Annotated in this window: 107 protein-coding genes and 4 tRNA genes (2 of these 111 running past the window's edge); 63 read left to right on the top strand and 48 right to left on the bottom strand. The window is 58.3% G+C overall.

All coding sequences use genetic code 11. The features are described from left to right. Positions 1-1,093, bottom strand: the 5' portion of a protein-coding gene (gene gltX / locus QNI81_RS07255; RefSeq protein WP_283967827.1) for a glutamate--tRNA ligase. The gene continues 308 nt to the left of window position 1, outside the view; 1,093 of the gene's 1,401 nt are visible here — the first part of the coding sequence; the start codon lies at positions 1,091-1,093; the stop codon falls past the left edge of the window. Positions 1,094-1,172: 79 nt separating this feature from the next. Here gltX and QNI81_RS07250 point away from each other — a divergent pair, with 79 nt between their 5' ends. Then, positions 1,173-3,194, top strand: a complete 2,022-nt coding sequence (locus QNI81_RS07250) for a ComEC/Rec2 family competence protein (RefSeq protein WP_283967826.1) — start codon at positions 1,173-1,175, stop codon at positions 3,192-3,194. A gap of 65 nt (positions 3,195-3,259) precedes the next feature. On the opposite strand, the gene lexA is transcribed toward QNI81_RS07250, so the two are convergent. The 7 genes from lexA to QNI81_RS07215 form a co-directional block, all read right to left on the bottom strand. Further along, positions 3,260-3,958: a transcriptional repressor LexA gene (gene lexA / locus QNI81_RS07245; protein WP_065323992.1), complete on the bottom strand. Its 699-nt coding sequence runs from the start codon at positions 3,956-3,958 to the stop codon at positions 3,260-3,262. 159 nt (positions 3,959-4,117) lie between these two features. Further along, entirely contained in the window at positions 4,118-5,290 is a 1,173-nt protein-coding gene (locus tag QNI81_RS07240) for a molybdopterin molybdotransferase MoeA (protein ID WP_283967825.1), read from the bottom strand. A 3-nt stretch (positions 5,291-5,293) separates the two neighbouring features. Further along, complete coding sequence (gene moaC, locus QNI81_RS07235; protein WP_283967824.1) at positions 5,294-5,764, bottom strand: cyclic pyranopterin monophosphate synthase MoaC; 471 nt, start codon at positions 5,762-5,764, stop codon at positions 5,294-5,296. 17 nt (positions 5,765-5,781) lie between these two features. After that, positions 5,782-6,591 carry an indole-3-glycerol phosphate synthase TrpC gene (trpC, locus tag QNI81_RS07230; RefSeq protein WP_009178999.1) on the bottom strand — a complete coding sequence of 270 codons (810 nt, stop codon included), beginning with the start codon at positions 6,589-6,591 and terminating at the stop codon, positions 5,782-5,784. After that, entirely contained in the window at positions 6,584-7,288 is a 705-nt protein-coding gene (locus tag QNI81_RS07225; RefSeq protein ID WP_283967823.1) for a uracil-DNA glycosylase, read from the bottom strand. The genes trpC and QNI81_RS07225 overlap by 8 nt, the downstream gene beginning before the upstream one ends. Continuing rightward, positions 7,288-8,310 (bottom strand): anthranilate phosphoribosyltransferase, encoded by a 1,023-nt coding sequence (trpD, locus tag QNI81_RS07220; protein WP_283967822.1) that lies wholly within the window; start codon positions 8,308-8,310, stop codon positions 7,288-7,290. Before trpD ends, QNI81_RS07225 begins: the two co-directional genes overlap by 1 nt. Beyond that, the gene (locus QNI81_RS07215; RefSeq protein WP_283967821.1) at positions 8,307-8,888 is read right to left on the bottom strand and encodes an anthranilate synthase component II; all 582 of its coding nucleotides are present in this window, start codon (positions 8,886-8,888) and stop codon (positions 8,307-8,309) included. Before QNI81_RS07215 ends, trpD begins: the two co-directional genes overlap by 4 nt. A 201-nt stretch (positions 8,889-9,089) precedes the next feature. Here QNI81_RS07215 and QNI81_RS07210 point away from each other — a divergent pair, with 201 nt between their 5' ends. Then, on the top strand, positions 9,090-10,604 hold the full coding sequence (locus tag QNI81_RS07210; RefSeq protein WP_283967820.1) for a divergent polysaccharide deacetylase family protein: 1,515 nt from the start codon (positions 9,090-9,092) through the stop codon (positions 10,602-10,604). Between the two features lie 80 nt (positions 10,605-10,684). Here the strand turns inward: QNI81_RS07210 and trpE are convergent, their stop codons facing one another. The 5 genes from trpE to fabI all read right to left on the bottom strand — a co-directional run bounded on the left by trpE (position 10,685) and on the right by fabI (position 16,886). Further along, positions 10,685-12,196, bottom strand: a complete 1,512-nt coding sequence (gene trpE / locus QNI81_RS07205; protein WP_009178909.1) for an anthranilate synthase component I — start codon at positions 12,194-12,196, stop codon at positions 10,685-10,687. A 23-nt stretch (positions 12,197-12,219) separates the two neighbouring features. After that, a complete protein-coding gene (locus QNI81_RS07200) occupies positions 12,220-14,055 on the bottom strand; it encodes a peptidylprolyl isomerase (RefSeq protein WP_283967819.1) in 1,836 nt (611 codons plus the stop codon). A 158-nt stretch (positions 14,056-14,213) separates the two neighbouring features. Next, positions 14,214-15,389, bottom strand: a complete 1,176-nt coding sequence (locus tag QNI81_RS07195) for an aminotransferase (RefSeq protein ID WP_283967818.1) — start codon at positions 15,387-15,389, stop codon at positions 14,214-14,216. 153 nt (positions 15,390-15,542) lie between these two features. Next, positions 15,543-16,073 (bottom strand): xanthine phosphoribosyltransferase, encoded by a 531-nt coding sequence (gene gpt / locus QNI81_RS07190; RefSeq protein ID WP_009179332.1) that lies wholly within the window; start codon positions 16,071-16,073, stop codon positions 15,543-15,545. Between the two features lie 6 nt (positions 16,074-16,079). After that, a complete protein-coding gene (fabI, locus tag QNI81_RS07185) occupies positions 16,080-16,886 on the bottom strand; it encodes an enoyl-ACP reductase FabI (RefSeq protein WP_126137054.1) in 807 nt (268 codons plus the stop codon). A 142-nt stretch (positions 16,887-17,028) separates the two neighbouring features. Here fabI and pdxH point away from each other — a divergent pair, with 142 nt between their 5' ends. From pdxH to QNI81_RS07140, 9 genes are all read left to right on the top strand, one after another. Beyond that, a complete protein-coding gene (gene pdxH, locus QNI81_RS07180; protein ID WP_009179005.1) occupies positions 17,029-17,634 on the top strand; it encodes a pyridoxamine 5'-phosphate oxidase in 606 nt (201 codons plus the stop codon). A gap of 125 nt (positions 17,635-17,759) precedes the next feature. Further along, positions 17,760-18,302: a cold-shock protein gene (locus QNI81_RS07175; RefSeq protein WP_005623581.1), complete on the top strand. Its 543-nt coding sequence runs from the start codon at positions 17,760-17,762 to the stop codon at positions 18,300-18,302. Beyond that, positions 18,302-18,781: a DUF192 domain-containing protein gene (locus QNI81_RS07170; protein WP_005623585.1), complete on the top strand. Its 480-nt coding sequence runs from the start codon at positions 18,302-18,304 to the stop codon at positions 18,779-18,781. The genes QNI81_RS07175 and QNI81_RS07170 overlap by 1 nt, the downstream gene beginning before the upstream one ends. 43 nt (positions 18,782-18,824) lie before the next feature. Further along, positions 18,825-18,901, top strand: a tRNA-Pro gene (locus QNI81_RS07165). A gap of 794 nt (positions 18,902-19,695) precedes the next feature. After that, a complete protein-coding gene (locus QNI81_RS07160; RefSeq protein WP_283967817.1) occupies positions 19,696-23,349 on the top strand; it encodes a vitamin B12-dependent ribonucleotide reductase in 3,654 nt (1,217 codons plus the stop codon). Between the two features lie 564 nt (positions 23,350-23,913). Beyond that, positions 23,914-24,294: a hypothetical protein gene (locus QNI81_RS07155; protein ID WP_283967816.1), complete on the top strand. Its 381-nt coding sequence runs from the start codon at positions 23,914-23,916 to the stop codon at positions 24,292-24,294. Between the two features lie 237 nt (positions 24,295-24,531). Then, positions 24,532-25,905 carry a cysteine--tRNA ligase gene (cysS, locus tag QNI81_RS07150; protein WP_283967815.1) on the top strand — a complete coding sequence of 458 codons (1,374 nt, stop codon included), beginning with the start codon at positions 24,532-24,534 and terminating at the stop codon, positions 25,903-25,905. Beyond that, the gene (cimA, locus tag QNI81_RS07145; protein WP_283967814.1) at positions 25,902-27,530 is read left to right on the top strand and encodes a citramalate synthase; all 1,629 of its coding nucleotides are present in this window, start codon (positions 25,902-25,904) and stop codon (positions 27,528-27,530) included. Before cysS ends, cimA begins: the two co-directional genes overlap by 4 nt. Further along, a complete protein-coding gene (locus QNI81_RS07140) occupies positions 27,520-28,296 on the top strand; it encodes a squalene/phytoene synthase family protein (protein WP_283967813.1) in 777 nt (258 codons plus the stop codon). Before cimA ends, QNI81_RS07140 begins: the two co-directional genes overlap by 11 nt. A 22-nt stretch (positions 28,297-28,318) precedes the next feature. Here the strand turns inward: QNI81_RS07140 and QNI81_RS07135 are convergent, their stop codons facing one another. Continuing rightward, positions 28,319-29,542: an MFS transporter gene (locus QNI81_RS07135; RefSeq protein ID WP_114963614.1), complete on the bottom strand. Its 1,224-nt coding sequence runs from the start codon at positions 29,540-29,542 to the stop codon at positions 28,319-28,321. 78 nt (positions 29,543-29,620) lie between these two features. Between QNI81_RS07135 and QNI81_RS07130 the strand changes: the two genes are divergently transcribed. Then, positions 29,621-30,253 (top strand): DNA-3-methyladenine glycosylase family protein, encoded by a 633-nt coding sequence (locus QNI81_RS07130; protein WP_283967812.1) that lies wholly within the window; start codon positions 29,621-29,623, stop codon positions 30,251-30,253. Beyond that, positions 30,250-30,915, top strand: a complete 666-nt coding sequence (locus QNI81_RS07125) for an alpha/beta hydrolase (protein WP_283967811.1) — start codon at positions 30,250-30,252, stop codon at positions 30,913-30,915. The genes QNI81_RS07130 and QNI81_RS07125 overlap by 4 nt, the downstream gene beginning before the upstream one ends. Positions 30,916-30,922: 7 nt before the next feature. Here the strand turns inward: QNI81_RS07125 and QNI81_RS07120 are convergent, their stop codons facing one another. Then, the gene (locus QNI81_RS07120) at positions 30,923-31,342 is read right to left on the bottom strand and encodes an Lrp/AsnC family transcriptional regulator (protein ID WP_283967810.1); all 420 of its coding nucleotides are present in this window, start codon (positions 31,340-31,342) and stop codon (positions 30,923-30,925) included. 124 nt (positions 31,343-31,466) lie between these two features. Between QNI81_RS07120 and QNI81_RS07115 the strand changes: the two genes are divergently transcribed. Beyond that, complete coding sequence (locus tag QNI81_RS07115) at positions 31,467-31,781, top strand: cupin domain-containing protein (RefSeq protein ID WP_283967809.1); 315 nt, start codon at positions 31,467-31,469, stop codon at positions 31,779-31,781. A 5-nt stretch (positions 31,782-31,786) separates the two neighbouring features. Here the strand turns inward: QNI81_RS07115 and QNI81_RS07110 are convergent, their stop codons facing one another. Further along, positions 31,787-32,452, bottom strand: coding sequence for a pseudouridine synthase (locus QNI81_RS07110; protein ID WP_283967808.1), 666 nt, complete (start codon positions 32,450-32,452; stop codon positions 31,787-31,789). A gap of 245 nt (positions 32,453-32,697) precedes the next feature. Here QNI81_RS07110 and QNI81_RS07105 point away from each other — a divergent pair, with 245 nt between their 5' ends. Further along, positions 32,698-33,282 carry an HNH endonuclease gene (locus tag QNI81_RS07105; protein ID WP_005676209.1) on the top strand — a complete coding sequence of 195 codons (585 nt, stop codon included), beginning with the start codon at positions 32,698-32,700 and terminating at the stop codon, positions 33,280-33,282. Between the two features lie 50 nt (positions 33,283-33,332). On the opposite strand, the gene ocd is transcribed toward QNI81_RS07105, so the two are convergent. From ocd to rocF, 3 genes are read right to left on the bottom strand one after another with little or no spacing between them, the layout of a single operon-like run. Then, positions 33,333-34,379 (bottom strand): ornithine cyclodeaminase, encoded by a 1,047-nt coding sequence (gene ocd, locus QNI81_RS07100; protein ID WP_283967807.1) that lies wholly within the window; start codon positions 34,377-34,379, stop codon positions 33,333-33,335. After that, positions 34,376-35,305, bottom strand: coding sequence for a citrulline utilization hydrolase CtlX (ctlX, locus tag QNI81_RS07095; protein ID WP_126137043.1), 930 nt, complete (start codon positions 35,303-35,305; stop codon positions 34,376-34,378). The genes ocd and ctlX overlap by 4 nt, the downstream gene beginning before the upstream one ends. After that, positions 35,302-36,231, bottom strand: coding sequence for an arginase (gene rocF, locus QNI81_RS07090; RefSeq protein ID WP_283967806.1), 930 nt, complete (start codon positions 36,229-36,231; stop codon positions 35,302-35,304). The genes ctlX and rocF overlap by 4 nt, the downstream gene beginning before the upstream one ends. A 109-nt stretch (positions 36,232-36,340) precedes the next feature. Here rocF and QNI81_RS07085 point away from each other — a divergent pair, with 109 nt between their 5' ends. Next, complete coding sequence (locus QNI81_RS07085; RefSeq protein ID WP_005635517.1) at positions 36,341-36,778, top strand: Lrp/AsnC family transcriptional regulator; 438 nt, start codon at positions 36,341-36,343, stop codon at positions 36,776-36,778. Positions 36,779-36,793: 15 nt separating this feature from the next. Here QNI81_RS07085 and QNI81_RS07080 read toward each other — a convergent pair whose 3' ends face one another. Both QNI81_RS07080 and QNI81_RS07075 read right to left on the bottom strand, forming a co-directional pair. After that, the gene (locus tag QNI81_RS07080) at positions 36,794-37,258 is read right to left on the bottom strand and encodes a disulfide bond formation protein B (protein ID WP_009179123.1); all 465 of its coding nucleotides are present in this window, start codon (positions 37,256-37,258) and stop codon (positions 36,794-36,796) included. After that, positions 37,255-37,833 (bottom strand): YqaA family protein, encoded by a 579-nt coding sequence (locus QNI81_RS07075; protein ID WP_009178739.1) that lies wholly within the window; start codon positions 37,831-37,833, stop codon positions 37,255-37,257. Before QNI81_RS07075 ends, QNI81_RS07080 begins: the two co-directional genes overlap by 4 nt. Before the next feature lie 166 nt (positions 37,834-37,999). Here QNI81_RS07075 and QNI81_RS07070 point away from each other — a divergent pair. The 3 genes from QNI81_RS07070 to QNI81_RS07060 all read left to right on the top strand — a co-directional run bounded on the left by QNI81_RS07070 (position 38,000) and on the right by QNI81_RS07060 (position 42,458). Then, positions 38,000-38,085 (top strand) — tRNA-Leu (locus QNI81_RS07070). Positions 38,086-38,455: 370 nt separating this feature from the next. Next, the gene (locus QNI81_RS07065; protein ID WP_283967805.1) at positions 38,456-40,156 is read left to right on the top strand and encodes an amidohydrolase family protein; all 1,701 of its coding nucleotides are present in this window, start codon (positions 38,456-38,458) and stop codon (positions 40,154-40,156) included. Between the two features lie 307 nt (positions 40,157-40,463). Continuing rightward, positions 40,464-42,458, top strand: a complete 1,995-nt coding sequence (locus QNI81_RS07060) for a methyl-accepting chemotaxis protein (protein WP_283967804.1) — start codon at positions 40,464-40,466, stop codon at positions 42,456-42,458. Between the two features lie 287 nt (positions 42,459-42,745). Here the strand turns inward: QNI81_RS07060 and ugpC are convergent, their stop codons facing one another. The 4 genes from ugpC to QNI81_RS07040 form a co-directional block, all read right to left on the bottom strand. Next, complete coding sequence (ugpC, locus tag QNI81_RS07055; RefSeq protein WP_283967803.1) at positions 42,746-43,795, bottom strand: sn-glycerol-3-phosphate ABC transporter ATP-binding protein UgpC; 1,050 nt, start codon at positions 43,793-43,795, stop codon at positions 42,746-42,748. A 12-nt stretch (positions 43,796-43,807) separates the two neighbouring features. Continuing rightward, a complete protein-coding gene (locus tag QNI81_RS07050) occupies positions 43,808-44,716 on the bottom strand; it encodes an ABC transporter permease subunit (RefSeq protein WP_283967802.1) in 909 nt (302 codons plus the stop codon). A 12-nt stretch (positions 44,717-44,728) separates the two neighbouring features. Then, positions 44,729-45,610 carry an ABC transporter permease subunit gene (locus QNI81_RS07045; protein WP_009179160.1) on the bottom strand — a complete coding sequence of 294 codons (882 nt, stop codon included), beginning with the start codon at positions 45,608-45,610 and terminating at the stop codon, positions 44,729-44,731. A gap of 75 nt (positions 45,611-45,685) precedes the next feature. After that, on the bottom strand, positions 45,686-46,993 hold the full coding sequence (locus QNI81_RS07040; RefSeq protein WP_283967801.1) for an extracellular solute-binding protein: 1,308 nt from the start codon (positions 46,991-46,993) through the stop codon (positions 45,686-45,688). 374 nt (positions 46,994-47,367) lie between these two features. Between QNI81_RS07040 and QNI81_RS07035 the strand changes: the two genes are divergently transcribed. Beyond that, positions 47,368-48,357: a TAXI family TRAP transporter solute-binding subunit gene (locus QNI81_RS07035; RefSeq protein ID WP_283967800.1), complete on the top strand. Its 990-nt coding sequence runs from the start codon at positions 47,368-47,370 to the stop codon at positions 48,355-48,357. Here QNI81_RS07035 and QNI81_RS07030 read toward each other — a convergent pair. Genes QNI81_RS07030 through QNI81_RS07020 form a run of 3 tightly spaced genes read right to left on the bottom strand, consistent with a single transcriptional unit; the run spans position 48,351 to position 52,475 of the window. After that, on the bottom strand, positions 48,351-49,415 hold the full coding sequence (locus QNI81_RS07030; protein WP_283967799.1) for a lipocalin-like domain-containing protein: 1,065 nt from the start codon (positions 49,413-49,415) through the stop codon (positions 48,351-48,353). The two genes, QNI81_RS07035 and QNI81_RS07030, sit on opposite strands and share 7 nt — an antisense overlap. Continuing rightward, a complete protein-coding gene (locus tag QNI81_RS07025) occupies positions 49,405-51,816 on the bottom strand; it encodes an FtsX-like permease family protein (RefSeq protein WP_283967798.1) in 2,412 nt (803 codons plus the stop codon). The genes QNI81_RS07030 and QNI81_RS07025 overlap by 11 nt, the downstream gene beginning before the upstream one ends. Continuing rightward, complete coding sequence (locus QNI81_RS07020) at positions 51,813-52,475, bottom strand: ABC transporter ATP-binding protein (RefSeq protein ID WP_283967797.1); 663 nt, start codon at positions 52,473-52,475, stop codon at positions 51,813-51,815. The genes QNI81_RS07025 and QNI81_RS07020 overlap by 4 nt, the downstream gene beginning before the upstream one ends. 125 nt (positions 52,476-52,600) lie before the next feature. Here QNI81_RS07020 and QNI81_RS07015 point away from each other — a divergent pair, with 125 nt between their 5' ends. After that, positions 52,601-53,044 carry a potassium channel family protein gene (locus QNI81_RS07015; RefSeq protein WP_126137031.1) on the top strand — a complete coding sequence of 148 codons (444 nt, stop codon included), beginning with the start codon at positions 52,601-52,603 and terminating at the stop codon, positions 53,042-53,044. Positions 53,045-53,078: 34 nt separating this feature from the next. After that, complete coding sequence (locus QNI81_RS07010; RefSeq protein ID WP_283967796.1) at positions 53,079-53,942, top strand: YihY/virulence factor BrkB family protein; 864 nt, start codon at positions 53,079-53,081, stop codon at positions 53,940-53,942. 326 nt (positions 53,943-54,268) lie between these two features. On the opposite strand, the gene QNI81_RS07005 is transcribed toward QNI81_RS07010, so the two are convergent. Continuing rightward, a complete protein-coding gene (locus tag QNI81_RS07005) occupies positions 54,269-54,985 on the bottom strand; it encodes an RlmE family RNA methyltransferase (RefSeq protein WP_005611289.1) in 717 nt (238 codons plus the stop codon). A gap of 70 nt (positions 54,986-55,055) precedes the next feature. Continuing rightward, a complete protein-coding gene (locus tag QNI81_RS07000) occupies positions 55,056-56,168 on the bottom strand; it encodes a Ppx/GppA phosphatase family protein (protein WP_005611288.1) in 1,113 nt (370 codons plus the stop codon). Positions 56,169-56,435: 267 nt separating this feature from the next. Between QNI81_RS07000 and QNI81_RS06995 the strand changes: the two genes are divergently transcribed. Genes QNI81_RS06995 through QNI81_RS06985 form a run of 3 tightly spaced genes read left to right on the top strand, consistent with a single transcriptional unit; the run spans position 56,436 to position 58,756 of the window. Further along, positions 56,436-56,732, top strand: a complete 297-nt coding sequence (locus QNI81_RS06995) for a virulence factor (RefSeq protein WP_065324023.1) — start codon at positions 56,436-56,438, stop codon at positions 56,730-56,732. 29 nt (positions 56,733-56,761) lie between these two features. Beyond that, entirely contained in the window at positions 56,762-57,694 is a 933-nt protein-coding gene (locus QNI81_RS06990; protein ID WP_065329440.1) for a methylenetetrahydrofolate reductase, read from the top strand. A gap of 3 nt (positions 57,695-57,697) precedes the next feature. Beyond that, positions 57,698-58,756, top strand: coding sequence for a dihydropteroate synthase (locus QNI81_RS06985; RefSeq protein WP_110363719.1), 1,059 nt, complete (start codon positions 57,698-57,700; stop codon positions 58,754-58,756). Between the two features lie 67 nt (positions 58,757-58,823). Here the strand turns inward: QNI81_RS06985 and QNI81_RS06980 are convergent, their stop codons facing one another. Then, positions 58,824-59,237: a DUF1801 domain-containing protein gene (locus tag QNI81_RS06980; protein ID WP_283967795.1), complete on the bottom strand. Its 414-nt coding sequence runs from the start codon at positions 59,235-59,237 to the stop codon at positions 58,824-58,826. Positions 59,238-59,358: 121 nt separating this feature from the next. After that, positions 59,359-59,448: transfer RNA gene (locus QNI81_RS06975), tRNA-Ser, on the bottom strand. Between the two features lie 120 nt (positions 59,449-59,568). Between QNI81_RS06975 and QNI81_RS06970 the strand changes: the two genes are divergently transcribed. From QNI81_RS06970 to QNI81_RS06940, 7 genes are all read left to right on the top strand, one after another. Continuing rightward, positions 59,569-60,444, top strand: coding sequence for a DUF2059 domain-containing protein (locus QNI81_RS06970; RefSeq protein ID WP_110363723.1), 876 nt, complete (start codon positions 59,569-59,571; stop codon positions 60,442-60,444). A gap of 233 nt (positions 60,445-60,677) precedes the next feature. Continuing rightward, entirely contained in the window at positions 60,678-61,286 is a 609-nt protein-coding gene (locus QNI81_RS06965; protein ID WP_009179145.1) for a 50S ribosomal protein L21, read from the top strand. A gap of 12 nt (positions 61,287-61,298) precedes the next feature. After that, on the top strand, positions 61,299-61,568 hold the full coding sequence (rpmA, locus tag QNI81_RS06960; protein WP_005611266.1) for a 50S ribosomal protein L27: 270 nt from the start codon (positions 61,299-61,301) through the stop codon (positions 61,566-61,568). 227 nt (positions 61,569-61,795) lie between these two features. After that, positions 61,796-62,332: a GNAT family N-acetyltransferase gene (locus QNI81_RS06955; RefSeq protein ID WP_005611264.1), complete on the top strand. Its 537-nt coding sequence runs from the start codon at positions 61,796-61,798 to the stop codon at positions 62,330-62,332. A gap of 165 nt (positions 62,333-62,497) precedes the next feature. Continuing rightward, positions 62,498-63,544 carry a GTPase ObgE gene (obgE, locus tag QNI81_RS06950; RefSeq protein WP_110363725.1) on the top strand — a complete coding sequence of 349 codons (1,047 nt, stop codon included), beginning with the start codon at positions 62,498-62,500 and terminating at the stop codon, positions 63,542-63,544. After that, on the top strand, positions 63,532-64,638 hold the full coding sequence (gene proB / locus QNI81_RS06945; RefSeq protein ID WP_283967794.1) for a glutamate 5-kinase: 1,107 nt from the start codon (positions 63,532-63,534) through the stop codon (positions 64,636-64,638). Before obgE ends, proB begins: the two co-directional genes overlap by 13 nt. Before the next feature lie 90 nt (positions 64,639-64,728). After that, on the top strand, positions 64,729-65,994 hold the full coding sequence (locus tag QNI81_RS06940; protein WP_283967793.1) for a glutamate-5-semialdehyde dehydrogenase: 1,266 nt from the start codon (positions 64,729-64,731) through the stop codon (positions 65,992-65,994). Between the two features lie 64 nt (positions 65,995-66,058). Here the strand turns inward: QNI81_RS06940 and QNI81_RS06935 are convergent, their stop codons facing one another. Further along, positions 66,059-66,655 carry a histidine phosphotransferase family protein gene (locus QNI81_RS06935; RefSeq protein WP_283967792.1) on the bottom strand — a complete coding sequence of 199 codons (597 nt, stop codon included), beginning with the start codon at positions 66,653-66,655 and terminating at the stop codon, positions 66,059-66,061. A gap of 29 nt (positions 66,656-66,684) precedes the next feature. Between QNI81_RS06935 and QNI81_RS06930 the strand changes: the two genes are divergently transcribed. The 5 genes from QNI81_RS06930 (at position 66,685) to tsf (ending at position 70,481) form a co-directional block, all read left to right on the top strand. After that, positions 66,685-66,867: a DUF3553 domain-containing protein gene (locus QNI81_RS06930; RefSeq protein ID WP_005615470.1), complete on the top strand. Its 183-nt coding sequence runs from the start codon at positions 66,685-66,687 to the stop codon at positions 66,865-66,867. Between the two features lie 108 nt (positions 66,868-66,975). After that, complete coding sequence (olsB, locus tag QNI81_RS06925) at positions 66,976-67,737, top strand: L-ornithine N(alpha)-acyltransferase (protein ID WP_283967791.1); 762 nt, start codon at positions 66,976-66,978, stop codon at positions 67,735-67,737. Continuing rightward, on the top strand, positions 67,734-68,585 hold the full coding sequence (gene olsA / locus QNI81_RS06920; RefSeq protein ID WP_283967790.1) for a lyso-ornithine lipid O-acyltransferase: 852 nt from the start codon (positions 67,734-67,736) through the stop codon (positions 68,583-68,585). The genes olsB and olsA overlap by 4 nt, the downstream gene beginning before the upstream one ends. A gap of 169 nt (positions 68,586-68,754) precedes the next feature. Further along, positions 68,755-69,525 (top strand): 30S ribosomal protein S2, encoded by a 771-nt coding sequence (rpsB, locus tag QNI81_RS06915; RefSeq protein WP_009179269.1) that lies wholly within the window; start codon positions 68,755-68,757, stop codon positions 69,523-69,525. A gap of 80 nt (positions 69,526-69,605) precedes the next feature. Next, a complete protein-coding gene (gene tsf, locus QNI81_RS06910; protein ID WP_009178823.1) occupies positions 69,606-70,481 on the top strand; it encodes a translation elongation factor Ts in 876 nt (291 codons plus the stop codon). 426 nt (positions 70,482-70,907) lie between these two features. On the opposite strand, the gene QNI81_RS06905 is transcribed toward tsf, so the two are convergent. Both QNI81_RS06905 and aroQ read right to left on the bottom strand, forming a co-directional pair. After that, positions 70,908-71,663, bottom strand: coding sequence for a helix-turn-helix transcriptional regulator (locus tag QNI81_RS06905; RefSeq protein ID WP_168576804.1), 756 nt, complete (start codon positions 71,661-71,663; stop codon positions 70,908-70,910). After that, positions 71,660-72,109: a type II 3-dehydroquinate dehydratase gene (gene aroQ, locus QNI81_RS06900; RefSeq protein ID WP_009178967.1), complete on the bottom strand. Its 450-nt coding sequence runs from the start codon at positions 72,107-72,109 to the stop codon at positions 71,660-71,662. Before aroQ ends, QNI81_RS06905 begins: the two co-directional genes overlap by 4 nt. A 442-nt stretch (positions 72,110-72,551) precedes the next feature. Between aroQ and QNI81_RS06895 the strand changes: the two genes are divergently transcribed. Next, a complete protein-coding gene (locus QNI81_RS06895; RefSeq protein WP_283967789.1) occupies positions 72,552-73,262 on the top strand; it encodes an enoyl-CoA hydratase/isomerase family protein in 711 nt (236 codons plus the stop codon). Positions 73,263-73,334: 72 nt separating this feature from the next. Then, a complete protein-coding gene (locus tag QNI81_RS06890) occupies positions 73,335-73,523 on the top strand; it encodes a hypothetical protein (protein ID WP_005615490.1) in 189 nt (62 codons plus the stop codon). 58 nt (positions 73,524-73,581) lie between these two features. On the opposite strand, the gene QNI81_RS06885 is transcribed toward QNI81_RS06890, so the two are convergent. Together QNI81_RS06885 and mepK are read right to left on the bottom strand one after the other, a co-directional pair. After that, positions 73,582-73,658 (bottom strand) — tRNA-Arg (locus tag QNI81_RS06885). 204 nt (positions 73,659-73,862) lie between these two features. Further along, a complete protein-coding gene (gene mepK, locus QNI81_RS06880; protein ID WP_039983777.1) occupies positions 73,863-74,429 on the bottom strand; it encodes a peptidoglycan L,D-endopeptidase MepK in 567 nt (188 codons plus the stop codon). 357 nt (positions 74,430-74,786) lie between these two features. Here mepK and QNI81_RS06875 point away from each other — a divergent pair, with 357 nt between their 5' ends. Genes QNI81_RS06875 through QNI81_RS06860 form a run of 4 tightly spaced genes read left to right on the top strand, consistent with a single transcriptional unit; the run spans position 74,787 to position 79,072 of the window. Then, complete coding sequence (locus tag QNI81_RS06875) at positions 74,787-76,409, top strand: L,D-transpeptidase family protein (protein WP_283967788.1); 1,623 nt, start codon at positions 74,787-74,789, stop codon at positions 76,407-76,409. Positions 76,410-76,446: 37 nt separating this feature from the next. After that, complete coding sequence (lpxD, locus tag QNI81_RS06870) at positions 76,447-77,520, top strand: UDP-3-O-(3-hydroxymyristoyl)glucosamine N-acyltransferase (protein WP_283967787.1); 1,074 nt, start codon at positions 76,447-76,449, stop codon at positions 77,518-77,520. 51 nt (positions 77,521-77,571) lie between these two features. After that, positions 77,572-77,829 carry an acyl carrier protein gene (locus QNI81_RS06865; protein WP_283967786.1) on the top strand — a complete coding sequence of 86 codons (258 nt, stop codon included), beginning with the start codon at positions 77,572-77,574 and terminating at the stop codon, positions 77,827-77,829. A 34-nt stretch (positions 77,830-77,863) separates the two neighbouring features. Further along, on the top strand, positions 77,864-79,072 hold the full coding sequence (locus QNI81_RS06860; RefSeq protein WP_065321818.1) for a beta-ketoacyl-[acyl-carrier-protein] synthase family protein: 1,209 nt from the start codon (positions 77,864-77,866) through the stop codon (positions 79,070-79,072). Between the two features lie 69 nt (positions 79,073-79,141). Here QNI81_RS06860 and QNI81_RS06855 read toward each other — a convergent pair whose 3' ends face one another. After that, positions 79,142-79,786 (bottom strand): invasion associated locus B family protein, encoded by a 645-nt coding sequence (locus tag QNI81_RS06855; RefSeq protein ID WP_005615507.1) that lies wholly within the window; start codon positions 79,784-79,786, stop codon positions 79,142-79,144. Between the two features lie 539 nt (positions 79,787-80,325). Between QNI81_RS06855 and QNI81_RS06850 the strand changes: the two genes are divergently transcribed. Beyond that, entirely contained in the window at positions 80,326-81,870 is a 1,545-nt protein-coding gene (locus tag QNI81_RS06850) for a helicase HerA-like domain-containing protein (protein WP_283967785.1), read from the top strand. A gap of 62 nt (positions 81,871-81,932) precedes the next feature. Here the strand turns inward: QNI81_RS06850 and guaB are convergent, their stop codons facing one another. Then, positions 81,933-83,381, bottom strand: coding sequence for an IMP dehydrogenase (gene guaB / locus QNI81_RS06845; RefSeq protein WP_283967784.1), 1,449 nt, complete (start codon positions 83,379-83,381; stop codon positions 81,933-81,935). A 188-nt stretch (positions 83,382-83,569) separates the two neighbouring features. Between guaB and QNI81_RS06840 the strand changes: the two genes are divergently transcribed. The 4 genes from QNI81_RS06840 to QNI81_RS06825 all read left to right on the top strand — a co-directional run bounded on the left by QNI81_RS06840 (position 83,570) and on the right by QNI81_RS06825 (position 90,590). Further along, entirely contained in the window at positions 83,570-84,718 is a 1,149-nt protein-coding gene (locus tag QNI81_RS06840) for a CaiB/BaiF CoA transferase family protein (RefSeq protein ID WP_283967783.1), read from the top strand. A 122-nt stretch (positions 84,719-84,840) separates the two neighbouring features. Continuing rightward, complete coding sequence (locus QNI81_RS06835; RefSeq protein WP_283967782.1) at positions 84,841-86,886, top strand: ASKHA domain-containing protein; 2,046 nt, start codon at positions 84,841-84,843, stop codon at positions 86,884-86,886. Between the two features lie 122 nt (positions 86,887-87,008). After that, entirely contained in the window at positions 87,009-88,178 is a 1,170-nt protein-coding gene (locus tag QNI81_RS06830; RefSeq protein WP_283967781.1) for an RsmB/NOP family class I SAM-dependent RNA methyltransferase, read from the top strand. A gap of 102 nt (positions 88,179-88,280) precedes the next feature. Then, positions 88,281-90,590: an ATP-binding response regulator gene (locus tag QNI81_RS06825; protein WP_283967874.1), complete on the top strand. Its 2,310-nt coding sequence runs from the start codon at positions 88,281-88,283 to the stop codon at positions 90,588-90,590. A gap of 6 nt (positions 90,591-90,596) precedes the next feature. On the opposite strand, the gene QNI81_RS06820 is transcribed toward QNI81_RS06825, so the two are convergent. Further along, a complete protein-coding gene (locus tag QNI81_RS06820) occupies positions 90,597-91,193 on the bottom strand; it encodes a gamma-glutamyl kinase (protein WP_283967780.1) in 597 nt (198 codons plus the stop codon). 196 nt (positions 91,194-91,389) lie between these two features. On the opposite strand from QNI81_RS06820, the gene recA reads away from it, so the two are divergent. From recA to QNI81_RS06795, 5 genes are all read left to right on the top strand, one after another. Continuing rightward, the gene (gene recA / locus QNI81_RS06815) at positions 91,390-92,463 is read left to right on the top strand and encodes a recombinase RecA (protein ID WP_009179137.1); all 1,074 of its coding nucleotides are present in this window, start codon (positions 91,390-91,392) and stop codon (positions 92,461-92,463) included. 2 nt (positions 92,464-92,465) lie between these two features. Next, positions 92,466-93,011 carry a hypothetical protein gene (locus QNI81_RS06810; RefSeq protein ID WP_283967779.1) on the top strand — a complete coding sequence of 182 codons (546 nt, stop codon included), beginning with the start codon at positions 92,466-92,468 and terminating at the stop codon, positions 93,009-93,011. Between the two features lie 121 nt (positions 93,012-93,132). After that, complete coding sequence (gene alaS / locus QNI81_RS06805) at positions 93,133-95,787, top strand: alanine--tRNA ligase (RefSeq protein ID WP_283967778.1); 2,655 nt, start codon at positions 93,133-93,135, stop codon at positions 95,785-95,787. A gap of 2 nt (positions 95,788-95,789) precedes the next feature. Continuing rightward, positions 95,790-96,077, top strand: a complete 288-nt coding sequence (locus tag QNI81_RS06800; RefSeq protein ID WP_283967777.1) for a DUF1330 domain-containing protein — start codon at positions 95,790-95,792, stop codon at positions 96,075-96,077. A gap of 120 nt (positions 96,078-96,197) precedes the next feature. Continuing rightward, positions 96,198-96,974 (top strand): class II glutamine amidotransferase, encoded by a 777-nt coding sequence (locus QNI81_RS06795; RefSeq protein ID WP_283967776.1) that lies wholly within the window; start codon positions 96,198-96,200, stop codon positions 96,972-96,974. A 68-nt stretch (positions 96,975-97,042) separates the two neighbouring features. On the opposite strand, the gene typA is transcribed toward QNI81_RS06795, so the two are convergent. The 5 genes from typA to QNI81_RS06770 all read right to left on the bottom strand — a co-directional run bounded on the left by typA (position 97,043) and on the right by QNI81_RS06770 (position 101,513). Continuing rightward, positions 97,043-98,863, bottom strand: a complete 1,821-nt coding sequence (gene typA, locus QNI81_RS06790) for a translational GTPase TypA (RefSeq protein ID WP_283967775.1) — start codon at positions 98,861-98,863, stop codon at positions 97,043-97,045. A gap of 126 nt (positions 98,864-98,989) precedes the next feature. Continuing rightward, positions 98,990-99,319: a DMT family transporter gene (locus tag QNI81_RS06785; protein WP_005615529.1), complete on the bottom strand. Its 330-nt coding sequence runs from the start codon at positions 99,317-99,319 to the stop codon at positions 98,990-98,992. A gap of 129 nt (positions 99,320-99,448) precedes the next feature. Next, positions 99,449-100,615, bottom strand: a complete 1,167-nt coding sequence (locus tag QNI81_RS06780) for an HD domain-containing protein (RefSeq protein WP_283967774.1) — start codon at positions 100,613-100,615, stop codon at positions 99,449-99,451. Next, positions 100,612-100,860 carry a hypothetical protein gene (locus QNI81_RS06775; RefSeq protein ID WP_283967773.1) on the bottom strand — a complete coding sequence of 83 codons (249 nt, stop codon included), beginning with the start codon at positions 100,858-100,860 and terminating at the stop codon, positions 100,612-100,614. Before QNI81_RS06775 ends, QNI81_RS06780 begins: the two co-directional genes overlap by 4 nt. Beyond that, on the bottom strand, positions 100,860-101,513 hold the full coding sequence (locus QNI81_RS06770) for an alpha/beta hydrolase (RefSeq protein ID WP_005615535.1): 654 nt from the start codon (positions 101,511-101,513) through the stop codon (positions 100,860-100,862). The genes QNI81_RS06775 and QNI81_RS06770 overlap by 1 nt, the downstream gene beginning before the upstream one ends. Positions 101,514-101,699: 186 nt before the next feature. On the opposite strand from QNI81_RS06770, the gene iscR reads away from it, so the two are divergent. The 10 genes from iscR to QNI81_RS06720 all read left to right on the top strand — a co-directional run bounded on the left by iscR (position 101,700) and on the right by QNI81_RS06720 (position 110,326). Then, positions 101,700-102,158: a Fe-S cluster assembly transcriptional regulator IscR gene (gene iscR, locus QNI81_RS06765; RefSeq protein ID WP_005615538.1), complete on the top strand. Its 459-nt coding sequence runs from the start codon at positions 101,700-101,702 to the stop codon at positions 102,156-102,158. A gap of 68 nt (positions 102,159-102,226) precedes the next feature. Further along, a complete protein-coding gene (locus QNI81_RS06760; RefSeq protein WP_126137003.1) occupies positions 102,227-103,270 on the top strand; it encodes a cysteine desulfurase family protein in 1,044 nt (347 codons plus the stop codon). A 15-nt stretch (positions 103,271-103,285) separates the two neighbouring features. Further along, positions 103,286-104,806 (top strand): Fe-S cluster assembly protein SufB, encoded by a 1,521-nt coding sequence (gene sufB, locus QNI81_RS06755; protein WP_283967772.1) that lies wholly within the window; start codon positions 103,286-103,288, stop codon positions 104,804-104,806. Positions 104,807-104,844: 38 nt separating this feature from the next. Next, positions 104,845-105,159, top strand: a complete 315-nt coding sequence (locus tag QNI81_RS06750) for a heavy metal-binding domain-containing protein (protein ID WP_005615548.1) — start codon at positions 104,845-104,847, stop codon at positions 105,157-105,159. 19 nt (positions 105,160-105,178) lie between these two features. Then, on the top strand, positions 105,179-105,943 hold the full coding sequence (locus tag QNI81_RS06745) for an FkbM family methyltransferase (protein ID WP_283967771.1): 765 nt from the start codon (positions 105,179-105,181) through the stop codon (positions 105,941-105,943). A 62-nt stretch (positions 105,944-106,005) separates the two neighbouring features. Then, the gene (gene sufC / locus QNI81_RS06740; RefSeq protein ID WP_005615554.1) at positions 106,006-106,761 is read left to right on the top strand and encodes a Fe-S cluster assembly ATPase SufC; all 756 of its coding nucleotides are present in this window, start codon (positions 106,006-106,008) and stop codon (positions 106,759-106,761) included. Further along, positions 106,761-108,041: a SufB/SufD family protein gene (locus QNI81_RS06735; RefSeq protein ID WP_283967770.1), complete on the top strand. Its 1,281-nt coding sequence runs from the start codon at positions 106,761-106,763 to the stop codon at positions 108,039-108,041. Before sufC ends, QNI81_RS06735 begins: the two co-directional genes overlap by 1 nt. Positions 108,042-108,049: 8 nt before the next feature. Then, positions 108,050-108,535 (top strand): hypothetical protein, encoded by a 486-nt coding sequence (locus QNI81_RS06730; protein ID WP_040641815.1) that lies wholly within the window; start codon positions 108,050-108,052, stop codon positions 108,533-108,535. Then, positions 108,535-109,113 (top strand): YIP1 family protein, encoded by a 579-nt coding sequence (locus tag QNI81_RS06725; RefSeq protein ID WP_283967769.1) that lies wholly within the window; start codon positions 108,535-108,537, stop codon positions 109,111-109,113. The genes QNI81_RS06730 and QNI81_RS06725 overlap by 1 nt, the downstream gene beginning before the upstream one ends. Beyond that, positions 109,106-110,326, top strand: a complete 1,221-nt coding sequence (locus QNI81_RS06720; RefSeq protein WP_283967768.1) for a cysteine desulfurase — start codon at positions 109,106-109,108, stop codon at positions 110,324-110,326. The genes QNI81_RS06725 and QNI81_RS06720 overlap by 8 nt, the downstream gene beginning before the upstream one ends. Positions 110,327-110,479: 153 nt before the next feature. Here QNI81_RS06720 and QNI81_RS06715 read toward each other — a convergent pair whose 3' ends face one another. The 3 genes from QNI81_RS06715 to QNI81_RS06705 form a co-directional block, all read right to left on the bottom strand. After that, on the bottom strand, positions 110,480-110,911 hold the full coding sequence (locus QNI81_RS06715) for a universal stress protein (RefSeq protein WP_005615579.1): 432 nt from the start codon (positions 110,909-110,911) through the stop codon (positions 110,480-110,482). After that, the gene (locus QNI81_RS06710; protein WP_283967767.1) at positions 110,911-113,508 is read right to left on the bottom strand and encodes a TRAP transporter permease; all 2,598 of its coding nucleotides are present in this window, start codon (positions 113,506-113,508) and stop codon (positions 110,911-110,913) included. The genes QNI81_RS06715 and QNI81_RS06710 overlap by 1 nt, the downstream gene beginning before the upstream one ends. Positions 113,509-113,612: 104 nt before the next feature. Next, positions 113,613-114,513, bottom strand: partial view of a TAXI family TRAP transporter solute-binding subunit gene (locus QNI81_RS06705; RefSeq protein WP_126136997.1) — the 3' portion only. It continues 71 nt past the right edge of the window; only the last 901 of its 972 coding nucleotides appear in the window; its start codon lies beyond the right edge, outside the window — the gene reads right to left on this strand; its stop codon occupies positions 113,613-113,615.

The raw sequence follows: 114,513 nt of genomic DNA, 5'->3' as shown, positions 1-114,513 counted from the left end.
TTTCAAGGAGTTCAGGGAAAGTCTTTGCCCGGTCCTTGAGGCAGAACATAGCGCGTTCCAGCCCTTGTGACTGTACGTCACTTAGCGCGGGCTGACCTGCGGCCTCCAGATAGGTCTCAATCTCCTGCCGCAATGCAGCATCCTCAGCAATTGCAATATGTTGGCCGCAGAGGTTCTCCAGCTTCTTGGTGTCAAAGCGGGCAGGGCTTTTGCCGATTCCGCTCAGGTCGAACCATTCTTTGGCCTGCGTATCGGTGAAAAATTCGTCATCGCCATGTGACCAGCCCAGACGCGCAAGATAATTGCGCATGCCCGCCGCCGGGTAGCCCATGGCCTGATATTCCTGCGCCCCGAGTGCGCCGTGGCGTTTGGAGAGTTTTTTACCGTCAGAGCCATGAATAAGCGGGATATGGGCATAGACCGGGACATCCCAGCCCATGGCCTCGTAGATCATCATCTGACGGGCGGCATTCATCAGGTGGTCATCACCGCGGATCACATGGGTCACACCCATATCGTGATCGTCCACCACCACGGCCAGCATGTAGACCGGCGTGCCATCCGAGCGCAGCAGGATCATATCGTCCAGTTGCGCATTTTTGATGGTCACATCGCCCTGAACCTCGTCGCGGATGGTGGTCTCGCCATCTTTGGGAGCCTTGATGCGGATCGCAAAAGGCGCGTCAGGGTGCTCAGATTCGGGGGTGTCGCGCCACGGCGAATGAAACAGGGTCGATTTGCCCTCGGCCTTGGCGGCTTCGCGAAAGGCCGCGATTTCATCCTGTGTGGAGAAACATTTGTAGGCCTTACCCTCGGCGAGCAGCTGATGGGCGACCTCGGCGTGACGGGCGGCACCTTCAAACTGGCTTACCACCTCGCCGTCATGATCCAGACCCAGCCACGCCATGCCCTGCAGAATGGCGGCAGTGGCTTCGGGGGTGGAACGCGCCCGGTCGGTGTCCTCAATGCGCAACAGGAACTTGCCGCCACGTCCGCGTGCATAGAGCCAGTTGAACAGCGCGGTGCGGGCACCGCCGATATGCAGAAAGCCGGTGGGCGAGGGAGCGAAGCGGGTGACGACCGGTTGGGACATGTGGGGCATTTACCTTTTGGAAACCTTGAGGGTTCAACGTTTGACGCCTGTGTACCGAGCCAGAAGGCAGGGAGCAAGCGTGCGCATCTCAGGCGCTCTTGATGCAATGCTACAGGCCCAGCGGGGACATCTGTTTCCCTGGGTTCCGGTGTGTTTTGGCCTTGGGATCGGGCTCTATTTTCTCGTGTCGAACGAACCAACTCTGCAGATTTATGCAGGTGTTCTTGTGGTCTCGTTGGTGCTTGGTTTTTGCGCGCGGCGCGGTGACGGTCTGGGGCTACTGGCGGGGGCGCTGGTCCTGATCGGTATGGGCTTTTGCTACATGGGACTGAGGGCGCATCAGGTGAGTGCGCCTGTGCTGACGTTTCGCTACTATGGTCCCGTCGAGGGGCAGGTTCTTTCGGTGGATCGTTCGGCCTCGGACGCAATGCGGATCACGCTGGGGCAGGTGCGTCTAAGGGATATGTCACCTGCGCGCACGCCAAATCGGGTGCGGATCTCACTGTTCGACGGTGCCCCACCAGAGCCGGGATCATGGGTGATGACCACCGCGCATCTGTCCCCGCCGCAAGGTCCGGCAGAGCCGGGAGGGTTCGATTTTCGGCGGCACGCATGGTTTTTAGGGCTTGGGGCGGTCGGCTATAGCCGGGTGCCCGTTTTGCACAGTGGCCCGCCAGATGCATTGCCGGTGGCCACCATCCGGGCGCGGTTCTCCGATTGGGTGCGCGCTTCGATGCCGGAGCGGACGGGCGGCGTTGCAACCGCGCTCATCACCGGAGATCGTGCCCATGTGCCAAGACATGTGACCGAAGATCTGCGCGCCAGCAACTTGGCGCATCTTCTGGCCATCTCCGGGCTGCACATGGGCCTGTTTGCTGGCGTAATCTTTGCCAGCCTGCGCCGAGGTTTTGCGCTTTGGCCCAGAATCGCGTTGCGATGGCCGGTCAAGAAAATCTCTGCCGCCGTCGCACTGGTCGCAAGCTTTGGCTATCTGCTGCTGTCCGGGGCCAATGTCGCCACCGAACGGGCGTTCTTGATGGTGGCGGTGATGCTGGTGGCGGTGCTGATGGACCGGCGCGCGATATCCGTGCGGGCGGTTGCCTTTGCGGCGGTGCTGGTTCTGCTGCGCCGCCCCGAAAGCCTGCTGAGCGCCGGGTTTCAGATGAGCTTTGCTGCGACACTGGCGCTGGTGGTGGTGTTTCGGGCGGTGCAGCCGATGTTTCGACCGGGACGCGGCGGTCACTTGGGAGGCGCGCTGCGCTGGATTGGGGCACTTGTGGTGTCGTCGCTGGTGGCGGGCGTGGCGACAGCGCCATTTGGCGCGGCCCATTTCAACATGGTCTCGCATTACGGGCTGATTGCGAATCTCGCGGCCGTACCTGTGATGGGCGCGGTGGTGGTGCCGGGCGCGGTTCTGGCGATCTGCCTTGCGCCTTTTGGGGGCAGCGCGGTTGGATTCTGGATCATGTCACAGGGGATCAGCTGGATTTTGACCGTCGCCGACACTGTCGCCGGTTGGCCCGGTGCCCGCGGTCAGGTGGTCGCGCCAGAGCCGTGGATGTTACCGGTGCTGGTCATGGGCGCGTTGCTGGTGCTGCTGTGGCAGGGGCGGTTGCGCTGGGTTGGACTTGGGCCCATCGGCGTGGCTCTGTTCTTCTGGCCGTCTTCGCCGCGACCCGTGGTTCTGATCTCGGCCGATGGTGGCTTGGTTGGGGTCATGACATCAGAGGGGCGCGCCCTGTCTCGACCGCGCGGCAAGAGTTTTGTCGCGGGGATCTGGCTGGAAAACGACGGCGATGGCGCGGATCAGGTCGAGGCCTTTGATCGCGTGCCCGCACGACAACAGGGAAAGGTGCAGACGTTTCAGGCCGTTGAACGCCATTTTGTGCATGTCTTGGGCAAAACCGGGTTGAGCGAATGGCAAATGAGCTGCGCGCCATATGAGGTGATCGTGCTCTCCGTAGAGGCTGAGGCCCCAGATGGGGAATGCCTCTGGCTCACCCCGAAAGCGCTGCGCGACACAGGCAGCATCGCCTATACGCAGCGGGGCGAAATGATCACAGCCAAAGCGGGCGCGCGCCGCCTGTGGTCTGCGCGCTAACCAAAGACGCCCGGCAGCAACAGTGCAGTCGGGCGTTATGTAGTGTTTTGGGGTGATCGTTTGGATCAGTAGGTACGGATCAGACCAACAAGGCGCCCCTGCACCTTAACCTGATCCTCGGAATAGCTGCGGGTTGGATAGGCCGGGTTGGCGGCATGCAGCTCAATCATACGGCCCTTACGCTCGTAACGTTTGAGCGTCGCCTCATGCCCCTCAACAAGCGCGACGACGATATCACCGTTATCAGCCGCGTCCGTTTCACGAATGACCACCACATCGCCATCATTGATGCCCGCATCGATCATTGAATCGCCGCGTACCTCCAATGCGTAATGCTGACCTGCGCTGGACAACATGGCATTGGGCACGGCCACATGGGCGGAGGCTTGGCTGATCGCCTCAATCGGCACACCGGCGGCAATGCGCCCCATCACGGCGAGTTCTGTGGCGCCGTTGTCCGCCACGGGTTTTAACTCCGCTTTTGGAGCGTTTTGATCTTTGCCGCCTGCAATAACCTTGGGCTGGAAACTATCTGCATTGCCGCCGAGGCTGTCGGGCAGGCGGATTACCTCAATCGCGCGGGCGCGGTGAGCGAGGCGACGGATAAAGCCGCGTTCCTCAAGCGCTGTAATCAGGCGGTGAATGCCGGATTTGGAGCGCAGATCGAGCGCGGTTTTCATCTCGTCAAAACTGGGCGGGACGCCGTCCTTTTGCAGACGCTTGTGAATAAACTCCAAAAGCTGAAGCTGCTTTTTCGTCAGCATAGCTGTCCCCTCTGCACGATGCCTTTTGTTTATGTTCTATTCATGTTCCCGTTTTGTGTCAACGGTTCCGATCATAATGAGAACATAAAATGCTCCATCAAGTGGCAGTAGAGGCTAGGTTTTCTGCTGAGTGCGCCGTTGAGTACACCGCGTGGAGGCTCAGATTGCGAGGTAATCTACACGCTCGCCGACATCGCGGGCAGGGTCGTGCGGCGGCCGCACGATCAGTGCTTCGGCCTGTGCTAGAACCGAGAGCAGAGAGCTGTCCTGACTGTCAAAGGCCTGCAGGCCCGCGTCCTTCCACACGGCACGCATATAATGCTGGCGTGGGCCATTGGCGGGCAGAGGGACTGCAAGCGGTGCGCTCATCAGGTTCTCTGCTGCTGTTGGGAGACCCAGCATGGCAAAGAGCATCGGCACCACAAAGACCTGACCACAGATCACGGCAGAGACCGGATTGCCCGGCAGCCCGACCATCGCGCCGGTGCCAAAGCGCCCCGCCATCAGCGGTTTTCCGGGGCGCATCGCAACCTTGTAGAACGCACGGTCCATCCCGAGGCTTTCGGCCACACCCGCAACCAAATCGTGATCACCGACCGAGGCACCGCCTATGGTCACGATCAGATCTGCATCATGTGCCAACCCAAAGGCGGTGCGCAGCGAGGCATCGGTGTCGCGCGCGATCGGCAGCATGCGCACCTCGGCACCGTGCTCTTCGAGCATCGCCTTGAGGCCAAAGGTGTTGGAGACGATGATCTGATCCGGGCCGGGGGGGTCGCCGGGCATCACCAACTCGTCTCCAGTGGACATCAGCGCCACCACGGGGCGACGGCGCACCGGCACCTCCGCGATGTTCATCGCCGCCAAGAGCGCGATATCAACAGGGCGCAGAAGGCGAGGAGCATCGACTGTTTGTCCGGCCCGAAAATCACGGCCCCGGTCGCGGATATTGGCATTGCCCCCCGGATCATCGGTGATGGTGATGAGGTCGCCTTTACGATCAACGTCTTCTTGAATGACCACAAAACTCGCGCCTTCCGGCACCGGCGCTCCGGTAAAGATCCGCACCGCCTGACCGGCACCAACCCGGCGCTGAAATCCATGTCCGGCAGCGGCCTCGCCGATCACCTTGAACATTGCATGCAGTTCCACCTCATCGGCGTTCACTGCATAGCCATCCATGGCGGAGGCATCAAAAGGTGGCTGATCGCGCCCTGCGGTGACGGGCTGTGCCAACACACGGCCCGCCGCTTGCGCCAAGGGGACAGTTTCCACATCTACGGCAGAGACAAGATCAAGCAGCGCGGCGCGGGCCTCAGAGACGGAGATCATCGGTTACGCCTCGTAACGACCGGATTTACCGCCGTCTTTCAACATGACGCGGATGCCGCCGATTTCCATTGCCTTATCCGCCGCCTTGGCCATGTCGTAAACCGTAAGACAGGCGGTAGAGACTGCCGTCAGGGCCTCCATCTCTACGCCGGTCTGGCCGGTGGTTTTGACGGTGCCCTCAACACGCACGCCCGGAAGATCAGGGTCGAGGGTCAGCTCTACTGCGACCTTTGTGATGGGCAGTGGATGACAAAGCGGGATCAGCTCGGCGGTTTTCTTGGCCCCCATGATCCCGGCCAGACGCGCCACAGAAAGGACATCGCCCTTCTTGGCGCGGCCCTCGGCGATGGTCTCATAAGTGGCTTTCGCCATTTTGATATGACCTTCGGCCACGGCGATCCGTGCGGTCACATCCTTGTCGGAGACGTCCACCATATGGGCGTCGCCCTTTTGGTCAAAATGCGTGAGCGACATGGCACAGGCCTCCTTGTTTAGACTGTGGGAACCAGCGGATTGGCCAGCAGGTCACGGGTGGCCGTGGTTACATCGTCCTGACGCATCAGGCTCTCACCGATGAGGAAGCTGCGCGCACCATAGCGGGCCATATCAGAGAGATCTTCGGGCGTGAACAGGCCGCTTTCGCAGACGATTGTGCGATCCGGCGGCACCATGCGCGACAGGGTCCGGGTGGTGTCGAGCGTGGTCTCAAAGGTCTTGAGATTGCGGTTGTTGATGCCCATCAGGCGTGACTTCAGGTGACAGGCGCGCTCCAGTTCCTCTTCGTTGTGGACTTCCAGCAGCACATCCATATCCCACTCAAAGGCGCAGGCTTCCAACTCTGCGGCTTGTGCATCGCTGACAGAGGCGAGGATGATCAGGATACAGTCGGCCCCAAGCGCGCGGGCCTCGGCGACCTGATAGGTGTCATACATAAAATCCTTGCGCAAGCAGGGCAGATCGCAGGCGGCGCGGGCCTCTACCAGATAGTCCTTGGCGCCCTGAAAACTCGGCGTGTCGGTCAGCACCGACAGACAGGTTGCCCCGCCGTCGGCATAGGCTTTGGCAAGCGCGGCGGGATCGAAATCAGCACGGATCAAACCTTTGGAAGGGCTGGCTTTTTTGATCTCGGCAATCAGGCCATAGCCTTCGTGGGTGGCCTGCTGCAAACGATCTGCAAATCCGCGCACAGGATCAGCGGCACGGGCCTCATCCTCGACCTCTGCCAACGGTTTGGCGGCCTTGTCGGCAGCGACTTCTTCGAGTTTGTAGGCTTTGATTTTATCGAGGATGGTCTCAGACATCGAAGTGGCTCCCTTGAGAAGTGCGTGGGGCGGCCCACGTGATAGGCGGCTCGCCGCGCGCGGTGAGCCAGTCGTTGATCGCGGAGAACACGCGGGAGCCAAAAAAGCCCCGACGTGCCGACAGCGGCGAGGGGTGGGCGGTCTTGACGATCAGGTGATCGCCGGGGCGAATGTGGCTTTCGAGCTTCTGCGCTTGATTGCCCCAGAGGACATAGGCCGTTGGGCGGCGAGAGCTATGATCCAATACCTGATGCGCAAGTTCCTGCCAGCCGAGTTTCTTGTGGCCATTGGCATCGCCCGCAGGCACTGAGAGCACCGTATTGAGCAAAAGCACGCCCTGCGCGGCCCAAGGGCGCAGATCGCCGGTGTCGGGGCAACAACCGATGTCGTCGCGCATCTCCTGATAGATATTGCGCAACGATCGGGGCAGGGGTGTCACATCTGGCTCGACCGAAAAGGACAGCCCATGGGCGTGCCCCGGCGTGGGATAGGGGTCCTGACCGAGGATCACAACGCGGGTGGCCTCTGGCGGGGTCAGTTCAAGTGCGGCAAAACGCTGATGCGCAGGCGGCAGGATCTGACGCGTGTCTTGTGCGAGCTTTGCCTCGATCAACGGCCAATGCGTCTGAAAGAACGGCAGGTCCGCCCAGCCCCCAACCGCAGGTCGCAGGGCTGAGGCGTGGTCTTGCGGGGCCATCAGGCGGCCTCCGAAGTGATCCGTGCAACCGCCGTGACCTTGCCAAGGGCCGCACCGCTGTCGATGCTCTCAGCGGCACGTTCCGCGCCTTCCTTGAGCGAGGAGACTGTACCTGCTACCACCTGCGCGGCAGCAGAATTGAGCAGCACCGCGTCACGATAGGCGGAGGGTGCACCGTTCAACAGCGCGCGAAACGCCTCGGCATTCTCGGCGGGGGTGCCACCCACGATCGCCTCAAAGGGATGTTCGGGCAGGCCGGCTTCTTCGGGATGGATCTCGAATTCGGAAATACTGCCGTCTTCACCAAGCCCCGCAACCCAGCTGACGCCGGTGATGGTCAGTTCGTCAGTGCCATCAGAGCCATGCACCAGCCATGCCTTTTCAGAGCCAAGCTGCTGCAACGTCTCCGCCATCGGGCGGATCAGGTCGCGGCTAAAGGCCCCGGTCAGCTGGCGTTTGACATCCGCCGGATTGGTCAGCGGGCCGAGGATGTTGAAAATCGTCCGCGTGCCCAGTTCCTGACGGGTGGGCATCACATGGGCAATCGCCGGGTGATGCATCGGCGCCATCATGAAGCAGATGCCCGCCTCTTTCAGTGATTTTTCAACCACTTTCGGGCCGACCATCACCTGAATGCCCATCTCGGTCAGCGCATCTGCCGCGCCGGATTTCGAAGACAGATTGCGATTGCCGTGTTTGGCGACCGGCACGCCTGCGCCCGCCACCACAAAGGCCGTCGCGGTGGAGATATTTAGCGTGCCCTTGCCATCGCCACCGGTGCCGACAATGTCCATCGCTCCCTGAGGCGCGGTGACCTTGTTGCATTTGGCGCGCATCACGGCGGCCGCGGCGGCATATTCATCCACCGTCTCGCCCCGGGTGCGCAGGGCCATCAGAAGGCCGCCGATCTGGCTTGGGGTGGCCTCGCCATTGAACAGCGCGGCGAAGGCGGTTTCGGCTTCGGTACGGGTCAGGGCGCGATCTGCGGCCAGACCGATCAGAGGTTTCAGCGCATCACTCATGCCGGGACCTTCATCTCATTCAGGAAGTTCTGCAGGAGCGCATGCCCATGCTCGGAGGCGATGGATTCCGGGTGGAACTGAACGCCGTGGATGGGCAGCTCTTTGTGCTGCAGGCCCATGATGGTGCCGTCTTCCAGCTCTGCGGTGATCTCCAGACAGTCCGGAAAGCTCTCACGCTCCACCACCAGCGAGTGATAGCGGGTGGCATCAAACGGCGACGGCAGCCCCTTAAAGAGACCTTTGTCGGTGTGATGCATCTTGCCCATCTTGCCATGCACGATCTCGTGGCAGCGCACCACATTGCCCCCAAAGGACTGACCGATGGTCTGATGACCAAGGCAGACGCCCAACAGCGGCGTGCGGGTTTCGGCGGCCGCTTCGGTGAGCGCAAGGCAGATGCCCGCCTGATCGGGATCGCAGGGGCCGGGGCTCAGCAGGATGCCGGAGGGCTTCATCGCCATGGCTTGCTGCACATCCAACGCATCGTTTCGCCAGACCTCGATCTCGGCGCCCAGCTCGCCAAGATAATGCACGAGGTTGTAGGTGAAGGAGTCGTAGTTGTCGATAAGCAGCAACATCTTGGGACGCTCTTTTAAGGGTGGCGGGCGGGGGCCGCGCCGCAGTATAGTGTGTGGCACCATACATGTTCAGGGATGCGCGGCAGCGTCAAGGGCACATCCGGACTGACGCGCGTCAGACGGAGAAGATGACCGGAGCTGAGGCACCTCGTTTTGGGGCGCGCGCAGGAAAACGGGCACAGGCAAGAGGGCGAAACAGGCATGCGAGGATTTCTGGGTGGCGTAAGCGTTGGGGCGCTGGTCGCGGTTGCTGGGGCGGCGGTCTGGTCACTGTCGACACCCTTGCCGCAGGCGGTTGATGTCTCGCATGAGACGCCGACCACGACGCTGGAGCCGCGTGAAACATCGACACAGAGCCTTGATACGCCTGGCAGTGACGCGGATGTGGTTGAGACGGCCCCCGCCGAGCCGACCGCTGAAGGAACCATCAGTGACGATGCGCCCAGTGAGATCGACACCTCTGCGCCAGAGCGCCCGGCTGTATCCACCGAGACGGAGGCTGCGCTAGACGCCGCGCCAGAAGGTGTCGACGCGCCCGAGATTTCGGTTGCATCGGATGATCCTTTGCCGGGAACGGATGCGGGCGACAGCACACAACCCGCAGCGCCTCTCGTGGAAGAATCGCCTGCCGTCGTGAATGACCCTGCCGCCGCGCCTGAGGTTGCGGACAGCGGTGAGCCTGCGCTGAGCGCGCCCGAAGAAGAGACGCCCACGCCTGAACTGACGCAGGAGGCAGAGGACACGCCTGCGCCGGTGCGGCTGGACAGTGCAGCGGTTGAGGCACCGGGGATTGGCACGCCGCCCGATGCCACGCCCTCGCCAAACCTGACGACGCCCCCGGTCAGATCGGACGAGACGAATGAGGATGATACGGGCGAGGATGACACGGGTGAGTTGAGGATCGCAGATCTGCCGCAAACCGCGGGCGATGAGGGCGCAGAGCCGGGGCCGAGCATTGGCACGCGCGTGGTGCCCCTTACAGAACGCAATAAAGCAGCGCCTGCGACGGATGCGGAAGCGACACCCGAGACGCCGCCTTTTGTACGCAACGCTGAACCCGCAAGCCCGGAGCCCGGCGTGCCGTTGATGTCGATCATCCTCATTGAGGAAGAGGGCGCGGTCGGGGCCGAGGCATTGGAAGATTTCCCCTATCCGCTGACCTTTGCCATCGACCCAAGCGATCCGGACGCTGTGGCGCGCATGAACGCGCGCCGGGCGGCTGGGTTTGAGGTCATGGTGCTGGCGGATCTGCCGCGCGAAGGCCAGCCGCAGGACGCGGAAACTGCGATGCCCGTGTGGTTTGATCGCTTGCCTGAGGCGGTGGGCATTCTTGAGGGAATCGACAGTGGCGTGCAGGGAAATCGGCCCTTGGCGGATCAGGTGGCAACCATCGCGGCAGATCTGGGCTATGGGCTGGTGTTGCAGGACAACGGCCTGAACACGGTGCAAAAAATGGCGCTGCGCGACGGCATCCCCTCGGGCGTGGTGTTTCGCGATTTTGACGGTGCCGGGCAAGATCCGCGCGCCATGCGTCGCTTCCTCGATCAGGCGGCGTTCCGCTCCGGTCAGGAAGGTGCGGTGATCATGCTTGGACGTTTGAAACCGGATACCATTTCCGCGTTGCTGATCTGGGGGTTGCAAGATCGGGCAAGCCGGGTCGAGCTGGTGCCCATCTCCACCAGCCTCAAACGCCTGCTGGAGCCGAATGCACAGTAGGCAACGTCCGATCTGAGATACAAAAACGCGCTCCACGATGGTCTCGGGAGCGCGTTTTCCATTTTGCAGTCATGGCTTTTTCAGCGGTTGCCATCGCCGGTAAAGCGTGCGGCATCCGCAGCCGCGCGGCGGATCGCGTTGGATTTATGCACAGTCTCCATATACTCCGCCTCCGGGTCGCTGTCGTAGACAACGCCGCCCCCGGCCTGAATATAGAGCTTTTGGTCCTGCACGATCGCGGTACGCAGGGCGATACACATATCCATGTCGCCACCGGCACTGAAATAGCCGACACCGCCGCCATAGATGCCGCGTTTTTCTGGCTCCAGTTCGTCGATGATCTCCATTGCGCGCACCTTGGGCGCACCGGACACCGTGCCAGCCGGCATGCCCGCAAAAAACGCATCCAGCGCGTCTTTGTCCTCGTGCAGTTCGCCGACCACGTTGGAGACGATATGCATCACGTGGCTGTAGCGCTCGATGATGAACTCCTCGGTGGGGCGCACGGTGCCGATCTTGGCGACGCGGCCCACATCGTTGCGGCCCAGATCCAAGAGCATCAGATGCTCGGCCAGCTCTTTCTTGTCGGCCAGCAGATCCTGCTCCAGCGCCTTGTCTTCTTCGGGGGTGGCCCCGCGCGGACGTGTACCAGCGATGGGGCGAATGGTCACTTCGTTGCCAAAGACCCGCACGAGGATCTCGGGGCTGGCACCAATCACCTGGAAGCCACCGAAGTTGAAGTAGAACATGAACGGCGAGGGGTTGGTGCGCCGGAGCGAGCGATAAAGCGCAAAAGGCGGTTGCGGGAAGTCCTGCGTCCAGCGCTGTGCGGGCACCACCTGAAAGATGTCCCCGGCGCGAATGTAATCCTTGGCCTTTTCTACGGCGGCCATATAGCCGTCCTTGGTAAAGTTTGAGACCGGCGGGGCCACCTCGCGCGCCTCGCCCAGATCGCGGGTCTCGGCGGGCATGGCGCGTTCGAGATCGCGCACCGCATCCATCACGCGCTCCGCCGCTTGTGCATAGGCCGCACGCGCCGATTGCCCGTCGCTGACCCATGCGGGAGACACCACCGTGACCTCGCCCTTCACGCCGTCCAGCACCGCCACCGCAGAGGGGCGGATCATCACCGCATCGGGCAGGCCCAGCGGGTCGGGGTTCACATGGGGCAGATGCTCCACATGGCGGATCATGTCATAGCCCAGATAGCCAAACAGCCCTGCCGCCGCCTGTGGCAGATCATCGGGCAGGTCGATGCGGCTTTCGGCCAGCAGCGCGCGCAATGTGTCCAGCGGATTGCCCTCGACAGGGGCAAATCCGTCGGGGTCAAATCGCGCGGCGCGGTTGATCTCTGCCTGTTCGCCCCGCGCGCGCCAGATCAGGTCTGGCTTCATACCGATGATGGAATAGCGCCCACGCACCTCGCCGCCGGTCACCGATTCCAGCATGAAGGCATCCTTCTGCGCGCCGGTGAGTTTCAGCATCAAGGAGACGGGCGTATCCAGATCGGCGGCAAGCCGTGTGTAGACCACCTGATTTTCGCCTGCCTCATAGGCTTTGGCGAATGTGTCGAAGTCGGGGATCAGGGCCATGAGCGCATGCGCCTCGTGCTTAGTTATTGAAAGGTGGCGTGAACTGAATTCACCGCCTGTTGGTTCACCTGCGGGCGCGCGCGTGACTGCACTGCTTGCAGATAGATCTGGAAGATCTCATTCGACAGGGACTGATTCAGTTGCTCATTAAGAGCCTGCGTCAGGAACTGCATGTCGTTGCCATCATCGGGCGGTAGGGTCTCATCCAGACGCACAACGACGGTGCCCTCGGCGTCGGAGACCACGCGAACCTCGCCCACTTCCATCTCAAACACCTGATTGAGCAGATCAACCGGGGTCTGATCGAGATAAGCCGTGCGGGTGAGGCCGGTCTGTTCAACCACCTCGCTGTCCTCAGGGAACTGGCCGTCATTGGCCTCGGTCGCCGCTTTGATCTGATCGGCCTGCTCTGCTAGTGCCTTGGCGATCCGGTCGCCTTTGAAGGCTTCGGTAACGGCGGTGCGGGCATCCTCAAACGGCTGGGGACGGGGCGCCAGTACCTCATCAAGGCGCAGGGCAAAGAGGCTGCCATCCTCAAGGTAGTCCACCGCAGGGAAGTCCTCGACCGTGACCGCCTCTGCCGCATTGCGGAAGGTGTCATAAGCGGCAATGTCGTCTGTGGTGTCTGCGGTCCAATCAAGTTGACCCAGCACCATGCCGTTTTCCTCGTTGGCCAGTTCTTCGAGGGTGGCCCCCCCGGCAAGCGCATCATCGATACCTTCAGAGCGGGTCTCGATCACGCGGCGGGCGCGGTCCAGTGCCAGTTCTTCGCGCAGCGTCGGCAGCGCGTCCTCAAAGCTGGTGAAATTGGCCTCAAGCACACCGTTTACACGATAAAGCGCCGGGCCAAATTCCGACGGCAACGGGCCGACGACATCGCCAACCTCTGCGGCAAACACCGCGTCTCCTGCCGCGCCCAACGTGTCGATTGCGACGTCGCCCATGTCGATATCCGACAGCGTCAGTTCACGTTCTTCAACGAGGGTTTCAAAAGTGGTGCCGCCCACGTCCAATTGCGCCTTGGCGGTTGCGGCCGCATCTTCATTGGGGAAGACCAGTTGTTCGACCAGACGACGCTCGGGGACGTTGAACTCTGCATCGCGCTCTTCATAGAGTGCGCGCAGGGCTGTTTCGTCCACTTCGACCTCATCCACCAGTGCATCGGGGCGCAGGGCCACATAGGTGATGACCTTGGTCTCGGGCAGGGTGAAATCCTCGATATGGGTCTCATAGAAGGTTTTCAGCTCATCCTCTGTGGGTTCAACAGCGGTGAGGATCACGTCATTCTCGGAGAGGCGCACATAGGCAAAGCTGCGGCGCGCGCCAATGTAATCGGTGAGCGTCTCTCCCAGCACGGCGGGCATACGGGTGCCGCCGGTGATGGCGCCTTGCAGCAGGGTACGGGCAGTCTCAGAACGCATGTCTTCTTCGAAATCAGCCTCGGAGAGACCTGCGTTATCAAGAGCAAAACGATAGTTGTCGCGGCTGAAGCTGCCATCTGAGCCCTGAAAGGCTGAAATCTGCGTGATCTCTTTGAGCAGCACCTCATCGCCCACGGAGAGGCCAAGTTCGCCAAGTTCATTGTCCAGTGCGGCAGAGGCCACCAAGCCGGAGAGCACGCCGCGATCCACGCCCATGGAAATCAACTGCGAGAGCGGGATGGACCGGCCGGACTGGGCCTGAATGGCGCGTTGCTCTTGCTGAAGTGCGCGCGCGTAGTCATCGACGCTGACCGTTGCGTCGCCGACGGTGGCCAGCGTGCGTGTGGTGCCGGATACGTTGATCGCACCAAAGCCCGCAAGCCCCACGAACAACAGACCCATAAGGATCCAAACGAAGGTCTTTGAGAGGTTTTTCATGCCTGCGGCCCTTTATGTCGTCTTTTGGCGGCGCGCCGGGACGGGTGCCGGGCGGCCATATTGTGCCGACTGGGTCGGCTGTCTCCTGTTGCCGCCCTGAATACGCGTCTGCCCCGGCAGGAGCAAGCGTCGAGGGCGGCAGAGGTGTAGAGGTTTTGTTACCCGGCAAATTTCGCAAGACGCGAGAGCATCTCGTGGATGCCACTCTCATCCACATTGGCGAACGCGATGCGGAACTGACGATGGCCTTCTGGCGCGCCCTCCGGGGTAAACATGGTGCCCGGCAACAAGAGCATTCCCGCCTCCCGCAGGAGCCGTTGGGCGATCTCATCGGAGCTTTGTTCAAACGGATGCGCGACATAGGCAAAATAAGCGCCGAGGCCCAACAGCTGCCAGCCTTTGTCGGAGAGGGGCGCAAACCCTGCCTCAATCGCGGCGCGGCGGTTCAGGATCTCTGCCCGCTCGCCTGCTAGCCACTGGTCGAGATTCTCGATCCCCCATTTGGCCCCGATCTGGCCGACCTGTGCGGGGCAGATGGTCACCGTGTCGAGGAACTTCTCCATCTCAAGCAAGCGCGCGGGGGCGGCGGCGATGGCTCCGACGCGGTGGCCCGTGAGGCGATAGGCCTTGGAGAAGGAATAGAGGTGGACCAGCGTGTTATGCCAATCGCTGCGCTGGAACAGGCCGTGCGGCGCGCCGGAGCGACTGTCAAAATCACGATATGTCTCATCCACAATAAGCGTCAGCCCATATCGCTGCGCCAGATCATAGAACGCATCAAGGAGCGCAGCAGGATATTCGACGCCGCAGGGGTTGTTGGGGGTGACCAACGCGATGGCGCGAGTCCGGTCGGTAATCAGCGCTTCGGCCTTGTCGACCTCGGGCAGCATCCCCGCGCCGACGGCCAAGGGCAGGGTGGTAACCCCCTGCATATTGAGCCACATTTTGTGATTGAAGTACCAAGGCGTCGGCAGGATCACCTCGTCGCCCTCAGCACAGAGGCTCTGAATCGTGGCCGCAAAAGCCTGATTGCAGCCTGAGGTGATGGCGACCTCTTCAGCGGTAACTTCGGTCTCATAATGGCGACTGATCTGTGCTGCCAATGCCGCCCGTAAATCCGGGTTGCCCAATACAGGTCCATAAAGATGGGCGCTGGTTTGGTTCAATACCGCCTCAGCCATTGCCTGACGTAAACCTGACGGTGGTGGATCTGCCGGGGCAGCTTGGCTGAGATTTAAAAGCGGCTGGTTCTCGGAAAACGTGACCCCCTGCAGCCAGCGCCGGGATTCCACGATCGGAGAAACGAAAGTGGCGTTGGTTCTGGCAAGATGCATCGGAAATTCCTTTTTTAAGTCTCACGCAATACGCGGATTTTTGCCATTTGGTCGATTTCAATTGCCCAAAGCAAGAGGACGAAACCGGAGAGCCGAAAAGAAAAAACGCGCCGTTTAGGGCGCGTTTTATTTAATTTGTAAAATAACCCTACGTCAATCAGTGCCGCGGTAGGGCTCAACATATTGCAGCGCCATATCCCACGGAAAAAAGATCCACGTATCTTGGCTGACGCCGGTGATAAATGTATCGACCTGTGGCTCGCCCTGCGGTTTTGCATAGACGGTCGCCAGATGGGCCTTTGGGTAACGGCTGCGCACCAGTTCCAGCGTCTTGCCCGAGTCAACCAGATCGTCGACGATCAGGATGCCGGTGCCGTCGCCCATCATCTCTGCGTCAGGGCTTTTTAGCACTTCGGCTTCGCGGCGCTGATCGGCCTTGCCGCCACCGGAATGATAGGATTTGACGCTGATCGTATCGACGGTGCGAATGTCGAGTTCGCGCGCCACGATCATCGCAGGCGCCATGCCGCCGCGGGTGATCGCCACAACCGCGCGCCAGTGGCCATCATCGGGCCCGAGCCCGTCCAGACGCCACGCCAGCGCGCGGCTGTCACGGTGGATCTGATCCCAAGAGATGTGAAACCCCTTTTCATGGGGCAGGCGGTTCGGGTCCTTGGTGCTCATCTGGGGTTAGCCTTTCTCGATATCCGGGGCGTCCACGGCCTTCATGCCGACCACGTGATAGCCTGCATCCACATGCAGGTTCTCGCCGGTCACACCAGAGGCCAGATCCGACAAGAGATACAGCGCGGATTTGCCCACGTCATCGGTGGTCACATTGCGGCGCAGGGGCGAGTTGTACTCGTTCCACTTCATAATGTAGCGGAAGTCGCCGATGCCGGAGGCCGCGAGCGTCTTGATCGGGCCGGCAGAGATCGCGTTGACGCGGATGCCGTCCTTGCCCAGATCCTCGGCCAGGTATTTCACCGAAGCCTCAAGTGCCGCCTTGGCGACCCCCATCACATTATAGTGCGGCATCACCTGTTCGGCGCCGTAATAGGTCAGAGTGAGCATGGAGCCGCCTTCGTCCATCATCTTCTCCGCACGTTTTGCAACGGCGGTGAAGGAATAGACCGAGATATCCATGGTCATCTGGAAGTTTGCGCGGCTGGTGTCGACATAGCGGCCACGCAGCTCGCTCTTGTCGGAAAAGCCGATGGCATGCACGATGAAGTCGAGCTTGCCCCATTTTTCTTCGAGCGCAGCAAAGAGCGCGTCGATGGACGCCTCATCTGCAACATCGCAAGGCAGCACGATATCGCTGCCAAGCTGACCCGCCAGTGGGTCGACCCGTTTTTTCAGCGCTTCACCTTGATAGGAGAACGCAAGTTCAGCTCCGGCCTCAGCGCAGGCTTTGGCAATGCCCCACGCGATGGATTTGTCATTGGCCAGGCCCATGATGAGGCCACGTTTTCCGGCCATCAGTTGACTAGACATGCAGGTTCTCCGCCTGTGATCGGTTAATAGAACGTCCTTTAGCCCGCTGTGACAAGGGCATCAAGTCTACTCGCCGACCGGCCCCTTCCAATCGGGCACAAAGGTCACTAAGTACGAAGGCAATCAGTAAGGATATAACATCATGTCGGACAGAGAGGGGCTCTTCGAAGGGAACGATCCATTCGAAATAGCGCGCGTATGGCTGGCCGAGGCCAGTGAGACCGAAATCAATGACCCCAACGCGATTGCGCTGGCGACGGTGGACCCCGAGGGGATGCCCAACAGTCGTATGGTTTTGCTGAAAGAAATCGAAGACGCAGCCTTTGTGTTTTACACAAACTACGAGAGCACCAAGGCGCAGGAAATCGAAGCCAGCGGCACTGCGTCCTTTGTGATGCATTGGAAGTCGTTGCGCCGTCAGATCCGCGTGCGTGGGCACGTCAGCAAAGAAGATGGGCCGCAAGCGGACGAATATTTCGCCTCACGCTCGCTCAAAAGCAGGCTTGGGGCCTGGGCGTCAAAACAATCGCAACCGTTGTCTTCGCGCAGCGCACTTATGGCAGAGGTTGCAAAGGTCACCGCGACAAAAGGACCGAATCCCAAACGTCCCCATTTCTGGGGAGGCTACCGTATCGTGCCGACAGAAATAGAATTCTGGGCTGATGGTGCCTTCAGACTACATGATCGTTTTGTCTGGCGACGTAAAAATGTCCAAGATGATTGGACAATTACCCGTCTTAGCCCTTAAGGTTACGACAAATCAGTTAGCGGTCACTTTGGCTCCTGACTCTTTTGCTCTTGAACTCTTGTGCGGAATTCGCGCAGTTACGAGAAGCAACACGGAAATAACAAACGAACCGGTGGAATTCGCAAGTGGCCGAAGATTTGAGCAGTTTGCAGCATGTCCGTGGACTAGTGAAGTGGTTTGATCCCGCAAAAGGTTATGGATTCATTGTCTGTCCTGACAATGGGCCCGATATTCTTTTGCACGTAAACGTCCTGCGCAATTTCGGGCAAAGCTCGATTGCCGATGGTGCTGGCATTGAAGTTGTCACCCATCGCACAGATCGAGGTGTGCAGGCGGTGGAAATCGTATCCATTACCCCACCAGAACGTGAGGACACACCCGTTCTCAGCGATCTGGCGCAGTTGGATGACGAAGAAATCAGCAACACACCGCTGGAGCCCGCACGGGTCAAGTGGTTCGACAAAGCCAAAGGGTTTGGCTTTGCCAATGTGTTCGGGCGCGACGAAGATGTGTTCCTGCATGTCGAGGTGCTGCGCCAGTCTGGTCTGTCAGACGTGCAATCCGGAGAGGCGCTCGCAATGCGGGTGATCGAAGGCAAGCGCGGACGAATGGCCGTGGATGTGCTCGCCTGGGAGGCGGCCTCATCCGATGTGGACTACATCGACTGATGCGTAGGGTGGCTGCATCGCGTATCGCAGCCGCCGCCCTTTGGCTTGTGGCGACCTGCGGTCTTGCTGCGGCGGCCTGTAGTCGTGACCAAGTCGATCTGCGCGGTCCTTGGGGGCAGGCGCGATTTTCGGTCGAAGTGGTCGACACCCCCGAAACCCGCGCTCAGGGGTTGATGCATCGCCCCAGCATGCCAAAACGATCTGGCATGCTCTTTATCTATGAGATGCCACAGCGCGTGGCCTTTTGGATGAAAAACACGCTGATCCCGCTCGACATGATCTTTGTCGGCGCGGATGGCGTTGTGAGCCATATCCACAAGAACGCTTTGCCAGGCGACCTGACACCGATCCCCGGGGGCGATAAGGTCTTGGTGGTGCTCGAAGTCAACGCCGGTATAGTTGAATCCTATGGGATTTCCGTGGGCAGCGAGATGCGCCACGAAGTTTTTTCAAAAGAAACTGCAAAATGGCCCTGTTAGGGCTTTTCAAATCAGAACAGCACCGCTAGGAAGGCGCACGGTCCGGGGCGTGGCGCAGTCTGGTAGCGCACCTGTTTTGGGTACAGGGGGTCGTGAGTTCGAATCTCGCCGCCCCGACCACTTCTTCCTTATATGAATGAAGTCCCTGTCATCTGCTGAACCTTCGGGTTCAGCAGGGGCTTTGGGATGTTGATCGTGACCCCGCTCTTTTGGGTGAGTTGACGCGCGCCTTACGGTGAGCCGAGAATCACTGCCAAGGTTTAGGTGCCAGTGAGGGGCAGGGCGGCATATCTGGTGTTTACCCTTTATTTAGGAACTGACGCGCAAGGGCATCAAAATCGTGATTTGCCTGCCTCAAAAATTTGCGGAAGCTGAATGCTGACCGAGAGGCGTTGCAGAACCGACGCGCGTTGTGTCGCAGCTCACTGGATCGACATTCCAGCATCAAAAAGCGGGCCTCCGCAGGAGAGCGCAGTTCAAGCGTGGATGACCTCCGCAGGACAACCCCCTCGCAACACGCGGGTTTTCAGATTTCCTTAACTTAATATTCAAAAGCACCGATCCACGGGAGGCGCTGTGGATGAATCATAGCGTCTGTCAGACCCTCGAAATCGTGAAACCGGTCAACTGAAAACTGGTCCGTAAAATTTGAAATTTTGCGTTGACCGCCTATGCCATCTTACGCGAGATTGTGTGTGTCGCTTGGGGGCGCCACTAGATCTTGTTGAGATTGAGCAGTTGCTCCCGATCAGGCTGCTTCGTGCAAAACCGTTAAATCCGGGTCGGTGAAGGACCCGTGAGCGTGGGCCTGAACCTACGCCAGTTAACAGGTATTGCCCTCTGCGGTCAGCGATATGAAGGCCGGTACAAAATGCACCGGTGCGCAAGCGGGACTAATTGGGACAGGTGTAGCCATGAAGATCGAGCGTCGTTTCACAGAAGCAGGACAGGATGCCTATGCATCCTTGGATTTCATCGGGGCGACGTCCGAGATCCGCAACCCGGATGGCACCATTGTGTTCCGTCTTGAGGGCATTGAGGTGCCATCGACCTGGAGCCAAGTGGCCAGTGACGTCATCGCGCAAAAATACTTCCGCAAGGCCGGTGTCCCATCGCGTCTGAAGAAGATCCGCGAGAAGGGCGTGCCAGAGTTCCTGTGGCGCTCAGTCCCGGCGGATGACGATGTGGAACTTGGCGGCGAGACCTCCTCCAAACAGGTGTTTGACCGTCTGGCCGGGGCTTGGACTTATTGGGGCTGGAAGGGCGGCTATTTCTCCTCTGAGGAGGACGCACGCGCCTATTTCGATGAGATGCGCTATATGCTGGCGACCCAGCGCGCCGCTCCGAACAGTCCGCAGTGGTTCAACACCGGCCTACACTGGGCCTATGGCATCGACGGCCCGGCGCAGGGCCACCACTATGTCGATTACAAGACCGGCAAGCTGACCAAATCCAACAGCGCCTACGAACACCCGCAGCCGCATGCCTGCTTCATCCAGTCCGTGTCCGACGATCTGGTGCAGGATGGTGGCATCATGGATCTCTGGGTGCGTGAGGCGCGGCTGTTTAAATACGGCTCCGGCACTGGCACCAACTTTAGCCACCTGCGGGCCGAGGGCGAGAAGCTCTCTGGTGGGGGCAAATCCTCTGGTCTCATGGGCTTTTTGAAAATCGGCGATCGTGCCGCTGGTGCGATCAAATCAGGCGGGACAACCCGTCGAGCAGCGAAGATGGTGATCGTGGATGCCGATCACCCGGATATCGAGCAGTTCATCGAATGGAAGGTGCTTGAGGAACAGAAAGTTGCCTCCATCGTGGCCGGTTCCAAAATGCACGAGAAGATGCTGAACGGCATTTTTGAGGCTCTGCGCACTTGGGATGGTCTCGCTGAGGATGCCTATGATCCGGCCGAAAATACCGCTCTGAAAAAAGCGATCCGCGAGGCAAAGAAGGTCGCAATTCCAGAGACTTACATCAAGCGCGTGCTGGATTATGCCCGTCAGGGCTACGACAGCATCGAGTTCCCGACCTATGACACCGATTGGGACTCGGAAGCCTATTCCTCCGTGTCGGGCCAGAACTCCAACAACTCCATCCGCGTAACCAATGCATTCCTGCATGCGGTCGAAAAGGACGCCGATTGGGAGCTGATCAACCGCACCGACGGCAAGGTAGCCAAGACCGTGAAGGCGCGCGATCTGTGGGAGAAAGTCGGTCACGCAGCCTGGGCCTGCGCCGATCCGGGCATCCAGTTTCACGACACCGTCAACGAGTGGCATACCTGCCCCGAAGACGGTGAGATCCGGGGCTCAAACCCTTGTTCCGAATACATGTTCCTCGACGACACCGCCTGCAACCTGGCGTCGCTGAACCTCCTGACCTTCTATCAGGGCGGCGTGTTTCAGGCCGAGGATTTCATGCACGCCAGCCGTCTGTGGACGCTGACGCTGGAAATCTCGGTGATGATGGCGCAGTTCCCATCCAAGGAAATCGCGCAGCTGTCCTATGACTTCCGCACGCTCGGTCTGGGCTATGCCAACATTGGCGGGCTGCTGATGAACATGGGCTATGGCTACGACAGCGACGAAGGCCGGGCGCTCTGCGGGTCGCTGACCGCGATCATGACCGGTGTGGCCTATGCCACCTCTGCCGAGATTGCCTCCGAACTGGGGCCGTTCCCGAGCTACGCCCGCAATGCCGACCACATGCTGCGGGTGATGCGCAACCACCGCAATGCCGCTTATGGCGCAACCGAAGGATATGATGCGCTCACCGTGAAGCCGGTGCCGCTCGATCTGCAGAATTGCCCCGATGCGCGCCTCACGGAACTGGCGATGAGCGCTTGGGACGAGGCGGTGAGCCTTGGTGAGAAACACGGCTATCGCAACGCGCAATCTACCGTGATCGCGCCCACCGGCACCATCGGTCTGGTGATGGATTGCGACACCACCGGGATCGAGCCGGACTTTGCGCTGGTGAAGTTCAAGAAGCTCGCCGGCGGTGGGTATTTCAAGATCATCAACCGCTCGGTGCCCTCGGCGCTGGAAGGCCTCGGCTATTCCTCCGCTCAGATCGAAGAGATCGTGTCTTATGCGGTCGGTCATGGTTCCATCGGGAATGCGCCGGGGATCAACCATACCTCGCTGACCGGACATGGCTTTGGCCCCAACGAGCTGGCAAAGGTCGACGCGGCGCTGGAAAGCGCCTTTGACATCCGGTTTGTGTTCAACCAGTGGACATTGGGCGAGGAGTTCTGCACCGGCGTGCTGGGCATTCCGGCGGACAAGCTCAATGACACCGCCTTTGATCTGCTGCGCCATCTCGGGTTCACCAAATCCGACATCGACGCCGCGAACGATCACGTCTGCGGGACCATGACGCTCGAAGGTGCACCGCACCTCAAGGAAGAGCATTATTCGATCTTTGATTGCGCCAACCCCTGCGGCAAAAAAGGAAAGCGTTATCTGGGAGTTGACAGCCACATCAAGATGATGGCCGCCGCGCAGAGCTTTATCTCCGGCGCGATATCCAAGACCATCAACATGCCCAATGACGCCACCATCGAGGACTGCCAGCGGGCCTATGAGCTGAGCTGGTCGCTGGGTGTAAAAGCAAATGCGCTCTATCGTGATGGCTCCAAACTGAGCCAGCCGCTTGCTGCGGCCCTGGTTGAGGATGACGATGAGGCCGCCGAGATCCTGGAAACGGGTTCGGTGCCGGAAAAGGCCGCAACCCTGGCCGAGAAGATCGTCGAGAAAGTGGTCATCAAGGAGGTGATGAAATCCCATCGCACCAAGATGCCGCAGCGCCGCAAGGGCTACACGCAAAAGGCGGTTGTCGGCGGCCACAAGGTCTACCTGCGCACCGGCGAATATGAGGACGGAAACCTCGGCGAGATCTTCATCGACATGCACAAGGAAGGCGCGGGCTTCCGGGCGATGATGAACAACTTCGCCATCGCGGTCTCGGTCGGTCTGCAATATGGCGTGCCGCTCGAAGAATTTGTCGATGCTTTTACTTTCACAAAATTCGAACCTGCGGGGATGGTTCAGGGCAACGATTCGATCAAAAACGCCACCTCGATCCTTGACTATGTGTTCCGCGAACTAGCGGTGAGCTACCTCGACCGCACCGATCTGGCGCATGTGAAACCCGAAGGCGCAACATTCGATGATCTGGGGCGTGGTGACGCGGAGGAGGGGCTTTCGAACCTCTCTGAGCTGAGTGACGGCGCAGCCTCGAAATCGCTGGAGGTGCTGAAGCAGATCTCCTCCACTGGTTATTTGCGCAAGCGTCTGCCGCAGGAACTGGTGGTGCTGCAAGGCGGTCAGACCAGCGTCGCGGTGACCGCGCTGGACGGCAGCTCCGATCCCGTGGCGGCATTGCAGAAACTTGTGCCGGAGACCTCTGACGCACCAGTTGTAAGCGGCGGAATGGATGCGCGCACCAAAGCAAAAATGCAGGGATATGAAGGCGATCCGTGCGGTGAGTGCGGCAATTACACATTGGTGCGCAACGGCACCTGCATGAAATGCAACACCTGCGGCTCCACCTCGGGCTGTAGCTAAGGATAGTCCCGGTGCGCGTCATGCACCGGGAAACGTGACCGCATCCATAGGCTTACCTTGGGGGATGCGCAGGGGATGAGGCGGCTCTTCGTGATCTGCTGATATCCCCGACGAAATTGAAGCTCCGGCAAGTTCGGCGCTTTTCCATGATCGGGAACCAAAACACTTTGGGTTTCTGAAATCTGTCTGGGGTGGGTGCGCTCATCCCATACGCCGAGAAGGACAAGGCAAGAAAAACACGGGCGGTCAATGAAAAGAGCCTGATCGGCGAAACTGGCCCTCTCCGAACTGGAGGGGGCCTTTTGCTTTTGTAAATCTAATGCACGTAGGCCCGCCGCGCATGCCCCTGTAGTTTTTGCGTTTTAACGGCGAAGCTGAACGAATTGTTAAGTATAATCTGCGAGATATGAGACAGGGCCGGGACGGTACGGCCTGACAGTCCGGGGATGGGCTGTGATCTCCATGTCTTATAGGGTTTCACCGATGCACCGCTTTGCTCGGCATAATATCTGCTGCATGCATTCTGCTCTGCTGTTGGGCGCTTGCGCCGTGCTAGGAGCCGCAATGCTGTGCACGCCCGCGGCCTCTGACGACTGGTCCGGGCGGTTTCTGGGGATGACGCTGGTCGGTGACGTTGTGTCTGATGAGGCGGAAAGGCCCGATGTTGGCGCGGACCTGCGCCCCGTTCGCGAAGCGAGCGCATATATTCCAGTCCTGCCTACGTCTGACTCAAGGCCGAGTTATGATCTACAGCCCCATGGAAGCAGCAGCCTGTTTGTCGAAGATCACGAGGAACTTGGCATTCTTGGCTTTGGCGTCGCGATTGAAATATCGCCGGGCGTGCAGTTGAGTGGCAGCCTCAGCGGAAGACGCAGCGCGGACGGGGATTATTCCTTGTCGAGCGAGAACCGGCAACTGGCCCTCACTGCAGCCTTTCGGTTCTGAGGGGGATACGATGGCGCGGGTGAACTCCGGGCTTGGCCGATCCAAAAACATGTGCTAGCTGAACACTATGGCGCATATCGAAACCATCATTACCATTTGTATTGCTTGCTGATCTTCAGCGGGCTGGTTTCTGTCGTTCTCTTTCATGTGACAAGTTGCTAAGCCCGCGCTGCGCGCAGTGCGCTTGGTGAGGTATTTGGGGTTCGCCCGAGCTGACGTGTTGTCGAAGGAGCTGACATGACGACGATCAAATTGCACAACTCAAAGACCCGCAAAAAAGAGGTCTTTACCCCGATTGATCCGGACAATGTGCAGATGTACGTCTGTGGCCCCACGGTCTATGATCGGGCGCATCTTGGCAATGCACGGCCCGTGGTGGTGTTTGACGTGCTGTTCCGGCTGCTGCGCCATGTCTACGGCGACGCGCACGTCACCTATGCGCGCAACTTCACCGACGTCGATGACAAGATCAACGCGCGTGCGGCCGAGAGCGGGCGCGAGATCGGCGAGATCACCGCCGAGACCACCCAGTGGTTTCTGGACGATATGGGCGCGCTCGGGGCGCTGGAGCCCACGCATATGCCGCGCGCGACCCAGTATATCCCGCAAATGGTCGCAATGATCGAGGACCTGATCGCGCGGGGGCATGCCTATGCTGCCGAAGGCCACGTGCTGTTTGCGGTGGACTCCTGGCGCGAAGGCTACGGTCAGCTTTCGGGCCGCTCCGTTGACGATATGATCGCGGGCGCCCGCGTTGAGGTGGCGCCTTACAAGAAAAACCCGATGGATTTTGTGCTGTGGAAGCCTTCGGATGCGGAACAGCCCGGCTGGGACAGCCCCTGGGGGCGCGGACGTCCGGGCTGGCATATCGAATGCTCCGCCATGAGCCATGATCTCTTGGGAGAGAGCTTTGACATTCACGGCGGTGGCAACGATCTGATGTTCCCACACCATGAAAACGAGATCGCCCAGAGCTGCTGCGCCAACCCCGAAGGCGAGTTCGCGCGTTACTGGCTGCACAATGAGATGTTGCAGGTCGAGGGCAAGAAGATGTCCAAATCCCTGGGCAATTTCTTCACCGTGCGCGATCTGCTGGAGCAGGGCGTGCCTGGTGAGGTCGTGCGGTTTGTGTTCCTGCAGACCCATTATCGCAAGCCGATGGATTGGACCGAGAAGAAGGCCGCCGAGGCGGAGGCGACGTTGCGCAAGTGGCGGGCGCTGACAGCGGGCATCGAGCCCACCGCCACCGCTGCTGCCGCGGTCCTGGACGCACTGGCGGATGATCTCAATACCGCCGGGGCAATTGCCGAGATGCATAAGCTGGCAGCGGCTGGCGATGCGGCGGGATTGCTGGCGGCGGGACAGTTGGTGGGCCTCTTGAGTGATGAGATGGGTGACTGGGCCGCAGCGCCGTCGGTTGATCTCTCGGCGCATGAAGCACGACTGTTCGCGGCGCGTCAGACGGCCATGGAAACCAAGGATTTTGCCGAGGTGGATCGCCTCAAGTCGGCCTACACGGAGGCAGGGCTGGAGGTGCGTATGTCGAAAACCGGTGTGGAACTTGTGCCCGGCACAGGGTTTGACGCGGCCAAGCTGGAGGGGCTGGAATGACGGAACGGCTCTACCTCTATGACACCACCCTGCGCGACGGGCAGCAGACGCAGGGGGTACAGTTCTCCACGTTGGAAAAAAAGCAGATCGCCCAGGCACTTGATGACCTAGGTGTAGACTACATCGAGGGCGGCTGGCCCGGTGCCAACCCCACCGACAGCGCCTTTTTCGACGAAGCGCCGGACACGCGGGCGACGCTGACGGCCTTTGGCATGACCAAGCGGGCAGGGCGCTCGGCAGAGAATGACGATGTGCTGGCGGCGGTGATGAACGCGGGCACCAAGAGTGTCTGTCTGGTGGGCAAGTCGCACGACTATCATGTGACTGCGGCGCTTGGCATTTCTCTGGAAGAGAACCTCGACAATATCGCCCAATCGGTGACGCATATCGTGGCGCAGGGGCGCGAGGCGCTGTTTGATGCCGAGCATTTCTTTGACGGCTACAAGGCCAATCCAAACTACGCGCTGGCGGCCTGTCGCGCGGCGCTCGATGCGGGCGCGCGCTGGGTCGTGCTGTGCGACACCAATGGCGGGACGCTGCCGCATGAGGTTCATCGCATCGTATCCGAGGTGATCGCTGCGGGGCTGCGGGGCGATCATCTGGGCATTCACACCCATAACGACACCGAAAATGCGGTTGCCTGCTCACTGGCGGCGGTGGATGCGGGCGTGCGCCAGATCCAGGGCACGCTCAACGGTCTGGGCGAGCGCTGTGGCAATGCCAACCTCACGACGCTGATCCCGACGCTTCTGTTGAAGGAACCCTATGCCAGCGCGTATGAGACGGGCGTGCCGCAGGGGGCGCTGGCGCGGCTGACCACGGTGAGCCGGATGCTGGATGAGATCCTCAACCGGGTGCCGCAAAAACAGGCGGCCTATGTGGGGGCCTCGGCCTTTGCCCATAAGGCGGGGCTGCATGCGAGCGCGATCCTGAAAGATCCCTCGACCTATGAACATATTGAGCCTGCGGTGGTGGGCAATAGTCGCGTCATCCCGATGTCCAATCAGGCGGGGCAGTCGAACCTGCGCCGCCGTCTGGCAGAGGCTGGCCTGACGGTTGAAAAGGGCGACCCCGCGCTTGGCCGGATTCTGGAGCGGGTGAAGGAACGCGAAACCGAGGGCTATTCCTACGACACCGCGCAGGCGTCTTTTGAACTGCTGGCGCGCGAGGAACTGGGCCAGATGCCGCAGTTCTTTGAGGTCAAGCGCTACAAGGTTACGGTGGAGCGGCGCAAGAACAAGTATGATGAGATGATCAGCCTGTCGGAAGCTGTTGTGGTTGTCAAAGTGGATGGCGAAAAGCTCCTATCGGTGAGTGAATCGCTTGATCCCTCGGGCAGCGACCGCGGTCCGGTGAACGCTTTGGCCAAGGCGCTGCGCAAGGATTTGGGGCGCTATTCCAAGGTGTTGGACGACATGCGGCTGGTCGACTTCAAGGTGCGTATCACCCAGGGCGGCACCGAGGCTGTGACCCGCGTCATCATCGACAGCGAAGACGGCAAAGGGCGGCGCTGGTCCACTGTTGGCGTCAGCCCGAACATATTGGATGCGTCTTTTGACGCGCTTTTGGACGCGATGAACTGGAAGCTGCTGCGCGATGCGGCCGAGGCGGCGGATGCAGTTTGACGATGACCTGATCGCCTGCGCTGAGGCGGTTCAGAAGGGCGATCCGGATCGTTTTTTGGCCGCAATGGCCGCCCCTGTCGAGGCACGGCCGCTGCTGTTTGCGCTCTACGCCTTTAACATCGAGATGTCGCGCGCGCCCTGGGCCAGTCAGGAGAGCATGATTGCCGAAATGCGGGTGCAGTGGTGGCGCGATGTCGGTGCGGAGATTGCGTCCGGCGGGCAGGTGCGCAGGCATTATGTGGCGACACCGCTGGCGCGGTTGGTCAACCATGAGGCCGCGCAGGTGATTGACGCAATGGCCGAGGCGCGGCGTTGGGACATTTACCGCGATCCGTTTGAGGATGAGGCAGCCTTTGACACCTATATCGACGCCACCTCGGGTGGTCTGATGTGGATGGCGGCTGCCTCTCTTGGGCCAGCAGACGAGGGTGTTGTGCGCGACTATGCCTATGCGGCGGGGCTTGCAGCCTATCTGCGTGCCATCCCGGAGCTTGAGGCGCAAAAACGGGTGCCGCTGTTGGATGGCACCAACGCGGGGCTGATCCGGTTGGCGGAACGTGGGTTGGACCGGCTTGCCGCTGCCAGACGGAGGCGGCAGGCGATTTCCTCTGCGGCAAGCAGTGCCTTACTGCCCGGCTGGCAGGCAGGTGCCATATTGCGACAAGTCCGGGCAGAGCCCGCGCGCGTGGCGGCAGGCGCGCTTGGCCTGAGTGAGTTTCGCAGGCGCGTCTCGCTGATGTGGCAGGCGGGCACCGGGCGCTGGTAGCGCGCCACGGTGCAGCCCGCGATCAGGCGGTGGCGGATTTGGGCTTCAGCACCAGCCAGATCAAAGCACCGCCCGCCAACACCAGGAAGGGGGCCATGGCCATATTGACGGCGGCCCAACCCTCGACCGGATTGCCGCCCGAGCAGTTCATCAATCCACCGGATGCAACGGAGGCGACGGTCACGCCGCCAAAGACCAGCAGGTCGTTGAGACCCTGCATCCGACCGCGCTCATGCGCCTCATGCGCGCCGGCAAGCATGGTGGTCGCGCCGATAAAGCCGAAGTTCCAGCCAACGCCCAGAAGGATCAGCGCGATAAAGAAGTTGCCCAGATCCACGCCCTGCAAGGCGACAGCGCCCGCACCTGCGAGGATCACCAGCCCGGCGCCAACGACCTTTTCCACGCCGAAACGCGCAATCAGATGCCCGGTAAAGAACGACGGCACATACATCGCCAGAACATGCGAGGTGACCACATCCGCAGCGGTGTTCTGGCTGAACCCACAACCGACAACCGCCAGCGGCGTGGACGTCATCACCAAGTTCATCAGCGCGTAAGACACCATGGCGCAGATCACAGCGACGGCGATGGTGGGGGTTTTCAACAGCTCCCAACGGCTGCGACCAATCGGGGCATCTTCCTTTGGTGCGGGCGGGCGCGGAATGCGCAGAAAGGCAAAGAGGCCGACGCCCAGCACATTCACTGCGATCACCGCCAAATAGGTGCCGAGGAAGGGAATGACGAAGGCATCGCTGGTGGCCTTGACCAGTTGCGGCCCAACAATCGCCGACAACAGACCCCCGGCCATCACATAGGAAATCGCCTTGGGGCGAAAGCTGTCAGATGCGGTATCGGCGGCGGCAAAGCGGTAAAACCCCTGGGCGCTCATATAGACACCGGTCAGGGCGCTGCCCACCAGAAACACCGGAAACGAGCCGAGGTAGAGACCATAGCCGCCGATCAGCCCACCCAGCGCACCGCCGGTGGCACCAATGGCAAATCCGGCGCGGCGTCCGTACCGCTGCATGATCGCCGAGATTGGCGTGGCCGAGAGCATCGAGCCTGCAACGATCAGTGAAATCGGCAGGGTCGCCAGACAGGGGTTGGTCGCCAGGGATTGACCGGCCAGTCCGCCCACGATGAAGATCATCGGCATCTGCGCGCCCAGAAAGGCCTGCGCGAGCACAAGAATCAGAACATTGCGCTTTGCAATATGGTCGTCGGGGGCGGGAGCGGTCATAGTCATGGCAATTGCGTAGCCCTGAACAGGTGAAGGAACAAGCAGCGTGCAGTGCACCAATACAATTTTCGCGCGGGGCACCAGATGACGGTTGGCCGCATCATCGAGACCCCGGCCTGCGTGGCTGAAGGCGCCGCATGGCTCTCGGCGCAGGATCCACGCTTTGCCGATGCGCTGGCGCTCACGGGGCCGCTGCCGCTCCGGCGCAAGCCCGATGGGTTTGCGCAGCTTCTGAGCGCCATTGTCAGCCAGCAGGTCTCGGTGGCGTCGGCTAATGCGATCTGGAACCGCCTGCGCGCGGCAAAACTGACCGGGCCGCGCAAGATCCTCTGGGCCAGCGATGAGGATCTGCGCGCGGCGGGCCTGAGCCGACAGAAGATCCGCTATGCCCGTGCATTGGCGGAGGCGCGTATAGATTTCAAGTCCTTACGGGATGCTCCTACAGCGGATGTGATCGCTGAGTTGACGCAAGTTTCGGGTATCGGAATCTGGACGGCAGAGATCTACGCGATGTTTTCCCTTGGACGCGCGGATGTCTTTGCCCCCGGCGATCTGGCTTTGCAGGAAAGCGCGCGGCTGTTGTTTGACCTGCCGGAGCGCCCCAAAGAGCGTGCCCTGCGCGACATGGCTGCGGCGTGGTCGCCGTGGCGGTCGGTTGCGGCGCGGCTTTTGTGGGCCTATTACCATGTGGCAAAGGACAGGGAAGGGATCCGATGACTCGCGTTTTGACTGCCGGCCGCAAAGAGCCGCTCTCCGGTGAAACCCGCTCGGCCGTGGTGTTTTTGCACGGCTATGGGGCCAATGGGGCGGATCTCCTCGGGCTCGCCGACCCGCTGGCCGAACACCTGCCGGACACTTTGTTTGTCGCCCCCGATGCGCCCGAGGCCTGCGCCGGTGCGCCGATGGGGTTCCAGTGGTTCCCTATTCCATGGATTGACGGCTCATCTGAGGAAGAATCCATGCGCGGCATGATGGCGGCGGTGGATGACCTCAACGCGTTTCTGGATGCGCTGATGGTGGATGAGGATTTGCTGCCGGAGCAGGTGGTTCTGCTGGGCTTCTCGCAAGGCACCATGATGGCGCTGCATGTGGCCCCGCGTCGCGAAGACCCCGTGGCGGGGATCGTGGCGTTTTCCGGTCGCCTGCTGTCACCGGATACGTTCAGCGATGACGTCGTGAGCCGGATGCCGGTGTTGCTGGTGCATGGGGACGAGGACGATGTGGTGCCACCGCAATCGCTGCCACAGGCTGCTGAAGCGCTGCAAGAAGCGGGCTTTCAGGATGTGTTTGCCCATGTGATGAAGGGCACCGGCCACGGGATCGCACCCGATGGGCTGAGTGTGGCCTTGGCCTTCATGCGCGACAAACTGAGCCTGTGACGCGCGGTCAGCGCTGTTCCTTCAGGACGATCTGAGACTGGGCCCGCTCGATGAGCGGGCTCTTTGCGATCTGATCGTTGAGTTGCGTCAGCGCATCGGTATCCGCAACCGCAACCATCGCCATCGCGTCCCATTCCCCCGCCAGTGACGCCACATAGGTGATGCCCGGCGTAGCCGACAACCACTCTAGCGCGGGCGCGCAGGGGCGCGTTGCAAATCGCAACAGGATCATCGCCCGCAATGGCGCGACCGTCTCGGTGACGGCAACGTGGTAGCCGGTGATGAGGTTTTGATCTTCCATCGCCCGAATCCGGTCCTGCACCGCCTGACGCGAGAGATTCACCGCACGCCCGATGGCGGCGGTGCTCTGCCGGGCGTTGCGGGTGAGCTCTGCGAGAATGCGTCGGTTTGTCGGGTCCAGATCCACGGTTCAGGTCCTCTTGCGGTTCCCCGGCGCAAAGCTGCGAAACGCCGGTTTCTTCCGGCGGTCTGCGGGCTGTTCGTGCGTCGTTTGATCTCGGATCATGCGCATAATCAGAACGGAGCGAAAGATGAAACTGATTTCACCGCAAGAGTTTACCGCCTCGCGCGCCTGGGAGGCCCTGGACATCGAACGATTTACCGGAGCGACCACGGTGCGGCTGCACTGGACGGATCAGCCCTATGTCTGGCACGTCAATGACGGGGCCGAGGTCTTTGTGGTCCTGAAGGGCGCGGTCGACATGCATGTGCGCCAGAACGGCCAAGTAGAGGTGCACGTCCTGTCCGAGGGGGATATTTTCCACGCGGAGGTGGGCGATGAGCATGTGGCGCATCCGCGCGGGACGGCGCGGGTCCTGGTGATCGAGGCCGAGGGTAGTATCTGAGCGGATCAGCCGTCGCGGCGCTGTCGGGGTTTGCGGGCAGATGTCGCACCGGCGCGCCGTTTTGCAGCATGTTTGCGGCTGGGTTTGGCGGCGGGTTTTGGCGGGCCGGGCACGCGCGGCGGGTCCAGGTCCTCCCATTTGCCCTGCGCCAGCCCATCCAGTGTCCAGGCACCAATGGCGTAGCGGATCAGCCGCAAGGTCGGATGCCCTACGGCGGCTGTCATGCGCCGGACCTGCCGGTTCTTACCCTCGGTGATCTTTAACTCGAGCCACGCGGTGGGCACGGATTTGCGTTCCCGGATCGGTGGGGTGCGAGCCCAGAGCTGGCCAGGCTCACTGATCAGGCGTGCCTTGGCAGGGCGGGTCATTCCGTCTTTTAATTCAACCCCTTGGCGGAGTAAGTTCAGAGCGTCCTCATCAGGGATGCCCTCGACCTGCGCCCAGTAGGTTTTCTCCAGCTTGTGTTTGGGATCGCTGATCCAGGCCTGTAGGCGGCCATTGTCGGTGAGCAGCATCAACCCTTCGCTGTCGCGGTCCAGACGCCCGGCGGGGTAGACGCCGGGGCAATCGACATAATCGCTCAGCGTGGCGCGCGGGCTGCCTTCGCTGCCACGATCGGTGAACTGCGGCAGCACATCAAAGGGTTTGTTGAAACGGATCAAGCGGCTCATGGGACTGGCTCTACGGGCAGGCGGGCCGTGGTGCAAGCCTGTGCAGATGCCGCGCTGCGGAATGCCTGATGTCCGGGCTGTGGATAACTGTCACGCCTCTGTAACGGAATCATCCTATCTCACACGACATCTGGTGGCGCTTTGGGGCTTGTCAGGCTCCGGCCACGATATATAGTCAATCACAAGCTGGGGCGGGTTCCCCGCTCTGGTGCCATCTCGAGGCAAGCAGGGCGAGGAAGACGTTCATGGACGGAGACTTCAGGACAGAATTCGTAAGGGAGCCGGGGGCTCTGAAACAACATCCAGCGCTGGTGTTGAACGCGGATTATCGTCCTTTGTCATACTATCCCTTGTCACTCTGGCCATGGCAGGACGCCGTCAAAGCCGCTTGGCTCGACCGGGTTGCCATCGTGGCCGAGTATGATGAGGTTGTGCGCAGTCCCAGTACCGAGATCCGAATACCATCGGTTGTGGTACTGAAGGATTTTGTCAAACCCCAAAAGCGCGTGGCCTTCACGCGCTTTAATTTATTCTTGCGGGACGAATTTCGCTGTCAGTATTGCGGCGCCAAGGGCGATTTGACCTTTGACCATGTGGTGCCGCGCGCCTCTGGTGGGATCACCAGTTGGGAAAACGTGGTGGCGGCCTGTTCGCGCTGCAATCTCAAGAAAGGCTCCAAGCCGCTGCACCGTGCGGGCATGTCCCTGCGCAAACCACCGCGCCGTCCCGGAGCGGATGAGCTGCGCAATACGGGCCGCAAGTTCCCTCCCGGATATCTGCACGAAAGCTGGATGGACTATCTCTATTGGGACAGTGAATTGGAAGCCTGAACCCTTTGGTATAAAACGAAAAGCGCGCCCCGAGAGGCGCGCTTTCTGCATCAGGCCTTGGCGCGCTGCACCATGCCAAAGAGGTCGCGCGGATCATCCGGATCTGCCAGCATGTCGAGATCGATGAAGTAGTCCGTGCCCTTGATGCGGTCGCGAATGTAACGCAGGGCCGAGAAATCCTCGATCGCAAAGCCGACACTGTCAAACAGCGTGATTTGACGATCACCGGTCCGGCCCGCTTTGTGACCGGAGATCACTTCCCAAAGTTCCGTCACGGCGAAATCCTCGGGCATCTGCTGGATCTCACCCTCGACGCGGGTTTGCGGCGGATATTCCACAAACACGTCCGACCGGTTGAGGATGCCGGGTGCAAGCTCGGTCTTGCCGGGGCAGTCGCCGCCGATGGCATTGATATGCACACCGCTGCCGACCATGTTGTCGGTCAGGATGGTGGCATATTGCTTGTCCGCGGTGCAGGTGGTGAGGATCTGTGCGCCCTCGATGGCCTCTTCCGGGGTTTTGCAGATGGTGACATCTACCCCCAGACCCGCGAGGTTCTGCGCGCATTTCTCGGTTGCCGCCGGGTCCTTGTCATAAAGGCGCACGGCCTTGAGACCGATGATCGCCTTCATCGCCAACGTCTGAAATTCCGACTGCGCGCCATTGCCGATCATCGCCATGGTATCCGCGCCCTTGGGGGCCAGATGCTTGGCCACCATGGCCGAGGTCGCCGCGGTGCGCAGGGCGGTGAGGATGGTCATCTCGGTCAAGAGCACCGGATAGCCGGTATAGACATCGGCGAGTAGGCCGAATGCGGTCACGGTTTGCAGCCCCTCAGACGTGTTCTTGGGGTGGCCGTTGACGTATTTGAACCCGTAAGCCTCGCCATCAGAGGTGGGCATCAGTTCGATCACACCGACGTCAGAATGGCTGGCGACACGGGGGGTTTTGTCAAACAGCTCCCAGCGTTTGAAATCGGCCTCGATATAGTCGGCCAGATCCCGCATCATATCCTCGATGCCGACATGATGAATGAGGCGCATCATATTGTCTACGCTGACAAAAGGAACAAGGGCCTTATCGGAAGGTTGGGTCATTGCATGGTCCTTTGACGGGGGCTGAGGTGAATGCCGGCGAGCATGCAGCGCACCGACCCACCGGCCGTTTCAAGTGTGGGAATAGAGAGCGGAAGCAGCTCTGCCGAGCGTTCGATCACCGCCCGCTGGTCCGGGGTCAACGCCTGTGCCGCGCGGGCGGACAGCGCCAGCACGCGCCGGTGCCCGGTCAGTTCGAAGGTATTGCCGAGAAAGTTCTGGATCTGCGCGGCAGACAGGTCGATGACGCTGCGCCCGCTTTCTTCGAGCCGCTGCCTGACCTCGGCGCGGCGGGTGGCGTCGCGGATCATGTCCAGGCAGATCAGCGCATAGTCGGTGCCGATGCCCATCAGGACATTGGTGTGATACACATCGCGCCCCTGATCGTCGCAGGCTTCGAACACCATGGGTTCGTAGTTGAAATGGGTGCAGAACCGCTCCAGCAACACCGGATCGGCGCGGTTTGATTTGACCGTATAGGCAATGCGCCCAATATGATCGAGCACCATGGCGCCGGTGCCTTCGAGTGACAGAGCGTCCTGTTCCAGGCCGGAATAATCGATCACGTCCTGAACGCGGTACTCCCGCTTCAGCATCTCGATCACGTCCCAGCGCCGCTCTCGGCGCCGGTTGGCCGCAAACATCGGGTAGACCGCCACATGACCACCGGCGTGGGTGGAGAACCAGTTGTTGGGAAAGACGGAATCCGGGGTGTCGCGGCTGGTGTCCTCGAACACATGGACCGTCACGCCTGCTTCGCGCAGCGCAGCGACCGCGCCGTCGAATTCGGCGATCGCGCGGGCGCTGATGGTGTCAGCATTGGCATCGGCCTGCGCCTGAAACGCATTGTCCCCTCGGGTTTCCGGGTTTGAGGTAAAGTGATGCGGTCTCACCATCACCACCGCCGCAGGAGCCTGAAGCATGCTCATGCGTTGTAGCTCCGGGTTGGGCGGTCAAAGACGCGACGGCCCATGGCAGACGCACAGAGATCCACCATCAGATGCGCGGTACGGCCACGCTCATCGAGGAAGGGGTTCAGTTCCACCAGATCCATCGAGGTCATCAGGCCGCTGTCATGCAGGATTTCGCAGACCAGATGGCCCTCGCGCACGGTGGCACCCCCCGGAACTGTGGTGCCAACAGCAGGTGCGACGGCGGGGTCGAGGAAATCCACATCCAATGAGACATGCAGCATGCCGTTCTGCGCGGCGACCTTTTCCAAAAAGGCGCTGAGCGGACGGGCAATCCCGTTCTCATCAATATCGCGCATGTCGTGGCGGTGAATGCCGACCTTCTCCATGGCTTCGCGTTCTGCGGTGTCCACCGAACGCAGACCGATCATGCAGACATTTTCCGGCGGCACTGGGTTGGGAACCGGCGGGAAAGTAACAAACTGTGCCTGTTTGGTGAAATAGCGCACCGGGCAGCCGTGAAGATTGCCGGAGTCGGTGCTCTCAAGTGAGTGGTAGTCGCTGTGGGCATCCAGCCAGAGCACAAACAGCGGGCGCTCTTGAGTTGCGGCGTGGTTTGCGACACCGCGCACGGTCCCCAGCGCCAAGGCATGATCGCCGCCCAAGAAAATCGGCATACCGCGTGCCATAGCGGCTTCTGCGGCTTCTGACAGGCTCTCGGTCCAAGCGCGGGTGAGGTTTGGTTCATGCAGTTTGCCCGCACCATCATCGGGTGCGTGCGGGGCAGGGGTGACGTTGCCAATGTCCTCGACCGTGTGGCCGAGGCTTTCCAATGCGCCGGCCAGCCCGGCAGTGCGATAGGCATCCGGGCCCATGAGGCAACCGGTGCGACGCTTGCCGCTGTCAACGGGTGCGCCAACGAGAATACAATGACGAGAAGACATCCGCGATCTCCTTGATTGGGGTTGGGTTTGATATTTCTCCGATTTGAGGTGGAATACAGAGAACAAATTGCTCATAAGGAGAAGAGATAACACAAAACGGAGCCGATACATGGACAAAACGGATGAACGCCTGATTGCGGCCCTGCGCCACGATGCCAGAGCCTCACTCTCCGATCTTGCCATGCAGTTGGAACTGTCGCGCACAACGGTGCGCACGCGGATCGAGCGGCTGCAATCACGCGGTGACATCCTGGGGTTCACGGTGGTTCTGAAGGAGGACGTGCTGCGCGATCCGGTCAGAGGTCTGATGATGATCGGTATTGAGGGGCGCGGGGCATCGCGCATCACAAGGCAGCTTCAGGGCCTGCCTGAAGTGCGGGCGGTCCATACCACCAACGGGCGCTGGGATCTGATTGTAGAGCTGGGGACAGAAACGCTTGAGACGCTAGATGAGGCGCTTGCGAAAATCCGTATGTTTGATGGTGTGGTGACCAGCGAAACCAATCTGTTGCTGGCCACCAAGAAAGACAGTCGCGCAGTAAGCTGACCCTCAAACTGACCCTTAGCGCGCGTGACGGGCAGCTGCGAACCACAGTGCGGCCAGACCAAGTGAGATCACCGCGTTCCAGCCCGCCATGGACAGGCCGAACATCTCCCACGGGATGTCGTCACAGCGCACGAGGGGCGCGGACATGATCTGCGACATCAGCTCATCCGCGCTGAGGTTGTCAATCGCGCCAGAGGTGCAGGTGGTCGGACCTTCCCACCATCCCTGTTCAACGCCTGCATGAAAGGCACCGATAGCGGATGTGGTTAGGGCGGCCAGTGCCCCCAGATAGGGCAAAATCGCACCGGGGATCAGGACTGCAAGAATACCGATGCCAACGGCTGCCCCATGCGGGTAGCGCTGCCAGATACAGAGTTTGCAGGGCGCAAGCTCGCCAATATACTGAAACCCAAATGCCCCAAGCAGCAGCGCTGCAGAGCCTCCAGCGGCAAGCAGGATAAGAAAACGGCTGAACGTCATAGATACCTCAGTGCAAGAAAGCCGCCAAAGAGCAGCAGACAGAAGACGGTGAACACCAGCCCCAAGCGCTTTTCAATGAAGTCACGCACCGGCGCGCCGAATTGCCACAGCAACCCTGCCACAAGGAAGAACCGCAAGGCACGAGCAAGGAGCGAGGTCGCCACAAAAGTCATGATCGGCATGCCCGTCCAGCCGGACATGATGGTGATGACCTTATAGGGAAACGGCGTCACCCCCGCGATCAGCACCGCCCAGAAGCCAAAGTCGTTAAAGCGCTCGTTGAACTCGGCCATCTTGTCGGCCTTGCCCATCGCCTCGAGGACCGGCTGGCCGATGCCCTCGTAGAAGAACGCACCAATGGCATAGCCCAATAGACCACCTGCAACGGACGCCAAAAGCGCCACAAGGGCAATGAGCCAAGCACGCGAAGGTCGTGCAAGGATCATCGGGATCATCAGCACGTCCGGCGGGATCGGAAAGACCGAGCTCTCGATAAATGCCACAATCGCCAGCCACCACAGCGCATGCGGGTGGTCGGCAAGCGCCATGGTCCGATCATAGAGGGAACGCAGCATTTTACGGAAAAGACCTCTTCAACAAGCTATTGCGTTCAGGTGGCATGTGGGCCTCACCGGGTCAACTCTCCACTTCGTGAGCATGGGGCCGGTGACAAATTTTCTTCATAAAACACTGATTTTGCCTCTGGACCTTGGGCAAAAGCAGCGATAGGAACCTCCCCATGCCCAAGTGGCGGAATGGTAGACGCAGGGGATTCAAAATCCCCCGCTGGTGACAGCGTGCCGGTTCGAGTCCGGCCTTGGGTACCATCGCAAAGCATTGCTTTCGCTTGAGAAAACCGCCGGTCGAAAGATCGGCGGTTTTTCGTTGTGTCGTGCATCTCACCCGGCCTCTTTCGGTGTTTTTTCACTCGCGTCGCTCTTGTGCGCTTCGCTCTGGGCTTTGTGTTCATAACAGCTGCTCTTAATTTCGGCGCTCGGCCCAAATGCCGAAGCCATAGAAAGCCGTTTCTGTTGGACTGAAAGGTGAGGCGGTTGCCGAAGCGGAACCGCGCTGCACGGACAGGATAGATGTAAAACTTGGCATGTGAGTTGGAACCGTCATAGGCTTGGGGTGCGACCCAATCGTTTGGCTCGGTGCGCGCTGCATTTATGGATTTTCAGTTTTCAGGGGGAACTCATGACCCGACAAATTCCTTTCATCGACATCCATACACATCTGTTCAATGGTCGATATCTGCCATTGCACGGGATACTGCGATCGTGGGGCGTGCCTCGTATTACGGCGCGCGCCCTCACGGTGCTCCTTGTGCCATTGGTTGGAAAGAGCCGCTTTGAGTACGGCCCGCAAAGTGATGACAATCAGGACGACGTCATTGCCGCCCTCGAGGAAGGGTCGGTCGGGCGCATTCATCGGACAATCTTAAAGCGTCTTGAAAAGGCGATGCGCAAGTCTGCGAAAAGCAGCCTTGACGATCAAAGCCATGTGGAAAATCTGCAAGACATGATGCTTGCTCTTGAGGATCTCTATGGCCAATACGTCAATGAGAAGAACACCTTCACTCTCTCATCCAACTTGTTGATTCAGAGAAGTTTCGAGCCAGAGAATGCGTCAGATGAGCCATCTGAACTTCTGGAGCAATTGGATGAGATATTAATGCCTGCGTTTTTGGACGCGGCGCATCATGCCGAGGGGAATGGCTACTTTGAGGGCCACGATCATGGTCATGACCCCCATAGCGCTGAAGCGGATCTTGATGGGTTTGGCAACAAGGCCTTTCCAGCGCAGCAGGCCGGAACGCTCCTTAAAATGCTGATCTTCTTCCTCAGTATGTTCCTGTCAGAACGCAACAGGTATCGGGCTCTGCAACGCGATTACGCGCGAAATAAACCGGCGGACGGATATGATCCTGAGCATTTGATTTCACTCCTGCCGGATATGCGGCGCGCTTATGAGCGCGTCATCGATGGAAGCCTGAAAAAGCCCTATTTCAGCGCCAGCACTCAGGTGGCCCGCACCGTGTCCCTTTCGAAGGAGACGGATGGGGTGATTATCCCATTTGGAACGGTGGACCCGTTTCGTGGTCATGGCTGGAAAACCAACGTGCGCCACGCGCAGAATCTTGGTGTCACACATTTCAAGATCTACCCACCAATGGGATTTCGACCGATCAGCCACTTGCACGATTCCGAAGACCCAATCTTTGCCCCAATAGAACTGTCACCAGCGCCTGAGTATCGCGAATACGTAAAGCAGATTAAGGTCAAAAATGAACCAGAAACCGAACGCGCTATGGCCGATATCATCAGGTATTTTTCCGAAAATGACCTTGGACTCTTCACCCATTGCACGCCTTTAGGCTTTGAAGCCAGAGAGGGCTTTGGCGTGAACTGTCACCCTGCTTTCTGGGCTTCGGCGATGGAGGAGTATGCAGCGACAGACCTGCGCCTGTGCCTTGGTCACGGTGGCGGAGCGACTGATGTGGATTTCGGAGGTTGGTTGGCCGAAGAAGAAGACTGGCCAAAGACAATGGCTTATCGTGGCCTGCTCATGTGCAAAACCTACCCGAATGTCTATATGGGACTTGGTTACTTGATCCCGCTGCTGAAATCGTCAGGGCGTGATAAGATCCTTAAACGGTTGAGATCTGTCTTGAAGCAAGAAGATCCAGCTTTGCGTGGTGGTCATGCGATCAAAACGAAACTTATCTTTGGAACGGATTGGTCCATGCCGCAGATGATCGGCGAGACGCGGTCTTTCCTCAATGTGTTTCTGGAGTTTTTCGAGCACCCGGACTTCCAAAACCCTGAACTGTGCATCTCAGACGCGCCTGAGCTGATCATGTCTGGAAACGCCAAAGCCTATTTGGGCATTGATTAAATCGGTTGGGTAGCTCGGGTCTTGCGGCGGGCATGCGAAGTTGCCTGCCGCTTCGGTGCGGGTCCTCGTATCGCGCTGCTGTAAATCCGAACTCGATCTGATAGCGACCTCAGGAGCATTGGAGTTTTACGGTATTCAAAATTGATCCGCGTCTAGCGAGAGGTTGCGGGGCGAGGGCACGCCGCCTGATGTGCCTATCCTATTGGTCAGGTGGATATGCTTATGCCAGCGGCAAGTTAAGTTATTCAAAATAAAAGAGGTGTATAAGTCGGGCTTGTAATGAGTAAATCTGCCCAGGAAACCTCACATGCTGAAGAACCATAGAATACGTGTCCTTGGGGTCACATTAACGCTCTGCGGTCTTGTTTCTGCACTCTTTGTCGCCCTCACCAACCTGTGGTTGGAAAACACAGGCAAGCAAGTAACCGCCGCAGGCAAGAGCCGCTACACATCCTATCTGCTTGCTGACGAATTGCGACAATCCAGCGATGATCTGACCCGCCTTGCCCGAACCTATGTCGTCACCGGGGATGCGTCCTACGAGGCGCAGTATCTGGACATTCTGGCCATCCGTAACGGTGATAAAGAACGGCCCGCGAACTATCATCAGATCTATTGGGACTTTGTCGCTGCAGATCGCGAGGTGCCCGGCGGCAGTGGTGTGACGCGGCCACTACAGGATCTGATGCGGGAAGCCGGGTTTACCGAAGAGGAATTCGACTATCTGGTTGAAGCGCAGGCCAATTCTGACGGGCTCGTAAATCTGGAAGTTCAGGCGATGAACGCTGTAAAAGGTCTCTACCCGGATGCCTCCGGCGCCTATACCGTTAAGGGCGAACCGGACATGAAACTCGCGCGGGACCTGCTGCATTCCAAGGAATATCACGCCTTTAAGGCCGATATCATGGTTCCGGTGAACAAGTTCCTGAATGCGGTCGAGGTCCGCTTTGACAAACAGCTGGCCGCGTTGACGTCAGAGTATCACCGTCTGGCCGTTCTGGCGCGCATTGCGTCGATTGTGATGATTGCCGTTGCGGCCTGTTCAGCGTGGGTCATTTTCTGGATTATGCTACGCCCCCTGCAGCAGTTGACCAGAGTTCTGGAGCGGTTTGCAGGTGGCGAAACCATCGAGGATGTACCCGGTGCGAAGCGTCACGATGAATACGGCATCCTTGCGCGCAATCTGGAGAAATCGATCCACAGCTCACAAGCCAATCGCGAACTGAGTAAATCTGTTTTGGACATCGCTCTGCACGCCCAGCAAGGCGATTTCTCGCGCCGCGCTGAGATTGAAATGGAAGATGCTCAGAGCCAGGAAATCGCGGGTGCGGTGAACGGTTTGATGGAGCAGCTTGATGCGTCGTTTGATGAGATTGCCTTTGCGCTCGAGAAAGTTGCGGCAGGGGATCTGACGCATGAGTTCTCGTCCAATCTGGAAGGTCGGTTTGGCGAGGTACTGGCCCACACTGAGGCCGCACGGGCATCGCTGGTTCAGATTGTATCGCGGGCGCGCAGCGGCGCGGATGCGTTGACGCGCCAATGTCAGCAGTTGAACGAGGCCATTGATCAGGTCGCCTTGCGCTCTGAATCCAATGCGGCGGCTTTGGAAGAGACCACCGCTGCCAGTATGGAGCTGTCCAACTCGGTGCGCATCGCAGCGGATCGCTCCAATGAGGCGCGGATGGCCACCACCTCCGCCCGCGAGGGCGCGGATCGGGCGAAGGACTTCTTCCAAGAAGTGATCAATGCAATGACAGGTATCGAGTCCTCCTCGGCTGAGATCGCGAAGATCTCTGATCTGATTGACGATATTGCGTTCCAGACCAACCTCTTGGCGTTGAACGCAGGAGTCGAGGCGGCCAGAGCAAGCGAGGCTGGACGTGGCTTTGCCGTGGTGGCCAACGAAGTGCGGGCGCTGGCACAGCGGACGTCGTCTTCTGCTGCTCAGATTAGCGAGCTGATCAAAACCAGTGGCAATCAGATCATGGAAGGCAGCAAACTTGCCCAACAAGCTGGCGAAGCGATCACCCAGATCGGGTCCGAAATTCGAAATATTTCGAGCCTTGTCGATGCGGTTGCCGATGAGGCCGAGCAGCAATCTACCCGCTTGAGCGAGGTTTCCGTTGCGCTGACCGGTCTGGATGAAAACTCGCAGCAAAACACCAGCATGGTGCATGACACGACGCGCACCACCACGGAAGTATTGAATGAGGCGAATCTGATCCAGCAGGCCGTCGCGAGCTTCCACATCAGCCATGATGCCGCGTCGACACGCACTATGCGCTTGGTGTCAGGCGGTTAATACCAAAGAAAATGGCATGCCCTTGGGAAACTGGGGGCATGCCATGCGTTTTGACTATTTTGCATGACACCCGGCGGACGCCCAGCGCAGGTGTGGCTGGTCAGTCCTCGTCATCATCAGACATGAGGTAATAGCTCAGCCCATAAAGGATAAGACCAACCGTGCTGACCCCCAGCGCGAAGGCTATGATCTGCGCAACCGTCATGACGCGAGGCTATAGGTTCTGAAACGCAATTCAAGGCGTGAGGCAGGCCTGATGTGACGGGGACATAATTGCCCCCGTATTTCTAGATGCGCGTGCCGCGATCCGGGTCGAAGAAATGCACGCGCGTAACTGGCAGGGTAATCGGTTGCACGCCGGTTCTTGCCGCTTCGTCCTTGCCCACACTCAGCGAGAAATCCTGGCCACCGAGTTTGCCGTGCAGCAAGCGATTGGCTCCAAGCTCTTCGACAATTTCGACGTTGAACAGAACAGAGCCATCACCACCGAGGTGCACATCCTCTGGCCGCAACCCCACCAGTACCTTATGGCCCATCCCTGCGGGCGCCGTGATAGGAAGCACGGTGTCCTCATTCAGTTTCAAAGCGCCGTCAAAGATCTGAGCGGTCAGGAGGTTCATAGGAGGCGCGCCCATAAAACCTGCCACAAAGGTGGAGGCAGGGTACTCATAAATCTCGGTTGGGGTGCCGATCTGCTCCACGCGCCCGGCGTTCAGGACGATAATGCGGTCGGCCATTGTCATGGCCTCAACCTGATCATGCGTGACATAGACCGAGGTCACGCCAAGGCGTTGCTGCAACGCCCGGATTTCGATTCGCATCTGGTTGCGCAGCTTGGCGTCCAAATTCGACAGCGGCTCGTCAAACAGGAACAGCTCCGGATCGCGCACGATGGCACGTCCCATGGCGACGCGCTGGCGCTGCCCGCCCGACAGCTGGCTTGGGCGACGGTCAAGATAGTCGCCGAGGTTCAGAATACGGGCGGCTTCTTGCACCTTGGCGTCGATCTCGGCCTTGGAGGCGCCGCGGTTCTTCAGCCCGTAGCCCATGTTTTTTGCAACGCTCATATGGGGATAGAGCGCGTAGTTCTGAAAAACCATCGCGATGTTGCGATCTGCCGGGTCCTTATCGTTGACCACATCCGTGCCAATCGAGAGCGCCCCATCGGTGATGTCCTCAAGTCCTGCGATCATGCGCAACAAAGTGGATTTCCCGCAGCCCGAGGGGCCGACCAGCACCACCAGCTCACCATCGGGGATCTTAACAGAGCAGGGCTGCACGGCTTCAAAGCCATTGGGATAGGTCTTGCGGACACGGTCCAGTGTTACCTGTGCCATAGGTTCAGTTCCTTATTTATCGGATTCCGTCAGGCCCTTGACGAACCAGCTCTGGAAGAAAATGACGATGAGGACGGGCGGGATCATGGCGATCAGAGAGAGCGCCAGCGCCTTGCCGTATTCGGGGATCATCGCGCCGGTCTGGCTCAGCACCTGCACGATCTGCTTGATGCCACGCACGAGGGTGAACATGCCCTCATCGGTGGTGATCAGCGTCGGCCAGAGGTACTGGTTCCAGCCGTAGACAAACATGATGATGAAGATCGCGGCGATCATGGTGCGACTCAGCGGCACCAGAATGTCGATGAAGAACTTGATCGGCCCAGCACCGTCAATGCGGGCGGCCTCCACCAGTTCTTCGGGGATCGAACGAAAGAACTGGCGGAAGAAGAACGTACCCGTCGCAGAGGCGATCAGCGGGATGATGAGGCCGCTGTACGTATTGGCAAGGCCAAGGCTCTGGATCGCCTCGTAAGAGGGCAGGATGCGCACCTCCAGCGGCAACAGCAGCGTGGTGAAGATGATCCAGAAGGCAAAAGTCGCAAACCGCAGCCGGAAATATACGATGGCATAAGCCGCCATCATGGAAATCACGATCTTGCCGATCGCAAAGCCAAAACCGAGGATCAGCGAGTTCATCAGCATCCGGGTGCCGGTGATCGCTTTGCTGAACCCGGCGGCCTCGAACATCGCGGCGTCAAAATTCTCCAGCATCTGGCCTTCAAAGCCGAACTGAAGCCCGTTGCGCACGATATCCGCGTCCTCAAAGCTGGTGGTCGTCAGCACCAGAAGCACGGGAAACAGCATCAAAAATGCCCCCGTACACAGGATCGCATGATCAAACACCTGCGACCAGCGTATGCGTTTGGTCGAACGCGAAGGTGCGGGGCTTGTGACGTGTGTTTCGGTGATATCTGTCATGATCCGTCCCCCTCAGGTGTAGTGAATCCGGCGCTCGATGAGCCGGAACTGAAACACGGTGAGCAGCAGCACCAACACCATCAGGATCACCGATTGTGCGGAGGACCCGCCCAGATCATTGCCGCGGAACCCATCGACAAAGACCTTGTAGACCAGCGTCACCGGGTTGTTGCCGGGTTCTGACCGCACCAGCGTGTCAATGATCCCGAAGGTGTCGAACAGCGCGTAAGTGATGTTGATGATGAGCAGGAAGAACGCCGTCGGCGCGAGTAGCGGAAAGGTCACGTCCCAGAAGCGCCCTGAGGCAGAGCGGTTGTCGATCAACGCGGCCTCACGCACGGATTTCGGGATCGACTGAAGCCCAGAGAGGAAGAAAATGAAATTGACCGGGATCTGCTTCCAAACCGCAACGATTACCATCGCGGTGGCGGTGGAGTTGTAATCCGCACCCAGACGGAAATCCCAGCCCAGCGCCTGAAACATCTCGGTCATCGGACCATTGCGCTGATCAAAGAACATCAACCCCAGAAACCCCGCAACCGGGGGGGCGATGGCGTAAACCCACATCAACAGCGTGCGGTAGGATTTGGCACCCTTGATGACCTTGTCGGCCTTCACAGCCAGCAGCAGGGCAATCGAAAGCGAGAAGAATGTCACCAATGCGGTGTAGATCAGGGTGAAACGCGCCACCTTGCCGTATTCGGTATTTGTCATCAGGTCGGTGTAATTCTCGACCCCGACAAAGGTTGATCCAAACCCAAACGGGTCCTGAAGGTAGAAAGACGACTGCACCGCCCATGCGGCTGGCCAGTAAAAGAAGATCGCGATGATCATCAACTGCGGCAACAGCAATGCTATGGGCAACCAGACGGTGGTAAATCCGGCACGTTTCATGAGGGGTATTCCATCGGCAAAAGAAGATGGGGCAACCCGCGTGCGCGACGCGGATTGCCCCGGATATGAGAGAGCTTAGCCTTGGGTCTTGGCAAAGCGGGCCAGCAGGTCGTTGGCTTCTTTCTCGATGTTGTTGAAGGCGTCTTCGACCGAGGTTTCACCGGTCAGGATGCGGCCATACTCGCGGTTCATCACGTCACGGATCTGAACATAAAAGCCCATGCGGTAGCCTTTGGTGTTATCACCACCGGGCAGGGACAACTGCTGGATACCAACTTCGGCGGCGGGGAAGCGATCATAGTGGCCGTCTTCTTTGGCGAGTTCATAAGCGGCTTCGGTGATCGGCACATAGCCGGTTTCTTTGTGCCAGAAGTACTGCACATCCGCAGAGGTCAGGAATTCAAAGAACTTCGCGGTGGCTTCGTTCTCCTCAGCGCTTTTGCCCGACATTGCAAAGAGGGACGCACCGCCGATGAAGGTCTGTTTGGGTTCGGTTGTCACGGCTTCCCAATACGGCAGGTAGGTTGCGGAGAATTCAAAGCCGAGGTCTTTGCTCATCAGGCCGCCGAAAGAGCCGGAGGAGCCGAGCCAGATCGCAACATCGCCATCTTCAAACGGCTTTTGGTTGTCGTCCCAGCCGGTGCCGTACCATTCAAAGAAACCACTGTCTTTCCATTCGGTCAGGGCGGTGAAATGCGCCTTGATCGCGTCGTTGTTGACGAGGATCTGAGTGCCTTCTGCGCCATCATAGCCGTTGTCGTTAGTCGCGAACGGCAGGTTGTGGCGCGACATGAAGTTCTCGGTGAAGATCCAGGGCAAATGCGACTGGCTCAGGCCGATATAGCCCGCTTCTTTCAGCGCAGGTGCGGTGACGGACTGGAACTCTTCCCAAGTTTTTGGCGGTGTGACGCCTGCTTTTTCCAGCGCATCGACGTTGTAGTACATGATCGGCGAGGAAGAGTTGAACGGCATGCCGATCATCTTGCCATCGCTATCGGCGTAGAAATAACGTACGCCGGAGATGTAATCATTGATGTCGAAGTTGACGCCATTGTCGGTCAGCAGATCCTGAACCGGGATGGTCGCGCCTTTGGCTCCGATCACGGTGGCAGCGCCAGCGTCAAACACCTGCATGATGTTGGGCTGCTCGCCGGCACGGAAAGCGGCGATGCCTGCGGTCAGAGTTTCCTCGTAGGAGCCTTTGAACACGGGGGTGATTTTGTAATCATCCTGCGAGGCATTGAAGTCTTCGGCGATCTTGTTGACCGTCTCGCCGAGCTTGCCGCCCATTGCGTGCCAGAGGGTGATTTCGGTTTCGGCAAATGCTGCGCTGGCCGAAATGGTAACAGCGACGTTCAGCGCTGCAATTTTCCAGAATGTCATCGACATCTCCTAGTCTGTGACCCCATGAACGGAGTTTGAATATGTTGTTTCAATGCCAGAGAGCTGCCACCATTCAGGAAGAGCGAATAGCAGAGCGCGGCGGCAATCAGCGCCGGTTACAATCCCCAAGCGGCCTCCGGATTGGGCATCCGTGGCGGGCTGCAGGAGTGATTCCGGCGGCATGGGTGCTGAGCTATCGGTGTTGAATAACGCTTTTATGACGCACGCTTAGGTTGCTCGTTAGCGCTATAAGCGAGTAGCGGTTGGGAATTGGGTCGCGATCGAGTTTGATGTTAAATATGCGGACTTATCGATCTTGACAGGTTTTGGACCTTTTGAAAGTTTGCGCGAAAATATCTGTTCGGGGGGGCAGGATGAGTGTGATCAACAGGGCAATGGGATTGCTCGCAGCAATAGCGTTTGCGTATGGCGCATCTGCTGATCGAGCCCGGGCCGAGGATTTCATCACCATCGGCACGGGTTCGGTCTCGGGGCTGTACTACCCGCTCGGCAATGCGATTTGCCGCCTTTTGAACAAAGACAGGCCGCGACACGGTATCCGCTGCACTGCAGATACCAGCGAGGGGTCGCTCTCTAATTTGCAGGATTTGCGCGACGGTCGGGTCGATTTTGCTCTGGTGCAATCCGACTGGCAAGCCAAGGCCTACGAGGGCACCTCACAGCTGTCGCGCGGCATTCCGTTTTCCGATCTGCGCGCAGTTTTTTCGCTGCACGAAGAAGTCTTTACCGTGGTCGCGCGCGCAGATTCCGGGATCGCGAGCTTTTCTGATCTGCGCGGAATGCGGGTGAATATCGGCAATCCCGGTTCGGGCCAGCGGGCAACGATGCTCGCATTGATGGCATCGCTTGGTTGGACAATGGAGAGTTTCTCTGAGGTTCACGAATTGTCCGCAGCAGAACAGTCCGCAGCGCTTTGCTCAGGAACCTTTGACGCAATGGTGTTTGCGGTTGGTCACCCGGCGGCATCCGTGGAGGAGGCCACAACCGCTTGCGATTCCGTATTGGTGCCGTTGGACGAGCCTGAAATTCGCGCCATGATTGCTGAAAACAAGTATTTTGAGTTCGCTCAGATCCCAGCAAATCTCTATCGCGGCAATCCGATGCCAGTGAATTCCTTTGGCTTTGCAGCAACATTGGTTACCACCCGTCAGCAGCGCTTGAAGGTGGTGCAAGAGCTTGTACGCGCGGTGTTTTCTGATCTTGATACCCTGCGCCGTGCGCATCCGGCCTTTTCCCGGCTGGAGGCCACCGCCATGGTAGAAAACGGTCAAACCGCTCCGATCCACCGCGCAGCGCGTGCGTATTATCGCTCCACTGGTTTACTGGACCGGGACGCTCAGTAGCCGGTCATTTCCAGATATCCAACGCCGCTGTGGCTGCCCGACACCTGCACTGGCCCCTCCCAATACGGTAAGCTGACCCCCATCCATGCCTGCGGGTTCAACGCATCTACGGTGATGTCTAGATCGCGTTCTGGCAAGGAAACCTGCCATGCGGTCGGGACTTGCCGCCCCTCGACCTGCGACCATGCGCGAGGCGCGGCGTTGAACGCGCCGGGGGCAAGCGGTTGGGCGGTGCCGTCTGGGTTGATCCATGTGCCAGAGGTGAAATCGCCCCGTTCCCCGCGCAAAACAAACCCCATCAGCTTGGCGCCATCATCTAAACGAAGCGAAAACCAGTCCCAGCCGTCTTGGTCCTCTGCAAGAGGTTGACTCGACCATTCGCGGTCCAGCCAAGCGGCTCCAGTGACCGCGACGGGGCCTTGGGGCAGGGTGATGGTTCCGCTCACCTCATAGGCAGGTTGCGCATAGTAGTAACTGGCCTGACCATCTGCGGATTTCACAGAATAGCCCGCATCACCGTGCAGTATCAGTGGCGCATCGGTGCGAAGGTTGAGGTGGTAAGAAAATGCCTGACCGCGCGCTTTGACGGTAAGCTCATCAAGCGTTGCATCTGATGAAGTCATCTCCCAATCGTCGATCCACGCCGAAAACGGCGCGGCGCTGACGCCTGCCTGACCGGTGCCGCCCCGACCGATGCGCTCTGCAAACTGGTGATCGGATTTGGTGGTGACCGCGGCATGACCCATCCAGATTTGCGGACTTTGCCAGCCATCGGCCTCGCTGGGGGCAAGAGCAGATCGAAACAAGGTCCACTGAATGCCGAGATCTTCGCCCTCTGCGGTCTGAAGGTTCGCGGTCAGATACCACCATTCGATCCGGTAATCCGCGTGTGCCGCGTGATCTTTAGGAAAGATCAAATCAACACCGGGCCGGGGCGCGGTAAAGCCCTCAGCCGTACTGCCAAGATTGGCAAACCCCTGTGCCCACGCGCCAAGCGGTGCCAACGCGAGCGTTGTGATTGCGATTATTCTACCGGGGCGCAGGAGGTTAGCGATCACTGGCAAATACTCCAAGCAAGGTGGCAGGTGACATCCGCACCAGACGCAACGCAGGCAGCAGACTTGCCAGCGCCGCCACAACCAGCGTCATTGCAAACAAGCGCCCCCATTCCATCGGGAAGAGATACATCGGCAAGCGCCAGCCGAAGGCTTCCACATTGATGACGGCCAGAAGTGCCCAAGCCAGAAGCAACCCGAGGGGGAGGGCCAGCACAAATGTCACCACCGCAAAGGCGAGGCTGCGCATCAGTTCGAGCCTGGCCAATTGCGGTCGGGTGATGCCCATGGCCCAGACCGGGGCAAGATGGGGCAGCCGCTTGCTCCATTGGCTGAGAAAGCTCGTGAGGAGGGCAAACCCCGCAACCCCCAGCGTCAGGATGTTGAGCGCGCCAGTGACAACAAATGTGCGATCAAAAATTGCCACAGAAGCCTTTTGGATCATCTCAGCCTCGACCACTTTGTCACTGGTGAGGTTCAGATCTTGCCGCAGTCGCTGCATCAGATCTGCGGTGGAGACACCCGGAGGCGCGACCACTCCGACCCGCGACACGGTGATGCCGGAGGCCCGGGCCTGTAAGGTCGAGAGCGCCACAACGGCCTGACCATCTGGATTGCCATAGTCTGGGTAGACCCCGGCAATCTGGGTGGTCCAGTCTGGCGTGAGGGCGATGTGACCCCCGGTCTGCAGACCCTCTCGACGTGCAAGCTGCTCGCTGATCAAAACCGCGCCCTCATCGTAAATCTGGTCCCATACCCGCGCCTCCGCCTCAAGCAGTGGCCAATGCGTACGGTAGAGCGGATCATCAATGATGCCGTAGATGCGCAGGGGGGCTGAGGTCGTACGGCTGTCGATGCGGTGTTGCGGCAGCGCGCGCGCATCGTTTTGCATCGCCCACTCCATGATCTGATTGGCCGTTGTCGCAGATGTGACCTCGACATAAGCATCCGCAGGCAGGCGCTGTTCGATCCAGTCAAGAAACGTCAGGCGGAAGCTCGATACCATTGTGCCAACGCCGATATTGGTGGCGACCGCGAGAAGTAGCGCCATCAGCGATAGGGATATCCCCGGCAGTTGCAGTCGGCTGTCGGCCACCAGCCAGCGCCAAAGAGGCGCGCGCGCCACTCCCAGCAAGGCGCTGGACACTGCAAACAGGATCGGGGGCAGCAGGAGGGCCGCGCCGAGGAGGGTGCCGCCGAGAAAGGCAAAACCTCCGATCAGCCCCGGCACCAGTTTCAGGGCAAGATAACCGGCGGCGATCAACGCAACTGATGCGCCGAGAAAGATCCGTTGACTGCGCCAAGTCATGCGCGCGCTTGCAACCGGGGAACGGGAGAGCGCGTTCGCCATCCTGCGCAGGGCAACAAACGCCTGCGCCCCGGCGGCCCCGGTGCCCAGCGTGGTCATCACCAACCCGGAGATCACCCACGTGGGGCGCAGGGTCAGGCTGCCCTCGACGGGAGCACCATACAGCCCGCGCAAGGTGGCGCTGACGTCCGGCAGCAAAAGGGCCGCCAACGCATAGCCAATCACCAGACCCAACACACCTGAAACCAGCGCGAGGATGAGCAGTTCCAGAAACAGCGCTTGTAACAGTGTCGCGGTTGAAATGCCGAGACAACGCAGGGTGCGGATCGTTCCCCGGCGCTGCTCGATGCCCAATGTGACACTGCCTTGCACGATAAACAGACCGACGCAGAAGGAGAGAAAGCCAAATGCGGTGAGATTGAGGTGAAAGCTGCGCGTCAGGCGCTGCGGGTCCGCGATCGCGCCATCCGGGTTTTGTGATTGCCGCAGTTCCGGTACAATCTCGGCGAGGTCTGGCAGCCCCTTTGGTTGATCGGGCAGGATCAAAATACGCGAGAGCTGCCCAGGCTGATCAAGCAACCTTTCGGCAAGCGACAGGTCTGCCAGAACGACGCGTGGTGGCAACTGTGGCAATGCGATCGTGCGCTCAAACGCCATGAGGTCGGGCAGGGTGGTCGGGTGGGCGAATATATACCCCGGTGGTGTCAACACATCGGACAGATCCAATCCGCGCGCGCTGGCAGCCTGAAACATCGCAGGCGCGCCGGGGTAGCTTAAGGCGTCGACGCCCAGCAGGGTGAGCGCGTTTTGATTGGCCTGCCATGTTCCTTCCAACACGGGCGAAACTTGCCAACCCGCGCGGCGCAAACGCGCATAGGTTTCAACCGGGATCGTTCCTTCGGGAGAAGTGAGCGCCGTCAATTGCGCCGCGCCAAGCTGCTCAACAGCGCGGGCGTAAGAGGCGCGCGCCTCGGAGTTGATCGCCTGTACTGCAGACCAAAGCGCGGTGGCCAAGGCGAGCCCCGCGATCAGCAACAATAATTGCAGCGGGGCGCGTCGCCAGTGGCTGAGAAAGCAATAAAGCGCGTGCTTCATGTGGACTGCACCCGGACCTGCCCGCCGCTCAGATGCAGATGGCGGGCGCAACGTGCGGCGATAGCGGCGGAGTGGGTCACGAGAAACAGCGCACAGCCCGTGTCCTGAACCAGATCCAGCATCAGGCGCAGAACCTCGGCGCTGGCGGTTTCATCCAGATTGCCGGTCGGCTCATCCGCGAGCAATAGATCTGGGCGCAAGGCAAGTGCGCGTGCAATCGCCACGCGTTGTTGCTGCCCGCCGGAGATTTGCTCCGGGTAGCGCTCTACCAGTTCCGATAGGCCAAGGCGGGCAGTGACCTCTTCTATCCAGCTTGCATCAAAACGCTGCCCCAGTTTGGCATGAAGGGCGATATTGTCGGCCACCGAAAGTGCCGGCACGAGATTGAATTGTTGAAACACCAATGCAATGTGACTGCGGCGCAATTGCGATGCGGCCTTGTCGCTCAGGGCGGTGATGTCTTGGCCGTCAAATTCGATACTCCCACGCAGGGGGTGATCCAGCGCTGCCAGCATATGTAGCAACGTGCTTTTGCCTGATCCACTCTCACCGGTCAGGGCGACACTTTCACCACGCGTAACCTCAAAGGACACATCCCTCAGCACATCCCGGGTACCGCCGGGGTGGCGGTGGGTCACGCCTTTTACAGTCAAAAGCATCAGAATGTCCCTTAAACCAATATCTTGTCTCATGGATGTAATGCAGACGTTGCACGATCAAGCCCTGATTTCTAAGCTGCGCCATAGTGCCGCCATCCTGTCCGACCAAAGGAACCCAAACCGCGATGACATTGATCGAGCAAATTTTCTGGGGCGGTCTGTTTTTGTTTGTCTGTCTGGTCCTTGAGACGATCATGTTGCTTTGGTGTGCCGATGCGCTGCAACGTCACCGCGCGCGGTTCCAGCGCTATTCCGCGATGATGCACCAGACCGGCGTGCTTTTGATTTCCATCGGATTTGTGGTTGCGGCGCATACGGCCCAGATCTGGATCTGGTCGGCGGCCTTGCTCTTGAAGGCACAGACGTTCGAGACATGGAACACCGCAGTGTATTTTTCGGTCGCGACCTACACAACGCTGGGCTACGGCGACATTGTGCTGGATGAAGAACATCGGATTTTTGCTTCTTTTGCGGCGATGACCGGCATGTTGGCATTCGGGATCAGCACTGCTTTTTTGGTGGCGGTCATGCGTTCAGGGCTCGCCCATGGGCCGTTTCGTGATGAATAACAGGCAAAGCCTCTTTCGTTTTTAGGAGTTTACCATGGCAGCCGTGCAAAAACTCATGCAGGCAGTTCGGATATTGCGCCGCGCGCTTGGCCGGTTCGGAAGGAAAAATGCTTGGGTGTTGAGCAGCCACATCGCCATGTCGATGATGATGGCGCTGTTTCCGTTTGTTTTGTTCACGGTTGCCCTCAGCGGGGCGATCGCCAGCCTGTTTTCGCATCGCGTGGTGGTCGACGATGTGGTCGATCTGGTGTTTGGCAGCTGGCCGCAATCGGTGGCAGAGCCGATCACCCGCGAGGTTTACGCTGTCCTTGAAACCTCGGGCACCGGTTTGATGACGCTTGGGGGGGTGCTTGCGCTGTATTTCGCCTCCAACGGAGTTGATGCGATCCGCATAGCGATGCTCAGGGCCTATGGTCAGGAGGAAACGCGTCCATTTTGGAAACACCGGCTGATCTCCTTGGGCTTGGTCATCATGGGCGGGGCGGGGCTCTTGCTGACAGCGGTGTTTGAGCTGTTCCTGCCCTTGGGTGCCCGTTTTGTGGCACGGTTTTTTCCCGATCTCGACTTTCTGCGGGGCTGGGAGGATGGGGCCAATGGTCTGGTGGTCGCTGTGATCCCGGTCGCGGCGGTGTTTCTCTACCATCTGGTGCTGTTGCCTCGGCGCGAAACGGTTCGCCATATTCTGCCGGGCGCTGTGGTGACACTGCTGCTTTGGTGGGCCGCCGGAACGGGTTTTGCCCTCTATGTCTCTAGTTTTGCAAGCTATTCTGCGACATATGCCGGGTTGGCAGGGGCGATGGCGGCGCTGATTTTTCTCTATCTGAACGCTGCGATCCTGATCCTTGGGGCGGAAATCAATGGTGTCTTGCAAACCGACCGGCTCGCCGAGAAAGAATAGCGATATCGGCGTAAATTGTTGTGAAAGGCGCGGGTTGCGCCGCAATCCAGCCCTGCTTGTGTCGCCGTTGCTGGCCAGATCTGTGTCATCAGGACAGCATGAGGCAAACCATCATGTCACACAAGGTATCGGTCAAAGGGCGTGCACGCCTGCTTGAGCTTGCGCGAGTAAAGACTGACTGCGCCGTGTTCCGGCAATCCAAACCGGGTGAAGCGAAGCGCTATGGCGAAAAGGCTGATCTCTCTGCCATGCAAAACCTCAGGGATCTTGCAGTGCGTTCATTGCGCACGCCCTATTCGCGTCCAGTTTCGCGTTAGCCCAGGACGTTACCCCCGAAAACCAGTGGCGATGACGAATTTTTCAGAACTATCCGCCCGCGACGAGGGAGGCTTTACGTTGGCGACGGATTTAAACTTCTGCTTCAGGAGCTTTTGCAACTCGCCCTCGGCCCCACCCGCGAGCACTTTGGCAACAAAAGTGCCGCCTTCTTCAAGCACATCAAAGGCGAAATAGGCGGCGGTCTCGCATAGGGACATGATCCGCAAGTGGTCGGTCTGTTTATGGCCGGAGCTGGACGCGGCCATGTCGGACATCACCACATCGGCCTGACCGCCAAGCCATTCCTTGACCTGATCGTCAGCGCCTTCGTCCATAAAGTCGAGCTGATGAAACTCCGCGCCGGCAAGAGGTTCGACCTCTTGCAGATCGACGCCGATGAACCGTCCAATGGCTTTGCCGGATTTCTCGCCCAGCGCATTGATGCGCGGCACCGCCACCTGCGCCCAACCGCCCGGTGCACAGCCCAGATCCACAACCCGCGCTCCGGGAACCAGAAAGCGGTATTTGTCGTCGAGTTCCATGATCTTGAACGCCGCGCGACCGCGATACCCCTCGGCTTGCGCGCGTTTGACATAGGGGTCGTTCAACTGCCGTTGCAGCCAGCGCGTAGAACTGAGCCTGCGCCCGCGCGCGGTCTTGACCTTAACGGTCAGATCCCGCTGCCCACGGCCGGACGTGTTCTTTCCTGTCGGTTTCTTCGCCATGGTCTTTCCTCTTTCGCGTGCTCCGCAGCCTCAAGTCGCGGCTGAGGCGCTATAGCCGATCTCGCGCCGCTCAGAAAGGGCCGTCTTCCAACACGCCGTCCGCGCTCATTTGTGCATAGAGCAAGCCCTCGCGCAGACCGCGATCAGCGACCGACAAACGATCCGTGGGCCAGCAGCGCAAGAGTGCCTGCAAAATAGCGGCACCTGACATAATAAGCGCCTGTCGGTCTTCGCCAATTCTCGGATCGCGACGGCGGCCTTGGGGGCCAAGTTCCAGATAGCCGCGGATCACCTTGTCAATCTGATCGGATGTCATCCGCAGGCCATCGACCTTGGTTCGGTCATAGCGCTTGAGGCCCAGATGAGAGGCGGCAACTGTCGTGACCGTGCCGGAGGTGCCGACGATCTGAAAACCTTCGCGGGCCTGTTCGTCCTTATAGGGCGCGAAATCAGCGAGATGCTCCTCAAAATACCAGCTCATCAAGGCAAACCGCGCGGCGTCATCTTCAACATCGTTGAATTGATCCCGAAGCGTTGCCACGCCCAGTGGAACCGAGATCCAGTCCACAACCTTGGCTGCGGGAAACGGGCTTTCAACGGTGTGAAATCCGGCATGCAACCGCATGATGGCCGAAGGGCGGTCGCGGCGCGGAACGGAGGAAATGTCGATCCAGACCAACTCGGTCGAGCCGCCGCCGATATCCACCACCAGAAGCTGTTCGGTTTTTGTCGACACCAAGGGCGCGCATGAGATCACTGCTAGACGCGCCTCTTCCTCGGGTTGGATGATATCCATCGCGAGGCCGGTTTCACGTTTGATCTGACGCATGAAATCGCGCCCGTTTTTGGCGCGGCGACAGGCTTCTGTCGCGACGAGTCGCATGCGTTTTACGCGGTTTCTGCTGATTTTCTGCTGGCAGATGCGCAGCGCCTGAATGGTGCGCGCCATAGAGGAACGTGACAACCGCCCCGTCTTTTCCAGGCCGGAGCCGAGCTGCACCGACTTGGAAAAACTATCCACCACATGGAAACCGCTGCCCTTGGGTTGGGCAATCAGCATCCTGCAACTGTTGGTGCCAAGATCCAGCGCCGCATAAAGCGCATCTGGATCTGGCCGGGCCGGTACAGGGGTCTCAACCGCTCTGGGAAACGCTCCTGTACCTTTGGAACGCCTGGGCGCCATGAATCACGCCCTCCGATTATCGTGTTGAATTCACAGTACGTCCGCGCTGGCCTCACTGCAAGGGACTGTATCGGTTCAATAGTGGGAAAGCTGGATGTGCGCGGTGCGTGGCAATTCCAAAATTTGCAATCTGCGATCAAAGGGACAGAACCCTGCGCAAAAGTCGTAAACGTCGCTCCTCCCATCTTTGTTGTCGAAATCCGACGTACCGGACGCGAAACGTCAGACTAGAAACGCAGTACGACAGACGGAATGAGAGGAACGGCAATGCCCGACGTCACCATCGTATACTGGCGCGACATCCCGGCTCAGGTCATTGTGGGCAAGGGGCGGCGCGGTGCCAAACGTCAGCTCGAAGAACGGTTTGAGCAAGCGATTGATCGCGCAGCCATGAAGGTGAACGCCAAGGACAGCGACGCCTATCTGGCGGAGTGGCGCAAGGCCGCGCCGTTCAGCGTTGAGGGTGAGCCCGGTGACATTGCTGACTCTCAGGCCGCGCGTCTGGAGGAGGAATACGATCAAGAGCGGCTCAAGGCGCTGATCGCAAACGATGGCTGGGCATGACAGCCCTCAACGGATTATGGGAGGCCGCCATGGCTTTGCTGAACTTCAAAAAACGCGCGACTGAGACTGAGGTCACTGTAAACCCGGAAGTCGAGGCGTTCTTGCAGGATTATTCGATCGAAGTGATGCCGCGCACGGCGCAAAAGGTCGAGGATTTCCGCGAGCTGCTGCCAGCGGGCACCCGCGTTTACATCGCGCATATCGAAGGGACCCCGATTGAGGACATGGTCGCCACCGCCAAGCGCCTGAATGACGAAGGCTTTCCTGTGATGCCGCATTTTCCCGCGCGGATCATCAAGGACGAGGCGACACTGGCCGATTGGATTGCGCGGTATCAGGGCGAGGCCGATGTCAAACAAGCGCTGATGCTTGCTGGCGGTGTGGCGAAACCTCACGGAGCCTTCGACAGCTCCATGCAACTGTTGGAAACGGGCCTGTTCGACAAGGCAGGATTCACCAATCTTCATGTTGCAGGCCATCCTGAGGGCAATAAAGACATCGACCCCGATGGATCTATGAAGAACGTCTCCGAAGCACTTCAGTGGAAACAGAAATTCTCTGAGCGCACCGATGCTAAAATGGCTCTGGCGACCCAATTCGCCTTTGAGGCCAAGCCCATTATCGCATGGGCCAATGGTCTCAAGGAGGCAGGCGTCGATCTGCCGATTCACATCGGCATCGCCGGTCCTGCGAAGCTGCAGACGCTGATCAAATTTGCGATTGCCTGCGGTGTGGGCCCCTCGCTCAAGGTGCTGCAGAAACGTGCCATGGACGTCACCAAGCTGATGCTACCTTATGAGCCGACCGATGTTCTGACCGAGCTTGCCGCCCACAAGGCTGCAAACCCTGACTTTAACATCACCAACGTCCACTTCTTCCCCCTTGGTGGTATCAAGACCAACGCCACCTGGGCCATCAACAACGGCGGCGAGTCTGCACGCCCCGCTCAACAGCAAGGATAAACCATGACCCGTACTGTCGTAGAATCTAAGACAAAAACTGCTGTTCTGGGCTTTGATGAACCCTTCTGCGTGATCGGCGAACGCATCAATCCGACCGGCCGTAAGAAACTGGCTGCGGAGCTTGAAGCGGGCGACTTCTCAACCGTTGAAAAAGACGCGTTGGCGCAGGTGATGGCAGGGGCCAATATCCTCGATATCAATGCGGGTGTTGTTTACAACTCCAACCCGAACCCCAATGAGACCGAGCCGCCGCTGATGACCAAAATCGTCGAGCTGGTGCAGGGGCTTGTGGATATTCCGCTCTGCATCGACTCTTCGGTGCCGGGCGCGCTGGAGGCTGGTCTGGCTGCAGCAGAGGGGCGCCCGCTCTTGAACTCCGTCACTGGCGAGGAAGAGCGTCTGGAACTGGTTCTGCCACTGGTTAAGAAGTACAATGTGCCGGTGGTCGCGATCTCCAATGACGATACCGGTATCTCTGAAGATCCAGAGGTGCGTTTTGCAGTGGCAAAGAAAATTGTCGAGCGAGCAGCCGATTTTGGTATTCCAGCCCATGACATTGTGGTCGACCCGCTGGTCATGCCGATTGGTGCGATGGCCACGGCAGGTCAGCAGGTGTTTGCGCTCGTGCGCAAACTGCGTGAAGAGCTGGGCGTGAACACCACCTGTGGTGCATCGAATGTGTCATTTGGCTTGCCCAACCGTCACGGCATCAACAATGCGTTCCTGCCGATGGCCATGGGTGCGGGCATGACCTCTGCGATCATGAACCCGGTGGCGTTGCCAGTAACGCAAAAGGCGATTGCCGAGAAAAAAGAACAAGTGGCCGCCGCCGGTATCATCTTGCCCGAAGGTATGGATGATGAGACCTTTGTGACCATGTTTGGCCTTGGCTCCACGCAGCCGCGCGCAGGCAAGGAAATGGAGGCCATCCGCGCCGCCAATCTTCTGACCAATAACGACCCGCACGGGGGGGATTGGATCAAATTCAACAAAGCACCTTCTGCTGAAGGCGAGGGGGAAGGTCGTGGCCGTCGCGGTGGAGGTCGCCGCCGCCGCGCATGACGCATCCGTTCGCGCAAATGAAGCCGGGCACTTGCCCGGCTTTTTCTGTTAATGCCTTTGAATTGCATTACTTTTTCAGGTGATAGGTCAGAGCATTACGCACCAAGATTTCCAGTTTATCCAAGGGGAGACCGTCACCTGCGCAAAAATGGAGCGCGCGGTTGCCTTCATATTGGAAATCATCCGGGAACAGGATTTGAAAATCCGTCAGAAGCGTTGTCTGGCAATGGGTGTAAATGGCAAAACCGCCAGACTTGGGGATACCCAATCGGATCGTCGAGCCCGACTTGGTCTCGGGCGTCAGATAGGCGGGTTGCCCCCATTTCAGCGCTTCACTCAGGCGGCCAACTGCCGGTGTCTTTGCGGCGGTTTCAAAGATCAGGCTGCGTAACGACAGCAGTCCAGTTCGCTCTGGTTCAGGAAACGCGGCGAATGCGGACGCGATGTCATCGCTTGCAAATGCGGGGGAGGCGCGCGTCATTTTGATGCCCTTTCAGCGCTTAACAACTACGCTGCGACCCTATGGGGTGATATTTCTGAAGGCAACGAAGCTGTTAGCAGGGCACGGCCCGCACGTTTTAGCGAAATATCCAGGGAGTAAATGGCGGAGAGACAGGGATTCGAACCCTGGGTGCCCGTGAAGGCACAACGGTTTTCGAGACCGCCCCGTTCGACCACTCCGGCACCTCTCCGCGGGGGGTGTGAGGGCGTTTAAAGGTGATTTTCGCCGCGTGCAAGGGGCGATTTCACAGTTCGTTCAAGAAAGTCGAATTTTGGTTTGCGGTTAGGGTTTCTGCCCCTACATTTGCACTATGATCAAACCGATTTCAGCGCCGCTGCGCCCCGCCGCATTTGTGACAGCCCTGTTGAAAGGGATCTTTGTTGCCGCACTTAGTATCGTGGTTCTGCACCCCGCGAAGGCAGAGGCGGCAGACCGGGCGCAGATCAAAGCCTTCCTTGAGGTGACGGGGTTTGACGTCGCGCTTGATAGCATTGCGCAATCGGCGGGGGATGCGCCTAAAATTCTGGGCGCCGATGCAGGTGATTTTGGACTGGAGTGGGAGCGTCTCACGGCTGAGGTCTTTGACACAAACAAGATGCAGGCCACCGCACTGGATATTCTGGAAGAAACGCTCTCCTCCGATGCCCTATTTTTTGCAGCTGAGTTTTATGCCAGCGATTTAGGACAGCGTCTGGTCGAGGTCGAAAATGCCTCTCATATGAATGAAGACGGCGCTGGCACCGTGGAGGCCGGCGAGCGCATCGTCAGCAAGCTGGTGGCAGAGGGCGACCCGAGGGTCACGCTGTATCGGGATATGAATGTGGCCATTGGCGGCACCGAAACCGCCATTCGCGCGGTGCAGGAAATCCAGTTCCGCTTTTTGATGGCAGCGTCAGCCGCAGGCGTCATAGATATGCAGGTCGATGCTGATGGGTTGCGTGCGCTTATGAAAGCGCAAGAAGGCGAGATGCGGCGTCAGATGGCAGCATCGAGCCTTGCACAATCCGCATATATATATCGCGACTTTACGACCGATGAGGTCGCGGCCTATGTCAAAGCGCTGGAAAACCCGCTGATGCAGGAGGTCTATGAACTTCTGAATGCGATCCAATATGAAATTCAGGCCAATCGCTTTGAGGAACTCGCGCACCGTATGCGGGACTTGCAGCCCGTACAGGAGCTTTGATGTCCCATCCGGCCAGCGGCTGTGGATATTTTTGATCTGAGCCTGCGCTCGAGGGTTGACTTCTTATCTCAGTAAGGTCAAAAGCCCGCATCCCGGCCCGGACTCTCCGCGCCGGGGTTTTATTGTCATACCGTCCCGCACAAGGGGCGCGCTGTTCGAGGTGAGGGGGCGAGGCCCCGTCGCAAACGCCCGAAAGGGGACCGAAGGACGCGGGTAGAAAAGGAAAGACTGAAATGTTCGCAGTCCTTAAGACCGGCGGCAAGCAGTACAAAGTTCAGGCGGGCGATATGCTCCGCGTGGAAAAACTGGCTGCAGACGCTGGCGAAACCGTTCAATTCAATGACGTTCTGATGATCGGTGGCGATGCCCCCGTCGTTGGTGCTCCGTTTGTGTCCGGCGCTGCCGTGCAGGCGGAAGTGGTCGAACAGATCAAAGGTGACAAGGTCATCAAGTTCGTCAAACGTCGTCGTAAGCACTCATCCAAGCGTACTGTCGGTCACCGTCAGAAGCTGACCCTGGTCAAGATCACCGAGATCCTGTCCTCTGGTGCGGATGCCTCCGGCGTGAAAGTGGCAACCGGTAAAGGCGATGCAGCTCCTGCTGCGAAAGCCGCGCCGAAAGCCAAGGCTGCCAAAGCTGCTGCACCCGCAGCTGCTGCTGGTTCCGACGATCTGACCCAGCTGACCGGTGTTGGCCCTGCCGCCGCCAAGAAGCTGGAGGCCGCTGGCCTCACCACCTTCGCTCAGATCGCAGCCTTGTCCGAAGCGGATATTGCTGGTATCGACGCCGTCAAGATCAAACCCGAGTGGGTTGAGCAGGCCAAAGAGCTGGCTCAAGGCTAAGGAGAGACAAGAATGGCACATAAAAAAGCTGGCGGTTCGTCCCGTAACGGTCGCGACTCCGCAGGTCGTCGTCTTGGCGTGAAACTTTATGGTGGTCAGTCTGCAATCGCGGGCAACATCATCGTGCGTCAGCGCGGCACCAAGTTCTGGCCGGGCGAAGGCGTTGGTATTGGCAAAGATCACACCATCTTTGCGACCGCCAACGGCAACGTGACCTTCCACAAGGGCCTCAAAGGCCGCACCTTTATTTCGGTTCTCCCGGCGGCGGAGGCCGCTGAGTAAACCGAACCCAAAGGGTAATAAAATCTTCAGGGGGATCGGTTAAAAGACCGGTCCCTCTTTTCGTTTTTGGATGGATCTGTCGGATCGTAACGCAAGTGCGTGAAAACGTGACTTGTTTCCTATTCCGACACTTCCCATCTCATCGGCAAGGGGATGGAGGAGTACAAGTCCCCAGAATACCTGAGTGTATTTGCCGAAGTTTGAGTTTCTTGAGGAGGAGCGTGGTTATGGGTTTGGACCAAACGGATCAGCAAGCCATCATTGAGGCAGATCGCTTTGATCTGCGGCCTTTGCGTCCGTCGGATGCGGGTCTGATTGAACACTACGCCGGAGATGCGCGCATCGCAAAGATGACCGCGCCGATCCCGCATCCCTATCCGCCGGGCGCGGCTGAGGCCTATGTCAAACGCGGCATTGAGGCCGAGCAGGGGGAGTTCATCTGGGCGATGGATGGCACCAAGGATGGCAGCCCGGAGCTGATGGGGGTGATCTCGCTGAAATCCATGGATCGCAACCAGTCCGAGGTTGGCTATTGGGTCGCGCCGCCGTTCTGGAATACGGGGCTTGCGTCGATGGCTGTTCAGTTGCTGGTAGAGGCCAACCCCTTGGGTGATGCAACGATGTTTGCAAGCGTGTTTCAGGACAACCCGGCGTCGGCGCGGGTGCTTGCGCATTGCGGGTTCGAGTATCTTGGCGATGCAGAGGATTTCTGCGTTGCGCGCGATGCCAATGTTCCAACATGGACCTACAGCCGCAAGCTCTGATCCAGAGATCAAAGGCAACACCACTCGCGGGCGCGCCATCGGACGGGTCCGCGTTTTTGTGTCTCGTCCCGCAGATCGGCCATGCAGGCAGAACAACAGACGCAGGGTTGAGCCATCCCCTGAATTAAAGTATTGGCGATCCAACTCGAACACAGAGGCTTACTCATGAAATTCCTCGATCTGGCAAAGGTCTACATTCGCTCCGGCGCCGGCGGGAACGGTTGCGTCAGTTTCCGGCGTGAGAAATACATCGAATACGGTGGCCCCGATGGCGGTGACGGCGGCAAGGGCGGCTCGGTCTGGGCCGAGGCCGTGGATGGGCTGAACACGCTCATCGATTTCCGCTACCAGCAGCATTTCTTTGCAAAAAACGGCCAGTCCGGCATGGGGCGTCAGCGCTCCGGCAAGGACGGTGACGATATTATTTTGCGGGTTCCTGTGGGCACGGAGATCCTCGACGAGGACGAAGAAACAGTTCTGGCCGACCTCACCGAAGTCGGCGAGCGCGTGCTGCTGGCCAAGGGCGGGAATGGTGGCTTTGGAAACCTGCATTTTAAGTCCTCCACCAACCAAGCCCCTCGGCGGGCGAATTCCGGTCAGGAATGTGTTGAGCGCACAATCTGGCTGCGGCTGAAGCTGATCGCGGATGCGGGACTTTTGGGCTTGCCGAACGCGGGCAAGTCGACGTTCCTGTCGTCGACGTCTAACGCGCGGCCAAAGATTGCAGATTATCCCTTCACCACATTGCACCCGAACCTCGGGGTGGTGGGGATTGATAACACTGAATTCGTGATGGCGGATATTCCCGGCCTGATCGAAGGCGCACACGAGGGCCGTGGCATCGGTGACCGCTTCCTTGGCCATGTGGAACGCTGCGCGGTGTTGCTGCATCTGGTCGACGGCACATCTGAAACCGTGGCCGAGGACTACCGAACCATCATCAACGAGCTTGAGGCCTATGGCGGTGAGCTTGCCAATAAGCCCCGGGTGACGGCGCTGAACAAGATCGACGCGCTGGATGATGAGGAACGTGCCGAGGCGCGTGCCGCGCTTGAGGCTGAGGTGGGCGCACCGGTGCGGATCATGTCCAGCGTCAGCCGCGAGGGTCTTGACGAGGTGCTGCGGGCCGTACGGGCCGAGATCGACGATGACCGCCTGCGGATCAAACAGGCGGAGGCGTCCGAGGAGGAGGACACCCCTTGGCAGCCCTAAACACGGCGCGTCGCGTCGTCATCAAGATCGGCTCTGCGCTGCTGGTGGATCGCGCCAGCGGCGCGTTGCGGCAGGACTGGCTCCTGTCACTGGCGCAGGATGTTGCGCGCCTGAAAGAGCAGGGCAAGGATGTGATCCTCGTGTCTTCGGGGTCGATTGCGCTGGGGCGCGGTGCATTGGGTCTGCCGCGTGCGGATCTGCCGCTGGAGCAATCGCAGGCCGCCGCTGCCGTGGGCCAAATCCGCCTCGCGCGCGCCTATGAAGAGGCGCTGGCCCCGCATGGCATAACCACCGCGCAGGTGCTGGTGACGCTGGAGGACAGCGAAAACCGCCGCCGTTACCTCAATTCCCGCGCCACGCTGGAGACGCTGATCGGGCTGGGCGCGGTGCCCATCGTCAATGAAAACGACACCATCGCCACCGACGAGATCCGCTATGGCGACAATGATCGCCTTGCGGCGCAGGTCGCGGTGACGGTGGAGGCGGATGTCTTGATCCTGCTGTCGGATGTGGACGGGTTCTACAGCGCCAATCCGGCGCTTGATCCCCACGCCAAGCGGTTTGATCGCATCGAAACCATCACGCCCCAAATTGAGGCGATGGCGGGTGACGGGGTCTCTGGCCTGTCCAAGGGCGGTATGATCACCAAACTGCTGGCAGCCAAGATGGCGACCGCTGCGGGCTGTGCCATGGCGATCACCGAAGGATCGGTGATGTCGCCGGTTGCTGCGCTTGAGGCGGGTGCGCCCTCGACGTGGTTCACCGCCCAAGGGGACCCGCAGGTGGCGCGCAAACGCTGGATCGCCGCAATGAAGACCCGCGGTGTGATCACCGTGGACGAGGGCGCCGCCAAGGCGCTGCAAAATGGAAACAGTCTGCTGCCCGCAGGGGTGCGTCATGTGGAGGGTGACTTTGGCCGCGGGGATCCGCTGGCCATCCTCGGCCCAGACGGGCGCAAACTGGGGCAGGGGCTTAGCCGGTACACGGCAGAGGAAGCCCGCGCCATCCAGGGGCATCGCTCCGCTGATATCGAGGACATCCTCGGTTATGCGGGGCGCGCAGCCTTGATCCATCGGGATGACATGGCGCTTTGATCCTGTCATTCTGAGCATGCGAGATTTCCCGCCGCCGCGTGATGTGGCGGTGCGGCTCGGACCCCGCCTGGGGAAGCAAAGGGCAAAGACATGAAAGATCTGGAAAATATTCCCGCGCTGATGACAGACATCGGCACGCGCGCCAAAGCGGCTGCGCAACAGCTCGCCACCGCCAGCGCGGCACAGAAAGCACAGGCGTTGAACGCTGCCGCAGATGAGGTCTGGGCCAAGCGCGAAGACATTATCGCTGCCAATGCCAAGGATCTGGAGTTTGGCCGCGAAAAAGGCCTGTCCTCCGCGATGATGGACCGGCTGATGCTGGATGAGGCGCGTATTCAGGGCATCGTCGATGGGTTGCGCGCTGTTGCGGCGCAGGATGACCCCGTCGGCGCGGTGATGGAAGAATGGACGCAGCCCACCGGCCTGCGTATCCAACGCGTGCGCACACCGCTTGGGGTGATCGGCGTGATCTATGAAAGCCGCCCTAATGTGACAGCGGACGCGGGCGCGCTGTGCCTCAAATCCGGCAACGCGGTGATCCTGCGCGGCGGCTCTGAGAGCCTGTGTTCAGCGCAGGCGATCCATGGCTGTCTGGCCGCCGGGCTGCGAAGTGCAGGTTTGCCCGAGGACGCCGTGCAACTGGTGCCGACCCGTGATCGTGCGGCGGTGCAGGAGCTTTTGACCATGACCGACTATGTGGATGTGATCGTTCCGCGTGGCGGCAAGGGGCTGGTGGGGCTGGTGCAGCGCGAGGCCCGCGTGCCGGTCTTTGCCCATCTTGAGGGCATCGTACACATCTACATCGACAAACACGCCGACCGCAAAAAGGCGATCGATGTGGTCCTGAACGCCAAGACCCGGCGCACCGGCATCTGCGGTGCTGCGGAATGCCTGCTGATCCATCAGGATGTGGCCGAAACCATCGGCAAGGATGTGCTGGACCTGCTCGCCATGGGCGGGGTCGAAATCCACGCCGAAGAGGGCTTGCCCGGCCCGGACAGCATGCAGGTCGCCACGTCCGAGGATTGGGGCAAGGAATACCTTGATGCGATTATCGCTGCCAAGAAGGTGGCAAGCATCGACGAGGCGATTGCCCATATCCGCACCTATCACTCGGCCCACACCGATTGCATCATTACCGAGGATGACGCAGCCGTGGCGCAGTTCTTCGCAGAGCTGGACAGCGCGATCCTGATGCACAATGCCTCCACCCAGTTTGCCGATGGCGGCGAGTTCGGCATGGGGGCGGAGATCGGCATTGCCACCGGCAAGATGCATGCCCGTGGTCCGGTCGGGGCGACGCAGCTGACCAGTTTCAAATATCTGGTGCGCGGCGACGGCACCGTGCGCAAATAGTCCCGCAAATAAGAAACGCCGCTGAGATGATCAGCGGCGTTTTTTATAGTGCAATCAGGATCGTTTAGAAGCTGATCGAGATCTTCTCTGCCGATTGGCTGAACGACAACTGACGACCGGCTTCTTTGGCCGCTTCGGGCAGCAGCGCGAATTGCACCAGTGCCGGGGTAATCTCGAACTTGGGTGTGTCTGACGCAAGACCCGACCAAAGATCTTCGTCGACATTGATCTTGCGACCTTCGCCGGTCACGGTCCAGCCGTCGGTGCTTCGTAGGATCTGGATGGTGCCGCCATAGGGGAGCGCACTCTCAAGGCAGAGACCGGCGAGAAACGCCATACGGACATCGCGCCGCGCTGCCGCCTCTTGCGAGGACCAGTTATATTTGATGCGCCCACCTTTGCTGACATCACCGAGCACGCTCATGATTTCCATCCGGCCAAGCTCCTGTTCGCCCGCAGAACCAAAGGCCACGCGGAAAAAGCGAATACGGGCGTTGGCGTTGTTCACACTGTCGGAGATCAGCTCCAGCTCGGGACCTTCTAACGAGTTGGACATGCCGAGCAGTTCCAGACCGTTGTTAATCGCCCCGACAGGGCTGATCAGATCGTGGCAAATTCGTGAGCCTACCAATGCGGCCAGATTGGCGTTATCTACACTCATAACTTTCCTCCAATAGGGCCACTCAAACTATGAATGACCTCAATGCGATCCTGGCACCCGGCATGTTTGTCCGACATCCCAACCACCCGGACTGGGGCTTGGGGCAAGTACAGTCAAACGTGGGCGGCAAGATCACTGTCAATTTTCCCGACCAGGGCAAAGTCGTCTTTGACGGCGCGCGTATTGCCCTTGTTCCAGTCTTTGATCCGTAAAAACGGTTTATGAAAGGTTAACCAAACGCATACAAGTGTGCATAAAACTTGCGCGCGAATATGCCTATGGGCTATTTGCCCGCCACAAATCAAGGGTAGAGCAGAACCATGCACGATGGCGCGCCACAGTTTTCCGTGCGGATGGCGGAAACCGATGAAGATCTAAGAGCGGCGCAAGCTCTGCGCTATGAGGTGTTCGTGCGCGAGCTTGGCGGCAGTGGCGATCTGGTGGATCATGATGCGGGCCTCGAGCAGGACCAGTTTGATCCATACTTCGATCACATGCTGGTCAGCGACGATACCTCTGGAGAAGTGGTCGGTGTTTACCGGCTTTTGCGTAGCGATCAGGCGGAACGTTTGGGGCGGTTTTATTCCGAAGATGAATATGACCTCACACCGCTGCGCCAATCCGGTCGTAAACTGCTGGAGTTGGGGCGGTCTTGTCTACATGCTGACTATCGCGGCGGCATGGCGATGTTTCACCTCTGGAACGGGCTTGCGGCCTATGTCGCGGACCATGAAATTGACGTGCTATTTGGGGTGGCTTCCTTTCATGGCACCGACGCGTCGTCGCTTCGGCAACCCTTGTCGATGCTCCACGCCAACCACCTCGCGCCCGAAGATTTGCGCGTAAAGTCAAAAGTCTACCAGTCGATGGATCTGCTGGGGGCCGATCAGATTGATCGCCGCACCGCGATGCTGGAGACACCTGCGCTGATCAAGGCCTATCTGAGGCTTGGCGGTTTCGTTGGCGATGGCGCTTATGTGGATCATGAATTTAACACAACGGATGTCTGTTTGATCCTCGATACGGCACGGATGAATGAACGCCAGAGCCGTATTTACACGCGTGGAACCACCACCGGATGAGTGTCAGCTGGCACAGTGAAACACCACCTGAGCAGATCCGTATCTCTGCGATGGGATGGGTCAGGGTCGGGCTGCGCGGAGCGGTACTGGCGACGTTGGTCTTTGGCTGCCTTGCGCTTCTTTTGTTGGTGCGGCTGTTTGAAAGGCCGCTGTGTGGCGTGAAACGCCCCGTGACCCCTTATATAACGATGTTTGTCTGCCGAAACGCGTTTCGCATTCTGGGCATGGGGTTCAGCGCAACGGGGGCGCAGATGCGTGAACCCGGCATCGTTGTGGCAAATCATTCCTCGTGGCTCGATATTTTTGCGCTCAATGCCAAAAAACGGATCTATTTTGTTTCAAAGTCCGAAGTCGCAGGCTGGCCCGGTATTGGCTGGCTGGCACGGGCGACGGGTACGGTGTTTATTGAGCGAAACCGCGCCAAGGCCAGTGAGCAAAAAGCGCTCTTTGCGGAGCGGTTGAAAGCGGGTCACAAGCTGCTGTTTTTCCCAGAGGGAACCTCCACCGATGGGCGGCGGGTCTTGCCGTTCAAGACCACACTGTTTGCATCGCTCTTTGAGGAAGACCTACGGGATCTATTATATGTGCAGCCGGTCTCTGTGGTGTTTCACGCCCCCAAAGGCCGAGAGCCGCGTTTTTACGGCTGGTGGGGCGATATGGATTTTGGCTCGCATCTCCTGAAAGTGCTGTCCGCAGAGACACAGGGCAGAGTAGAGCTGCGTTACCATGCGCCGGTCCGCGTTGCCGATTTTTCAAATCGCAAGGCGTTGGCCGCTCATTGCGAAGAGATCGTTCGCGAGGGGCATGATACACTCACGGCGAAGGGCGAACCGCTGCTTGATGGGTGAGGGACGCGCTTTTGCGCTTGCGCTGTGTGCGAAGCTGCCTTATACGCGCGCCATCGAACCCGCAGGCGGGGTTTGGCCTGTTCAGGGGAGACATCCCTGACAGACCGCCGGTTGGACACATATGTGTCTGAACCCCCGCTGAGGATAAAACCGGAAAGGAAAGAATAGCATGGCTCTTCCCGAGTTCACCATGCGTCAGCTGCTGGAAGCTGGCGTTCACTTTGGTCACCAGACTCAGCGTTGGAACCCCCGCATGGGGCCGTTCATCTACGGCGCGCGCAACGGCATCCACATCATGGACCTCACGCAGACTGTTCCGATGTTGGATCAGGCTCTGACCGCGATCCGTGACACCGTTGCCAAAGGTGGCCGCGTTCTCTTCGTTGGTACCAAGCGTCAGGCGGCAGCGCCGATCGCAGAAGCCGCAGAGAAATCCGCTCAGTACTACATGAACCACCGCTGGCTCGGTGGCACGCTGACCAACTGGAAAACCGTTTCCCAGTCGATCAACCGCCTGAAGGAAATCGACGAGCGTATGGCTGCGGGTGCCGAAGGCCTGACCAAGAAAGAGCGTCTGGGCATGGAGCGTGACCAAGAGAAGCTGCAAGCGTCTCTCGGCGGTATCCGTGACATGGGCGGCGTTCCTGACCTGCTGTTCGTCATCGACGTGAAAAAAGAAGCACTGGCCATCGCAGAAGCCAACAAACTGGGTATTCCGGTTGTGGCGATTGTCGACACCAACTGCTCCCCCGATGGTGTAGACTACATCATCCCGGGCAACGATGACGCAGCGCGCGCGATCTCGCTCTACTGCGATCTGGTTGCACGTGCAGCACTGGACGGCATGTCCGCTCAGCTCGGCGCTGCCGGTGTTGACCTCGGTGCTCTGGAAGAAGCACCTGTCGAGGAAGCCGTCGCTGAAGAAGCAGCTGACGCCTGATCTGACAGCGTGTCATCGATTTGACATGTGGGGCAGGGTAGACCTGCCCCAAACCGCATTTGACTTGAGGAGAGCCTAAGATGGCAATCACTGCAGCAATGGTGAAAGAACTGCGCGAATCCACCGGCGCAGGCATGATGGACGCGAAAAAAGCACTGGTCGAAAACGACGGCGACATGGAAGCTGCCGTTGACTGGCTGCGCACCAAGGGCCTCGCAAAAGCGGCCAAGAAATCCGGCCGTACCGCCGCAGAAGGCCTCGTGGCCGTGGTCGTCGATGGCGGCAAAGGTGTTGCTGTTGAGGTGAACTCCGAAACCGACTTCGTTGCGAAAAACGGCGAGTTCCAGACAATGGTTGCTGGCATTGCCAAAGCAGCCCTGTCCGTGAACACCGTTGAAGAGCTGGCAGAAGCGGATCTGGGCGGCAAAACCGTTGCCACCACCCTGACCGACAAGATCGCCACGATCGGCGAGAACATGACCCTGCGCCGCATGGCGAAGCTGGAAGGCGAGACCGTTGTGTCCTACGTGCACAACGCAGCTGCCGACGGCATGGGCAAAATCGGCGTTCTGGTTGCAATGACCGGTGGCGATGAGGCGATTGGCAAGCAGGTCGCGATGCACATCGCAGCTGTGAACCCGGCCGCTCTCTCTGAGGCCGATCTGGATCCGGCCATCGTCGAAAAAGAGCGTCAGGTTCAAATCGACATCGCCCGTGAATCCGGCAAGCCTGAGCAGGTCATCGAGAAGATGATCGACGGTCGCATGAAGAAATTCGTTGCTGAATCCACCCTGCTGAACCAGCAGTTCGTGGTGAACCCGGACCTGACCGTGGAAGCCGCAGCCAAGGAAGCGGGCGCCACCATCACCGGCTTCATCCGTGTAGAAGTTGGCGAAGGCATCGAAGTCGAAAAAGAAGACTTCGCAGCCGAAGTGGCCAAAGCCGCTCAGGGCTAATCGCCTTAGCGCGTATTGCTCAGCAAGAAATACCAAACGCCCCCGTCGCCTGTCTGGCTTCGGGGGCGTTTTTGTGTGAGATGCAAAAATGGACGCTGCAACTGCGCTGGCTGCGGTTGTCACGAAGCAGAGAATATCTGTTTGAAAAGAGTTGGTTCCGGTCATCGGTGCGGAAAAATACACACCAATAACCGGACAGGTCAGAGAGCCCTGTCAATATCAGGGGTCGTTTCCCAAAGTTCCCAGGCTTAGCCACCACTCACGGAACGTCGCTATCCTGAGGGTTAGAGAACTTTCCGTAAAGTCAGCTTTTCCTTACCATTAGAGAGGGTTACTACATCTTTTGCACATCAAATTGTCATGCCTGTGTTGCAATCAGACGCTGACTTTCTGGTGACGACTGTGCCCGATGATAACCGGGGGTGATCAGTGTTCGACCGCGTACATCTGATTGTGTAATGCAGCCTTCAGAACCGCCTGCGCCGTGGTCTCAACACAGAGCGATTCACGTGCAAGCCGCAAATGCTTTTCAATGGTTGCAGGTGTGAGCCCCATCAGCAAAGCAATGTCCTGCGTGGTCTTGCCATCCCCGACCCATTGCAGAACCTCGCGCTGGCGCTTTGTCAGGGCGCGATTGGGGGCGTGGTAGGGCAGGGTGAGGATCTTTAGATGTGCCACATTGTTCATCAGCACAATGTCAGAGCCATGCTCCGCCCAGATCTGTTCAATTGCGTCCTGATCAAGCCCGGGGCGCGCGGCCAATGAAATCGCGCCCTTAAATCGGTCCGTCGCGGAGTTGAAGCTGATCGTGTAGCCGGCGCAGACATTCATGGCCTGATTGAACTCATGGACCTTGCGCGCCTTGCAGTCCAACAGTCCCTGAGCCGCCATATCCTGCGCGGCGCGCCAGCTTGCATGGCCCTCATTCTCCAACGCCCATGTCAGCATTGGAGCATGAGAATAAAGACCATCAACGAGAAATCCCTGCAAATACTCTGGGCTGTGGTTCGACAAAACAACAAAGTCATCAGGATCGCCCAGCGAGGTGCGGGTTTTGAACAGCGTGTAGCCGTAAAGGAGACGATCAAACCCGTAGCGGTTCATCTGGCTCACATGCGCGTGCCACAGTTCCTCAATGGTTTTGAACTGGGTCAGTTGGTGCAGGTATTCGGACGGGGTCATGACCCGCTACTCCGCGCGCAATGCTGAACAAGAGCATCCATCGCCATTAGGTAGCCAAAGGAGCCAAAGCCGCAGATCTGGCCGATCACAGCTTTGGAGATATAAGAGGTCTGGCGGAAGGATTCGCGGGCATGGATATTGGACAGGTGAACTTCCACAGCCGGGAGGTCCACGGAATAGATCGCATCCATTAGCGCAACAGATGTGTGGGTATAGGCGCCAGCATTCAGAATGATCCCATCATGCGTGCCTTTTGCCGCATGGATCATGTCCAACAGCGCCCCTTCGTGATTGGACTGGTGACACGCGACGTCGATCCCGAGCTTGACCCCGTGCTGACGGCACGACTCCTCCACCATTGCCAGTGTCTCGGCTCCGTACACTTCTGGCTGCCGTGTGCCCAACAGGTTGAGGTTCGGCCCATTCAGGATCAATACACTCTTCATTTTTTTGCCCTTTCATGGCGCGCTGTGAGGCGACTTCAAAACCGACATAACCTCTGGAAGTAAGGTGTCATGTCAGCTCTCCGCGGTCAGTCCTTACGCCCCGACCAAGGGCGCAACATGCCATCGGCCCAACCACAAAGCGATCACAAGACGCGGTAAACGTGTGGAATTTGTCGATAAACTCAGACGCTGACAACCGAAAAGCTACCGAAAAGCTCTTCGCTGATACAGATGATGGGCAAGCGTCACTTAAAAACCCATGGATCGCGCGCTGCAATAGTGGGGCGCGGGGCGTCTCATTTGGGTGCAATGCGATTAGAATTGAACGTGTCTTGCGTCAATCTGGTAACACAATAGAAAACCTCAGCGCCCAGAGTCGCCCGTGATGGCCTGCGTTAAAATGTTTCTCGTAGCGCCGATAGATCGTAGTGCTGGGGGACGTATGGAACGCGATGAATGGATCAACCGCCGCCTTCATGGGGATGGTGTGGTTGAGCTTCAATTGGGGCATGCGCCCGAAAACCGGCTGACCGCAGAATTTCTAAATGATTTTGAACGCGAAATCAGAGAGATGTCAGCAGATCCTGATGTTAAGGCGGTGTTGTTGACCAGCCCGTTCAAAGATTTCTCTACCGGGGTCGATCAGGAACTTGCGGACGCCAGGGCACTTGCGCCGGATCTGAACGCGGCGTTTCTCGCGCTCTATGCCTTTCCCAAGCCTGTGATCATTGCGACGGTTGGTCTGTGCTCCGGAGCGGGGATGTTTTTTGTGCTCGCTAGCGATTTGCGTGTGGCGCACGCGCGCGCGGGATTTGAATTGATCGATGTGCAGCTTGGGCGTGAGTACCCCGTTGCCTTGATGGAGATTGCGCGCGCGACGCTCGACGCAAATACACAGCGCCGGTTGATGCTAACCGGGCAACGTCTGGGTCCGATTGCCGCCCGAAATGCGCAGATCATCGAGGTGCTTGCGGATGATCTTGAGGACTTGCATGGCTATGCGTTGAAAGAAGCGCGCAAAATGGCGCGGCTGCCCGGACAGGCCTATGCGAAGATCAAACGTGATCTGCGTATCGACACGATTGAGCGTATTGAGACCCGTCTGGATGACGAGCTTCAACCCGCCACGCATGCCTCGCGACTTGCGGGGTAGCACAGTCTGCTTGGCCTTCGAGAGCGGGCTATGTAAACACGGGCAAAGACCCTTGCGTTGGAGCCAAGTGACATGATCGCGAACAAGATAGAAGTGCGCCGCACCGAAGACGGCCAGGTCATGGTGAGCAAGGGCACTTGGTCGGATACCTTCCCCGAAGAGCAACGCGAGGCTTGGGCGAAGTGGTACGAGCAAATGCACAATGACTATGCCTATGATGGCTATGCCTTAATGGCGCAGTCTTTACGTGATCTAACCTGAACGGACACAGGATCTGACCTGCGCGGATACAGAGGGCTAAATTCTCGATTGAGGGAAGTGGCGCACCTGAGAGGATTCGAACCTCTGGCCTCTGCCTTCGGAGGGCAGCGCTCTATCCAGCTGAGCTACAGGTGCGTCTGCTGCGCGATATACGCGGCTGCCGAAAACACTGCAATGGAAAAATGGCCACCTCTGGTAATTCATTGAATTCTCTGGAGAGACCGCAGCGCATTCCGACCATCCACATGACAGAGATCATATAGAGGCTATAGACGTGAGAACGGGCGCGCTGTGAGGTCACAGCGCGCGATCCGATCAACATAGGGTGGCGGCGACCTGTTAGCCGCGCCAGGTGCGAACGACGCCGCAGTCCATATGAACGAAATTCGAGCCGTAGTAACGTCCTACTCCGCCCGCCTTACATGCCTGAGCGGCTTGAGCCATCTGGCTCACCGATCGTGATGCAAGACGAAGATCTGCCGCCTGACCCTGCATGTGAAGCGATTTCTTCGCTACACCACGAGAGCGGCTGCGCAGCATCGCATTGGTTTGCGGGCTACGGTAACCAGACAACAGCAAGTAAGGCTCATTCACCTCAAGAAGGTTCAGAGAGGCTGTCATGATGTCAATCGTGCGCAAATCGATGGTCTTGACCTGATCGGTCCGCCAATCGCGCATGAAGTGATTGATCTCCTTAACCGCGTCTTTGATGTATTTGCCATCGATCCAGTAGATCATGTCCAGACGCTCGCCCGTGCGACCGGAATACATACGAAGTCTGCGGATGTCGCCGCCTCCACGAAGGAAGCCGGCGGCTTGGGAGTAAGTAGGGGCTGCTGCGACTGTTGTGGCCGCAAATGCCTTTAGGAGTGCTCGACGGGAAAACCCGGTATTTTTTTCTGCCATTGTGATGAGCGTTGTCCCATACGCTTTTGATTTCACAGGTCCCGAAGTTTCGGGATATTTTAGCGCTCTGTTGCGCAGAAGCTATATGCCATAGAGAGAATCGACTGCCAACTGGTGAATGATCCCTTACCCGAATGCAGTGTTTTTTCGGCAAAAACTTGCGCAACAGGGGAGTGCGCGGGGTATTTTCCCCCTCATGTCATGGAACATTTTGCGGCTATTGGGGTTTCGGGGCATCAGTGCTCTGCGATCCGCGTGCCTGATGCAAAAGTGAGTAGACTTGCAAGGGCGACGTTTACCAACACTTGGATACAGTCTATCCGGACGTTTGCGTTACACACTGGAGTTTATTGAAAAATGTCGCTGGCCCGCGCCCCTAAGTTCTCTTCGTTTGTCACCGGTGGCATCCTTGCCGCAGTCATGGGCGCGTCCGTATTCCTTGCGCAAGAGGCCAGCGCCGCGAGCACCGGGTTCCGTCAGGCCGTTGCTGAGATGGCCTGGGAAGACGACGCGGTTGCCAGCTACTACCGTCAAAACGACTACGCACCTATTTGGACCGCCGATACACCAGAATCAGCCGCGCGTCGGCGGGCCTTGATGCAAGCCCTCGAAGAAGCCTCGATGCACGGGTTGCCAGACATGTCGGTGCGCGCCTCGGAGTTGGTGGAACAGATGCGTTCGGTGCGGTCCACCCGTGATCTCGGCGCGGTTGAGGTCGCCTTGAGCCGGGCATTGGTCGATTACGCGACCGATCTTCAGACCGGGCTTATCGACGCTCCCGCCCGTATCGACGAGGGAATTGTTCGCAAAAAACATCAGGTGGATGCTGCGCGTTTCCTTGAGGGGATTTCAAAAGACCGGCCAGCGGCCTTCCTTCAGAAACTTGTGCCTGCATCGCCGCAGTACCGGGCGTTATTGCGCGAAAAGATGCGTCTTGAGACATTGATGAATGCCGGTGGCTGGGGGGCAACCGTCCCGGTGAGCAAAATGGAGCCGGGCGACAGCGGGCCAAATGTCATCGCCCTGCGGGATCGTCTGGTGTCTATGGGCTATCTGCAACCAACTGCGACGCGCACATATGACCTCTCGCTTGAGGACGCAGTACGCCGGTTTCAGGGCGAACATGGTCTGGAGGTGGATGGTGTTGCAGGTGAAGGCACCCTGACCGAGATGAACCGTCCGGTCACTGACCGCATCAAATCTGTATTGGTCGCCATGGAACGGGAACGCTGGCTGACACCGGAACGTGGCGCGCGCCATATCCTCGTGAATCTCACGGATTTTTCTGCAAAGATCGTCGACGATGGGGAGATCTCATTTGAGACCCGCTCCGTCATTGGCAGCAACAGAAGCGACCGACGCACCCCGGAATTCTCGGATGAGATGGATCATATGGTGATCAACCCGAGCTGGTATGTACCGCGCTCGATCATTACCAAAGAATATCTGCCCAAACTCAAGAACAATCCCAACGCGCATAGCTATATCGAGATCACCGACAATCGCGGTCGGGTGGTCAACCGCAACAGCGTTGATTTCAGCCAGTTCACCGCGCGCAGTTTCCCGTTTGCGATGCGCCAGCCTCCCAGCAGCCGTAACGCGCTTGGGCTGGTGAAGTTCATGTTCCCCAACAAATACAATATCTATCTGCATGACACGCCGCAAAAGAGCCTGTTTGGCCGTGAGGTGCGGGCTTATTCGCATGGCTGTATCCGCCTGCAAAAGCCGTTTGATTTCGCCTATGCGCTTCTGGCGCCGCAAACCGAAAACCCCAAAGATTATTTTCACCGGGTGTTGAACAGCGGCAAAGAAACCAAGGTGTCGCTTGAGACCAAAGTGCCGGTTCATCTGATCTATCGTACCGCTTTCGTGTCGCAGGATGGCCGGGCGGAATTCCGCCGCGATATCTATGGACGTGACGCAAAGATCTGGTCCGCTTTGGAACGGGCAGGGGTGGCACTCCCCGGCGTTCAGGGCTAAGTCTCGGGCCAGGATCCGCTTTTGGAGGAATGGCCCGATGTTCACCGTTCGTGAGATTGCCAATGCACTTGGCGCTGAGGCCGCAGGCAACTTAGATCTGCGTATCGCGCGCGCTGCAGAGCCACAGGAAGCCACGGCCGATGCGTTGGCCATGGCAATGTCACCCAAATATGCTGAGGCTCTAAAGGACGGTGCCGCACGTGTGGCGCTTGTCTGGGAGGGGGCCGACTGGCAGGCGATGGGCCTTGAGGCGGCAGTATTTGTGACGCGCCCACGGCTCGCGATGAGCGGCGTCACCCGGATGCTTGACCTTGGGCAGCGCGAAACGGCTGGCATCCACGCCTCGGCTGTGATCAATCCCAGTGCCAAGATTGGCGCAAATGTCACCATAGGCCCTCTGACAGTTGTTGGGCCTGATGCGGTGATCGGGGATGGGTCGCTGATTGGCGCACATTGTTTTATCGGCGCGGATGTCACAATCGGCAAAGACGCCAATCTGCGCGAGATGGTTTCGATTGGGGCACGTGTCTCAATTGGAGATCGTTTTCGCGCCCAGCCCGGCGCGCGGATCGCGGCAGATGGGTTTTCCTACGTCACACCGGAAACTTCAGGTGTAGAAAACGCCCGCAAAACTCTGGGTGATCAGGGCGATACCAAGGCGCAGTCTTGGGTACGTATCCACTCTCTGGGATCTGTTCGGATCGGCGATGATGTCGAGGTGGGGGCCAACTGTACAATCGACAATGGCACGATCCGCGACACCGTGATTGGCAACGGCACTAAGCTGGATAACCAAGTTCACGTCGGACACAATTGCCGCATCGGGAATGACTGTCTGTTGTGTGGGCAAACCGGACTGTCTGGCTCCGTTGATATTGGCGACAATGTTGTTCTGGGCGGGCAATGTGGCGTGGCCGACAATGTGTTTATCGGGGATCGGGTTATCGCAGGTGGCGGCACCAAAATTCTCTCCAATGTTCCAGCTGGGCGGGTGATGATGGGTTACCCGGCGGTCAAGATGGACACCCACACGGATATGTACAAAGTGCAACGTCGTTTGCCGCGGCTGATGCGCGATATCGAAGCGTTGAAAAAGGCTGTTTTCAAATAACCACGCAGTCAGTACACCTCTGACAATCTTATCTCCCGCAGGAGCCGCCTCATGAGCACGCAGGACAAGGTCATCGCAATCATCGCAGAACAAGCGGTGTTGGAGCCCTCGGATGTTTCTCTCGACAGCACGCTGGAAGATCTGGGGATCGACAGCCTTGGTCTGGTAGAGAGTATTTTTGCCATTGAAGAGGAGTTCGATATCACGATCCCCTTTAACGCAAATGAGCCCGAACAAAGCGATTTCGATATATCGAATGTAGCCGCCATCGTGGAAGGCATTGATAAGCTGGTCGCCGAAAAGGGCTGATCGCCTTTGCTGGGGGCGGACAAAAGGATTTGCGATGAAACGCGTTGTGATTACCGGCGCCGGGACCATCAATGCGCTGGGGCATTCGGTCGCTGAAACCTTCGAGTCCATGCGCGAGGGGCGCTGCGGAATCGGTGAGTTGGACTTTCGTGACGTAGATCGTCTTGCGATTAAGATCGGCGGGCAAGTGCGCGATTTTGAAGCGGAAGGTCGCTTTAATCGCCAGCAAATGGTCCTCTATGATCGCTTTACGCAGTTCACCTTGGTGGCTGCTGCGGAGGCCATACGGCAATCTGGGTTGGAATTCACCGGCGATCTTGCTGCACGGTCTGGTGTTGTATTGGGAACCGCCGGAGGTGGTGTTTCCACATGGGATGATAATTATCGGTCTGTCTATGAGGACGGAAAGAACCGGGTTCATCCTTTTGTTGTTCCAAAACTCATGAACAACGCAGCCGCCAGCCATGTCTCCATGGAGTACAACCTGAAGGGGCCGAGTTTTACGGTCTCCACCGCCTGTGCATCGTCAAATCATGCAATGGCGCAAGCCTTTCAGATGGTGCGCAGTGGGATGAGCCCCGCGATGGTCACTGGTGGTTCGGAATCGATGCTCTGTTTTGGCGGCGTGAAGGCCTGGGAAGGCCTGCGCGTCATGTCCAAAGATGCGTGCCGCCCCTTTAGCGCCAACCGTAACGGCATGGTGCAGGGGGAAGGCGCAGGTATCTTTGTTTTTGAGGAATATGAACACGCCAAGGCCCGTGGCGCGGATATTCTCTGCGAAGTGATCGGTTATGCCATGAGCTCCGACGCCGCTGATATCGTAATGCCAAGCAAGCAAGGTGCGGCGCGCGCCATCTCTGGTGCCTTGCGCGACGCACAGATAAATGCTCAGGACGTGGGCTATATCAACGCTCACGGCACTGGCACCGCTGCAAACGACAAAACAGAATGCGCTGCGGTGGCCGATGTATTCGGCCCTCATGCGGATAACCTCATGATATCTTCGACAAAATCCATGCACGGACATTTGATCGGGGGCACGGGCGCGGTTGAGCTTTTGGCCTGCATCATGGCGTTGCGCGAGGGGGTGATCGCGCCCACGATCGGATATGAGGAAGCCGATCCAGAATGCGCGCTGGACGTGGTTCCCAATGAAGCGCGTGAGGCCAAGATCAATGTCGCACTTTCAAACGCGTTTGCGTTTGGAGGGTTGAACGCGGTGCTTGCGCTAAAGCGCGTTTAACTCTTTGAACAAAAAAAACACCCGCCAGACAACGGTCTGGCGGGTGTTTTTCATGCGTAGACTTGCGTCTTACTGCTTTACAACATCCACGGCGTTGAAGCCTGCGGTGAAGCCTTTCAGCGACATCGGCACGGCAACAGTGGTCTCCGGCGATGGTGCGGGGCGCAGGCTAAAGATCGCTTGGCTGCCCTGTTTGAACGCGTTGATATCTGCTTCTGTCAAACCGATCTGCGCAATGCAGCCTGCCGCATTACAGAAAGAGAAGTTGTAACGCTTGCCCGGTGCGCCATCGACGGAAACCGTAAGCCCTGCGGGGAGCAAGGTTTCAAGCGGCGCGATGACGGTTGCGCCAGCCACAGCCTGGCCACCGGCTTGATCGATGCGGAACAAGGAGACCTCGGCGACGGGGCCGCCTTCATCGTCCAAGAGAACTTGCAGCAATGAGCAAGGATCTTCGCCGGATTGGGTGCGCACACAGGCCAGGTCCCAATCGCCAAATTTTTCTTTGGAATAACGCTGACCAACCTGCAGGGCCGCATCAGCTGGTGTACCCAGATCCAGCAGCTGGTCTGCATTCGGCGCTGGCGCCTCTGCATCTTGCTCTGCAGTTTCTGCAGTCTGATCGGTGGTTTCCTGATCTGTCGTCTCTTGCGCCACCAGCGGGGTTGCCGCGAGGAGGAGAGCGAGAGAGACGGAGCTGAGGGATTTCAACATGAATGCCTCTTCTGTTTGAATCTGTCTTCGCCGTTTACCACGGCATATGGTGAGTGTCAGGGGAATAAAGTCGCAGTCCCCAGCATATCCCTGATTTCCGCCGATATTCTGTGAGGTTCTGGCGTGAGACGCCGCATCCGTGGGTCATATGGGGCGGCTCGTATAGGAAATACGGCATAAAATACGAAAAAAGGGGACCGAAGCCCCCTTTTTGCGTCTACATCTCCCCGTCGGACTGGCCGACTTAGTTATTATTCAGAAAGTTACGAGCGAAATCGTCTTCGGTCAACATGGAATAGAAAAAAAATCATCATCGGACTCAGCAGAGTGTTTTATGCCAGATTTACTGTGGAAATATGACAGGGGGGCTCGTGGGATGTGGCATGAAAAAAATGGCCGTGCACTAAGGCACGGCCAGTCTGACAGGGAGGAAATGTCCGTCAGCTCAACCGCATTCGAGCCAACGGGCAAGTTCACGCTGGCACATAAAGGTTAACATTGTATTTTGCTTAAGGTGCAGTTTCAGGAGACGAGCAGGGATGCCAAAGGAAATATTCATCGGTGGCGGGGGGCTTGACTATGGTGACCCTCAGTATCTGACGTTGAAGTACGCCAACCGACACGGGTTAATTGCAGGCGCGACGGGTACGGGGAAAACTGTTACACTTCAAATCCTTGCCGAGAGTTTCTCCAACGAAGGCGTGCCAGTGATCCTTGCGGATGCCAAAGGAGACCTGTCTGGTCTTGCGCGTTCCGGGAGCGAGGCGGCCGAGCTTCACGACGCATTCGTGAAAAGAGCGCAAAAAATCGGATTTACCTCGTTTTCCTATCACGACACGCCAGTCACTTTTTGGGACCTCTTTGCCGAACAGGGCCACCCGGTGCGGACCACAGTTGCCGAGATGGGGCCTCTGCTGCTCTCAAGGTTGCTGGAATTGAGCGAGGCACAGGAAGGCATATTGAATATAGCCTTCAGGCTTGCGGATGAGCAGGGGCTTGCGCTGTTAGACCTCAAGGATCTGCAAGCGCTGCTGGTTTGGGTTGGCGAGAACCGGGACAGCCTGTCGCTGCGGTACGGAAATGTTTCAACTGCATCTATCGGTGCGATTCAACGCCGACTGCTGGTGCTGGAAAACCAGGGAGGTGCGCGCATGTTTGGCGAGCCTGCCTTGGATCTGTATGACCTCATGCGCCATGATGACACGGGACGCGGTATGGTGAACATCCTTGCCGCTGACAAGCTGATGGCCTCGCCAAAACTATACGCGACGTTCCTGCTGTGGCTTCTGAGCGAGTTGTTTGAGAGCTTGCCCGAGGTGGGTGATCCCGAAAAACCCAAGCTGGTGTTCTTTTTCGATGAGGCGCATTTGTTGTTCGAAGATGCGCCTAAGGCACTGATTGATAAAGTAGAACAGGTGGCTCGCCTGATCCGATCCAAAGGCGTCGGGGTCTATTTTGTCACGCAATCCCCGGACGACATTCCAGAGGATATTCTGGGCCAGTTTGGTAATCGCATCCAGCACGCCTTGCGGGCGTTCACCGCGCGGGATCGCAAAAAGCTGAAGCTCGCAGCGGAGACCTACCGCGAGAACCCACGTTTCTCGACAGAAGACGCAATTCGCGACGTCGGCGTAGGGGAAGCCGTGACATCGATGCTCGAAAAGAAAGCTGTGCCCGGCGTGGTCGAGCGCACGCTTATTCGTCCCCCCTCCAGCCAACTTGGACCAATCACGGCAGCTGAACGTAAAGCCGTGATGCAAGATTCTGTAATGTCAGGGAAATATGACGAACCTGTAGATCGCAGATCGGCCTATGAGATCTTGAAAGAGCGGGCCGCACGCGCCGCGCAAGAGGCAGCCGAAGCAGAAGAGCAGGCCGATGCCGCGCCAGATCCAGTGGTACGCGAATTCAGCGCAGCCAGACGCTATAGTGGAAGCCGGGTTGGTCGCTCTACGGCGCGGCGGATTGGTGGGGGGGATACCTTTGCCTCTGCGATGTCAGAAGCCGTCATCAAGGAACTGAAAGGCACCACGGGCCGACGCATTGTGCGCGGCATACTTGGTGGATTATTCAAAGGCCGCTAAGAGTAAAAAGGCCGGAACATCAATTTGTTCCGGCTCATTCTTTAGATGTTTTCGCAGAGCGCTTAGCCAATCCGGTAGTTTGGAGACTCGCGCGTGATCTGCACATCGTGCACATGGCTTTCCTTAAGCCCAGCGCCAGTGATGCGAACGAATTCGCATTTTTTGCGCATATCATCCACGGTCGCGCAGCCGGTGTATCCCATCGCAGCCCGCAGACCGCCGACCAGTTGGTGGATCACCGCACCAGCGGCACCTTTATAGGGCACCTGACCTTCGATCCCTTCGGGCACCAGCTTGTCGCTGGCCGCGTCTTTTTGGAAATAGCGATCGGCAGAGCCGCGCGCCATTGCTCCCATGGACCCCATACCGCGATAGGATTTGAACGATCGGCCCTGATAGAGGATGACCTCGCCCGGAGACTCGTCTGTGCCCGCAATCATGGACCCAACCATGGCGCAGGACGCGCCTGCTGCGATGGCCTTGGCGAAGTCGCCAGAGAATTTGATGCCACCATCGGCGATCACAGGCGTATCGCCCGCAGCGCTTGCGCAATCCATGATTGCTGTGAGCTGGGGCACACCCACGCCAGCGACCATCCGCGTGGTACAAATGGAGCCCGGACCAATGCCAACCTTGACCGCATCCGCACCAGCGTCGATCAACGCTTGGGTGGCGGCGGCGGTTGCGACATTGCCTGCAATAACCTGAACATCGCTCGACAAGGCTTTGATACGTTTGACAGCTTCGATCACGCCCGCCGAATGGCCGTGCGCAGTATCAACCACAACGACATCAACGCCCGCATCGATCAGAGCTTCGGAGCGCTCAAACCCGCTGTCGCCAACGGAGCTTGCCGCGGCGACACGAAGGCGGCCCAAGTTGTCCTTCACCGCTGTGGGATTTAGCACCGCTTGTTCCGTGTCCTTCAGAGTCAAAAGACCGGTCAACTTGCCATCTTTGTCGGTCACAAGGAGCTTTTCGATCCGTCGTGCTTTCATCAAGGAGATGGCTTCTTCGCGTTCTGCCGGCTCTTGCAGCATGGCGAGCTTATCGGAGGTCATCATGACCGATACGGGCGTTTTGTCATCGGACGCAAAGCGCATGTCCCGGTTGGTGACGATCCCGACCACACGGCCATTGTTATCGACGACCGGGAAGCCGGTCACGCGGTACCGCTCCTGCAGCGCCTTGGCATCTGCCAGTGTCTGGTCTGCACGCAATGTGATGGGGTTGTAGACGATCCCGCTCTCAAAACGCTTGACCCGGCGTACCTGCCGGGCCTGTTCTTCAACGTCGAGGTTTTTGTGGATCACGCCCATGCCGCCCGCCTGGGCCATGGTGATCGCCATGCGCGATTCCGTTACTGTGTCCATCGCAGAACTCAGAAGCGGAATGTTAAGCGAGATAGCACGGGTCACCCGCGTGCGTGTGTCTGCCGTATTTGGCAGGACACTGGATGCGGCCGGAACCAGCAAAACATCGTCAAAGGTGAGAGCCTCACGAATCTGCATCTGTCTTCCCCATGCAAAACACCGTTTGGCGGTGACCCTATTGCACAGTTCTGCAAAAGGGGGAAGGGGGGGGCTGGACATTTTTCGCCGCAACGCGGCACCAATTTGGCCGGAGGCTGATGCAGATCAAGGATTTATCGCAACAGCTGGATATTGCAAACCTGTGAATTTTGCGCGCGGAGATGACTATGAACGCCCCTCTCGATGGATTGATCATTTTGGACCTGACACATGTACTCGCGGGGCCCTATGCCTCGATGACGCTTGCTGACCTTGGCGCACGCGTGATCAAAGTGGAACGTCCCGGCTCGGGAGACGACACCCGCGCTTTCCCGCCGTTCAAAGGCAGTGAGAGCGCCTATTTCGCGACCATCAATCACGGCAAGGAAAGCATCGCGCTCGACCTCAAGAATGTTGATGATCGTCTTGTTTTTGATGAGTTATTATCGAGAACGGATGTGATCCTAGAGAACTATCGCCCCGGTGTCATGGAGCGTTTGGGATATGGCTGGGAGGATCTGCATACCAAGTATCCGAATCTCATCTACGGTGCGGTTTCTGGCTTTGGGCACAGCGGGCCCGACAGTCAGCGCCCGGCCTATGATATGGTGGTTCAGGCCCGTGGTGGTGTGATGTCGATCACCGGAGAGCGCGACCGAGAGCCGGTTCGCGTCGGGGCCTCCATTGGCGATATTGCAGCCGGTATGTTCTTGGCGCAGGGCATTTTGGCAGCTTTACTCCACAGACAGCAGACCGGAGTGGGCCAGAAAGTAGACATCGCGATGCTGGATTGCCAACTCGCCATGTTGGAGCATGCGATTGCACTGACCACAATCAGTGGAGAGGCGCCGCGGCCATCCGGTGCCCGGCACCCCTCAATCACACCGTTTGAGACCTTCCATGCGTCAGATGGGCTCTTTGTGATTGCGGCGGGAAATGACGTTTTGTTCGCGCGCCTGTGCGAGGCGCTGAGACTTCCGATTGCCGAAGATGAGCGTTTTGCAACCAATCCCGCAAGGTGTGAAAATGCGCGCCTTCTCAAGCGGTTGATTGAGGCTGTTACACTGGAAAAGGGCAAGCAGCACTGGATAGACCTGCTTACAGAAGCGGGCGTTCCGACCGGGCCGATCCAGAATGTGGCCGAGGTTTTGAAAGATCCGCAGATACGTGCGCGCAACATGGTGGTTGATGTGCTCGATCAAGCGGGGAAACCCGCATATGTGGCTGCGGGAAACCCAATCAAGATGAGCGCGTTAGCTGACCCGAGCACCCGACCTCCTGCGCCAAAGCTTGATGAGCATCGCCAAGAGATCCTCGATTGGTTGGAAAGCTCCTGATCTTGTTCAGGAATTGATATCAAATGCCGCCGATGGAACAGAAAACGGCGGTGTTCGACTTTCTTGGTTTGAAAACTGCCATATGCTCCGCATCAACTGCGCAGTACTCAAGGGCTAGAGACATGTCGAACGATCCCCTCGTCGTGTTCACACCATCCGGCAAACGTGGACGATTTCCTGTTGGCACACCAGTGCTTACGGCCGCACGTCAACTCGGGGTCGATCTTGATTCCGTCTGTGGTGGCCGTGGCATCTGTTCCAAGTGCCAGATCACGCCGTCTTATGGTGAATTCTCCAAACATGGTGTGACGGTTGCCGATGATGCCCTGTCCGAATGGAACAAGGTTGAGCAGCGCTACAAGGATAAGCGGGGATTAATCGATGGGCGTCGACTGGGCTGTCAGGCCAAGATCGAAAAAGACGTTGTGATCGACGTCCCGCCGGAAAGCCAGGTGCACAAACAGGTGGTGCGAAAGCGGGCCGAGGCGCGTGATATTGTCATGAACCCCTCAGTCCGGCTTTTCTATGTCGAGGTGGAAGAGCCTGATATGCACAAACCCTCCGGCGATCTGGAGAGACTGTGCGAATCTTTGGAAAAGCATTGGAACATCAAAGGTGTAAAAGCCGACCTTCATATCCTAAGACAGATGCAACCCGCACTGCGTAAAGGCGCGTGGAAGGTCACCGTTGCCGTGCATCTGGGGGGTGATGGTCAATCACCGCGCATCATGCATATCTGGCCTGGCTACTATGAGGGCAGTATCTATGGGCTGGCGGTGGATCTCGGCTCCACCACGATTGCGGCGCATCTGTGTGATCTCAAAAGCGGTGAGGTTCTGGCGTCGTCTGGCATTATGAATCCGCAGATCCGCTTTGGCGAAGACCTGATGAGCCGCGTTTCTTATGCGATGATGAACAAGGGCGGTGATCAGGAGATGACCCGCGCCGTGCGCGATGGCATGAACGCCCTGTTTGTGCAAATTTCCGAAGAAGCACAGATTGATCAGGCGCTGATTATGGACGCCGTGTTTGTCTGCAATCCGGTGATGCATCACCTGTTCTTGGGGATTGATCCGTTTGAGCTGGGCCAGGCCCCCTTTGCGCTGGCCACGTCAGATGCGCTTGCGCTTGAGGCACGCGATCTTGATTTGAATCTCCACCCCGCAGCGCGCGTCTATCTGCTGCCTTGTATCGCTGGCCACGTCGGTGCGGACGCTGCCGCAGTTGCGCTATCCGAAGCACCGGATAAATCCGAAGACCTCGTGCTTGTGGTGGATGTGGGAACAAATGCCGAGATCCTGCTGGGGAATAAGGATAAAGTCCTTGCTTGCTCCTCTCCGACCGGTCCCGCATTTGAGGGCGCTCAGATCTCGTCGGGGCAACGCGCAGCCCCGGGTGCTATTGAGCGCGTCGAGATCAACCCCATCACCAAAGAGCCGCGTTTTCGTGTGATTGGCTCAGAGATATGGTCGGACGAGGACGGGTTTGAGCAAAGCATCGCAACCACGGGAATTACCGGCATCTGCGGATCTGGCATCATTGAGGTGATTGCTGAGATGCGACTGGCGGGCCTGTTGGATGCGTCTGGTCTCATTGGCTCTGCTGAGCAAACAGGCAGCGCGCGTTGCGTTCCCGAGGGGCGCACCAATGCCTATCTTTTGTGGGATGGCAGCGCCGAGGGTGGTCCGCGCATCACTGTTACAAACCCCGATATCCGCGCGATCCAGATGGCCAAGGCGGCGCTTTACTCCGGGGCACGTCTGCTGATGGATAAGATCGGTGTCGACACGGTGGACCGCGTCGTTCTGGCGGGGGCTTTTGGGGCGCATATCTCTGCCAAACACGCGATGGTTTTGGGGATGATCCCGGATTGTCAGCTCGACAAAGTCACCAGCGCAGGCAATGCGGCAGGGACCGGGGCGCGGATCGCGCTGCTGAACACCGATGCCCGGCGCGAGATCGAGAACACAGTGCGCCAGATCGAAAAGATCGAGACCGCAGTCGAGCCCCGCTTTCAGGAGCATTTTGTAAACGCCTCTGCGATCCCCAATTCCGCCGATCCTTTCCCGATCTTGGTAAGCGTGGTGACCTTGCCTTCGGTGAGTTTTAACACCGCAGGTGCCGAGGGCGGGCGTGGTGCCGGACGCCGCCGACGTCGCGCCACCTGACCAATCTGTCTCGCCGTCAAGCGCCAAAAGCGCTTGTGGCGCGCAGGGCGCGGACGATAGAGAGGCATCTAACTGAAACGTCGCCTGCGTATCGCATGGCGTCTTCTGGATTGGATGCTGTCATGACACCGGGCGCACGCGTACAAGCGGCTATTGAAATTCTCGACGAAATCCTCGCGGGTCAGGCGGCGGAAAAGACCCTGACCAATTGGGGGCGTCGCAGCCGATTTGCCGGTTCAAAGGACCGCGCCGCCGTGCGTGATCATGTTTATCAGGCGCTGCGGTGCCGCCGGTCTTATGCGGCCTTGGGTGGCACTGAGACGGGGCGGGGTGTGATGATTGGTGCGTGCCGCGATCAGGGCATTGATCCAGCAGATCTGTTCACAGGGCAGGGACATGCGCCCGCCCCATTGAGCGAGTCTGAGCAAGCGCATGCTGGCACATTTGAGAGCGACGCAGAAAAAAACGATATCCCGGAGTGGCTCTGGCCGGTGTTCGCGCGCAGCCTTGGCGCGCAAACGGAAGACGTGGCCCAAGCGCTGAGAGCGCGCGCATCGGTTCACCTGCGGGTGAACCTCCTGAAGGGGGATCGTGACGCTGCAATCAGCAGGTTGCAGCAGGACGGTATCTCTACGGAACCTCATGAAGCGTCACCGACAGCGTTGGTCGTGACGGAGGGCGCGCGGCGGGTGAAAAACGCCGAAAGCTACCTCTCGGGTTTTGTGGAATTGCAAGACGCGGCCAGTCAAGCAGTAGTGGATGCGTTGCCATTGCAAAACACCCCCCGTGTGCTGGACTATTGTTCCGGCGGTGGGGGGAAGGCGCTGGCGATTGCGGCATTACGCGATGGGACAGTTTACGCACATGACGCAGATCCACGGCGCATGCGTGACATCCCGGAACGCGCGGCACGTGCGGGGGCCGACATCACCTGCCTCGATACGGCGGATCTCTCAAAGAGCGCGCCTTTTGATCTGGTGCTGTGCGATGCGCCTTGCAGCGGAAGTGGTTCATGGCGCCGAGATCCCGAAGGCAAATGGCGGCTGACCCCAGACGCGCTGGATGAGATCGTCGCGCTGCAATCCAAGATCCTTGACGATGCAGCGCAGCTGGTGGCGGATGGGGGTGTTCTGGCCTTTGCGACCTGTTCGATGCTGGATGTCGAAAATCACAAACAAACGCAGGATTTCTTGACCCGCCACTCGGGCTGGGAACACTTGAGCGAGAGCGCATGGCATGTGCATACTGGAACGGACGGGTTCTATGTGTCGGTGTTCCAACGGGCCGGATAGCATTAAACTATTGGAAAGTTTCTCGATCCGGTGCTGTGGTTAACCTCGCTTTAACCATGCATGCCGTGATAGTGCGGCATGAAGATTGTTAACGGAGCCGCAATGATTGGTCGCTCGTCCTCTATCGTCCCCAGCCTGAAAATTCAGACGCCGGAACAGGCGCGACTGGTGGCGACCTTTTTCTTGTCGGCGCTGCTGATCGTGTTGCCTTGGATTTTGCCGGTGCCGGATTGGATCGGCCGGGCATTGGTCGCGGTCGGCCTGACGCTAGGTGGCGTGTCTGCGATGATCCTGATCCAGACCCGGGTACGTCAGGGTGCGCGCGCCATGGCGAGTGAATTGCTGACCGGCTTTATCGATAAAGATGCCTCTGCCAGTTTTGTCACCGACGATGACGGTGTCATCCACGCCTGTAACACAGCGGCGCTCAAGCGGTTTGAAGGCACGGAAAGCGACACCATCTCAGGAACATTGCGATCGGTTCTGGCCAATCCTTCTGCCGTCCTGTTTCGTCTGCAAAGTCGCGCTAAGCTCGAAGGTTCTGCGCGCGAAGATATCGTCACGCGCCGTGGGAATGTGCGCCTCGCGGTGCATGAAATGGCCAACGGCAGCTTCCTGTGGCGTGTTGAGGACATGGGAGAGCGGCCGACTGGACGCACCGCCGATGCAAGCCCCGTTCCGATGATTTCCGTAGGACGTACTGGCGCGGTTCTGTTCATGAACGAGTCTGCGCGCAGCCTGATTGGGGAGCGGGTGAAATCCACTGAACGCCTGTTTACATCGCTGCCGGTCATTCCGGGGCGCATCAATACCATCATGACCAAGAGCGGTCCTGTTGAAGTATTGGTCAGCGAACATGCCCGCGGGCAAGGCCGCAGTGAGATTTATTTCATGAAAGCGGTGGTCGAGGACAGCGGACCTCATACCGGGTTCGAAAGCCTGCCGGTTCCGCTTCTAAAGGTGCGTCCGGGCGGCGAGGTTTTGTCAGTGAACCGTATGGCCATGCGCCTATTGGGCATTGAGGAGGCTGAGGGCGTACAACTCGGCCAGTTGATGGAGGGGCTGGGCCGCCCCATGAATGACTGGCTGCAGGAGACCGCCAAGGGGCTTGCGCCGCATAAGTCCGAATTCCTGCGCGTGTCTCGTGACGACAAAGAGGTCTTTGTTCAGGTCACACTCACGCGCATTATCGAGGATGGTGAAACGCTGCTGATGGCGGTGCTCAATGACGCAACAGAGCTGAAGACCCTTGAGGCGCAATTCGTTCAAAGCCAGAAAATGCAGGCGATCGGTCAGCTTGCCGGTGGTGTTGCGCATGATTTCAACAACCTTCTCACAGCGATTGCGGGTCACTGCGACCTGCTGTTGCTTCGCCATGATCAGGGCGATCAGGACTATGGCGATCTGATCCAGATCCATGAAAACGCCAACCGCGCCGCTGCTCTCGTGAGCCAGCTTTTGGCCTTTTCGCGCAAGCAGACCTTGCAGCCCGAAGTGTTGGATGTGCGCGAAACACTTTCTGACCTGACACATCTGCTCAATCGGTTGGTTGGGGAAAAGGTGTCGCTGACACTCAGCCATGATCCTGTCATGCGCTCCATCCGTGCAGATAAGCGACAGTTGGAACAGGTGTTGATGAACCTCGTGGTGAACGCGCGTGACGCGATGCCCCATGGCGGTGAAATTCGCGTCGAGACTGAGGTGGTCGCGCTCGACACCGCCTTGGAGCGTGACCGCGCCGTGGTGCCGCCGGGAGAATGGGTGACTATTCAGGTCAGCGACGAAGGCACTGGTATCTCGCCGGATAAGCTGCAAAAGGTGTTTGAACCCTTCTACACCACCAAGCGCACGGGCGAAGGCACTGGCCTCGGCCTGTCGACCGCCTATGGTATCATCAAGCAGACTGGCGGCTTTATCTTTGTTGATTCCGTTCTGAACCAAGGCACCAAGTTCACGCTCTACTTCCCGGTCTACCGCAGCGATGCTTCGGCAAGCGTCGATGAAACCGTAGCGCAAACCAAGGCCAAGGCCCCCGCGGCGCAGCATGGCGAAGGGGTTGTGTTGCTGGTGGAGGATGAGGCGCCGGTGCGCGCCTTTGCGTCACGCGCGCTCCGGATGCGCGGCTACACGGTGCTCGAGGCCGAATCCGCCGAGGAGGCACTCGACACGCTGGAAGACCCGAACCTCAGCGTCGATGTCTTTGTCACCGATGTCATCATGCCCGGCATGGACGGCCCCACCTGGGTGCGCAAGGCGCTTGAAGAACGCCCCGGCACCAAGGTTGTGTTTGTCTCCGGCTATTCCGAAGGGGCCTTTGGTGATGCGGAACCGGATGTGCCGAACTCCGTGTTCCTGGCCAAACCTTTCTCGCTCAGCCAGTTGACCGAAACGGTGCAGTCACAGCTGCAATAGGCTGTCTCAGCGCGAGATCGTCCCATAAAGCGCGAACTCCTCCGGGTGTTTGCGCTTTAGTTTTTCCTCGGTGGCTGTACTCAGGCTCAGATCACCATCGGGACTGACGTTTTCCTGCTGCGTTTCAATGCGAAGGCCGGTGCGATCCTGCATGAAGGCATGAAAGGGCGCGAGGTTCTCATAGGCAAAGAGATGCGTCACACGGCAGCCGTTGGGTTGTGCCTCCAGAAACTTCGCCTGACTGCCGACATTGGCATGCGGCGGGCGTTTGCCGCGGCAATAGTCGGTGACAAACTCATCAAAGCTCATTTCTTTGGTCGAGGTTGGCCGACCATCCAGATGCGGCCTCTGGCGAAAACGATACCAACTGCCAAGCCAGCTGATCGGCTCGCGCATGATGGCAACCACCTCCAGTTCCGCACCGCACACCTTCTCATACATTGGTCGAACCCAGCGATTATAGCGGTAGAGCGGCGAGTGTTTGAGCTCTGGTGGATCTGAAATCACCAGATCCGCATGTGGCCGGAGCGCGGATTGCAGCGCGGTTGTGCCGGTTTTCGGAACCGATAGCAGCACCAGCCGTGCGCGGTAAAATACCATCATGACGTTAAAGCTCCGGCAAATAGTTCAATGTGTCAGGGTTTTGTAAACCGATCCTTAACTATGTTGCCAGTCCCGTAGAGGGACATGAAATTCCCTTGCAATGTTCTTGTTTTGACCCCATAAGGAACAATAAGAGAACAAAGCAGTCATTGTCGTCTGCCTCCGGGTGTGACACATAGAGAAGGATACGGGTACTATGGCGGATCTATTGACCATGAAGGACGACAAGAAGAGCGGCGACAAGCAGAAAGCCTTGGACAGCGCGCTTGCCCAGATCGAACGACAGTTCGGCAAGGGCTCGATCATGAAACTCGGCGATGGCACAGCCTTGCAGGAGATCGAGGCAAGCTCCACCGGCTCGCTTGGTCTGGACATCGCGCTTGGCATCGGCGGCCTGCCGATGGGCCGCATTGTTGAGATTTATGGACCGGAGAGCTCCGGTAAGACCACGCTGACGCTGCACTGCATTGCGGAACAGCAGAAAAAGGGCGGTGTCTGCGCCTTTGTGGATGCGGAACACGCGCTTGATCCGCAATACGCTAAAAAACTGGGCGTTGATCTGGACGAGCTACTGATTTCGCAGCCCGACACCGGCGAGCAGGCGCTTGAGATCACCGACACGCTGGTGCGCTCCGGTGCGGTGAACATGGTGATTGTCGACTCCGTGGCAGCATTGACCCCGAAGTCAGAGCTTGAGGGCGACATGGGCGACAGCAACGTCGGCGTGCAGGCCCGCCTGATGAGCCAGGCGATGCGCAAGCTCACCGGCTCCATCAGCCGCTCCAAATGCATGGTGATCTTCATCAACCAGATCCGCATGAAAATCGGCGTGATGTTCGGTTCGCCCGAAACCACCACCGGCGGCAACGCGCTGAAGTTCTATTCCTCCGTGCGTCTGGACATTCGCCGCATCGGCTCGATCAAGGACCGGGATGAGGTTGTCGGCAACGCCACCCGCGTCAAGGTGGTGAAGAACAAGGTCGCACCGCCGTTCAAGCAGGTCGAGTTCGACATCATGTATGGTGAGGGTATCTCCAAGATGGGCGAGTTGCTCGACCTTGGTGTGGCTGCGGGAGTGGTCAATAAATCCGGCGCGTGGTTCTCTTACGGGGATGAGCGGATCGGGCAGGGGCGTGAGAACGCCAAGACCTATCTGCGCGAAAACTCTCGAATTGCGCTAGAGATCGAAGATAAGATCCGTGCCGCACACGGGCTTGATTTCGACATGCCGCCCGAGGCGCAGGATGATGACGTCCTGTTCGAAGGCTGACGATGCACGTCACCCTAGAGGAACTGAATGCGGCCTTGCCGCATGTGATGGCCGCCCCGAAAGATCGGGCGGCCATTTCCATGTTGTGCCTGCGTCCGGCCTATAATCAACGCCGCTTTGTCGAGGAGATCTCGGTGACGCCCGAGGGCGGCATCCCGGGCGAGCGTTGGTCCAGCCGCCCGTGGCTGACGCTGGAGGGTGGCGCGCCCCATCCCGACATTCAGGTCTGCATCCTGTCAAAGCGCGTGCTGGATCTGGTCTGGCGCAACCGCGAGGAGGTGCCGCACCCCGGCGATACATTCATCGTGGATATGGATCTGTCGGAGGAAAACCTGCCTACGGGCCAACTCTTGCAGGTGGGCAGCGCCGCGTTGCGGGTGTCTGACGTCTTCAACGATGGCTGCGTCAAGTGGAAAGCCCGCTATGGCGCTGCGGCCAAGGATTGGGTGAACCTGCCGGAGAACCGTGCGCTGCGCCTGCGGGGGATACTCTGTTCAGTCGAACGCGCCGGGTCGTTTTCCAACGGCGATCTTATGATCAAAAAATAGCGCTCAATCCCACTGTTTTCTTTGGGAAACTGCCACATGCGCTTTGGGCGGTGGACAGCCCTGCATGGGCGCGATAAACCGCTTTGGACTGTTCCAATCACATCTAGAGAGCCGCGTTGACATGCCCAGCTTGAACGACATCCGGTCGACCTTTCTGAACTATTTTGCCAAGCAGGGCCATGAGGTCGTAGACTCAAGCCCGTTGGTGCCACGCAATGATCCAACGCTGATGTTTACCAACTCCGGCATGGTGCAGTTCAAGAACTGCTTCACCGGCGTGGATCGTCGTGATTATGTGCGCGCCACCTCTGCCCAGAAATGCGTGCGTGCTGGCGGTAAACACAATGACCTCGACAATGTGGGCTACACTGCGCGCCACCATACGTTTTTCGAGATGCTCGGAAACTTCTCCTTTGGAGATTATTTCAAGAACGAGGCGATCCCTTTTGCGTGGGAACTGATCACCGGCGAGTTTGATATCCCCAAGGACAAGCTCTACACAACCGTCTATCACACAGATGACGAAGCCTTTGAAATCTGGAAGAAAGTCGGCGTTCCAGAGGATCGGATCATCCGGATCGCGACCTCTGACAACTTCTGGCAAATGGGCGATACCGGTCCCTGCGGTCCGTGCACCGAGATCTTCTATGACCACGGCGATCATATCTGGGGTGGCCCTCCGGGCTCGCCCGAGGAAGACGGGGATCGCTTTATTGAGATCTGGAACCTCGTGTTCATGCAGAACGAGCGGTTTGCAGATGGGTCCATGGTTGATCTCGACATGCAATCGATCGACACTGGCATGGGGCTGGAGCGGATTGCGGCGCTGTTGCAGGGCACTCATGACAACTACGAGACCGACCTGTTCAAATACCTGATCGAGGCCTCGGCGACGGTCACCAACAGTGAGCCGTTCGGCGATCAGAACGTGCACCATCGCGTCATCGCCGACCATTTGCGGTCCTGTTCCTTCCTGATTGCCGAAGGTGTGCTGCCCTCCAACGAGGGACGGGGCTATGTGCTGCGCCGCATCATGCGCCGCGCCATGCGTCATGCCTCCCTGTTGGGTGCGACCGATCCGGTGATGCACAAGCTGGTGCCAGCTCTGGTCAGCCAGATGGGCGCGGCCTATCCGGAGCTTGGTCAGGGTCAGGCGCTCATTGAGGAGACGTTTGAGCAGGAAGAAACCCGCTTTCTCAAGACCTTGGACCGTGGTCTGAAACTGCTGGACGAGGCGTCTGTGGATCTGAACCAAGGCGACGTGCTGTCCGGCGAGACCGCGTTCAAACTCTACGATACCTTTGGCTTCCCGCTCGATCTGACCCAGGACGCCCTACGCGCCAAAGGGGTCGAGGTCGACACCGATGGTTTTGATGCTGCGATGAAGGCTCAAAAAGAGCAATCCCGTGCCGGTGGTATTGGTCTGGGGGACGCTGCGGATGTCAAAGTCTATTTCGACATCGTGGATGCCGAGGGCACGACCGAATTCCTCGGCTATGAGACCGAGAAAGCCGAGGGGCAGATCGTTGCATTGGTTAAGGATGGCGCAAAGGTCGACAAAGTGACCAAAGGCGACAGCGTCCAGATCATCCTGAACCAGACCCCGTTTTATGGCGAGAGCGGTGGTCAAGTCGGCGACACTGGCGTGTTGACCGTTGAAGGCGGCGCCGCGCGGATCACCGATACCAAGAAGGTCGAGGGTCTGTTCCTGCATATCGCTGAGGTGACCGAAGGCGAGATTTCCGTGGGCAGCGGCGCGGCGATGGAAGTCGATCATACCCGCCGTAGCCAGATCCGTGCCAACCACTCTGCGACACACCTGCTGCACGAGGCATTGCGCAACGCGCTTGGTGAACACGTGGCGCAGAAGGGCTCGCTCAATGCGGCGGAGCGTCTGCGGTTCGATTTCAGCCACAACAAGGCCGTCAGCCAAGAAGACCTGACGAAGGTCGCCTCGGAAGTGAATGATTTTATCCGTCAAAACTCTCCGGTAAGTACCCGGATCATGACCCCGGATGATGCCCGTGCCTTGGGCGCACAGGCGCTCTTTGGTGAGAAATACGGCGAAGAAGTGCGCGTGGTCTCCATGGGGCGCGCCGACACCGGCAAGGGTGCCGATGGTGATACCTACTCCATCGAGCTTTGCGGTGGTACGCATGTAAAACAGACCGGCGATATCGGGACCTTTGTGATTCTCGGGGATAGCGCGTCCTCTGCTGGGGTGCGCCGGATCGAGGCACTGACCGGTGCGGCAGCCTTTGACCACTTGGAGCGCGAAGCGGCCCGCATGGCGGAGGTCGCCGGAGCACTCAAGGCGCAGCCCGCTGACGTGATGGACCGTCTGAAGGTGCTGATGGATGAACGCAAGGCACTGCAAAATGAGATTTCGAATCTCAAACAGCAGATCGCCATGGGCGGCGGCTCCGACGGTGGCGCGGAAACCAAGGAGATCGGTGGCAAGACCTTCCTCGGTCAGGCGCTTCAAGGAGTGTCCGGCAAGGATCTGCGTGGTTTGATCGACGCCCATAAGCAGAAGATAGGATCCGGTGTGATCCTGTTGATCGCCGAAGATGACGGCAAGGTTGCGGTCGCCGCTGGTGTGACCGATGATCTGACCGGTGACATCTCGGCTGTCGATGTGCTGAAAGCGGCCGTTCCTGCGGTTGGTGGTAAGGGCGGCGGTGGCCGTCCCGATATGGCGCAGGGCGGCGGCAAGGATTTTTCTGGCGCCGCAGAGGCCATCAAGGCCGCCGAAGCACTATTGGAAGGAAAATAGACATGCCCGCACTCTGGATCGCTCATGTGACCGTCACCGATGCTGACGCCTACGGCAAATATGCCGAGCTGGCAGGCCCGGCAATCGCCAAGCACGGCGGCGCATTCATCGCCCGCGGCGGGCGGTTTGTTCAGCTGGAAGGCAAGGAACGTCCGCGTAATGTGGTCGCAAAATTCCCCAGCGTTGAGGCCGCCGTCGACTGCTATAACAGCCTCGAATACCAGGAGGCGCTGAGCCACGCGCGCGATGCCTCTGAGCGGGAACTGATGGTTGTTGAAACCGACGCCTGAGCAGGAAAAATCTGTGCAAAACAGAAGATTGGGCTGCGCGTTTCGCGTGGCCCTTTTTCATGATTAACAGTGCCTTGACGTCTCGGTGACAGGATATCGCGACGAGTCGAGGAGAACATCATGTGCCGTTGGGCCGCGTATATCGGCGCTCCAGTCTATCTGGACGAAGTTGTGTGCAAACCAGAGCAATCGCTGGTCGCACAATCGATCCATGCCTTTGAATGTAAAACACAAACCAATGCCGATGGGTTCGGAATTGCGTGGTATGACAGTCGTGAGGAGCCGGGGCTCTACCGAGACACGCATCCGGCGTGGTCTGATCCCAACCTGCGGTCGATCACTCATCAGGTGCGCTCCGGTCTGTTTTTGGCGCATGTACGCGCCTCGACCGGCACCGCAACCAGCCGCAACAATTGCCATCCTTTCACGCATGGGTGCTGGTCATTTATGCACAACGGACAGGTTGGCGGATTTGAGAATTTCCGCCGCCGGGTCGACATGATGATCCCGGACGAACTATATGGCGCGCGTAAGGGGGCCACGGACAGTGAGGCCTTGTTCCTGATCGCAATTGCGGAGGGACTTTATGAAGATCCCAAAGGCGCGATGCAGCGGGCGGTGGGGAAACTCGAAAGCCTGAGTCGGGAGTTCGGCCACACACCCCATATGCGGATTGGTGCCGCCTTTAGCTGCGGCGGCGCGCTTTATGCAGTGCGTTATGCCTCCGATCATCTGGCACCGACCGTTTACAGCAGCAAGACAGCCGACGGCCGCGGGCGTCTGGTGGTGTCTGAACCCTTGCATAAGGGAGAGTGCTGGCAATCCGTGCCCGCCGGGTCCTTCTGTCGATACACAGCAGAGGATGCGGAAATAGAGGATTTTGTTCCTGTTCTTTGATTTAACATGCAGAAATGAAAAGGCCCGGTCAAAGGTGACCGGGCCTTTTTGCATATTCTAGGCAGCTATCAGCCGTTGGCCTTTGCCATCCGCTTACGCTCATGCGGATCAAGGTAGCGCTTGCGCAGGCGTACGGAGTTCGGCGTCACCTCGACCAACTCGTCGTCGTTGATGTAGGCAATTGCCTCTTCCAGCGAGAGCGTAACCGGCGTGGTCAGGCGCACGGCATCATCAGAGCCGGAGGCGCGCACGTTGGTCAGCTTCTTGCCTTTGAGCGGGTTCACCTCAAGGTCATTGTCGCGGCTGTGCTCGCCAATGATCATGCCGGTGTAGACGTCAGCCTGTGCGCCGATGAACATTTTGCCGCGCTCTTCGAGGTTCCACAGCGCGTAGGCCACGGATTGGCCGTTCTCCATGGAGATCAGCACGCCAGCGCGACGGCCCGGGATGGAGCCCTTGTGCGGGGTCCAGCCATGGAACACGCGGTTCAGAACGCCGGTGCCGCGAGTGTCGGTCAGGAACTCGCCGTGATAGCCGATCAGGCCACGCGACGGAACATGCGCGATGATGCGGGTCTTGCCGGCACCAGCGGGCTTCATCTCGACCAGCTCACCCTTGCGGTTGCCGGTGAGCTTTTCGATCACCACGCCGGAATATTCGTCATCCACGTCGATGGTGGCTTCCTCGACGGGTTCCATGCGCTGGCCATTTTCCTCGGAGAACAGCACCTGCGGGCGGGAGATCGACAGCTCGAACCCTTCGCGACGCATGTTCTCAATGAGTACGCCCATCTGCAATTCGCCACGGCCCGCGACCTCAAACGCCTCGCCACCGGGGGTGTCGGTGACCTCGATCGCAACGTTCAACTCCGCCTCTTTCATCAGGCGATCCCGGATCACGCGCGACTGGACTTTCTTGCCGTCACGACCCGCGAGCGGGCTGTCGTTGATGCCAAAGGTCACGGTGATGGTTGGAGGATCGATCGGCTGCGCGGGCAGGGCCTCGGTGACCGAGGTATCCACCAGCGAGTCCGCAACGGTGGCTTTGGTCATGCCCGCGATCGTGACGATGTCACCCGCCTCGGCGGCGTCAATCGGCTGCTGGGCAAGACCGCGGAACGCGAGGATCTTGGTGGCGCGGAAATTCTCGATCAGGTCACCCTCACGGCTCAGGGCCTTGAGGTTGTCACCGACCTTGAGCGTGCCGCTCTCAACACGGCCGGTCAGGATACGGCCCATGAAGGGGTCGGAGCCGAGCGTGGTGGCCAGCATGCGGAAGGGCTCATCCTTCTGTGCGATCTGCTTGGGCGCGGGGACGTGCTTCACGATGAGGTCAAACAGCGCCGAGAGATCCTTGCGCGGGCCATCCAGTTCCATATCGGCCCAACCGGAGCGACCGGAGGCATACATGGACGGGAAATCAAGCTGATCGTCATCTGCACCAAGATTGGCAAAGAGATCGAAGCATTCATCCAGCGCGCGGTCAGGCTCAGCGTCGGGCTTGTCGACCTTGTTCAGCACCACGATGGGGCGCAGACCCAGCGCCAGCGCCTTGGAGGTCACGAATTTGGTCTGCGGCATCGGGCCTTCGGCAGCGTCCACCAGCAGCACCACACCATCAACCATGGAGAGGATGCGCTCCACTTCGCCACCAAAGTCGGCGTGGCCGGGGGTGTCGACGATATTGATACGGGTGCCGTTCCATTCCACAGAGGTGGCTTTGGCCAGAATGGTAATGCCGCGTTCGCGTTCCAGATCGTTGGAGTCCATGGCGCGTTCTGCCACGGCCTGGTTTTCGCGGAAGGCGCCGGATTGTTTCAGAAGCTCGTCAACCAGTGTGGTTTTGCCGTGGTCAACGTGCGCGATGATCGCAATATTGCGCAGGTCCATAAGGTATGCCTTTGATTGGGGTTGCCGGGCGCATACCCCGATAAAGCCCCCATGGCTAGTGCAAAAGAGGGACAAACCTACAACTGTCGCCGCACTGCCGCGACATCTCTTGCAAGTTCGGAGGTCTCAATGCCCCGAACTGGTCGAGAACAGATGGATTATGAGGATGCCGCCAATAATCATCGCCATTCCCGCAATTGCTGGCAGATCAATGCGTTGACCAAAGACAAGGAAGCCAATCGCCGCAATGAGAACAATCCCCAGTCCAGACCAGATTGCGTAAACGATACCAACTGGCATGAATTTGAGCGTCAGACTCATCAAAAAGAAAGACACAGCGTAAGCGATGACAACAATCACCGACGGCACCAGCCGGGTGAATTGCTGGCTGGCCTGAAGGGCGGTGGTGCCAATGGTTTCGGCCAATACAGCGGCCATCAAGTAGAGATAATGCATGGCGTGTCCTCTAGCGTCATGAGGCCACCTGCAGGGTAAGTTGCGGTGACATCACCCTCAAATCCTGCCTTGCAGACTGGCGCAAGAGGGGAAATGCCCCCGAGGCTTCCTGTTCACACCAATGTGGGGTTAAAGCCTGCCGCGCTCTGTAAACCACGGCAACAGTTGCGCGCGCACATATCCCCAGACCTGTGGCGCGCCACGCGCGATCTTAGCGCCGACCCGGCTCTCAAGCTGGGGCAGGGTGACGTTATACTCAATCCAACTGCCGCCACCGGTCGCGATGTTCAACAGCACCGGCTGCACCCGGTCGATGGATTTGGCAAAGATGGCATCGCTGCTGGTTGCGGCTTCAAACTCTTGCCAGATCTTCAGGCATTCCTCAGTCTGGGCTGCTGGAAGGAGGCCAAAGATGCGTTGCGCTGCTGCCAGTTCCTCTGCCTCGATCCGCGCGAGCACATCTGCGTCAAGTTTCGAGTGGATCGGGACATCACCGGCATCTATTTCCACCAGATCATGCAGCAGCAGCATGGTCAAAACGCGCGTCACATCGACTTGTGACGCGCTGTAGGGGGCCAAGATCCACGCATAAAGCATAATGTGCCAGCTGTGTTCTGCTGAATTCTCATAGCGCCGACCAGAGGCAATGCGAGAGGCGCGTAGGATAGACTTCAACCGGTCCGCCTCGGACACGAAGGCGAGCCTTGCAGCAAAATTAAGATCGCTGACCTCTGCGCCATTCATGAGTTCAAGCGCCGCTGCATAGGCCTCTGGGAAGCGGTCTTTTAAGGTGGTTGCGCGGCCGGTCGTCAGGTTTTCACGAACCACGCGAAGGTGATCCTCAGGAGGCGAAACAGCGCAAAGCGTTTGGAAGATAGGCTGGCAGTAGTCCAGCGCTTTTGCAAAGCGCGCATCGGCACTCTCTGCGGCCTCAAACTCCCGCCAGAGCAATTGCAACTCATCCCCCTGCGCCTTTGGCAACAGGCCAAATATCCGCTTCTGAGCCTGCTCTTCGGCCTCGGCTACAGCAGCCCAGTCAGTGGGTTCGTCAATAGGATGATCGCCAACGTCGATTTCAACGATGTCATGCAGCAAAAGCATCTGAATGACGCGCGGGATGGACACAGCGGGCGGGGCATAGGACGCAAAGGCCAGCGCATAGAGTGCCAGATGCCAACTGTGTTCGGCTGAGTTCTCAACCCGGCTGCCATCGAGCAGGAGATTCTGCCGCTCCACCTCGCGCAGCCTTTCGATTTCAGAGAGGAATTCGAACTGCTGCACAAGATGGGTCGTCATGATCGGTTTTTTGCCTCTGCCTCGAGTTCTGCCTTAGCAGCCTCAAGCCGTTTGTTGAGAAAGTCGCGCGCCTTGCGCTCGGCAAGGCGAATTCGAACCTCTGTCAGAAAAGCTTCTTCGAGAGATTGGGAGGCCGCCCCGAGAACTTGGGCGATCTCCATATACATGCGGTCTTCACCAAGTGCGTCCTGGACCTTGAGGGTATCCTCCGCCAGCTTTGCAGCCAGTGTGTCCAGCGTCGACATCAGCGGGTGGTCTCAGTGAGGCGCCGTTTGACGTAATCGGAGACATTTCCGATCATCGTGTCCATATGCGGCTCTTGGAAGAAGTGATCCGCACCCTCGATCTCATCATGGGTGATGGTGATGCCTTTTTGCTCGTGAAGTTTGTTCACAAGGCTCACCGTATCCGCAGGCGGGGCTACGCGGTCTGCGGTGCCGTTGATGATCAGCCCCGAAGACGGGCAGGGCGCCAGGAACGAGAAGTCATACATGTTCGCAGGCGGCGCAACCGAGATGAATCCAGTGATCTCCGGGCGACGCATCAACAACTGCATGCCGATCCAGGCCCCAAAGGAGAATCCTGCAACCCAGCAATGCTTGGAGTTGTTGTTCATCGACTGTAGGTAATCCAACGCGGACGCGGCATCCGAGAGTTCGCCGACGCCCTGATCGTATTCACCTTGCGATCGGCCCACGCCACGGAAGTTAAACCGCAATACGGTAAAACCCATGTTGTAGAACGCATAGTGGAGGTTGTAGACCACCTTGTTGTTCATGGTGCCGCCGAATTGCGGATGCGGGTGCAACACGATTGCGATCGGCGCATCCTTTTCCTTCTGCGGGTGATAACGGCCTTCCAGGCGTCCTTCGGGTCCGGGGAAAATGACCTCAGGCATGGGTGGGTTGATCCTACTCTGCTTTTTGGCGAGGTGGCGGAGACAAATACTTGACGAATTCTATCCGACACCTTAGAACTATTCTAAAGAGGCGCAGGTGAAGGACCGGCACCGTGTCAAGCTGAGATACGCATTGACAGGGCTATCGTCAATCATTTGCTGCTTTTTCGACAAAAGGGTTAGCAGATGAAGCTTTCGACAAAAGGACGGTACGCAATGGTGGCCTTGGCTGACATTGCATTGCAACCGTCAGAAGGTCTGGTTGTCCTGGCCGACATTTCCAAAAGACAAGATATTTCCTTGCCTTATCTAGAGCAACTCTTCGTAAAGCTGCGCCGTGGCGGTCTGGTCGCTTCTGTGCGCGGACCGGGCGGAGGCTATCGTCTCGCCCGACCTGCGTCGGAGATCCGTGTGGTTGAGATTCTTGCGGCCGTTGATGAGACTGTTGATGCGATGCACAAAGGGGCAGGTGCGTCTGGGGGATCAAGCGGAAGTCGTGCGCAATCCCTGACCAACAGGTTGTGGGAAGGGTTGAGCGCCCATGTCTATGTGTTCCTGCATCAAACCCGGCTGTCTGACGTCATCGCCAATGAACTGGCGCCTTGCCCGGCCGTTCCGAACCTGTTCTCGGTGGTCGATGAATAAGACAACGTGGCCAGCTTGAATGCTGGCACCAAGACCACAATGTTCTGCAACAATAAAAATATGACTCCATGACTCGTGTTTATCTAGATCACAATGCCACATCACCGCTGCGCCCCGAAGCGCGCGCCGCGATGATTGCAGCCATGGACGTCTGTGGTAATCCGTCGTCGGTTCACGCCGAAGGGCGTGCGGCCAAGGCTGTGGTTGAACGCGCCCGTGCCCAGATTGCTGCTGCCTTTGGTGCGGATGGTGCCGATGTGGTTTTTACATCCGGATCGACCGAGGGCGCTACATTGGCTCTTATGGGGCGCGACCTTCATGGCGCAACGCTTGAGCATGATGCCGTAAGGGCCTGGACTGTAGAAGATTTGGCGGTTGACCCTTCTGGGCGCGTGTGCGTGACAGACCCGCAAAACTCCTGTGTGCAACTGGCGAATTCCGAGACGGGTGTCATTCAGGACCTGCCCGAAGGGCTTGCGGTCACAGATGCAACGCAGGCCTTTGGCAAGCTGCCGGTCGCCTTCAACTGGATGGGCGCGACCATGGCGCTGATTTCCGCGCATAAGCTCGGCGGCCCCAAAGGTATCGGTGCGGTCGTGCTGAAGCGTGGCACCGATCTTGCGGCGCAGATTAAAGGTGGTGGCCAGGAAATGGGGCGCCGCTCTGGAACCGAAAATGTGATTGGAATCGCAGGGTTCGGTGCCGCAGCTGAAGTGGCCGCAAAGGATCTGAACAACGGGGTCTGGGACCGGGTTGCAGAAATTAGAAATATTCTAGAAAAGGCGGTTGCGGCTGAGTGCCCGGACACTATTTTCGTAGGTAAGGATGCGCGCCGCCTGCCAAACACTTCCTGCTTTGCGACCCCCGGATGGAAGGGGGAGACGCAGGTTATGCAGATGGATTTGGCAGGTTTTGCGATCAGCGCAGGCAGTGCCTGCTCCAGCGGCAAGGTGCGCGCGAGCGCCGTTCTGACCGCAATGGGATTTGATGAGACGACGGCTCAGGGGGCGATCCGCGTATCGCTCGGGGCCGACACGACCGAAACGGATGTGCTGCGCTTTGCAGAAGCGTGGTGCGCCAAACAGAAGAAACATCGCGCCCGCTCGGCGTGAGTTCAGGAGAAGACGATGGCCGCTCTGGACCAATTCGAAGCCAAGGAAGGCGTTGATCAGGAAACCGTGGATGCGGTGCGCGAGGTCAGCACGTATAAATACGGTTGGGACACCGATATCGAGATGGAATACGCCCCCAAAGGCGTGAACCCGGATATCGTGCGCCTGATTTCCGAGAAAAACGAAGAGCCGGAGTGGATGACCGAATGGCGTCTGAAAGCGTTTGAGCGCTGGCAGGGCATGAAAGAGCCGAATTGGGCGATGGTGAACTATCCTGAGATCGATTTTCAGGATCAGTACTACTACGCGCGCCCAAAAAGCATGGAAGTGAAGCCAAAGTCGCTCGATGAAGTCGATCCTAAGCTGTTGGCTACATACGAAAAGCTCGGCATCCCCTTGAAAGAGCAGATGATTCTTGCGGGCGTTGAAGGAGCTGAAGATGCGCCCTCCGAGGGTCGCAAGGTTGCTGTGGATGCGGTGTTTGACTCTGTGTCCGTCGGCACAACCTTTCAGGAAGAACTGAAAAAAGCGGGCGTGATTTTCTGCTCTATCTCAGAAGCGATCCGCGAACATCCTGAATTGGTGAAGAAATACCTCGGCACCGTGGTACCTGTGTCGGACAACTTCTATGCGACGCTCAACTCCGCTGTCTTTTCTGATGGTTCGTTTGTGTACGTGCCGCCGGGTGTGCGCTGCCCGATGGAGCTCAGCACCTATTTCCGCATCAACGCGGAGAACACCGGCCAGTTCGAACGCACCCTGATCATCGCCGATAAAGGCAGCTATGTCAGCTATTTGGAAGGCTGTACTGCACCGCAGCGTGACACCGCTCAGCTGCACGCGGCCGTGGTCGAAATCATCATCGAAGAAGATGCCGAAGTGAAATACTCCACCGTTCAGAACTGGTTCCCCGGTGATGAAAACGGCAAGGGCGGCATTTACAACTTTGTGACCAAACGGGCTGATTGCCGTGGCGACCGCGCAAAGGTGATGTGGACGCAGGTTGAGACCGGCTCTGCCGTGACATGGAAATACCCGTCCTGCATCCTGCGCGGCAACGAGAGCCAGGGCGAGTTCTATTCCATCGCCATCGCCAACAATATGCAGCAAGCCGACACCGGCACCAAAATGATCCACCTTGGCAAAGACACCAAAAGCCGGATCGTGTCCAAAGGGATCTCCGCTGGCAAGGCGCAGAACACCTATCGCGGTCTGGTGTCGATGCACCCCAAAGCGAAAAATTCGCGCAACTATACCCAGTGCGACAGCTTGTTGATCGGTGACAAATGTGGTGCGCATACAGTGCCTTACATCGAGGTGAAGAACAATTCCTCGCGCTGCGAACACGAGGCGACAACCTCCAAGGTGGATGACGATCAGCTGTTCTACTGCCGCCAGCGTGGCATGGACGAAGAAGAGGCCGTCGCACTGGTTGTGAACGGTTTCTGCAAGGACGTGCTGCAAGCGCTGCCGATGGAATTCGCAATGGAAGCGCAGCAGCTGGTTGCGATTTCGCTCGAAGGATCTGTTGGCTGATGTCCGGCCCTTGGCAAGGACAAAAAGGAGACTGCACCATGATCGTTACGACCACCGGTTCCGTTGAGGGCTACCAGATCGCCGAATACAAGGGCATCGTTGTGGGTGAGGCGATCATGGGCGCGAATGTTGTCCGTGATGTTTTTGCCCAGATCACCGACATTGTTGGTGGAAGATCAGGCGCTTATGAGAGTAAGCTGCAAGACGCACGCGAAACGGCGCTGAGCGAGTTGGAAGACCGCGCGCGTGCGCTTGGCGCAAATGCTGTTGTGGGCGTCGACCTCGACTATGAAGTCGTCGGCCAATCGATGTTGATGGTCTCGGCCAGCGGCACCGCTGTCGTGATCGGTTAACCCAGTCAGAGAATAAGCCGTGCTTTTTGATCCTCTCCAACTTCGTGAATTCATCGACCGAATTTCCTCAGGGAAATCCGTGGGATTCCCGGAGGTGTCTCTCTATACCAGCGAGATTTATGGTCAGCGCATGGTGTTCTCTGTCGATATGCAGCGTGACCCGATCCAACGCTCTCATCGAGAGGGGCGCTTCTACGAAGAGGAAGAACTCGCTGTTATCAAATCTCTTTTCCCTCTTGGCGGTACGTTCGTAGACATTGGTTCTAATGTGGGGAACCACGGACTTTATGCGGCGGTTTTTCTGTCGGCGGCGCGTGTCATCCCATTTGAACCCAATCCAAAGGCGCTCAAGCTGCTGCTGGCGAATATCTCCGCTAACGGGCTCGCGACGAAATACGACATGAGCCATCTTGGAAAAGGATTGGGCGCAGAGCCGCGTGTGGGCTTTGGGATGGAGCTGCGGGATCGAAATCTCGGGGCCGCGAAAATGTTGCCGGGAGAGGGCGATATTGAAATCACAACAGGCGATCTGGCTCTGAAAAATGACCACCCCGACTTCATTAAGATCGATGTGGAAGGTATGGAAATACAAGTCCTTTCTGGCCTTCAGGATACGATTAGCCGATGCCAGCCTGCGCTTTTGGTCGAGGTCGATCAAGAAAATGACGATGCATTCCACACCCTGATCGCACGAATGGGATATGGGATCTGCGACACGCTGCAGCGCTACAAAACGAATAAGAATTACGTCATCAAACCGATCCAAACGGATGTGGAAAGCTGACGAACCTCCGACACGCAGCATGTGCCCCAGGCACTCGCGGCAACAAGAAAAAGGCGAAAGATATGCTCGAAATCAAAAACCTACACGTGAAACTTGAGGAAGAAGACAAGCAAATCCTCAAAGGCGTAAACCTGACCGTCGAGGCAGGTAAAGTGCACGCGATCATGGGCCCGAATGGCTCCGGTAAATCCACCTTGTCCTACGTTCTGTCGGGTAAGGATGGCTACGAGGTGACCGAAGGGTCAGCATCTTTGCTGGGCGAAGAACTGCTAGAGTTGGAACCGGAAGAGCGCGCCGCACTTGGTGTTTTTCTTGCCTTCCAATACCCGGTCGAGATTCCCGGCGTGGGCAACATGACCTTCCTGCGCACTGCGGTAAACGCACAGCGCAAGGCCCGCGGCGAAGAAGAGCTGTCGGCCACGGATTTCCTCAAGCACGTGCGCGAGAAAGCCAAAGAGCTGAAGATCGACGCCGAAATGCTGAAGCGCCCGGTCAATGTTGGCTTCTCTGGTGGTGAGAAAAAGCGTAACGAAATCCTGCAGATGGCGATGCTGGAGCCGAAAATGTGCATTCTCGACGAGACCGACTCCGGTCTTGACGTCGATGCCATGAAACTGGTTGCCGACGGTGTGAACGCGCTGCGCGACGAGGGTCGGGGCTTCCTTGTCATCACGCACTACCAGCGTCTGCTGGATCACATCAAACCTGACGTTGTTCACATCATGGCTGATGGTCGCATCGTGAAAACCGGTGGACCCGAGCTGGCGCTCGAAGTTGAAAACAACGGTTACGCAGACATCCTGTCCGAGGTGGCATAATGGCACTTCCTGAGCTGAAACAATCGACGACAGAGACCCGTCTTGCGTCTCTGTCTCTGCCCGAAGGCGGATGTCTCGATGCTGCGCGCCGTGCAGCCGTATCTCGGGTTCAGACCATGGGCCTGCCAGACCGGCGTGATGAATATTGGAAATACACCCGTCCTGACACGCTGACCTCTGCGGACGCGCTGAATGCAGCTGTGTTCGACAGCGGCGAAGCACCGATGTTTGATACGTTTGATCGCATTCGCATCGTTTTTGTCGATGGTGTCTTTGATGCTGAGGCCTCTGATGATCTCTCTCTGGAGGGTGTGAACATCGAACGCCTTGCTGAAATCCAAGGCAAAGATATCCATTGGGCCAAGGACATATACGGTGTTCTTGAAGCGCGTGGTCAAACACCGGTTGAGCGCCCTTTGGCCGCGCTCAACACCGCTTTTGCAACCGATGGTGTGGTTATTCACGTTACCGGAAAGCCGTCCAAACCGATCAATCTGGTTTATCGTCACGAAACTGAGAGCTCCGATGCGATCCTACATCATGTGATCAAGGTGGACAGCGGTGCCGAGGCGACGATCCTTGAAAACGGCCCGGCCGCCTCGCGTTTTAACAAGGCGATGGAAATTGATATCGCAGACAATGGCACGCTCCACTTGGTGCGCGCTCAGGGGCGTGATCACGAGCGTCGTGCAGCGACACATCTCTTTGCGCGCTTGGGAACGGAGTCTGTGTTCAAGAGCTTTACGCTTACGGTAAACGGCGTCCTGACCCGCAACGAAGCTGTGGTTGAGTTCCTCGGTGATGATGCCGTGGCGCATGTGGCGGGTGCCTGTGTGGGCGATGGTGATTTTCACCATGATGACACTGTTTTTGTCACCCACGACGCGGTGAACTGCGAGAGCCGTCAGGTTTTCAAAAAGGTTCTGCGCAATGGGGCAACGGGTGTATTTCAAGGCAAAATTCTGGTGAAAGAAGGCGCGCAAAAGACTGATGGATATCAGATTTCTCAGTCTTTGCTTCTGGATGACGACAGCCAATTCCTCGCCAAACCAGAACTTGAGATCTACGCTGATGATGTGGCCTGCTCGCATGGCTCCACCTCAGGCGCGATTGATGAGGATGGGCTTTTCTATCTGCGCTCTCGCGGCGTTCCTGAATCGGAAGCAACCGACCTGATGACGCTCGCTTTCCTCGCGGAGGCAGTGGAAGAGATCGAGGATGATGAAATCGCCGCCAGCATCAACGACCGCCTTTACGGCTGGCTCGCCCGGCGGCGCTGAGGTCTGGCATGGCTGTGACCACAGACATCACGGCAACGTATCGGGGGCCGCGCAAGGTAATTGCGCGGCTTCTCGCTATGGGGCCAAGAGAAGACCGGCTTTTGGCTTTTGTAATGGGGGCTTGTGTGCTGATGTTCATCGCGCAAATGCCCCGCCTCGCGCGTGAGGCGCATTTGACCGGGCAGGAGTTGAACATGCTTCTGGGCGGTGCGCTATTGGGTATCATATTCATCGCGCCGCTTGCTCTTTATGCGCTTGCGATGATTTCTCATTTCCTGATGCGCATGATAGGCGGGCAGGGGGATGGATACTGTGGTCGCCTCGCACTGTTTTGGGCGATGCTTGCATCCTCTCCTCTGTTGCTCCTGAATGGACTGGTCGCGGGGTTCATTGGACCCGGACCAGCCTTGAGTGCTGTCGGTATCTTGTGGGTTGTGGTGTTCCTCTGGTTTTGGATCTCCGGTCTCATTGAGGCCTATTGGGGTAAAAACTAATGAATTTCAAAGACCTCTTGGTGGAAACTGTCACTGACCCGGCCAGTGCCGCACGCCGGATCATATCAATGCAACTCAGCTTTGATGTGGTCTGGACCGGTTTCGCATTGAATGTCGTGCTGAGCGTTTTCCTCTACGCGGTGCAGGGATACCTGCTTGGCTATCCATCGAACACGCTCTTTCCGGGGCTGAGCCCGGCGATGTTTGGTGTGTTTCTCGTTGTTCTTCAGTTGAGTTATACGATCGCTTCGATCACCGCTGCGAAATGGATGGGGCGAGAGGCCAACTTCACCACTATTCTGGGCTTGCTCGTATGGCTGCGCATTGTGAATATCATTGTGCAAGTGATTGCGATTGTTCTTGTTTTCGTGATCGCACCCGTTGCTGTGCTGTTTAACCTCGCGGCTGCGGTCTACGGACTCTATGTGCTTGCACATTTTACCAACGTAGGTTTTGGTCTGAATTCCATGGCAAGATCCGCCGGTGTCATAGTCCTTGCGGGTATCGGCGCCATGATCGCCGTTCTGATCCTGATGGGGGTGTTCCTCCCCACAATTCTGGAGACGTCCAATGTATGATGTCGAAAAAATCCGCTCTGACTTTCCGATCCTGTCGCGCGAAGTGAATGGCAAACCGCTGACTTATCTCGACAATGGTGCGTCCGCGCAAAAACCACAGGTTGTGATCGATGCGGTGACCAAGGCATATGCTGAGGAATATGCTAATGTTCACCGTGGCTTGCATTACCTCTCTAATCTTGCGACCGAGAAGTATGAAGGCGTGCGCGGAATTATTGCGAAGTTCCTGAACGCTGCGGATGAGGATCACATTGTCCTAAATTCTGGCACCACCGAAGGCATCAACCTGGTAGCTTATTCCTGGGCAATGCCCCGGATGGAAGCTGGTGATGAGATCATTCTGTCGGTGATGGAGCATCATGCGAATATTGTTCCGTGGCATTTCCTACGGGAACGTCAGGGTGTGGTTCTGAAATGGGTGGACACCGAAGCGGACGGAAGCCTCGATCCGCAAAAGGTTCTGGATGCGATCACACCTAAAACAAAACTGATCGCAATTACACAATGTTCCAACGTCTTGGGAACTGTTGTTGATGTAAAATCCATTACGTCTGGCGCACATGACAAAGGTGTTCCGGTACTTGTGGATGGATCGCAAGGTGCGGTTCACATGCCCGTAGATGTTCAGGATCTTGGTTGCGACTTCTATGCGGTGACCGGACATAAGCTCTACGGCCCGTCGGGATCTGGCGCGATCTACATTCGCCCCGAGCGAATGGCTGAAATGCGTCCATTCATTGGTGGTGGTGACATGATCAAGGAAGTCTCCAAGGATCAGGTGATTTACAATGATCCGCCAATGAAATTTGAGGCTGGAACGCCCGGGATCGTCCAGACCATCGGATTTGGTGTCGCGCTAGATTACATGATGAATGTCGGAATGGCGGAGATCGCGGCCCATGAGGCGGACTTGCGCGATTATGCAGCTGAGCGGTTCAAAGGATTGAACTGGCTGAACATTCAGGGGCACGCACCGGGTAAGGCCGCTATTTTCAGTCTGACGCTTGAGGGCGCTGCACATGCGCATGACATCTCGACGATCCTCGACAAGAAAGGCGTCGCTGTACGCGCGGGTCATCATTGTGCGGGACCGTTGATGGATCATCTTGGCGTTACTGCAACGTGTCGTGCGTCTTTTGGGATGTACAACACCCGCGAAGAGGTTGATCGCCTCGTTGAAGCCCTTGAACTGGCACATGATTTGTTTGGCTGAGCTTTATTAGGAGTAATGCTCTGCTACATCCTGCAATCGTACTTTACATAATACTGATTATAGGGTATCCATATGGGAAGTTGTATGCCACCTCTCTCATACGAAAAACGCGCCCCAATTCGGAGCGCGTTTTTTATTTACTATCAGCCGGTATTAGTCGCGCACGATCAGAACCGAGCATTTGGCGTATCGCGCCACACGTGCTGAGTTCGGTCCTTGCAGCCGGTCCATCAACTCCGGTTTATGTGCACCCATGACCACCAAGTCAGCTTCAGACCGTTTGATCGCATCAAGGATCATCTCGTAGACATTTGCCCCGACTTCAACGATGTGCTGGACACCCTTCATGTCTGGCACGACCTTTTTAACAAAGGCATGTAGTTGGCGGTCCGCTTCTTTGACCGCCTCCTTCATGGTGCCGTCTTTGAAGAACGAGCCCACGATGCTCATGCCATAGTCCGGGACTACGGTCACCACGCTGAGCGTGGCTCCGTAGAATTCAGCGAGCTCCGCTGCCCGTTTCAGCAATGCCTCTTCAGCATCCATATGCGTCAGGTCGACAGCGCAAAGTACGTGTTTGGTCATCAGGCTACTCCTTCTTCTTTGCGCTTCCGGCCGAGTTGCAGGAAGACGACGAAACCAAGGATCAGGAACGCCGGCAGATAGAAGATTTCTTTCGGCATGCGATCTGCCTCAACTTCCATCTCGACCAGCTCCCAGTCGAAATCGATGCCAAGTTGCTCTGCCGGACCGCCGAAGTTCAGATTGTCCACATAGATCTTGCCATCTTCATCGCGGAACTCAATGCCTGCGCCGTCATAAAGACGGGTTTGACCATCGGCACCCTGCTCACCCAGCGGCAGCAGGAAACGCGCATCGACCATATCGCCTTCAAGGCTTTCACCCAGCAGACGCACACGCAATGTTCCGCCATCTTCCACGTTCTCGGCCATTTCATAGACCGCAGACCCCGGACGGGTTTCAAACGCAGGTTGCAGCTGATCGAGGAAGAAGCCCGGACGGAACAGAGTGAACGCCACCAGAAGCAGCAGCGCGCTTTCCCAGATCTTTGATTTCACGATGAAATAGTTCATCGTGGATGCCGCAAACAGCAGCATCGCAATCATCGCCACGATAAAGACGAACACTGCCTGAACCGGCCCCACATCAATCAGCAATAGATCGGTGTTGAAGATGAACAGGAACGGCAACAATGCGGTCCGGATTGAGTAGAAGAACGCCTGAAAACCTGTGCGCAGTGGATCGCCTTTGGAAATCGCAGCTGCGGCAAAGCTCGCAAGCCCCACTGGCGGTGTCACATCCGCCATAATCCCAAAGTAGAACACGAACATATGCACCGCGACCAGCGGTACGATCAGACCGTTTTGCGCGCCCAGTTCCACCACAACACCCGCCATCAGTGAGCTTACCACGATATAGTTGGCGGTTGTGGGCAAACCCATGCCGAGCACAATGGAGATCAGCGCAACAAAGATCAGCATCAGCATGACACTGCCACCGGAGAGGAATTCAACAAACTCCGCCATCACCTGGCCGATCCCTGTCAGGGTCACCGCACCAACAATGATACCAGCAACACCCATGGCACAGGCCAGACCGATCATATTGCGTGCGCCGATGATCAGACCTTCAAAGATGTCTGCAACACCTTGCTTAAACTCAGCAATTGCATTGTCTTGTCCGCGGAACATCGCCTTGATCGGGTTTTGAGTGGCGAGGATCACCAGCATTGCAACCGACGACCAGAAGGCAGAGAGGCCCGGCGATTTGCGCTCGATCATCAACAGATACATCAGCAACAGGATTGGCATGATGTAGTGAATGCCGGTCTTAAAGATTTCACGCGTGGGCGGCAGGTTCTGCATCGACTCGATGCTGATTTCCAGATCCTCATGCGCCGCGGCAACTTTGAGCGCCAGAACATAGAGAACGGCCATGATCGCTACAATCAGCCACGTGCTGGCCCCGCCTGCGATCCCTTCGAGCGCATTCACAAACACACCGCAAAGCCAAAGGGTTCCGCCACCGATGATGATAGAAATGGCGATGGTGAAAATCGCACCGAGGAAGAACTTGACCGGGTGCATCCGGCGAGAGCCCTTCATGCCCATTTTGAGTGCTTCGAGGTGCACGATATAGACCAGAGCGATGTAAGAGATCGCTGCGGGGATAATCGCAGTCTTCACAACCTCGACGTATGGAATGCCGACATACTCGGTCATCAGGAAGGCCACCGCGCCCATCACGGGCGGTGTCAGAACGCCGTTGATCGACGAGGAGACCTCGATCGCGCCAGCTTTGGTGGCGGGAAAGCCTACACGTTTCATCAGCGGAATGGTGAACGTGCCAGTCGTAACCACATTGGCGATGGACGATCCTGAAATCAAACCCGTCGCAGCAGAGCCGATGACGGCGGCTTTTGCCGGGCCACCGCGCAGGTGTCCCAAGGCGGCAAAGGCCAGTTTCAGGAAGTAGTTCCCTGCCCCGGCCTGATTAAGAAGCGCGCCGAACAGTACGAAAAGAAACACAAAACCTGAAGATACGCCAAGTGCGACACCAAAGACGCCTTCGGTTGTAAGCCACATGTGGCTCATGGCTTTGTTGATTGAGGCGCCCTTCCACTGCACCACTTCGGGCAACCATGGCGACGAGCCAAAGAAGACATACGCCAGGAAAAACAGTGCCACGCCCATCAGCGGGAAGCCAAGGCTGCGTCGCGCCGCCTCCAAAAGCAGCACCAAACCGATTACCGCGACAATGATATCCGTCTGGTTGGGGGCACCGGAGCGCGCCGCGACTCCTGCGTAGGCATAAAACAGATACGAAGCACAAAGCGCGCCAATTATGCCAATAATCCAAGTCGGGATCGGGATATGATGGCGCGGGCTCGTTTTTAAACCGGGGAACGCAATAAAGGCCAAGAGCACCGCAAAGCCAAGATGAATGGCACGGGTTTGCGTATCATTCCAAACACCTACGCCAAGAACGAACGGCAACGGTGACGCGATCCAAAGCTGATATAGAGACCAGACGAGCGGTAAATACCAAAGCGCATTGCGCCCCAATGCATCTCGCGGCGAACGGCCGCCGGTGTCGCTGTCGGCTACAAAATCGTCAAGCGAACGATCTTCCTGAGCCGCGGCGCTTTGATTATCTGTCATCGTGTCCCCACCCGGTTTGTTATACACTCTTGTTGAAACGAAAACGGCTTTCGCCCCTGAACGCAGGAGCGAAAGCCTTTGATTTTACGATAAAAGTGACAGTATCACTTCCAGCCGCGTTCTTTGTAGTACTTCATCGCGCCAGGGTGGATCTCTGCGGACAGCGCATCGCTCACCATTTCTTCTTCGCTGAGACGTGCAAAGGCCGGGTGCAGTTTCTTGAAGTCATCAAAGTTCTCAAATACCGCGCTCACAACCGCATAGACCACCTCGTCAGACACATCTGCGGAGGTCACAAAGGTTGCTTTAGGGCCCCAGGACGGGATGTCGTCCGGGTTACCTGGGTACATGCCACCGGGAATGGTTGCAGCCGCGTAAGGCGTGTTCTCAGCAAGCAGAGTGTCAATGTTTTCACCGGACAGCGGTACGATGTTCACGTCACAGGACGAGGTTGCTTCTTGGCTCGAGCCATTCGGCAGACCGGAGGCCCAGATGGTTGCATCGATTTTGCCGTCACACAGCGCTGCCGCCTGCTCAGAAGACTTGAGCTCTGCCGCAAGTGCGAAATCATCGGCGCTCAGGCCAGAGTATTGCATCAGCGTGTCAGCCAGAACGCGGGTACCGGAACCGGGGTTCGCGATGTTGACCTTCTTGCCTTTAAGATCATCGACGGATGCGATGTTTGCATCTTTGCGTGCCATCAGGTGCATCGGCTCGGGGTGGACCGAGAACAGCGCACGCAGGCCTTCAAAAGGACCGTCTGCTTCAAATGCGCCGGTGCCGTCGAGACCCGCTTTTTGCACGTCGGACTGAACAACACCGAACTCCAGCTCGCCTTCGCGAATGGTGCGGGTGTTGTAAACAGAACCACCGGTGGATTCCACCGAGCAGCGAATGCCGTGCTCTTTGCGGTCTTTGTTCACCAGGCGGCAGATCGCGCCACCAGTGGGGTAATAAACGCCTGTCACACCGCCGGTGCCGATGGTGATGAACTGTTGCTCAGCT

It is taken from the genome of Tritonibacter sp. AK171, assembly GCF_030127025.1.
In the GTDB taxonomy this organism is placed as follows: domain Bacteria; phylum Pseudomonadota; class Alphaproteobacteria; order Rhodobacterales; family Rhodobacteraceae; genus Epibacterium; species Epibacterium mobile.
This window is presented reverse-complemented; position numbering and strand designations above follow the sequence as displayed.

Coding starts and splice junctions, on each gene's coding strand:
- QNI81_RS06780 (WP_283967774.1), bottom strand. CDS start 100,615: ATGACGACCCATCTTGTGCAGCAGTTCGAATTCCTCTCTGAAATCGAA.
- QNI81_RS06770 (WP_005615535.1), bottom strand. CDS start 101,513: ATGCCTGAGGTCATTTTCCCCGGACCCGAAGGACGCCTGGAAGGCCGT.
- cimA (WP_283967814.1), top strand. CDS start 25,902: ATGACGGAACGGCTCTACCTCTATGACACCACCCTGCGCGACGGGCAG.
- QNI81_RS06820 (WP_283967780.1), bottom strand. CDS start 91,193: ATGATGGTATTTTACCGCGCACGGCTGGTGCTGCTATCGGTTCCGAAA.
- QNI81_RS06760 (WP_126137003.1), top strand. CDS start 102,227: ATGACTCGTGTTTATCTAGATCACAATGCCACATCACCGCTGCGCCCC.
- QNI81_RS07010 (WP_283967796.1), top strand. CDS start 53,079: ATGGCAGCCGTGCAAAAACTCATGCAGGCAGTTCGGATATTGCGCCGC.
- QNI81_RS06970 (WP_110363723.1), top strand. CDS start 59,569: ATGATCAAACCGATTTCAGCGCCGCTGCGCCCCGCCGCATTTGTGACA.
- lpxD (WP_283967787.1), top strand. CDS start 76,447: ATGTTCACCGTTCGTGAGATTGCCAATGCACTTGGCGCTGAGGCCGCA.
- QNI81_RS06715 (WP_005615579.1), bottom strand. CDS start 110,911: ATGACCAAACACGTACTTTGCGCTGTCGACCTGACGCATATGGATGCT.
- QNI81_RS06955 (WP_005611264.1), top strand. CDS start 61,796: ATGGGTTTGGACCAAACGGATCAGCAAGCCATCATTGAGGCAGATCGC.
- QNI81_RS06830 (WP_283967781.1), top strand. CDS start 87,009: ATGACACCGGGCGCACGCGTACAAGCGGCTATTGAAATTCTCGACGAA.
- QNI81_RS06875 (WP_283967788.1), top strand. CDS start 74,787: ATGTCGCTGGCCCGCGCCCCTAAGTTCTCTTCGTTTGTCACCGGTGGC.
- QNI81_RS07215 (WP_283967821.1), bottom strand. CDS start 8,888: ATGTTGCTGCTTATCGACAACTACGACTCCTTCACCTACAACCTCGTG.
- sufC (WP_005615554.1), top strand. CDS start 106,006: ATGCTCGAAATCAAAAACCTACACGTGAAACTTGAGGAAGAAGACAAG.
- QNI81_RS06785 (WP_005615529.1), bottom strand. CDS start 99,319: ATGCATTATCTCTACTTGATGGCCGCTGTATTGGCCGAAACCATTGGC.
- QNI81_RS06735 (WP_283967770.1), top strand. CDS start 106,761: ATGGCACTTCCTGAGCTGAAACAATCGACGACAGAGACCCGTCTTGCG.
- rpmA (WP_005611266.1), top strand. CDS start 61,299: ATGGCACATAAAAAAGCTGGCGGTTCGTCCCGTAACGGTCGCGACTCC.
- guaB (WP_283967784.1), bottom strand. CDS start 83,381: ATGCAGATTCGTGAGGCTCTCACCTTTGACGATGTTTTGCTGGTTCCG.
- QNI81_RS07200 (WP_283967819.1), bottom strand. CDS start 14,055: ATGAAAAACCTCTCAAAGACCTTCGTTTGGATCCTTATGGGTCTGTTG.
- QNI81_RS06985 (WP_110363719.1), top strand. CDS start 57,698: ATGACCCGTACTGTCGTAGAATCTAAGACAAAAACTGCTGTTCTGGGC.
- QNI81_RS07045 (WP_009179160.1), bottom strand. CDS start 45,610: ATGAAACGTGCCGGATTTACCACCGTCTGGTTGCCCATAGCATTGCTG.
- ctlX (WP_126137043.1), bottom strand. CDS start 35,305: ATGAGCATGCTTCAGGCTCCTGCGGCGGTGGTGATGGTGAGACCGCAT.
- QNI81_RS07130 (WP_283967812.1), top strand. CDS start 29,621: ATGACGGTTGGCCGCATCATCGAGACCCCGGCCTGCGTGGCTGAAGGC.
- QNI81_RS06795 (WP_283967776.1), top strand. CDS start 96,198: ATGTGCCGTTGGGCCGCGTATATCGGCGCTCCAGTCTATCTGGACGAA.
- QNI81_RS06810 (WP_283967779.1), top strand. CDS start 92,466: ATGCACGTCACCCTAGAGGAACTGAATGCGGCCTTGCCGCATGTGATG.
- QNI81_RS06865 (WP_283967786.1), top strand. CDS start 77,572: ATGAGCACGCAGGACAAGGTCATCGCAATCATCGCAGAACAAGCGGTG.
- QNI81_RS07040 (WP_283967801.1), bottom strand. CDS start 46,993: ATGACATTCTGGAAAATTGCAGCGCTGAACGTCGCTGTTACCATTTCG.
- QNI81_RS06730 (WP_040641815.1), top strand. CDS start 108,050: ATGGCTGTGACCACAGACATCACGGCAACGTATCGGGGGCCGCGCAAG.
- rpsB (WP_009179269.1), top strand. CDS start 68,755: ATGGCTCTTCCCGAGTTCACCATGCGTCAGCTGCTGGAAGCTGGCGTT.
- fabI (WP_126137054.1), bottom strand. CDS start 16,886: ATGTCTAGTCAACTGATGGCCGGAAAACGTGGCCTCATCATGGGCCTG.
- cysS (WP_283967815.1), top strand. CDS start 24,532: ATGACGACGATCAAATTGCACAACTCAAAGACCCGCAAAAAAGAGGTC.
- QNI81_RS06895 (WP_283967789.1), top strand. CDS start 72,552: ATGGAACGCGATGAATGGATCAACCGCCGCCTTCATGGGGATGGTGTG.
- olsA (WP_283967790.1), top strand. CDS start 67,734: ATGAGTGTCAGCTGGCACAGTGAAACACCACCTGAGCAGATCCGTATC.
- QNI81_RS07140 (WP_283967813.1), top strand. CDS start 27,520: ATGCAGTTTGACGATGACCTGATCGCCTGCGCTGAGGCGGTTCAGAAG.
- pdxH (WP_009179005.1), top strand. CDS start 17,029: ATGTCGGACAGAGAGGGGCTCTTCGAAGGGAACGATCCATTCGAAATA.
- QNI81_RS06935 (WP_283967792.1), bottom strand. CDS start 66,655: ATGAGTGTAGATAACGCCAATCTGGCCGCATTGGTAGGCTCACGAATT.
- QNI81_RS07160 (WP_283967817.1), top strand. CDS start 19,696: ATGAAGATCGAGCGTCGTTTCACAGAAGCAGGACAGGATGCCTATGCA.
- QNI81_RS07125 (WP_283967811.1), top strand. CDS start 30,250: ATGACTCGCGTTTTGACTGCCGGCCGCAAAGAGCCGCTCTCCGGTGAA.
- mepK (WP_039983777.1), bottom strand. CDS start 74,429: ATGGCAGAAAAAAATACCGGGTTTTCCCGTCGAGCACTCCTAAAGGCA.
- QNI81_RS07225 (WP_283967823.1), bottom strand. CDS start 7,288: ATGGCCCCGCAAGACCACGCCTCAGCCCTGCGACCTGCGGTTGGGGGC.
- QNI81_RS07050 (WP_283967802.1), bottom strand. CDS start 44,716: ATGACAGATATCACCGAAACACACGTCACAAGCCCCGCACCTTCGCGT.
- QNI81_RS06775 (WP_283967773.1), bottom strand. CDS start 100,860: ATGTCGACGCTGGACACACTGGCTGCAAAGCTGGCGGAGGATACCCTC.
- QNI81_RS06800 (WP_283967777.1), top strand. CDS start 95,790: ATGCCCGCACTCTGGATCGCTCATGTGACCGTCACCGATGCTGACGCC.
- alaS (WP_283967778.1), top strand. CDS start 93,133: ATGCCCAGCTTGAACGACATCCGGTCGACCTTTCTGAACTATTTTGCC.
- QNI81_RS07025 (WP_283967798.1), bottom strand. CDS start 51,816: ATGAAGCACGCGCTTTATTGCTTTCTCAGCCACTGGCGACGCGCCCCG.
- lexA (WP_065323992.1), bottom strand. CDS start 3,958: ATGCTGACGAAAAAGCAGCTTCAGCTTTTGGAGTTTATTCACAAGCGT.
- QNI81_RS06995 (WP_065324023.1), top strand. CDS start 56,436: ATGCCCGACGTCACCATCGTATACTGGCGCGACATCCCGGCTCAGGTC.
- QNI81_RS07170 (WP_005623585.1), top strand. CDS start 18,302: ATGCGTAGGGTGGCTGCATCGCGTATCGCAGCCGCCGCCCTTTGGCTT.
- trpE (WP_009178909.1), bottom strand. CDS start 12,196: ATGGCCCTGATCCCCGACTTCGACACATTCGCCAAAGCCTATGAGGCA.
- ocd (WP_283967807.1), bottom strand. CDS start 34,379: ATGACCCAACCTTCCGATAAGGCCCTTGTTCCTTTTGTCAGCGTAGAC.
- QNI81_RS06940 (WP_283967793.1), top strand. CDS start 64,729: ATGAAAGATCTGGAAAATATTCCCGCGCTGATGACAGACATCGGCACG.
- sufB (WP_283967772.1), top strand. CDS start 103,286: ATGGCCGCTCTGGACCAATTCGAAGCCAAGGAAGGCGTTGATCAGGAA.
- obgE (WP_110363725.1), top strand. CDS start 62,498: ATGAAATTCCTCGATCTGGCAAAGGTCTACATTCGCTCCGGCGCCGGC.
- QNI81_RS06850 (WP_283967785.1), top strand. CDS start 80,326: ATGCCAAAGGAAATATTCATCGGTGGCGGGGGGCTTGACTATGGTGAC.
- QNI81_RS07080 (WP_009179123.1), bottom strand. CDS start 37,258: ATGACGTTCAGCCGTTTTCTTATCCTGCTTGCCGCTGGAGGCTCTGCA.
- QNI81_RS07135 (WP_114963614.1), bottom strand. CDS start 29,542: ATGACTATGACCGCTCCCGCCCCCGACGACCATATTGCAAAGCGCAAT.
- ugpC (WP_283967803.1), bottom strand. CDS start 43,795: ATGGCACAGGTAACACTGGACCGTGTCCGCAAGACCTATCCCAATGGC.
- QNI81_RS06905 (WP_168576804.1), bottom strand. CDS start 71,663: ATGACCCCGTCCGAATACCTGCACCAACTGACCCAGTTCAAAACCATT.
- trpC (WP_009178999.1), bottom strand. CDS start 6,591: ATGTCTGAGACCATCCTCGATAAAATCAAAGCCTACAAACTCGAAGAA.
- QNI81_RS07085 (WP_005635517.1), top strand. CDS start 36,341: ATGGACAAAACGGATGAACGCCTGATTGCGGCCCTGCGCCACGATGCC.
- recA (WP_009179137.1), top strand. CDS start 91,390: ATGGCGGATCTATTGACCATGAAGGACGACAAGAAGAGCGGCGACAAG.
- QNI81_RS07020 (WP_283967797.1), bottom strand. CDS start 52,475: ATGCTTTTGACTGTAAAAGGCGTGACCCACCGCCACCCCGGCGGTACC.
- QNI81_RS06855 (WP_005615507.1), bottom strand. CDS start 79,786: ATGTTGAAATCCCTCAGCTCCGTCTCTCTCGCTCTCCTCCTCGCGGCA.
- QNI81_RS07105 (WP_005676209.1), top strand. CDS start 32,698: ATGGACGGAGACTTCAGGACAGAATTCGTAAGGGAGCCGGGGGCTCTG.
- QNI81_RS07060 (WP_283967804.1), top strand. CDS start 40,464: ATGCTGAAGAACCATAGAATACGTGTCCTTGGGGTCACATTAACGCTC.
- moaC (WP_283967824.1), bottom strand. CDS start 5,764: ATGTCGCTCACGCATTTTGACCAAAAGGGCGACGCCCATATGGTGGAC.
- iscR (WP_005615538.1), top strand. CDS start 101,700: ATGAAGCTTTCGACAAAAGGACGGTACGCAATGGTGGCCTTGGCTGAC.
- QNI81_RS06860 (WP_065321818.1), top strand. CDS start 77,864: ATGAAACGCGTTGTGATTACCGGCGCCGGGACCATCAATGCGCTGGGG.
- QNI81_RS07155 (WP_283967816.1), top strand. CDS start 23,914: ATGCTGTGCACGCCCGCGGCCTCTGACGACTGGTCCGGGCGGTTTCTG.
- QNI81_RS06720 (WP_283967768.1), top strand. CDS start 109,106: ATGTATGATGTCGAAAAAATCCGCTCTGACTTTCCGATCCTGTCGCGC.
- QNI81_RS07035 (WP_283967800.1), top strand. CDS start 47,368: ATGAGTGTGATCAACAGGGCAATGGGATTGCTCGCAGCAATAGCGTTT.
- QNI81_RS06825 (WP_283967874.1), top strand. CDS start 88,281: ATGATTGGTCGCTCGTCCTCTATCGTCCCCAGCCTGAAAATTCAGACG.
- QNI81_RS07000 (WP_005611288.1), bottom strand. CDS start 56,168: ATGGCGCCCAGGCGTTCCAAAGGTACAGGAGCGTTTCCCAGAGCGGTT.
- QNI81_RS06710 (WP_283967767.1), bottom strand. CDS start 113,508: ATGACAGATAATCAAAGCGCCGCGGCTCAGGAAGATCGTTCGCTTGAC.
- rocF (WP_283967806.1), bottom strand. CDS start 36,231: ATGTCTTCTCGTCATTGTATTCTCGTTGGCGCACCCGTTGACAGCGGC.
- gpt (WP_009179332.1), bottom strand. CDS start 16,073: ATGAGCACCAAGGACCCGAACCGCCTGCCCCATGAAAAGGGGTTTCAC.
- aroQ (WP_009178967.1), bottom strand. CDS start 72,109: ATGAAGAGTGTATTGATCCTGAATGGGCCGAACCTCAACCTGTTGGGC.
- QNI81_RS07195 (WP_283967818.1), bottom strand. CDS start 15,389: ATGCATCTTGCCAGAACCAACGCCACTTTCGTTTCTCCGATCGTGGAA.
- typA (WP_283967775.1), bottom strand. CDS start 98,863: ATGGACCTGCGCAATATTGCGATCATCGCGCACGTTGACCACGGCAAA.
- QNI81_RS07005 (WP_005611289.1), bottom strand. CDS start 54,985: ATGGCGAAGAAACCGACAGGAAAGAACACGTCCGGCCGTGGGCAGCGG.
- QNI81_RS07015 (WP_126137031.1), top strand. CDS start 52,601: ATGACATTGATCGAGCAAATTTTCTGGGGCGGTCTGTTTTTGTTTGTC.
- QNI81_RS07110 (WP_283967808.1), bottom strand. CDS start 32,452: ATGAGCCGCTTGATCCGTTTCAACAAACCCTTTGATGTGCTGCCGCAG.
- QNI81_RS06725 (WP_283967769.1), top strand. CDS start 108,535: ATGAATTTCAAAGACCTCTTGGTGGAAACTGTCACTGACCCGGCCAGT.
- QNI81_RS07075 (WP_009178739.1), bottom strand. CDS start 37,833: ATGCTGCGTTCCCTCTATGATCGGACCATGGCGCTTGCCGACCACCCG.
- trpD (WP_283967822.1), bottom strand. CDS start 8,310: ATGAGTGATGCGCTGAAACCTCTGATCGGTCTGGCCGCAGATCGCGCC.
- tsf (WP_009178823.1), top strand. CDS start 69,606: ATGGCAATCACTGCAGCAATGGTGAAAGAACTGCGCGAATCCACCGGC.
- QNI81_RS06930 (WP_005615470.1), top strand. CDS start 66,685: ATGAATGACCTCAATGCGATCCTGGCACCCGGCATGTTTGTCCGACAT.
- QNI81_RS07065 (WP_283967805.1), top strand. CDS start 38,456: ATGACCCGACAAATTCCTTTCATCGACATCCATACACATCTGTTCAAT.
- QNI81_RS06990 (WP_065329440.1), top strand. CDS start 56,762: ATGGCTTTGCTGAACTTCAAAAAACGCGCGACTGAGACTGAGGTCACT.
- QNI81_RS06750 (WP_005615548.1), top strand. CDS start 104,845: ATGATCGTTACGACCACCGGTTCCGTTGAGGGCTACCAGATCGCCGAA.
- QNI81_RS07210 (WP_283967820.1), top strand. CDS start 9,090: ATGCGAGGATTTCTGGGTGGCGTAAGCGTTGGGGCGCTGGTCGCGGTT.
- QNI81_RS06890 (WP_005615490.1), top strand. CDS start 73,335: ATGATCGCGAACAAGATAGAAGTGCGCCGCACCGAAGACGGCCAGGTC.
- QNI81_RS07115 (WP_283967809.1), top strand. CDS start 31,467: ATGAAACTGATTTCACCGCAAGAGTTTACCGCCTCGCGCGCCTGGGAG.
- QNI81_RS06965 (WP_009179145.1), top strand. CDS start 60,678: ATGTTCGCAGTCCTTAAGACCGGCGGCAAGCAGTACAAAGTTCAGGCG.
- QNI81_RS06980 (WP_283967795.1), bottom strand. CDS start 59,237: ATGACGCGCGCCTCCCCCGCATTTGCAAGCGATGACATCGCGTCCGCA.
- QNI81_RS06840 (WP_283967783.1), top strand. CDS start 83,570: ATGAACGCCCCTCTCGATGGATTGATCATTTTGGACCTGACACATGTA.
- olsB (WP_283967791.1), top strand. CDS start 66,976: ATGCACGATGGCGCGCCACAGTTTTCCGTGCGGATGGCGGAAACCGAT.
- QNI81_RS06835 (WP_283967782.1), top strand. CDS start 84,841: ATGTCGAACGATCCCCTCGTCGTGTTCACACCATCCGGCAAACGTGGA.
- QNI81_RS07240 (WP_283967825.1), bottom strand. CDS start 5,290: ATGATCTCCGTCTCTGAGGCCCGCGCCGCGCTGCTTGATCTTGTCTCT.